Origin of the sequence: Massilia rhizosphaerae (genome assembly GCF_016093545.1) — a bacterium.
GTDB lineage: Bacteria > Pseudomonadota > Gammaproteobacteria > Burkholderiales > Burkholderiaceae_D > Telluria > Telluria rhizosphaerae.
Map to the genome: position 1 here is coordinate 54,567 of NZ_JADKYX010000009.1, position 115,343 is coordinate 169,909.

General features: G+C 67.2%; 88 protein-coding genes and 4 tRNA genes (2 of these 92 cut by a window edge). 35 read left to right on the forward strand and 57 right to left on the reverse strand.

All coding sequences use genetic code 11. The features are described from left to right. A protein-coding gene (locus ISF28_RS14870) for an 8-oxoguanine deaminase (RefSeq protein ID WP_198117953.1) crosses the window boundary here: on the forward strand, nt 1-1,158 show its 3' portion. Its footprint begins 204 nt before the window's first position; only the last 1,158 of its 1,362 coding nucleotides appear in the window; its start codon lies beyond the left edge, outside the window; it ends in the stop codon at nt 1,156-1,158. A gap of 94 nt (nt 1,159-1,252) precedes the next feature. Here the strand turns inward: ISF28_RS14870 and rpsJ are convergent, their stop codons facing one another. From rpsJ to rpsL, 5 genes are all read right to left on the reverse strand, one after another. Beyond that, nucleotides 1,253-1,570 carry a 30S ribosomal protein S10 gene (rpsJ, locus tag ISF28_RS14875; protein ID WP_005663509.1) on the reverse strand — a complete coding sequence of 106 codons (318 nt, stop codon included), beginning with the start codon at nt 1,568-1,570 and terminating at the stop codon, nt 1,253-1,255. A gap of 179 nt (nt 1,571-1,749) precedes the next feature. Then, on the reverse strand, nt 1,750-2,940 hold the full coding sequence (gene tuf / locus ISF28_RS14880) for an elongation factor Tu (protein WP_198117954.1): 1,191 nt from the start codon (nt 2,938-2,940) through the stop codon (nt 1,750-1,752). Nucleotides 2,941-3,073: 133 nt separating this feature from the next. After that, nucleotides 3,074-5,179, reverse strand: coding sequence for an elongation factor G (fusA, locus tag ISF28_RS14885; protein ID WP_198117955.1), 2,106 nt, complete (start codon nt 5,177-5,179; stop codon nt 3,074-3,076). Between the two features lie 134 nt (nt 5,180-5,313). Next, nucleotides 5,314-5,784: a 30S ribosomal protein S7 gene (rpsG, locus tag ISF28_RS14890; protein WP_198117956.1), complete on the reverse strand. Its 471-nt coding sequence runs from the start codon at nt 5,782-5,784 to the stop codon at nt 5,314-5,316. Nucleotides 5,785-5,911: 127 nt separating this feature from the next. Continuing rightward, nucleotides 5,912-6,295, reverse strand: a complete 384-nt coding sequence (gene rpsL / locus ISF28_RS14895) for a 30S ribosomal protein S12 (RefSeq protein ID WP_005663517.1) — start codon at nt 6,293-6,295, stop codon at nt 5,912-5,914. A 379-nt stretch (nt 6,296-6,674) separates the two neighbouring features. Between rpsL and ISF28_RS14900 the strand changes: the two genes are divergently transcribed. Beyond that, nucleotides 6,675-8,540 (forward strand): phosphoethanolamine transferase, encoded by a 1,866-nt coding sequence (locus ISF28_RS14900; protein ID WP_198117957.1) that lies wholly within the window; start codon nt 6,675-6,677, stop codon nt 8,538-8,540. 104 nt (nt 8,541-8,644) lie between these two features. On the opposite strand, the gene ISF28_RS14905 is transcribed toward ISF28_RS14900, so the two are convergent. Beyond that, nucleotides 8,645-10,195, reverse strand: a complete 1,551-nt coding sequence (locus ISF28_RS14905) for a MutS-related protein (protein WP_198117958.1) — start codon at nt 10,193-10,195, stop codon at nt 8,645-8,647. Nucleotides 10,196-10,404: 209 nt separating this feature from the next. Here ISF28_RS14905 and ISF28_RS14910 point away from each other — a divergent pair, with 209 nt between their 5' ends. From ISF28_RS14910 to ISF28_RS14945, 8 genes are all read left to right on the forward strand, one after another. Continuing rightward, a complete protein-coding gene (locus ISF28_RS14910; protein WP_198117959.1) occupies nt 10,405-11,673 on the forward strand; it encodes an efflux RND transporter periplasmic adaptor subunit in 1,269 nt (422 codons plus the stop codon). Between the two features lie 18 nt (nt 11,674-11,691). Further along, nucleotides 11,692-12,411 carry an ABC transporter ATP-binding protein gene (locus ISF28_RS14915; protein WP_198117960.1) on the forward strand — a complete coding sequence of 240 codons (720 nt, stop codon included), beginning with the start codon at nt 11,692-11,694 and terminating at the stop codon, nt 12,409-12,411. Nucleotides 12,412-12,422: 11 nt separating this feature from the next. Further along, nucleotides 12,423-13,733 carry an ABC transporter permease gene (locus ISF28_RS14920; protein ID WP_198117961.1) on the forward strand — a complete coding sequence of 437 codons (1,311 nt, stop codon included), beginning with the start codon at nt 12,423-12,425 and terminating at the stop codon, nt 13,731-13,733. A 10-nt stretch (nt 13,734-13,743) separates the two neighbouring features. Then, a complete protein-coding gene (locus tag ISF28_RS14925; RefSeq protein WP_198117962.1) occupies nt 13,744-14,979 on the forward strand; it encodes an ABC transporter permease in 1,236 nt (411 codons plus the stop codon). Nucleotides 14,980-15,003: 24 nt separating this feature from the next. Next, a complete protein-coding gene (locus ISF28_RS14930; RefSeq protein WP_198117963.1) occupies nt 15,004-16,338 on the forward strand; it encodes a sigma-54-dependent transcriptional regulator in 1,335 nt (444 codons plus the stop codon). Next, the gene (locus ISF28_RS14935) at nt 16,335-17,666 is read left to right on the forward strand and encodes a sensor histidine kinase (RefSeq protein WP_198117964.1); all 1,332 of its coding nucleotides are present in this window, start codon (nt 16,335-16,337) and stop codon (nt 17,664-17,666) included. The genes ISF28_RS14930 and ISF28_RS14935 overlap by 4 nt, the downstream gene beginning before the upstream one ends. A 203-nt stretch (nt 17,667-17,869) precedes the next feature. Continuing rightward, on the forward strand, nt 17,870-18,280 hold the full coding sequence (locus ISF28_RS14940; RefSeq protein WP_198117965.1) for an energy transducer TonB: 411 nt from the start codon (nt 17,870-17,872) through the stop codon (nt 18,278-18,280). Then, nucleotides 18,280-19,050 (forward strand): spermine/spermidine synthase domain-containing protein, encoded by a 771-nt coding sequence (locus ISF28_RS14945; protein ID WP_198117966.1) that lies wholly within the window; start codon nt 18,280-18,282, stop codon nt 19,048-19,050. Before ISF28_RS14940 ends, ISF28_RS14945 begins: the two co-directional genes overlap by 1 nt. Here ISF28_RS14945 and ISF28_RS14950 read toward each other — a convergent pair. The 10 genes from ISF28_RS14950 to ISF28_RS14995 form a co-directional block, all read right to left on the reverse strand. After that, nucleotides 19,010-20,071, reverse strand: a complete 1,062-nt coding sequence (locus ISF28_RS14950; protein WP_198117967.1) for an MBL fold metallo-hydrolase — start codon at nt 20,069-20,071, stop codon at nt 19,010-19,012. The genes ISF28_RS14945 and ISF28_RS14950 overlap by 41 nt on opposite strands. Before the next feature lie 61 nt (nt 20,072-20,132). Further along, nucleotides 20,133-21,653 carry a hypothetical protein gene (locus tag ISF28_RS14955; RefSeq protein WP_198117968.1) on the reverse strand — a complete coding sequence of 507 codons (1,521 nt, stop codon included), beginning with the start codon at nt 21,651-21,653 and terminating at the stop codon, nt 20,133-20,135. Continuing rightward, nucleotides 21,650-23,635 carry a hypothetical protein gene (locus tag ISF28_RS14960; RefSeq protein WP_198117969.1) on the reverse strand — a complete coding sequence of 662 codons (1,986 nt, stop codon included), beginning with the start codon at nt 23,633-23,635 and terminating at the stop codon, nt 21,650-21,652. The genes ISF28_RS14955 and ISF28_RS14960 overlap by 4 nt, the downstream gene beginning before the upstream one ends. After that, nucleotides 23,619-24,602: a BatA domain-containing protein gene (locus ISF28_RS14965; protein ID WP_229519101.1), complete on the reverse strand. Its 984-nt coding sequence runs from the start codon at nt 24,600-24,602 to the stop codon at nt 23,619-23,621. The genes ISF28_RS14960 and ISF28_RS14965 overlap by 17 nt, the downstream gene beginning before the upstream one ends. Beyond that, on the reverse strand, nt 24,599-25,495 hold the full coding sequence (locus tag ISF28_RS14970; protein WP_370663436.1) for a DUF58 domain-containing protein: 897 nt from the start codon (nt 25,493-25,495) through the stop codon (nt 24,599-24,601). Before ISF28_RS14970 ends, ISF28_RS14965 begins: the two co-directional genes overlap by 4 nt. Nucleotides 25,496-25,497: 2 nt before the next feature. Beyond that, entirely contained in the window at nt 25,498-26,421 is a 924-nt protein-coding gene (locus tag ISF28_RS14975) for an AAA family ATPase (RefSeq protein WP_198118101.1), read from the reverse strand. A gap of 87 nt (nt 26,422-26,508) precedes the next feature. Continuing rightward, nucleotides 26,509-27,129, reverse strand: coding sequence for a DUF4159 domain-containing protein (locus ISF28_RS14980; RefSeq protein ID WP_198117970.1), 621 nt, complete (start codon nt 27,127-27,129; stop codon nt 26,509-26,511). Nucleotides 27,130-27,133: 4 nt separating this feature from the next. Beyond that, complete coding sequence (locus ISF28_RS14985; protein ID WP_198117971.1) at nt 27,134-28,771, reverse strand: TldD/PmbA family protein; 1,638 nt, start codon at nt 28,769-28,771, stop codon at nt 27,134-27,136. A 130-nt stretch (nt 28,772-28,901) separates the two neighbouring features. After that, nucleotides 28,902-30,239 (reverse strand): TldD/PmbA family protein, encoded by a 1,338-nt coding sequence (locus tag ISF28_RS14990; RefSeq protein WP_198117972.1) that lies wholly within the window; start codon nt 30,237-30,239, stop codon nt 28,902-28,904. Between the two features lie 18 nt (nt 30,240-30,257). After that, on the reverse strand, nt 30,258-31,895 hold the full coding sequence (locus ISF28_RS14995; RefSeq protein WP_198117973.1) for a TldD/PmbA family protein: 1,638 nt from the start codon (nt 31,893-31,895) through the stop codon (nt 30,258-30,260). Between the two features lie 364 nt (nt 31,896-32,259). On the opposite strand from ISF28_RS14995, the gene ISF28_RS15000 reads away from it, so the two are divergent. Then, nucleotides 32,260-33,801 (forward strand): S1C family serine protease, encoded by a 1,542-nt coding sequence (locus tag ISF28_RS15000; RefSeq protein ID WP_198117974.1) that lies wholly within the window; start codon nt 32,260-32,262, stop codon nt 33,799-33,801. Beyond that, nucleotides 33,801-34,718: a hypothetical protein gene (locus ISF28_RS15005; RefSeq protein WP_198117975.1), complete on the forward strand. Its 918-nt coding sequence runs from the start codon at nt 33,801-33,803 to the stop codon at nt 34,716-34,718. Before ISF28_RS15000 ends, ISF28_RS15005 begins: the two co-directional genes overlap by 1 nt. Before the next feature lie 3 nt (nt 34,719-34,721). Here ISF28_RS15005 and ISF28_RS15010 read toward each other — a convergent pair whose 3' ends face one another. After that, on the reverse strand, nt 34,722-36,356 hold the full coding sequence (locus ISF28_RS15010) for a serine hydrolase (protein WP_198117976.1): 1,635 nt from the start codon (nt 36,354-36,356) through the stop codon (nt 34,722-34,724). Between the two features lie 136 nt (nt 36,357-36,492). On the opposite strand from ISF28_RS15010, the gene ISF28_RS15015 reads away from it, so the two are divergent. Next, the gene (locus tag ISF28_RS15015; RefSeq protein WP_198117977.1) at nt 36,493-37,083 is read left to right on the forward strand and encodes a TMEM165/GDT1 family protein; all 591 of its coding nucleotides are present in this window, start codon (nt 36,493-36,495) and stop codon (nt 37,081-37,083) included. Here ISF28_RS15015 and ISF28_RS15020 read toward each other — a convergent pair. From ISF28_RS15020 to ISF28_RS15030, 3 genes are all read right to left on the reverse strand, one after another. Next, nucleotides 37,080-38,696 (reverse strand): CehA/McbA family metallohydrolase, encoded by a 1,617-nt coding sequence (locus tag ISF28_RS15020; protein WP_198117978.1) that lies wholly within the window; start codon nt 38,694-38,696, stop codon nt 37,080-37,082. The two genes, ISF28_RS15015 and ISF28_RS15020, sit on opposite strands and share 4 nt — an antisense overlap. A gap of 85 nt (nt 38,697-38,781) precedes the next feature. Then, nucleotides 38,782-47,406: a glycoside hydrolase family 94 protein gene (locus ISF28_RS15025; protein WP_229519102.1), complete on the reverse strand. Its 8,625-nt coding sequence runs from the start codon at nt 47,404-47,406 to the stop codon at nt 38,782-38,784. 158 nt (nt 47,407-47,564) lie between these two features. After that, nucleotides 47,565-49,490 (reverse strand): aminotransferase class V-fold PLP-dependent enzyme, encoded by a 1,926-nt coding sequence (locus ISF28_RS15030; RefSeq protein WP_198117980.1) that lies wholly within the window; start codon nt 49,488-49,490, stop codon nt 47,565-47,567. Between the two features lie 152 nt (nt 49,491-49,642). Between ISF28_RS15030 and ISF28_RS15035 the strand changes: the two genes are divergently transcribed. The 3 genes from ISF28_RS15035 to ISF28_RS15045 all read left to right on the forward strand — a co-directional run bounded on the left by ISF28_RS15035 (nt 49,643) and on the right by ISF28_RS15045 (nt 53,351). Beyond that, on the forward strand, nt 49,643-50,128 hold the full coding sequence (locus tag ISF28_RS15035; RefSeq protein WP_198117981.1) for an Lrp/AsnC family transcriptional regulator: 486 nt from the start codon (nt 49,643-49,645) through the stop codon (nt 50,126-50,128). Between the two features lie 65 nt (nt 50,129-50,193). Beyond that, entirely contained in the window at nt 50,194-51,327 is a 1,134-nt protein-coding gene (locus ISF28_RS15040) for a branched-chain amino acid ABC transporter substrate-binding protein (RefSeq protein ID WP_198117982.1), read from the forward strand. A gap of 206 nt (nt 51,328-51,533) precedes the next feature. Then, a complete protein-coding gene (locus tag ISF28_RS15045) occupies nt 51,534-53,351 on the forward strand; it encodes a DUF885 domain-containing protein (RefSeq protein WP_198117983.1) in 1,818 nt (605 codons plus the stop codon). A gap of 9 nt (nt 53,352-53,360) precedes the next feature. On the opposite strand, the gene ISF28_RS15050 is transcribed toward ISF28_RS15045, so the two are convergent. The 8 genes from ISF28_RS15050 to ISF28_RS15085 form a co-directional block, all read right to left on the reverse strand. Beyond that, nucleotides 53,361-54,695, reverse strand: coding sequence for an ATP-binding protein (locus ISF28_RS15050; RefSeq protein WP_198117984.1), 1,335 nt, complete (start codon nt 54,693-54,695; stop codon nt 53,361-53,363). Further along, nucleotides 54,692-55,360 (reverse strand): response regulator transcription factor, encoded by a 669-nt coding sequence (locus ISF28_RS15055; RefSeq protein WP_198117985.1) that lies wholly within the window; start codon nt 55,358-55,360, stop codon nt 54,692-54,694. Before ISF28_RS15055 ends, ISF28_RS15050 begins: the two co-directional genes overlap by 4 nt. A 24-nt stretch (nt 55,361-55,384) precedes the next feature. Then, entirely contained in the window at nt 55,385-56,101 is a 717-nt protein-coding gene (locus ISF28_RS15060; RefSeq protein ID WP_198117986.1) for a cytochrome b/b6 domain-containing protein, read from the reverse strand. Nucleotides 56,102-56,185: 84 nt separating this feature from the next. Beyond that, nucleotides 56,186-57,859: a PQQ-dependent sugar dehydrogenase gene (locus tag ISF28_RS15065; protein WP_198117987.1), complete on the reverse strand. Its 1,674-nt coding sequence runs from the start codon at nt 57,857-57,859 to the stop codon at nt 56,186-56,188. A 22-nt stretch (nt 57,860-57,881) separates the two neighbouring features. Then, complete coding sequence (locus tag ISF28_RS15070) at nt 57,882-59,570, reverse strand: M14 family zinc carboxypeptidase (protein ID WP_198117988.1); 1,689 nt, start codon at nt 59,568-59,570, stop codon at nt 57,882-57,884. 60 nt (nt 59,571-59,630) lie between these two features. Further along, nucleotides 59,631-61,214: a sensor histidine kinase gene (locus tag ISF28_RS15075; RefSeq protein WP_198117989.1), complete on the reverse strand. Its 1,584-nt coding sequence runs from the start codon at nt 61,212-61,214 to the stop codon at nt 59,631-59,633. Continuing rightward, a complete protein-coding gene (locus tag ISF28_RS15080; protein WP_198117990.1) occupies nt 61,211-62,134 on the reverse strand; it encodes a hypothetical protein in 924 nt (307 codons plus the stop codon). Before ISF28_RS15080 ends, ISF28_RS15075 begins: the two co-directional genes overlap by 4 nt. A gap of 14 nt (nt 62,135-62,148) precedes the next feature. Further along, complete coding sequence (locus tag ISF28_RS15085) at nt 62,149-62,799, reverse strand: response regulator (RefSeq protein ID WP_370663438.1); 651 nt, start codon at nt 62,797-62,799, stop codon at nt 62,149-62,151. A gap of 252 nt (nt 62,800-63,051) precedes the next feature. Between ISF28_RS15085 and ISF28_RS30910 the strand changes: the two genes are divergently transcribed. Then, the gene (locus tag ISF28_RS30910) at nt 63,052-63,723 is read left to right on the forward strand and encodes an energy transducer TonB (protein ID WP_198117991.1); all 672 of its coding nucleotides are present in this window, start codon (nt 63,052-63,054) and stop codon (nt 63,721-63,723) included. 75 nt (nt 63,724-63,798) lie between these two features. Next, nucleotides 63,799-66,087: a M28 family peptidase gene (locus tag ISF28_RS15095; RefSeq protein ID WP_198117992.1), complete on the forward strand. Its 2,289-nt coding sequence runs from the start codon at nt 63,799-63,801 to the stop codon at nt 66,085-66,087. A 9-nt stretch (nt 66,088-66,096) separates the two neighbouring features. On the opposite strand, the gene ISF28_RS15100 is transcribed toward ISF28_RS15095, so the two are convergent. Together ISF28_RS15100 and ISF28_RS15105 are read right to left on the reverse strand one after the other, a co-directional pair. Then, the gene (locus ISF28_RS15100; RefSeq protein WP_198117993.1) at nt 66,097-67,101 is read right to left on the reverse strand and encodes a hypothetical protein; all 1,005 of its coding nucleotides are present in this window, start codon (nt 67,099-67,101) and stop codon (nt 66,097-66,099) included. A gap of 92 nt (nt 67,102-67,193) precedes the next feature. Further along, entirely contained in the window at nt 67,194-67,760 is a 567-nt protein-coding gene (locus ISF28_RS15105) for a TetR/AcrR family transcriptional regulator (RefSeq protein ID WP_198117994.1), read from the reverse strand. A gap of 148 nt (nt 67,761-67,908) precedes the next feature. Here ISF28_RS15105 and ISF28_RS15110 point away from each other — a divergent pair, with 148 nt between their 5' ends. Continuing rightward, entirely contained in the window at nt 67,909-68,385 is a 477-nt protein-coding gene (locus tag ISF28_RS15110; protein WP_198117995.1) for a nuclear transport factor 2 family protein, read from the forward strand. Nucleotides 68,386-68,389: 4 nt separating this feature from the next. Here the strand turns inward: ISF28_RS15110 and sodC are convergent, their stop codons facing one another. Beyond that, on the reverse strand, nt 68,390-68,920 hold the full coding sequence (gene sodC / locus ISF28_RS15115) for a superoxide dismutase family protein (RefSeq protein WP_198117996.1): 531 nt from the start codon (nt 68,918-68,920) through the stop codon (nt 68,390-68,392). Nucleotides 68,921-69,087: 167 nt separating this feature from the next. On the opposite strand from sodC, the gene ISF28_RS15120 reads away from it, so the two are divergent. Beyond that, on the forward strand, nt 69,088-69,387 hold the full coding sequence (locus tag ISF28_RS15120; protein ID WP_198117997.1) for a hypothetical protein: 300 nt from the start codon (nt 69,088-69,090) through the stop codon (nt 69,385-69,387). A gap of 59 nt (nt 69,388-69,446) precedes the next feature. Here the strand turns inward: ISF28_RS15120 and ISF28_RS15125 are convergent, their stop codons facing one another. Beyond that, a complete protein-coding gene (locus ISF28_RS15125; RefSeq protein WP_198117998.1) occupies nt 69,447-70,637 on the reverse strand; it encodes a metallophosphoesterase in 1,191 nt (396 codons plus the stop codon). A gap of 223 nt (nt 70,638-70,860) precedes the next feature. On the opposite strand from ISF28_RS15125, the gene yfcF reads away from it, so the two are divergent. Then, nucleotides 70,861-71,478 carry a glutathione transferase gene (yfcF, locus tag ISF28_RS15130; RefSeq protein WP_229519103.1) on the forward strand — a complete coding sequence of 206 codons (618 nt, stop codon included), beginning with the start codon at nt 70,861-70,863 and terminating at the stop codon, nt 71,476-71,478. A gap of 67 nt (nt 71,479-71,545) precedes the next feature. On the opposite strand, the gene ISF28_RS15135 is transcribed toward yfcF, so the two are convergent. The 3 genes from ISF28_RS15135 to ISF28_RS15145 all read right to left on the reverse strand — a co-directional run bounded on the left by ISF28_RS15135 (nt 71,546) and on the right by ISF28_RS15145 (nt 73,013). Next, entirely contained in the window at nt 71,546-71,683 is a 138-nt protein-coding gene (locus ISF28_RS15135; protein WP_198118000.1) for a hypothetical protein, read from the reverse strand. A gap of 158 nt (nt 71,684-71,841) precedes the next feature. After that, entirely contained in the window at nt 71,842-72,288 is a 447-nt protein-coding gene (locus ISF28_RS15140; RefSeq protein ID WP_198118001.1) for a hypothetical protein, read from the reverse strand. Continuing rightward, the gene (locus ISF28_RS15145) at nt 72,285-73,013 is read right to left on the reverse strand and encodes a phytanoyl-CoA dioxygenase family protein (protein ID WP_370663439.1); all 729 of its coding nucleotides are present in this window, start codon (nt 73,011-73,013) and stop codon (nt 72,285-72,287) included. The genes ISF28_RS15140 and ISF28_RS15145 overlap by 4 nt, the downstream gene beginning before the upstream one ends. Before the next feature lie 223 nt (nt 73,014-73,236). Between ISF28_RS15145 and ISF28_RS15150 the strand changes: the two genes are divergently transcribed. The 7 genes from ISF28_RS15150 to ISF28_RS15180 are packed head-to-tail and all read left to right on the forward strand — an operon-like array spanning nt 73,237 to nt 78,282. After that, nucleotides 73,237-73,650, forward strand: coding sequence for a CsgE family curli-type amyloid fiber assembly protein (locus ISF28_RS15150; protein WP_198118003.1), 414 nt, complete (start codon nt 73,237-73,239; stop codon nt 73,648-73,650). A gap of 20 nt (nt 73,651-73,670) precedes the next feature. Further along, the gene (locus ISF28_RS15155) at nt 73,671-74,096 is read left to right on the forward strand and encodes a curli assembly protein CsgF (protein ID WP_198118004.1); all 426 of its coding nucleotides are present in this window, start codon (nt 73,671-73,673) and stop codon (nt 74,094-74,096) included. After that, a complete protein-coding gene (locus ISF28_RS15160) occupies nt 74,093-74,941 on the forward strand; it encodes a CsgG/HfaB family protein (protein WP_198118005.1) in 849 nt (282 codons plus the stop codon). The genes ISF28_RS15155 and ISF28_RS15160 overlap by 4 nt, the downstream gene beginning before the upstream one ends. Next, nucleotides 74,941-75,351: a hypothetical protein gene (locus ISF28_RS15165; protein ID WP_198118006.1), complete on the forward strand. Its 411-nt coding sequence runs from the start codon at nt 74,941-74,943 to the stop codon at nt 75,349-75,351. Before ISF28_RS15160 ends, ISF28_RS15165 begins: the two co-directional genes overlap by 1 nt. 39 nt (nt 75,352-75,390) lie before the next feature. Continuing rightward, nucleotides 75,391-76,326: a hypothetical protein gene (locus tag ISF28_RS15170; protein WP_198118007.1), complete on the forward strand. Its 936-nt coding sequence runs from the start codon at nt 75,391-75,393 to the stop codon at nt 76,324-76,326. A 49-nt stretch (nt 76,327-76,375) separates the two neighbouring features. Next, entirely contained in the window at nt 76,376-77,308 is a 933-nt protein-coding gene (locus tag ISF28_RS15175) for a hypothetical protein (RefSeq protein ID WP_198118008.1), read from the forward strand. Between the two features lie 35 nt (nt 77,309-77,343). Continuing rightward, nucleotides 77,344-78,282 (forward strand): hypothetical protein, encoded by a 939-nt coding sequence (locus tag ISF28_RS15180; RefSeq protein ID WP_198118009.1) that lies wholly within the window; start codon nt 77,344-77,346, stop codon nt 78,280-78,282. Between the two features lie 13 nt (nt 78,283-78,295). Here the strand turns inward: ISF28_RS15180 and ISF28_RS15185 are convergent, their stop codons facing one another. Continuing rightward, a complete protein-coding gene (locus tag ISF28_RS15185; protein ID WP_198118010.1) occupies nt 78,296-79,186 on the reverse strand; it encodes a LysR family transcriptional regulator in 891 nt (296 codons plus the stop codon). Nucleotides 79,187-79,282: 96 nt separating this feature from the next. On the opposite strand from ISF28_RS15185, the gene ISF28_RS15190 reads away from it, so the two are divergent. Further along, on the forward strand, nt 79,283-80,290 hold the full coding sequence (locus ISF28_RS15190; RefSeq protein WP_198118011.1) for a zinc-dependent alcohol dehydrogenase family protein: 1,008 nt from the start codon (nt 79,283-79,285) through the stop codon (nt 80,288-80,290). A 76-nt stretch (nt 80,291-80,366) separates the two neighbouring features. On the opposite strand, the gene rpoC is transcribed toward ISF28_RS15190, so the two are convergent. The 13 genes from rpoC to ISF28_RS15255 all read right to left on the reverse strand — a co-directional run bounded on the left by rpoC (nt 80,367) and on the right by ISF28_RS15255 (nt 94,407). Beyond that, a complete protein-coding gene (gene rpoC / locus ISF28_RS15195) occupies nt 80,367-84,614 on the reverse strand; it encodes a DNA-directed RNA polymerase subunit beta' (protein ID WP_198118012.1) in 4,248 nt (1,415 codons plus the stop codon). Nucleotides 84,615-84,691: 77 nt separating this feature from the next. Then, nucleotides 84,692-88,801 carry a DNA-directed RNA polymerase subunit beta gene (gene rpoB / locus ISF28_RS15200; protein WP_198118013.1) on the reverse strand — a complete coding sequence of 1,370 codons (4,110 nt, stop codon included), beginning with the start codon at nt 88,799-88,801 and terminating at the stop codon, nt 84,692-84,694. 282 nt (nt 88,802-89,083) lie between these two features. Beyond that, on the reverse strand, nt 89,084-89,461 hold the full coding sequence (gene rplL, locus ISF28_RS15205) for a 50S ribosomal protein L7/L12 (RefSeq protein ID WP_135190423.1): 378 nt from the start codon (nt 89,459-89,461) through the stop codon (nt 89,084-89,086). Between the two features lie 52 nt (nt 89,462-89,513). Next, nucleotides 89,514-90,038: a 50S ribosomal protein L10 gene (gene rplJ / locus ISF28_RS15210; RefSeq protein ID WP_198118014.1), complete on the reverse strand. Its 525-nt coding sequence runs from the start codon at nt 90,036-90,038 to the stop codon at nt 89,514-89,516. Nucleotides 90,039-90,375: 337 nt separating this feature from the next. Further along, a complete protein-coding gene (gene rplA / locus ISF28_RS15215; RefSeq protein WP_198118015.1) occupies nt 90,376-91,071 on the reverse strand; it encodes a 50S ribosomal protein L1 in 696 nt (231 codons plus the stop codon). Then, nucleotides 91,072-91,503: a 50S ribosomal protein L11 gene (rplK, locus tag ISF28_RS15220; RefSeq protein WP_198118016.1), complete on the reverse strand. Its 432-nt coding sequence runs from the start codon at nt 91,501-91,503 to the stop codon at nt 91,072-91,074. It abuts the gene before it with no gap. Between the two features lie 112 nt (nt 91,504-91,615). Then, nucleotides 91,616-92,233 carry a transcription termination/antitermination protein NusG gene (gene nusG / locus ISF28_RS15225; protein ID WP_229519105.1) on the reverse strand — a complete coding sequence of 206 codons (618 nt, stop codon included), beginning with the start codon at nt 92,231-92,233 and terminating at the stop codon, nt 91,616-91,618. Further along, nucleotides 92,233-92,622, reverse strand: a complete 390-nt coding sequence (gene secE / locus ISF28_RS15230) for a preprotein translocase subunit SecE (RefSeq protein ID WP_198118017.1) — start codon at nt 92,620-92,622, stop codon at nt 92,233-92,235. The genes nusG and secE overlap by 1 nt, the downstream gene beginning before the upstream one ends. Before the next feature lie 37 nt (nt 92,623-92,659). Beyond that, nucleotides 92,660-92,735 (reverse strand) — tRNA-Trp (locus ISF28_RS15235). A 114-nt stretch (nt 92,736-92,849) separates the two neighbouring features. Continuing rightward, complete coding sequence (gene tuf, locus ISF28_RS15240; protein WP_198117954.1) at nt 92,850-94,040, reverse strand: elongation factor Tu; 1,191 nt, start codon at nt 94,038-94,040, stop codon at nt 92,850-92,852. 81 nt (nt 94,041-94,121) lie between these two features. Then, nucleotides 94,122-94,196, reverse strand: a tRNA-Thr gene (locus tag ISF28_RS15245). Nucleotides 94,197-94,207: 11 nt separating this feature from the next. Beyond that, nucleotides 94,208-94,281 (reverse strand) — tRNA-Gly (locus tag ISF28_RS15250). A 41-nt stretch (nt 94,282-94,322) separates the two neighbouring features. Next, nucleotides 94,323-94,407: transfer RNA gene (locus ISF28_RS15255), tRNA-Tyr, on the reverse strand. A gap of 206 nt (nt 94,408-94,613) precedes the next feature. On the opposite strand from ISF28_RS15255, the gene ISF28_RS15260 reads away from it, so the two are divergent. Then, the gene (locus ISF28_RS15260; protein WP_198118018.1) at nt 94,614-97,853 is read left to right on the forward strand and encodes an EAL domain-containing protein; all 3,240 of its coding nucleotides are present in this window, start codon (nt 94,614-94,616) and stop codon (nt 97,851-97,853) included. On the opposite strand, the gene ISF28_RS15265 is transcribed toward ISF28_RS15260, so the two are convergent. The 4 genes from ISF28_RS15265 to ISF28_RS15280 all read right to left on the reverse strand — a co-directional run bounded on the left by ISF28_RS15265 (nt 97,819) and on the right by ISF28_RS15280 (nt 103,537). Then, nucleotides 97,819-99,378, reverse strand: a complete 1,560-nt coding sequence (locus tag ISF28_RS15265; protein ID WP_198118019.1) for an HDOD domain-containing protein — start codon at nt 99,376-99,378, stop codon at nt 97,819-97,821. The two genes, ISF28_RS15260 and ISF28_RS15265, sit on opposite strands and share 35 nt — an antisense overlap. Before the next feature lie 9 nt (nt 99,379-99,387). Further along, the gene (locus ISF28_RS15270; protein ID WP_198118020.1) at nt 99,388-101,022 is read right to left on the reverse strand and encodes a tetratricopeptide repeat-containing response regulator; all 1,635 of its coding nucleotides are present in this window, start codon (nt 101,020-101,022) and stop codon (nt 99,388-99,390) included. Nucleotides 101,023-101,195: 173 nt separating this feature from the next. After that, a complete protein-coding gene (locus ISF28_RS15275; RefSeq protein ID WP_198118021.1) occupies nt 101,196-102,206 on the reverse strand; it encodes a J domain-containing protein in 1,011 nt (336 codons plus the stop codon). Nucleotides 102,207-102,382: 176 nt separating this feature from the next. Then, nucleotides 102,383-103,537: a class I SAM-dependent methyltransferase gene (locus ISF28_RS15280; RefSeq protein ID WP_198118022.1), complete on the reverse strand. Its 1,155-nt coding sequence runs from the start codon at nt 103,535-103,537 to the stop codon at nt 102,383-102,385. Between the two features lie 71 nt (nt 103,538-103,608). On the opposite strand from ISF28_RS15280, the gene ISF28_RS15285 reads away from it, so the two are divergent. The 4 genes from ISF28_RS15285 to ISF28_RS15300 all read left to right on the forward strand — a co-directional run bounded on the left by ISF28_RS15285 (nt 103,609) and on the right by ISF28_RS15300 (nt 107,296). Further along, nucleotides 103,609-104,448 carry an SDR family oxidoreductase gene (locus ISF28_RS15285; protein ID WP_198118023.1) on the forward strand — a complete coding sequence of 280 codons (840 nt, stop codon included), beginning with the start codon at nt 103,609-103,611 and terminating at the stop codon, nt 104,446-104,448. A 31-nt stretch (nt 104,449-104,479) separates the two neighbouring features. Then, nucleotides 104,480-104,878, forward strand: coding sequence for a dihydroneopterin aldolase (locus ISF28_RS15290; RefSeq protein WP_198118024.1), 399 nt, complete (start codon nt 104,480-104,482; stop codon nt 104,876-104,878). Next, complete coding sequence (gene ttcA, locus ISF28_RS15295; protein ID WP_198118025.1) at nt 104,875-105,798, forward strand: tRNA 2-thiocytidine(32) synthetase TtcA; 924 nt, start codon at nt 104,875-104,877, stop codon at nt 105,796-105,798. Before ISF28_RS15290 ends, ttcA begins: the two co-directional genes overlap by 4 nt. A gap of 190 nt (nt 105,799-105,988) precedes the next feature. Then, entirely contained in the window at nt 105,989-107,296 is a 1,308-nt protein-coding gene (locus ISF28_RS15300) for a sugar MFS transporter (RefSeq protein WP_198118026.1), read from the forward strand. Nucleotides 107,297-107,322: 26 nt separating this feature from the next. Here ISF28_RS15300 and ISF28_RS15305 read toward each other — a convergent pair whose 3' ends face one another. From ISF28_RS15305 to ISF28_RS15315, 3 genes are all read right to left on the reverse strand, one after another. Next, nucleotides 107,323-108,228, reverse strand: a complete 906-nt coding sequence (locus ISF28_RS15305) for a glycosyltransferase family protein (protein ID WP_198118027.1) — start codon at nt 108,226-108,228, stop codon at nt 107,323-107,325. Between the two features lie 201 nt (nt 108,229-108,429). Further along, a complete protein-coding gene (locus ISF28_RS15310; RefSeq protein WP_198118028.1) occupies nt 108,430-109,983 on the reverse strand; it encodes a S41 family peptidase in 1,554 nt (517 codons plus the stop codon). Between the two features lie 109 nt (nt 109,984-110,092). Beyond that, the gene (locus tag ISF28_RS15315) at nt 110,093-113,641 is read right to left on the reverse strand and encodes an indolepyruvate ferredoxin oxidoreductase family protein (RefSeq protein WP_198118029.1); all 3,549 of its coding nucleotides are present in this window, start codon (nt 113,639-113,641) and stop codon (nt 110,093-110,095) included. A 253-nt stretch (nt 113,642-113,894) separates the two neighbouring features. Here ISF28_RS15315 and ISF28_RS15320 point away from each other — a divergent pair, with 253 nt between their 5' ends. Continuing rightward, nucleotides 113,895-114,395, forward strand: coding sequence for an Lrp/AsnC family transcriptional regulator (locus ISF28_RS15320; protein WP_198118030.1), 501 nt, complete (start codon nt 113,895-113,897; stop codon nt 114,393-114,395). A 12-nt stretch (nt 114,396-114,407) separates the two neighbouring features. Here the strand turns inward: ISF28_RS15320 and axe2C are convergent, their stop codons facing one another. Further along, nucleotides 114,408-115,343: the 3' portion of a bifunctional acetylxylan esterase/glucomannan deacetylase AxeC2 gene (axe2C, locus tag ISF28_RS15325; protein ID WP_198118031.1), read on the reverse strand. 120 nt of this gene lie beyond the right edge of the window; only the last 936 of its 1,056 coding nucleotides appear in the window; the start codon falls outside the window, past its right edge; its stop codon occupies nt 114,408-114,410.

The following is a 115,343-nucleotide window of genomic DNA, read 5'->3' on the forward strand; positions in this document are numbered from 1 at the left end:
CACATGTATCAAAGCCTCACGCGCGCGATCCCGGCCGCGCAGGACGGCGAGTTGTTCGACTGGCTGACGAACCTGTATCCCGTCTGGGCGAACCTGACGGGAGAAATGGTGCACGTATCGACGCTCACGGCGATGGCGGAACTGATCCTCTCGGGCTGCACGACGAGCAGCGATCACCTGTACATCTACCCGAACGATTGCCGCCTGGACGACAGCATCGAGGCCGCGCACACGATCGGCATGCGCTTCCACGCGGCGCGCGGCGCGATGAGCGTGGGCCGCTCGCAAGGGGGCCTGCCGCCGGACAGCGTCGTCGAGAGCGAGGCGGCGATCCTGAAGGACACGCAACGCCTGATCGAGACTTATCACGACGCGGCGCGCCACGCCATGCAACGCATCGTCGTGGCGCCCTGCTCGCCGTTCTCCGTGTCGCGCGACCTGATGAAGGAAGCGGCGCGGCTGGCGCGCAGCCACGGCGTGTCGCTGCACACGCACCTGGCGGAAAACGCCAACGACATCGCCTACAGCCGCGAAACATTCAATATGACGCCGGCCGAATACGCGGAAGACTGCGGCTGGGTGGGCCGCGACGTGTGGCATGCGCACTGCGTGCAGCTGGACGACGCGGGCATGCACCTGTTCGCGCGGACCGGCACCGGCGTCGCGCACTGCCCGTGCTCGAACATGCGGCTCGCGTCCGGCATCGCGCCCGTACGCAAGATGGTCGACCTTGGCGTGCCCATGGGCCTGGGCGTGGACGGCAGCGCGTCGAACGACGGCGCGCACATGCTGGGCGAGGTGCGCCAGGCGATGCTGCTGCAGCGCGTGGGCTTCGGTCCGGACGCGATGACGGCGCGCCAGGCGCTGGAACTGGCCACGCTGGGCGGCGCGAAAGTGCTGAACCGCGACGACATCGGCAGCATCGCGCCCGGCATGGCGGCGGACATCGTGATGTTCAAGCTGGATGGTGTCGGCTTCGCGGGGGGGCTGCACGACCCGGTGGCGGCGCTCGTGTTCTGCACGCCGGCCAACGTACATCACAGCATCATCGACGGGAAAATCGTCGTGAAGGATGGGGTACTCAGGACGGTCGATCTGCCCGTCGTGCTGGAGCGACATAACCGGCTGGCGGAGGAATTGGCGCGGAAAGCCGCCTGATCGCCGCACCAAAAGCAAACGGCCCATCCGCCAATAACGGATGGGCCGTTTTGCATGCGCCGGCGGCCATGGCCGCCGTGGCGCTCGAAACGGATTACTGCAGCTTGATTTCGACGTCGACGCCAGCCGGCAGGTCCAGCTTCATCAGCGCGTCGACGGTCTTGTCGGTCGGGTCCACGATGTCCATCAGACGCTGGTGCGTACGGATTTCGAACTGGTCGCGCGAAGTCTTGTTCACGTGCGGGGAACGCAGCACGTCGAAGCGCTGGATGCGGGTCGGCAGCGGAACCGGGCCCTTGACGACTGCGCCGGTGCGCTTGGCGGTGTCGACGATTTCCAGGGCGGACTGGTCGATCAGCTTGTAGTCGAACGCTTTCAGGCGGATACGGATTTTCTGATTCGGAGCGGACATGCTATTTCCTTAAAAAAGAACGAACCGGCACACGGGCCGGCAATCAATGTGTCAGGTACTGCGTTTACTGCGGAGGGGACGGCAGTATAACACCGTTTTATCCCTTACTGCACAGACGGAAGGGACAGAACTTGCGCTCTGTCCCTTCTGTCTCTTTACGACGACTTCGATATCGCTAATTAAGCGATGATCTTGGCAACCACGCCGGCGCCGACGGTACGGCCGCCTTCGCGGATTGCGAAGCGCAGACCTTCTTCCATCGCGATCGGAGCGATCAGCTTGACGGTGATCGACACGTTGTCGCCCGGCATGACCATTTCTTTGTCGGCCGGCAGCACGATCGAACCGGTCACGTCAGTCGTACGGAAGTAGAACTGCGGACGGTAGTTGTTGAAGAACGGGGTGTGACGGCCGCCTTCGTCCTTCGACAGGACGTACACTTCGCCCGTGAAGTCGGTGTGCGGCTTGATCGAACCCGGCTTGGCCAGGACCTGGCCACGCTGGACGTCTTCACGCTTGGTACCGCGCAGCAGCAGGCCGACGTTGTCGCCAGCTTGACCTTGATCCAGCAGCTTGCGGAACATTTCCACGCCGGTGCAGGTGGTCTTGACGGTGTCGGTGATGCCGACGATTTCGATCTCTTCGCCGACCTTGATCACACCGCGCTCGACACGGCCGGTCACCACGGTGCCGCGGCCCGAGATCGAGAACACGTCTTCCACCGGCATCAGGAACGTACCGTCCACAGCGCGCTCCGGCGTCGGGATGTAGGTGTCCAGGGCTTCAGCCAGGCGGATGATGCAATCTTCGCCCATTTCGCCCGGCTGGCCTTCCAGCGCCATACGTGCCGAACCCTTGATGATCGGCAGGTCGTCGCCCGGGAACTCGTACTTCGACAGCAGTTCGCGCACTTCCATTTCGACCAGTTCCAGCAGCTCTGCGTCGTCGACCAGGTCGCACTTGTTCAGGAACACGATGATGTACGGAACACCCACCTGGCGAGCCAGCAGGATGTGTTCGCGGGTCTGCGGCATCGGGCCGTCAGCGGCGGAGCACACCAGGATCGCGCCGTCCATCTGGGCGGCACCGGTGATCATGTTCTTGATGTAGTCGGCGTGGCCCGGGCAGTCGACGTGCGCGTAGTGGCGGTTGGCCGTCTCGTACTCGACGTGCGCGGTGTTGATCGTGATGCCGCGTGCTTTTTCTTCCGGAGCCGCGTCGATCTGGTCGTACGCCTTGGCTTCACCGCCGAATTTCTTCGACAGAACGGTCGCGATTGCAGCCGTCAGGGTGGTTTTGCCGTGGTCAACGTGACCAATGGTGCCGACGTTCACGTGCGGCTTGGTCCGTTCGAATTTTTCCTTTGCCATTTTGATCTTCCTTTAAAAGAACAATATTTTAATTATTTGCGGGACAGAGCAGGATTTACCGCTTTCTGCTCTGTCCCCAACTGATTATTTTTCAGGCCGGACGGGATACCGCCCAGCCTGTTGGTCTGTTGTATTACTTGGCTTTTGCCGTCACGATGGCGTCCATCACATGCTTCGGTGCTTCAGCATAGTGCTTGAATTCCATCGTGTAGGTCGCACGACCCTGGGTTGCCGAACGCAGCACGGTCGAGTAACCGAACATTTCCGACAGCGGGACTTCGGCCTTGATGATCTTGCCGCCGCCACCCGGGATCTCGTCCATGCCCTGCACCATGCCGCGGCGGGACGACAGGTCGCCCATCACGGTACCGGCGTAGTCTTCCGGCGTCTCGACTTCCACGGCCATCATCGGCTCGAGGATGACCGGGTTCGCCTTGCGGCAGCCGTCCTTGAATGCCATCGAACCGGCCATGCGGAACGCGTTTTCGTTCGAGTCCACGTCGTGGTACGAACCGAACACCAGCGTGACCTTCACGTCCACCACCGGGTAGCCGGCCAGGACACCGGTCGACAGCGTCTCGCGCACACCCTTCTCGACTGCCGGGATGTATTCGCGCGGCACCACACCGCCCTTGATGGCGTCGACGAACTCGAAGCCCTTGCCCGGCTCCTGCGGTTCGATGTTCAGCACGGCGTGACCGTACTGGCCGCGGCCGCCCGACTGCTTGACGAACTTGCCTTCGACGTCGGTGACGGCCTTGCGGATCGTTTCGCGGTAGGCAACCTGCGGCTTGCCGACGGTCGCTTCCACGCCGAATTCACGCTTCATGCGGTCGACGATGATCTCCAGGTGCAGCTCGCCCATACCACCGATGATGGTCTGGCCCGATTCTTCGTCGGTGCGCACGCGGAACGACGGGTCTTCCTGAGCCAGACGGTTCAGTGCCAGGCCCATCTTTTCCTGGTCGGCCTTGGTCTTCGGCTCGACGGCCTGCTGGATCACCGGCTCCGGGAACACCATCTTTTCCAGGATGATCGGGGCAGCCGGGTCGCACAGCGTTTCGCCGGTCGTCGCTTCCTTCAGGCCCACGGCAGCGGCGATGTCGCCTGCGCGGACTTCCTTGATCTCTTCGCGCTGGTTCGCGTGCATCTGCAGAATACGGCCGACGCGTTCCTTCTTGCCCTTGATCGGGTTGTAGACGGTGTCGCCCGAATTGATGACGCCCGAGTACACGCGGAAGAAGATCAGCTGGCCGACGAACGGGTCGGTCATGATCTTGAATGCCAGCGCGGCGAATTTCTCGCTGTCGTCAGCCTTGCGGGTGACCGGCTGGTCGTCTTCGTCGGTGCCTGCGACCGGCGGGATGTCGACCGGCGACGGCAGGTATTCGATGACGGCGTCCAGCATCGCTTGCACGCCCTTGTTCTTGAAGGCGGTGCCGCACATCATCGGGACGATTTCGCCGGCGATGGTACGTGCGCGCAGTGCGGTCTTGATCTCGGCTTCCGACAGTTCGCCTTCTTCGAGATACTTGTTCATCAGGTCTTCGTTCGCTTCAGCAGCGGTCTCGACCAGCTTTTCACGCCATTCGTTGGCCTGATCGATCAGCTCGGCCGGCACGTCGCGGTAGTCGAACTTCATGCCCTGCGACGCGTCGTCCCAGTAGATCGCCTTCATCTTGACCAGGTCGACCACGCCCTTGAAGTTGTCTTCGGCGCCGATCGGGATCTGCAGCGGGATCGGGTTGGCCTTCAGGCGGGCGCGCATCTGCTCGTACACCTTGAAGAAGTTGGCGCCGGTACGGTCCATCTTGTTGACGAATGCCAGACGCGGGACCTTGTACTTGTTAGCCTGACGCCACACGGTTTCCGACTGCGGCTGCACGCCACCCACGGCGCAGTAGACCATGCAGGCGCCGTCCAGGACGCGCATCGAACGCTCCACCTCGATGGTGAAGTCGACGTGGCCCGGGGTGTCGATGATGTTGAAGCGGTGCGGCTCGAAGTTGTTCGCCATACCCTTCCAGAAGCAGGTCGTCGCTGCCGAGGTGATGGTGATGCCGCGCTCTTGCTCCTGCTCCATCCAGTCCATGGTAGCTGCACCGTCGTGCACTTCACCGATCTTGTGGTTCACGCCGGTGTAGAACAGGATGCGCTCGGTGGTGGTGGTCTTACCGGCGTCGATGTGAGCGGAGATACCGATGTTACGGTAGCGCTCAATAGGGGTAGTGCGTGCCATAAATTTTCCTAACTTTTGAATGGACAAAACCGAGCAGCATTCTGGTGATCAAAATGAGCTCGGCCTGAACAACGGATACTGCATGGCCGCACCACCCCGGAGGCGTTCTGCCCCCGAAGAGATTGGCCATTTGCTTAGAAGCGGAAGTGCGAGAACGCCTTGTTCGCTTCAGCCATGCGGTGCACCTCGTCACGACGCTTCATCGCGCCGCCGCGGCCTTCTGCTGCTTCCATCAGCTCGCCACCCAGGCGCTGCTGCATGGATTTCTCGCTACGCTTGTTTGCGGCTTCGCGCAACCAACGCATAGACAGGGCCATACGGCGAACCGGACGCACTTCAACCGGCACCTGGTAGTTGGCGCCACCGACGCGGCGGGATTTCACCTCGACCATCGGCTTGCAGTTGTTGATCGCGGTTGCGAACACTTCCAGCGGGTCCTTGCCCGATTTGGTCTGGATGTAGTCGAATGCACCGTAGATGATCTGTTCAGCAACCGACTTCTTGCCCGACAGCATCAGAACGTTGACGAATTTGGCGACATCGGTGTTGCCGAATTTCGGATCCGGCAGAATCTCGCGCTTGGGTACTTCACGACGACGTGGCATTTCAATTCCTTTTTGTCTTCAGTTGAGCGCTTATCGCACTCGCGAAAGGCCATCAAAGCCCTTCACTTACTCGGCCTTCCGGCCGCCTCAACTAACTCAATATTAATTTACCCAGATTGCAAGAAGATTACTTCTTGGCAGCCTTGGCACGCTTGGCACCGTACTTCGAACGGGCCTGCTTACGGTCTTTCACGCCCTGGGTATCCAGTGCACCGCGGACCATGTGGTAACGCACACCCGGCAAGTCCTTCACACGGCCGCCGCGCAGCAGCACGACCGAGTGTTCCTGCAGGTTGTGGCCTTCACCGCCGATGTACGAAATGACTTCGAAACCGTTGGTCAGGCGGACCTTGGCGACCTTACGCAGTGCCGAGTTCGGCTTCTTCGGGGTCGTCGTGTAGACACGGGTGCAGACACCGCGCTTTTGCGGGCAGTTTTCCAGTGCCGGCGACTTGCTCTTCACAACCGCGGCTTCGCGCGGCTTGCGAATCAATTGATTGATGGTTGGCATCGTTCAAAAATCCAACAAAATGACTACTAGTTAATGACCCGGGGCTCTTGCTTCCCGGGGGCTGAAACCTTGTCCCGACAGGGTCCGTACAGGCGACGACAGCCACTCACCAGCGGGAGCGGCTGTTATGCGTAAACCATGCGCAGAATAATTCGAGAACTCGCGAGTATAGACCTGAAGCGGAGCCGGGTCAACAAACTTGCTGACCAAGCACCACGACAGCGACGGAAGAATGTGGAAACGCGCAGTAGATGTCGTGATAACGACACAACCAGTGTACGCCGGATTTCATCCATTGTGCAGAGGGAATAGCGTTACCTGCCGCAAAAATCGGATAATAGCCGACTTCGCACCTTCGCTGCCGCACACGCACGTTTCGATGTCATTCTTGCTACGCCCGCGCAACCTGTACGTCGCGCTCACTTATCTGCTCCTGTCCTGCGTGCCGTACGTGGCGCCGCGGTTCGGCGTGCACCTCGCCCATCCCGCCCAGATCGCCGGCCTGGAACTGCTGGCCTGGCTGGCCGTGTGGGGCGTGTTCAAGCGTCCCGCGTATTTTCACTGGCTGCTGCTGCCCGCCTTCCTCGGCCTGCCCGTCGAGCTGTATCTCTACGCCTTCTATGGCCAGGGGATATCGACGCACCACCTCGGCATCATCGCGGAGACGAGCCCGGCCGAAGCGATGGAATTCCTCGGCAACAAGGTCTGGGTGCTGATCGGCGTCTTCGTCGGCATGGTCGTGTGGTTCGTCACGAGCTGGATCGCGGCCTGGCGCACGCGCGACCTCGACTGGTCCGACGTCTCGCGCCCCGTCGTGCTCGTCGCGCTGGCCCTCGTGGCCGCCGTGTTCGGCTACGGCCTCAAGTATGGCGTCGCGCCGCCGCCGCTGGCGAGCGCCGCCGCCCCGGTCGCGGCCGGCGTGCGGCTCGTGAAGGCGTCGGCGTCCGGCAGCGAAGAGGCCGCGAGCGAAGAGACCGCCCCGCCGCGTCCGGCCAGCATCCCCCGTCCCGCATCGCTGCCGCCGTTGGCGCACTGGATGCGGCTGCCGTTCGATCTCGACACGTTCGCCCATTCCTGGCCGTTCGGCCTGGCCGCGCGCGGCGTCGACTTTTACAAGGAACGGGTCTACCTGGCCAACCTCAACCGGAGGAGCGCCAACTTCCATTTCCACGCCCACCTGGCCGAGCCGAACGACGACCCGCAAATCGTCGTGGTGGTGATCGGAGAATCGTCGCGCTACGACCGCTGGAGCCTCAACGGCTACGCGCGCGACACGAACCCGCTGCTGTCGCAGGAACCGAACGTCGTCCCGCTGAGCGACGTGATCACGTCCGTGTCGGCCACGCGCCTGTCGGTGCCCGTCATCGTTTCGCGCAAGCCCGCCACGCAAAGCCTCAAGGACGGGTTCTCGGAAAAATCCTTCCTGACCGCGTTCAAGGAAGCGGGCTATAAAACGTTCTGGCTGTCGAACCAGATCTCGTTCGGCAAGTTCGACACGCCCGTCTCCGTGTTCGCGAAGGAGGCCGACGTCGTCGACTTCCTGAACCTGGGCGGCTTCACGGACAATTCCAACTTCGACGAAGTGCTGTTCGGACCGCTGAAGCATGCCGTCGCCGACCCCGCGCCGAAGAAGCTGATCGTGCTGCACACGCTGGGCAGCCACTGGAATTACAGCCACCGCTATCCCAAGCAGTTCGACAAATGGCTGCCGTCGCTGTTCGGCGTGGACAAGCCTGTCTATACCGACATCAAGATCAAGGAACAGCTGAACAACAGCTACGACAGCTCGATCCTGTACACGGACTGGTTCCTCGACCACGTCGTCAAGACGCTGAAAGAGGCGAACCAGCCCGTCGCCATGGTGTACGTGGCCGACCACGGCCAGACCCTGTACGACAACAGCTGCCGCCTCGCCTTCCACGGCCACAACACGCAGTATGAATTCCACATCCCCGCGTTCGCCTGGTATTCCGACCAGTACGCGCAGCGCTTCCCGGACAAGATCGCGCAGCTGCGCCGCCACCGCAAGGCCAAGCTGGCGACGGAAAACATGTTCCACACCATCGTCGACCTGGGCGACATCCGCTACCCGGACGAGCACCTGGACTGGAGCTTCGTGAACGCCGCCTTCAAGCAGCACACGCGCTACGTCGACAGCTACGGCTGGACCGACTACGACAACGCCACCATCAAGGGCGACTGCCACGAAGTAATCGCCAAAGGCAAACCGCTGCCGCGCAACTAAAATTCGGGGTCAGAGCACATTATTTTTGGCCTCTGACCCTAACTTGCCGGCTTTTACCGGCTACGCACCGCCAACCGCATTCAATTCGCCGATCCGCCATCGAATTAAGTGCTCTGACCCCGAATTTGGGCACTTGATTCGCTGCGCCGCTGTTGCGCCAGCCAGCCCGCCACCTGCTCCGCGCGGCGCTGTACGGCCTCGTCGAAGCCGTGTTCGGCCAGCAGCGCCACGCCGTTCGTGCGGCCCAGCACGCCGGGCTCCATGACCAGGCCGTCGGCGCCGTGCACGATGCGCCACGGCACCAGCGCGTGCGCCAGCAGCGAACCCAGCACGAGGTTGTGCGACGAGACGACCACCAGCGCGTGCCGTGCCAGTTCGTCGGCGACGGCTGCCGCGGCCGACACCGATTCCTCGTGATTCGTGCCGCGGAAGATTTCGTCGACGAGGCAGACGACGGGACGTTCCCCACGCGCGCGCGCCAGCAGCGACCGTGCCCGCGCCAGCTCGGCGATGTATAGACTCTGGCCGCCCAGCAGCGAATCCTCGTTCTGCATGCTGGCGACGACGGGCAGCGCCGGCAGCGTGGCCTGCTGCGCGTAACAGAAGCCGAAGGCGCGCGCGACGACGAGGTTCAGGCCCAGCATGCGCAGGAAGGTGCTCTTGCCGACGCCGTTCTGCCCCGACAGGAACGCGCCCTTGCCGTCCAGCGTCATGGACAGGCCCCGCGCCTCGCCGAGCAGCGGATGCACGCCGCCGTCCAACGCCACCGTGCGCGCATCGCCGCACGCAACCCAGCACCAGACCGGACGGTCGCGCAGATGGCGGGCCAGCGCCACGTCGGCCTCCAGTTGCGCACACAGCCAGTAGCATTCGCGCAGAAAATCGCGCTGGCCGAACACCAGGTCGAGCGAACGGTAATAATGGCGCACGTCGGCCGCCGCGAACCAGTTCGCGTAGTCGCGCGCGCCGGGTACGCCGGAGGCGGCCAGCGCCGAACGGTCCAGCGAGCGCGAAAGCCGCCCGGCCGGCGCGCCGCGGCCCGCGAACCCCTCGGCCAAAGCGAAACCGCTGCCGTCCAGCAGGCTGCAGGCGCGCAGCAGCATCTGCAGCGCGCGCAATGTCCGTGCCCAGAGGCCGACGCGCTCATGGTGGCGCATGTGCACCATCACGAGGAAGTACATCGCGACGCCCACGCCGATCCAGCCCAGGGGCGACACGAGCAGCGCGGCCGCGATCGACGCCGCCAGCAGCACGGGCAGCCAGAGCAGCTTGCCGACCCAGTCCGGACGGACCGGCTGCGTGTCCGTGAACAGCAGCGTGGCCACGTCGATGTCCGTGTGGCGCAGGCAGGCGAGTTTGCGCGACAGGGCGTCCAGCTGCGCGGGATCGTCCAGCAGCGCCTGCACGCGCGCGCGCCGCGCACCGCCCGCGCGCAGGTCGCGCTCCAGCACCTGGCGGCCGAACGGGCTCGTGCCGGACCCCAGCGTGTCCAGGTAACCGGGCAGCAGCAAGTCGCGCCAGGTGGCGTCGTCGATCAGGTCGGCGGCGTCCGGCGGCACGGCCGCGCGCAAGGCCGCCATCTCGTGCGGCGCGAACGGCTGGTCGATGGGGTCGGGTTCGGCGGGCGTCAATAGACGGGTCAAGAAAGAAGTCATGAGGACTTTCCACGGCGGTGCCGGATGATTGTTGGCAAGAAACTATGGCCGGTTTCCAGGATATCAAGACCGTCCGCACTGTCCGTCCGGACCCGGGCGGACAGTCGCGGACGCGCCCGTGTCCGCCATGCAGTCCTGTGAAATCAATGGGTTAGCGCTTGGCATGGATCGTGCAAATACGGTACTGTCCACAACCCCGTGTCCACACCATGATCCGCGATACATCACAACAAGACGCCGTCATCGCCCCGCCGGCGGGTTACAAGCTCAAACGCCGCGCGCTGTGGATCGGCAGCGCCGTCATCGTCGCCGCCCTGTGCGCCGCCCTCGTGTCGACCTGGCGCGGCAGCGAAGCGTCCGTCAACGCGGCGCGCCTGCGCATCGCCGCGGTCACGCGCGGCACGCTGGTGCGCGACGCCTCCGTCAACGGCCGCATCGTCGCCGCCGTCAGCCCGACCTTGTATGCCAAGGCCGCGTCCACCGTCAACCTCAAGGTGGCCGCCGGCGACACCGTCAAGAAGGGGCAGGTGCTGGCCGTGCTGGAATCGCCCGACCTGGCGGACGTGTTGAAACGCGAGACGTCGTCCTACGAAGGCCTGAAGGCCGAGGTGGAACGCCAGCAGATCCTGTCGCGCAAGCAGAAGCTGCTGGCGCAGAAGGAGGCCGACACCGCCGAGATCGAACGCCTGTCGGCCCAGCGCACGCTGGAACGCTACGACAGCGTGGGCAAGGTGGGCATCATCGCCAAGAACGATTACCAGAAAGCGCAGGACGCGCTGCAGTCGGCCCAGATCCGCGCCCGGCACGCCGCGCAGGCGGCGGTGCTGGAAGGCGAGGACGTCGCGCTCGCGCTCAAGACCAAGATGAACGAACTGGAACGCGCGCGCCTGTCGATGGAAGAAGCGCAGCGCCGCGTCGACGAGCTGACGGTGCGCGCGCCCGTCGACGGCTTCATCGGCACCTTGAACGTGCAGGACCGCATGGTCGTTGCCGCCAACGCGCCGCTGATGACGCTCGTCGACCTCTCGAAACTCGAAGTCGAGGTCGAGGTGCCGGAGACCTACGTGTCCGACCTGGGCCTGGGCATGAATGCCGAGATCACGCTGCCGTCCGGGACCGCGACCGGCAAGCTGTCGGCGCTGTCGCCGGAAGTCGTCAAGAGCATGGTGCTGGCGCGCGTACGCTTCGACGGCGAACAGCCGAAAGGCCTGCGCCAGAGCCAGCGCGTGACGGCGCGCCTGCTCATCGAGGAAAAGCCGAACGTCCTGATGCTGCCGCGCGGCCCGTTCGTCGAAAGCGAAGGCGGACGCTATGCCTACGTCGTGCGCGACGGGATCGCCACGCGCACGCCGATCCGCATGGGCGCAACGAGCATCTCGGCCGTCGAAATCCTGTCCGGCCTGAAGCTGGGCGACAAGGTCGTCGTCGCCGGCACGGACGCTTTTAATAACGCACAGCGTATCTCGATCAACCAGTAACGAACCAAAGGACAAGCCATGCTGCGCATGACCAATCTCTCCAAGGTGTACCGCACCCACATGATCGAGACGCACGCGCTGCGCGGCTTCGAGATCGACGTCAAGGAGGGCGAATTCGTCACCGTGACCGGCCCGTCCGGCTCGGGCAAGACGAGCTTCCTCAACATCGCCGGCCTGCTCGAGGAATTCACGGCGGGCGAATACATCCTCGACGGCATCAACGTGAAGGGCCTGAACGACAATGCCCGCTCGCGCCTGCGCAACGAAAAGCTGGGCTTCATCTTCCAGGGTTTCAACCTGATTCCCGACCTGAACCTCTACGACAACGTGGACGTCCCGCTGCGCTACCGCGGCTTCAATGCGAGCGAGCGCAAGAAGCGCATCGAGGACGCGCTGGCCAAGGTCGGCCTGGCCTCGCGCATGAAGCATTACCCGGCCGAGCTGTCCGGCGGCCAGCAGCAGCGCGTGGCCATCGCGCGCGCGCTGGCCGGCTCGCCCAAGCTGCTGCTGGCGGACGAACCGACCGGCAACCTCGATACGCAGATGGCGCGCGGCGTGATGGAACTGCTGGAAGAGATCAACGCGGCCGGCACGACGATCCTGATGGTCACGCACGACCCGGAACTGGCCGTGCGCACCACGCGCAACGTGCACATCATCGACGGCCAGGTGTCGGACCTCGTGCGCCGCGGCCCGACGCTCGTCGACACCAGGTCCGCCTCGGCCACCACCGTTTGAAAGGGCGCACCATGTTCGGCTATTACTTCAAGCTCGGGGTGCGCAGCCTGCGCCGCAACCCGGCCCTCACGGCGCTGATGATCCTCACCCTGGCCGTGGGCGTGGCGGCGAGCGTGTCCACGCTGACGATCCTGCACATGATGTCGAGCGACCCGATCCCGCAAAAGAGCAGTCGCCTGTTCGTGCCGCTGCTCGACCCGGGCAATCCCGAAGACTATACGCCGGGTGCCGATCCGGACGACATCCAGATCACGTACCAGGACGCGCAGAACATGCTCAAGAGCGGCCAGGGCGTGCGCCGCACGGCGCTGTACGGCATCCAGGCGCCGGTGCAGCCGCCGCGCGCGGACATGACGCCGTTCAGCATGATCGGCCTCGCGCCCACGCGCGACTTCTTCGCCATGATGGACGTCCCGTTCCGCTACGGCCAGGCGTGGACGGAGCAGGCCGACGCGCGCGGCGCCGACGTCGTCGTGCTGTCGCGCGCCATCGCCGAAAAACTGTACGGGAACGTGGATCCGGTCGGCCGGCGCCTGAACCTGTTCGGCGCCCCGTTCACCGTCGTCGGCGTGACCGACAAGTGGATGGCGCTGCCGCGCTTCTACCGCCTGGCCGGCGGCGCGCGCTACGGCGACGACGAGGAGTTCTTCATCCCGTTCTCCGCCGCCATCCGCCACGAAATCACGCACAACGGCAACATGAGCTGCTCGGGCAATACCAGCGCGGGATTCGCGGCTCGGCTCACGTCCGAATGCACGTGGATCACGGCATGGTTCGAGACCGCATCGGCCGCCGACCGCGCCGACCTGCAGACCTGGCTCGACAACTACGCGGCCGACCAGCGCAAGCTCGGGCGCCTGAAACGCAACGCGCCGAACCGCCTGTTCAACGTGCCGGAATGGCTGGAGTACACGAAGGTCGTCGGCAAGGACAGCAAGCTGCAGACCTGGCTCGCGTTCGGCTTCCTCGTGCTGTGCCTCGTGAACACGGTCGGCCTGCTGCTGGCGAAATTCTCCGTGCGCGCGTCCGAGATCGGCGTGCGGCGCGCGCTGGGCGCCTCGCGAGCCGAGATCTTCCGCCAGTTCCTCATCGAGACGGGCGTCGTGGGCCTCGTCGGCGGCATGCTCGGGCTCGTGCTCGCATTCGGCGCGCTGGCCCTCATCGCCATGCAGGGCAAGCAGACGGCCGCCGTGGCGCACATGGATTGGCAGATGCTGATCCTGACCTTCGTGATGTCGGTCGGCGCCGCCATCCTCGCCGGCCTCCTGCCGACCTGGCGCGCCTGCCAGGTCACGCCGGCCATCCAGCTCAAATCGCAGTAAGGAGAACGCCATGGAAATCCGCCCCATCCTGTCGGCGCTGCTGCGCAACAAGACCGGCCCGATCCTCGTCGCGCTGCAGGTCGCCCTGAGCCTGGCGATCCTCGCCAACGCCGCCCACATCGTCAACGACCGGCGCGCCGTCGCCGCGCGGCCGTCCGGCCTGTCGGACGAGCATTCGACGTTCTACGTCTCGGTACGCAACCTGTCGAACGACACGCCGGAGCAACAGCTGGCCGACGTCAAGCGCCGCACCGAATTGCTGCGCGCGGTGAGCGGCGTGGCGTCCGTCGCGAACACGACCCAGATGCCGATGGGCCGCAGCGGCAGCAACAACAGCGTGGCCGTCGATCGCCGCCAGGCCCGCGCCACCGCGATCGCCTCGACCTATTTTTCGGGCGACTCGCTCGTCAAGACCTATGGCCTGAAGCTCGTCGAGGGACGCGACTTCCTGCCGCAGGAACTGGTCGACCTCGACGCGAGCAAGACGAACACGGCGCCGCCGCAGGTCATCGTCTCCAAGGCGCTGGCCGACAAGATGTGGCCCGGCCAGTCCGCCGTCGGCAAGACGATGTTCTTCGGCACCGGCAACGACGCCCAGCGCACGCAGGTCGTGGGCGTCGTCGATACGCTGATCAGCACCTCCGCGGAAGTCGGCGAACAGGGCGAATATTCCGCCATCCTCCCAGGGCGCGTGGTTGGCTTCGGGCCGTCCCAACTGTATGCGATCCGCACCGAGCCGGGCCAGCGCGACCGCGTGATGAAGGAAGTCGAGGAAGCCCTGCACAAGTCGTCGGCCACGCCGATGATCACGAAAATGAAGACCGTCGACGAAGACCGCAAGGAGCGCTACCGCGCCGACGTCGCGCTGCAGTGGATCCTGGTCACGGTGAGCGTGCTGCTGCTGTTGATTACCGCCAGCGGCATCGTCGGCATGGCCAGCCTGTGGGTCACGCAGCGCCGCAAGCAGATCGGCGTGCGCCGCGCGCTGGGCGCGAAGAAGACCGACATTCTGCGCTACTTCATCACGGAGAATTTCATGATCACGAGCGCCGGCGTGTTCGGCGGCGTGGCGCTCGGCCTCGCCCTGAACCAGCTGCTCGTCAGCGAGCTTGAGATGGCGCGCCTGCCGGCCGGCTACCTCGTGTTCGGCGCCCTCGGCTTCTGGCTGCTCGGCGTGCTGGCGGCCTACGGTCCGGCATGGCGCGCGGCCAGCATCTCGCCGGCGACGGCGACACGCAGCGTCTGATCGCGCGGTGATATGCTAGCGCGCATGCCTACCGTATTGATCATCGATGACAACGCCGCCGTCGGCATCGCGCTCGACGTCCTGTTCTCGCTGCACGACATCGCGTCGCTGCGCGCCGCGTCGCCCGAAGAAGGCCTCGCCCTCCTCGCGCGCGAGCCGGTCGACCTGGTCATCCAGGACATGAACTTCACGGCCGACACCACGTCGGGCGCGGAAGGCGTGGCGCTGTTCCGCGACATCCGCAAGCTGTATCCGGACCTGCCCGTGATTTTGCTGACGGCGTGGACGCACCTGGACGCGGCCGTCGACCTGATCAAGGCCGGCGCCGCCGACTACCTGTCGAAACCGTGGAACGACGACCGCCTGCTGGCGACCGTGACGAACCTGATCGAACTGGGCCAGGCCAACCGCGCCCTCGGCCAGCGCCTGCAGCGCGAACGCCGCGCGCGGCGCGAGCTGGAACAGAACTTCGACCTGCGCGGCCTCGTATGGGCCGATCCGGCCACGGAACGCGTGCTGAGCCTCGCCTGCCAGGTGGCGCGCGCCGACGTGCCGATCCTGATCACGGGGCCGAACGGCACGGGCAAGGAACGCATCGCCGAGATCATCCAGGCGAATTCGCAGGTAGCGCGAGGCCCGTTCGTCGTGCTCAATTGCGGCGCCCTGCCGTCGGAACTGATCGAGGCCGAGCTGTTCGGCGCCGACGCCGGCGCGTACACCGGCGCCTCGAAGGCGCGCGAAGGCAAGTTCGAAGCGGCCGACGGCGGCACGTTGTTCCTCGACGAGATCGGCAACCTGCCGCTGGCCGGGCAGATGAAACTGTTGCGCGTGCTGGAGACGGGACGCTTCGAGCGCCTCGGTTCCAACCGCGAGCGCCAGGTGAAGGTGCGCGTGATCAGCGCGACGAACGCCGACCTGTCCGCGATGATCCGCGCCGGGATCTTCCGCGAAGACTTGTTCTACCGCCTGAACGTCATCGAACTCAAATTGCCGGCGCTGGCGGCGCGCCCCGGCGACATCCTGCCGCTGGCGCGCGGCTTCCTCGCACCCGGCAAGTTCCTGCATCCGGGCGCGGAAGCCGCCCTGCTCGCCCACAACTGGCCGGGCAACGTGCGCGAACTGAAAAACGTGATGGCACGCGCGAACCTGCTGGCCCAGGGCGACACGATCAAGGCGGCCGACCTCGGCCTGCCGTTGCCGGCCCATGCGGCCCTCGATGCGGAGCCGGACCGCGACGCCATCACCCAGGCGCTGGCGCGCGCGGGCGGCGTGATCGCCCAGGCGGCGGCCGAACTCGGGCTGTCGCGCCAGGCGCTCTACCGCCGCATGGAGCGACTGGGCATCGCCCGCGGCGCATGAAATTCCGCTTCTCGCTCGTCACGCGCTGGTCCGCCCTCGTCGGCACGCTGCTGGCGGTCGGGATCCTGATCGCGCTGGCGCTCGACCACCTGCTGCCGGGCCGCCCGCTGGCTGTGCTGGGCATCTGCCTGCTGTGCGTCGTGCCCATCTCGATCATCACCCTGCGCTCGCAGGTGCAGCCGATCCTGTCGCTGTTCCGCGCCCTCGAAGGGACGGTGACCAGTTACCGCGACGGCGATTTCTCGTTCAGCCTGCACTGGCCGCAGAACGACGAACTGTCGGACCTCATCGCCGCCCACAACGCGCTGGGCGAAGTGCTGCGCGAACAGCGCCTGGACCTCGTGCAGCGCGAGCTGCTGCTCGACACGATGGTGCAGAACACGCCGGTCGCCATGCTGCTCGTGACGGAACCGCCCGGCGCGCCCGAACGCAATGCGCGCGTGATCGTCTACGCCAACGTGGCCGCGCGCCAGCTGCTGTTCGAGGGCCACAAGCTGGAAGGCCACGACCTGCACGGCGTACTGGAACAGACGCCGGCGCTCGTCGAGGCGCTGGCGCGCGGCGGCGACGGCCTGTTCACGGCCGGCGACGGCGAAGAAGAAGAGGTGTATCACCTCGCCCGCCGCAACTTCAGCCTGAACGGCCGGCGCCACGAACTGCTGCTCCTGCGCCAGCTGACGGCCGAGCTGCGGCGCCAGGAAGTGCAGACGTGGAAAAAAGTCATCCGCGTCATCAGCCACGAGTTGAACAATTCGCTGGCCCCGCTGGCGTCGCTCGCCCACTCGGGCACGGAGCTCGTGCGGCGCGGCCAGACGGAGCGCCTGCCGCAGATCCTGCAAACCATCGGCGAGCGCACGCGCCACCTGGAGAGCTTCATCCTCGGCTACGCCCGCTTCGCCAAGCTGCCGGCGCCCCGCCTGGAAGCCATCGCCTGGACCGACTTCGTGGCCGGACTGGCCGACCAGGTCGCGTTCCGCCTCGGCGGCGAGCTGCCCGAAGCGCCGGCCCGCATCGACCGCGCGCAGATGGAACAGGCGCTGCTCAACCTGTTGAAAAACGCCCACGAATCCGGCTCGCGCCCGGAAGACGTCGAACTGCACGTGCGCAGGGTGCACGACGTCGTACGCATCGACGTGCTCGATCGCGGCGCCGGCATGAACGACGCCGTGCTGACGAACGCCCTCGTCCCGTTCTACTCCACCAAGCGCAGCGGCACGGGCCTGGGCCTGGCACTGGCGCGCGAAATCGCCGAAGCCCACGGCGGCCGCATCACCCTCGGCAACCGCGAAGGCGGCGGCCTGGCCGTCACCCTGATCGTCCCCGCCTGAAATTCGGGGTCAGAGCACTCTAATTTGACCCGAACCGCCGGATTGAACGCCGTTCCCCGCACTTGCGCGCCCGTTGCACGACGTTGAGCGCAACGGCAAATTACAATGTGCTCTGACCCCGAATTTTGCTGACCCCGAATTTTGGGTCGGGGTGCACGATCGTGCGATACTTCGGGTTTCGTCGACGTTGGAGACCGCGAAGGATGTTGCGACTTCCCTTGTTTTGCATGACCGCGCTGGCGCTGGCCGGTTGCGTCCAGTCCCCCGCCACCCGCGTGGCCGCCGCACAGGCGCAGCCGCAAGCGCAGCCGCAGCCGCAGGCGCAAACGCCGCAGCAGCAACGTCAGCAGCCGCTGCCGGGCGAGGATTGCGCGCGCCCCGTCTATCCGCCCGAGGCCGTGCAGGCGCGCATGAGCGGCGTGTCGATGATGGCCTTCCTCGTCGGCAGCGACGGCAAGGTGCGCGAAACGCGGCTGCTCAAGTCGAGCGGCTATACCATCCTCGACCAGGCCGCCGAGGCCGCGCTCAGGCTGTGCCGCTTCAAGCCCGCGGTCAAGAACGGCCACACGGTCGCGGCGTGGCAGCCCGTCCAATATGCGTGGTCGTTGCCGTAATGTCGAACGCCCGCGATCCCCGCTTTTCCCGGCCCGGCCATCCGCCGGCCACCATCACCGAATTCGAGGGCGTGCGCTCGCTGCACCTCGGCACCTCGTGGGTGCAGGGTGCGATGCGCCTGGCGCGGCCCGATGCGATCGAGCTCGAATACGTGCAGATGATGATGATGTGGATGCTGTTCCTGCCGGACCCGCGCCGCATCGTGCAACTGGGCCTCGGCAGCGCCGCGCTGACGAAGTTCTGCCACCAGCGCTTTCCGCAGGCGCGCGTGACGGCCGTCGAGCTGAATCCGAACGTGATCGCCATCTGCCGTGACTATTTCGGGCTGCCGCCCGACGACGCCCGCCTGGACGTGCGCGAGATGGACGCCCTCGACTTCGTGCTGGACGAATCGAACCACGGCACGGTCGACGTGCTGCAGGTCGACCTGTACGACGAGGAAGCGCGCGGCCCCGTGCTCGACACGCCCGAGTTCTACGCCGCCTGCGCCGCGTGCCTCAAGGATGGCGGCATCATGACGGCCAACGTGTTCGGCGATTTTTCCAGCTACGACAAGAACCTGGACGCGATGGAAGACGCCTTCGACGCCGTCGTCTGGCTGCCCGAGGTCCACGACGCCAACATCGTCGTCATCGCCTTCAAGGACGCGCCGCAGATCGATTTCTCGGTGCTGTACGAGCGCGCGGCCGACATCAAGCGGCGCTACAACCTGCCGGCCAAGAACTGGGTCAACGGGTTGAAGGAGTGGATGCGCGACCACCAGGGCTGATGGGCGGCGCCGTCTCCGGCATCGCCGCATGCCACCACGCGCCGCCCTCGTGCGGCTGCGCCAGCGCCAGGCGCTCGCCCATCATCGGCGTCGCCAGCTTCACCCCCGCGGCGCGCGCGAGGTCGCGGATGCGCTCGAACGGCTCGTACCACGGATGCAGCGACAGGTCGAACGTGCCGTTGTGGACGGGCACCAGCCAGCGCCCGCGCAGGTCCAGGTGGGCCTGCAGCGTCTCGTCCGGGTGCATGTGCACTTCCGGCCACATCGTGTTGTAGGCGCCGTTCTCGAGGAACGTCACGTCGAACGGGCCGTGGCGCTCGCCGATGGTCTTGAAATCGTCGTGGTAGCCCGTGTCGCCGCTGAAGAACAGGCGCAGGCCGGCCGCTTCGATCACCCACGACGCCCACAGGGTGCGGTCGCCGTCGCGCAGGCCGCGGCCGGAAAAATGCCGCGACGGCGCGGCCGTCAGGCGCAGGCCGGCGACGTCTGTCGACTGCCACCAGTCGAGCTGGCGCACACGCGTCGCGTCGACGCCCCAGCCGACGATGCGGTCGCCCACGCCGAGCGGCGCGACGAACAGGTCGGCCTTGGGAATCAGGCGCACGATGCTGCCGTGGTCCAGGTGGTCGTAATGGTCGTGCGACAGGATCACGCCGGCGAGCCGCGGCAATGCCTCGATATCGATGGGCGGCGCGTGGAACCGCTTCGGCCCCGCCCACTGCACGGGCGCGGCGCGCTCGGAAAACACGGGGTCCGTGAGCCAGTAGCGGCCGTCCAGCTTGAACAGCATCGTCGAATGCCCGAGACGCCACAGGCTCGCGTCGGGCGCCGCTTCGATGTCGGCCGTGCCCAGGGCGCGCACGGGCAGCGCCTGGTCCGGCACCGTCGTCTTCGGCTTCGCCGTCGAGAGCTTCCAGATCAGGGACAGCACCTCGCGCAGGCCTTGCCGGCGGCGCGGCACGACGTTGCGAAAGCGGCCGTCCGGATGACGGGGCGCGGCGGTGGCGGACGATTCGGACATGGCGGCGGCGGACGGGTCGATGGACGAAAGATGATCGCACGTTCCGGAAAAGCGTGCCGGCTCAACGCCGTTCGCGCCACCATAGGCCCAGCATCGCCAGCGCGAACGCGACGCCGAACGGCCACGCGGGCAGCGGCCGCGTCCCCGCCGCGACCGGGGCCGGCGCCGGCGTGCGCGCCGCATAGCGCGCGGTCGCGGCGCGGCGCTCGTCGCGCTGCCACAGCGGCCAGTCGCCCGGCGCATACACATAGACTTGTTCCTCGTCGGTGCCCACCCGCAGCTGCAGCCAGCCGCTCGCCGCCGGAAACATGGCCACGCAGGCCGCGTCGACCTGTTCGGGGCGGGGCTGCCAGGGCAATGTCTGCCCGAGCGCCGGCACGGTCACGGCGCCGCGCGCGCCGCGCGCACACACGGCGAGGCGCCGGTGCGGCAGCGGCATCTCGTCCGGAACGAGCCAGTCGACGTCCACGCGACGCTGCACGCGCAGGCGATCGAGCACGTCCTGCCACCACAGCGCCAGCCGGCGCGGCTGCTCGATCGCGTAGCGGTGCCAATCGCCCACGCCCAGCCAGGCGATGCGGCCGCGCTGCCAGTCGCGCATCCACAGGCCATCCGCGCCGGTCCAGTCGCCGGCGCGATCCGCACCCGGATTCAGGCCGGCGGACGCCATGGCCAGCGCGGTGCCGAACATCTTGTTGGCCGGTTGCGGCACCAGCGGCAGTCCCAGCGACCGCGTCCACGTATGGGCGTCGCGGGCGTTCGCGCCCAGCACGAGCAGCGGCGTGCCGCCGGCCACGCGCGCCAGCAGCGCGCCGCGCGCGGCCGCGCCGGCCTGTTCGAACCAGGCCGCGTCGACGATCTCCAGGTCCAGCGCCGCCATCTCCGCCCGCGCCGTCTCGGTCCGTTCCAGGCCCTTGCCCAGCGCGACCTGCCAGTCGACGACGGCGCGGCTGTTCACGAGCAGGTCGTCCAGCACACGCAGGTCGAACGACGGCGCGCCGAAACGGCCCCGCACCTGGAGCGGCGCCGGTTCCGTCACCGTGAACGGCACGGGCCCCGCGTCGACGACCTTGCCGGCCACGTCCAGCAGCCGCGCCTTCAGCACCAGCCGTTCGGCCACCGGCGGCAGCCATTGCACGGCGAGGTCGCCGTCGCCCTTCGCGTCGGCGAGCACCTGGTCGTTCTCGGCCAGCAGTTGCAGGCGGCCGGGCCCCGTCCACGAGCGGTGCACGGTGAGCGTGAACACGCGGCCCAGCGCCAGCGTGCGCGGGAAATCGAGGCGGATGGCGGGCGTGCCGGGCGGTGTCCAGATGAGCGGCCGGGCCGGCAGGTCGTCCCATTCGGCGCCGCGCAAGCCGTCGCCGGACAGCCGCAACGCGCGCACGCCGGCCACGGACAGCGGCGGGTGGGCCGCGTCCACCGTCAACGTCGCGCCGGCGTCGCCCGGCAACGCGAAATCGCCGACGATGCCGGCGAGTGCCACGCCGGCAACCAGCGCCAACGCGGCATCGATCCAGCGCCGGCGCGCGGCATACGCCAGTGCGGCCAGCACCCCGATGACGACGGCGGCAACGGTCATCATCGCGCACCGCCGCGCAGCGTCTTCACGAACGGCGTCTCGACGACGGGCCGCGCCTGCAGCAGCACGGGCGCGTCCGCCACACCGCCCCGCAGCCACGCCGCCAGCCGGGCGCGCGCGGCCGGCTGGCCGTCCGCCACGTCCTGGATCGCACGCTGCGCCGCGAGCCGCTGCTCGTCGGTGGCGAAACGTGCGCGCACCCAGTCGTGCGCCGTGCGCGTCCACAGCGCGGGCAACGGGCCGTCGCCGCCCAACGCCTTGACGAGGTCGCGGAGGTCCGCCGGCACGCTCGCGCCGGGCGCCGCCTGCGCGCGCCGGTAGCTGGCGCTGCCCGCCATGTCGCCGCTCATGCGCTTGCCCTCCTCGATCGGCGGCGGCGCGAACGCCGTCCTGTGCAAGTAGATGCGCTCCGCCTGCTGCAATGTCTTGATCGCGTCCAGCGCCTTGTACTCGGGCGGCAGCGCGGTCTTCGGCGTGATGGCGCGCAGCCCCTTTTCCGCATCCCACATCGCGGCCAGCGCGCGCCGCAGCAGTTTTTTCGTCGCGTCGTCGAACAGGGTCGCGTTCTCGGCCTGGTCGTGCGCGTGGCCGAATTCGTGCACCACGTCGACCTTGCCGCCGTGGCCGTGGCCGTGATCGTCGTCGTCGTCCTTGCCGAACAGCGTGGATTCCTCGCCGAGGAACTGGCCGTAGCGGCGGCGCAGTGCGGCCTGGTCGGACGCGATGCCTTCGCTGCGCGCGCGCACCTCGTCCGCACGCACCTTCTTATTGCGCATGTCGGCCACCAGCTGCTCCGTGTCGATGATCACCTGGCGCTGGCTGCGCAGGCTTTCCGGCTTGACGAGCGTGGGCAGCGCCGCCGTTTCGTCGTCCTGGTCCGATGCCGGCGCGGGCAGGCGCAGCGTGTACGTGGGCGACTGCACCGTGTGCGGCTTGGCCGCGTTGTCGGCGGCGCGCACAAAAAAGTACAACTCGTCGCCCGGCTGCATGCCGAGGTCCGTGAGCAGCCAGTTCCTGCTCCAGCCGCGCCGGCGCCGATCGCTCCCCGCCGGCAGCGGCAGTTCGCGGTCGCTGAAGCGGATGTTCTCGCCGCCGCCGCGCGCCAGGGTCAGGTGCAGGGTCGCCTGCCGGACGAGATAGTCGTCGGTGACGGTGACGGCAATGGCCGCGTTCTTCGCGTCGCGCGGCAGGTCCTTCGTCAACGCGTCCGGCTGCGTGACGGCGATGTCGGGCGGCCCGTCCGGGATCACCTTCAACGTGTAGCGCGTGCCGCGCCAGCGCCAGAAGACGGATTCCGTCGCCGTCCAGCGCGCGCATGCTTCGCCTGCGTGCAGAACCTGGCCGTCGCTGAGTTCGAGCGTTTCGCGCGCCGCGCGCGGATCGTCCAGGCACCATTCGACGATCGTCTGCTCCGGCACCTGCACATCCTTCGGCGCGGACGACGACGGCGCCCGGCCCGTGTACGCCGGCGGCGCCAGCTTCACGATCAGCCCCGCATGCCGCGCGGCCGCGGGCACGGGCCGTCCGGACGCCGGCGCCGCGGCGGCATGCGCGCCGCCCGCATGCGGCAACAACGCCGCGCCCGAGGCCAGAGCCGCGAACGCGAGATCCGCCGCGAGCCACGGCCAGCCGAACGGGATGCGCATGGCCGCGATGGCGCGCAGGCGGCGCGGCGTCAGCGCCGCATCGATGCGCGTCAACAGGCGCGCGCGTTGCAGGCGCGCGACGGACGTCTCCGGTTCCCGCGCCAGCAGCGCCGCGCTGTCTTCCATCGCGGGCACGGCGCCGTCGATCCAATGCGTCCAGCCGTGCGCCACGCGGCGCTGCAGGTGCAGGCCATCCCACGCGCAGAACGCGGACCAGGCCAGGAGGCCAGGCCCCGAGCGCAGCAACAGCCACGGCAAGGCGCCGGCCGTCCACAAGGCGGCCCGGCGCAGCGTCGCGGCGCGCGCCAGGCGCCGCGCGATGTCAACGCCGCCGGACATGCGTCACCATCCTTTCCAGCGCAAACAGCACGACGAGCGCGAGATTCAACCAGCCGCGCAGCGCGCCGGACGCCGCTCCGGCCGGCGCGGCGGCATCCGGCACGAGCGCCTGCGCGGGCGCCGTGTACGGCTGCGCGCCCAGATGCAAGCGCTGCCACGCGGCGAACAGGGCGCGCGCGCCGTCCGGGTCCGCCGGCGGCCAGCCGTCCGCATGCCACAGGCGACCGCGCGGGCTGTCGGCCCAGCGCATGCCGTCGACGCTGGCTGCCTTGGCCAACTCGGGGAATGCGTCCGGGTGCGCCGCCCACCACAGCGGCGCATGCAGGCCGGCCGGTGGGGCGTCGGCGCGGTCCCAGACGATGACGTCCGTGCGCGGCCCGGGCGCGGCGTCGACGACGATGTGCCACGCGCCTTCCGCCGCCGCGAACAGCCGGCGCCATGCCTCGGGACGCGTGCTGAACACCGCGACGTGCCGCTCGGCCGGCGCCGCCGCGGCCGGCGCCGTGCGCAACACGACGGCGTGACGGAAGCGCGGCTGTACGGCCGGCATGACGGCGTCGCCGACGACGAGCAGGCGCGCTTGGGGCCCAAATTCGCGCTCGTGCGCGTGCATCCACGCCATCGCGTCGCGGTCCGGCAGGCCGACGCGGCGCGCATCCCGGAACCCGGCGGCCGCGCGCTCCACGACGGCAGCCGGCGTGCCCGGCACCACGAGCACGGTGTCGCCGCGCCAGGCCACCACGAGATCGGCCAGCAGCGCGATCAGGGTAACGAGCAGCAGGCAGCGCAGCAGCATCAACGTCACGTCGTCCCAGCGCCACACGCGCCGCTGTTTCGGCTCGGCGGCGGGCAGGAAGCGCGCGGACGCGAGCGGCGCCGTCTTCGTCTGCTCGCGCTTCTTGCGGTGCCACAGGACGGGCAGCAGCACGACCGGCAGCGCCCACCACCATGCGCTCATCGGATTCATGCGGCGCGCGCTCCCGCCATGTGGGCACGCAACCAGGCGCGCAGGACATCGCCCGGCGCCTGCTCGATGCGGGCCTGTACCAGGGGCACGTCGTGGCGGCGGCAGTCCCGTGCGACGGCGTCGAAGTGGGCCGCGCGGTTGCGTGCGTAGACTTCGGCCACGTCGCGGCCGAAACGGTAGATGGCGCCGCCATGTTCAGGGTCGCGGTAGGACGGCGCCGTGTCGAACGCGGCCTCCGTCTCCGCCTGCGTGTGCAGGCACAGGGCGCGCACGTCGTGGCGCATGCGGCGCAGGCGCAGCAGCGCGTCCGACAGTGCCGACGGCCAGTCGAGGAAGTCGCTCACCGCGCACACGAGGCCGGGCGCGCGCGCAAAATGCAGGGCGGCGCGCAGGGTGGCGGCGCCGGGCAGCACGCCGTCCGCGGCGACGCCGTTCAGCCGCGCCAGCACGCGCCGCAGCTGGCGCAGCCCGCGCGCGGCGGGCAGGAAGTCGGCGCGCTCGCCCCGGCAGACGACGAGGCCGAACGCGTCGCCCTGGCGCTGCGCGATGGCGGCCACGCAGGCAAGCAGCACCCGCGCGTACTGCAGCTTCGTGAGGCCGTCGATGGCGCGGCTCGGTTCCGCCATCGACGCCGTCGCATCGAGCACGAGCCAGACGGCCACGTGGCTGTCGCGTTCCGCCTCGCGCACGAAATACCGGTCGGCGCGCGCCAGCAGTTTCCAGTCGACGCGGCGCCACTCGTCGCCGGGCACATAGGCCCGGTATTCCGAGAACTCGACGCCGGCGCCACGCTCGCGCCCGGCGTGAATGCCGTGGCCGAGTCCCGCCAGCACGTGGCGCACCACGAGGTCGAGATTGGTCGCGTGCGCGATCAGCGCCGATGCAGCCAGCACGTTTATTCGGCCCGGATGCCGGCGCGCAGCGCGGCGAGGATGTCGGCGATGGCGATGCCGTCCGCCTCGGCCTCGAAATTGCGCAGCACGCGGTGCGCCAGCACGGGCAGCAGCATCGCATTGACGTCGTCGCGCGTGACGGCCAGGCGGCCGTGCATCAGCGCGCGCGCCTTGGATGCGAGCACGAGGGCCTGGCCGGCGCGCGGGCCGGCGCCCCAGCCGATGTGCTTGCGGACCGCTTCCACGGGCGAATCGGCCGGGCGCGTGGCACGCACGAGACGCGTGGCGTAGCGCAGCATGGATTCCGAGATCTCGATGTCGCGCACGAGCCGCTGCAGGCGCAGCAAGGCGCCCAGGTCCAGTGCGGGGTCGGCATCAAGCAGGCCCGCGTGCGTCGTCGCGCCCACCATCAGCATCTCGTCGTCTTCCGTCGGGTAGCCGACGTCGATGCGCAGCAGGAAGCGGTCGAGCTGCGCTTCCGGCAGCGGGTACGTGCCGGCCTGCTCGATCGGGTTCTGCGTCGCCAGCACGAAGAACGGCTGCGGCAGCATATGCGTCCGGCCGGCAAACGTGACCGACCGTTCCTGCATCGCTTCCAGCAGCGCGGATTGGGTCTTGGGCGGCGCGCGGTTGATCTCGTCCGCCAGCAGCACCTGCGTGAACACGGGACCCGGCTGGAAGCGGAACACGCGCTGGCGCGTGGCCGGGTCTTCTTCCAGGATCTCGGTGCCGACGATATCCGACGGCATCAGGTCGGGCGTGAACTGCACGCGCCTAAACTGCATGTCCGTGGCCTGCGCCAGCGATTTCACCAGCAGCGTCTTGCCGAGCCCCGGCACGCCCTCGACGAGCGCGTGGCCGCCGCCCAGCAGGCACGTCACCAGCAGGTCGATCACGTCGCGCTGGCCGATGATCACGCGGCCCATGCTCGCCTTGAGCGCGTCCACCTTCGCCGCCAGGTCGGCGATCTCGTTCTCGGTCCATGCAGCTTCTGCCACGCGTTGACTCCTTTCTTATGCGCCCAATGCGTATTGAACGATGTTGACGGCAAACCGCGTATTGTCGACGGCCAGCCAGCGCTTGTTGCGGAAGTCGTAGTCCCACTCGCAGCCGTAGTCCTTGTTCGAGTACAGCACGCCAATGCGGCCGTTCACCTCGACGGCGCGCAGGTATTCGTGCACGAGATCGTCGCCCCAGCCATTCAGTTCGACGGACGTGTTGGGCGGCCCGTCGAAGTGGAAGAAGCTGGAATACAGGCGGTGGTTGTTCGGGATTTTCTTCAGGGCCGAGGCGCCGAAGATGCGCGCCATCTCGGCCTCGAACGACTTGGCGAACAGCCCGTCGATGTCGTGGTTGCAGTCGTCCGCGAACACGAAGCCGCCGCCCTTCACGTAGCGCTCGAAGTTGCGCCGCTCGCTCGGCGTGAACTGCACGAGCTTGTGGCCGGCCAGGTAGCAGAACGGCGCTTCCAGCATCTTCGGGTCCGACAGCGCGACGATGCGCTCGGCCGTGTCCACCCGCAAGGTCGTGTATTCGACGAGCGAGTTCAGGACGTTGCTGGGCATGCGCTGGTCCACGTCCCAGTCGCCCGATTCGTACGTCAGCCGCGTGAAGTAGAAATCGTACGTCGCCATGCCGTCACCCGATCTTGCGAGCCGTGTTGATCACGTTGATGCCGTTGAAGCGCGCCGTCGGAGTGCCGTGCGAGACGGCGCTGACCTGGCTCGGCTGGCCCTTGCCGTCGAAGAAGGAGCCGCTCATGCGCCAGTCGCGCTGGTCGCAGATCGCCGTGCACGCGTTCCAGAAATCCTGCGTGTTCGACTGGTACGCCACGTCTTCCAGCATCCGGCCGATCTTGCCGTCGCGGATTTCGTAGTACAGCTGGCCGCCGAACTGGAAGTTGTAGCGCTGCTGGTCGATGGAATAGGAGCCGCGGCCGAGGATGTAGATGCCGCGCTTGACGTCCTTCACCATCTCGTCCGGCGTGAGCTTGTTCTTGCCGGCGGCCAGCGACACGTTCGGCATGCGCTGGAACTGCACGTTGCTCCAGCTGTCCGCGTACGAGCAGCCGTGCGATTCCTTTTCGCCGATGATCCGGGCCTGGTCGCGCGTGGCCTGGTAGTTGACGAGGATGCCGTCCTTGATGATGTCCCAGCGCTTCGCCGGCACGCCCTCGTCGTCGTAGCCGACGGCGCCCAGCGAGCCCGGTGCCGTCTTGTCGCCGGTGAAGTTGACGATCTTCGAGCCGAAGTTGAATGTACCGGATTCCCATTTGTCGAGCGTGCAGAAGCTCGTGCCCGCGAAGTTGGCCTCGTAGCCCAGCACGCGGTCCAGCTCCGTCGGGTGGCCGACGGATTCGTGGATCGTCAGGAACAGGTTTTCCGGCGCCAGCACGAGATCGTACTTGCCCGGATCGACGCTCTTGGCCGTCAGCTTTTCGCGCGCCTGGCGGCCCGCGGTGCGCGCTTCCTCGACGATGTCGTAGCCGCCGTCGTACAGCGTGGTCACGCCGCCGGCCGCGCGCACCTTGTGCTCGGGCTTGACGTCGAACCACTCGTAGCCCATGCCGACCGGCGGCGCCAGGCCCGCGCGCGAGCGGAACTTGCCGGTCGCCTTGTCGACGGCCGTCGCGTTGATCGGCGCCCACAGGCGGTGGATGTCCTGGTCGACGTACGAGCCGTCCGTCGACGCGAAGTATTTTTGCTGGTTCACCTGGAACAGGTTCGCGCGCATGAAGCTGGCGCCGGCCGCGAGGCCGGCCCGGTTCGCGGCGATCAGCATGTCGGCCTTGTCCTTGATGGGCACCGTGCGCCAGTCGCGCTTGATCGGCGTGGCCCACGCCACCTCGCCCAGGCTTTTCACCGGCGCCAGTTGCACGGGCTGCGACTGCAGCTTCGCGTTCGCCCGGGCGATGGCCACGGCCTGGCGCGCGGCGCCGGCGATGGCATCCGGGGTCAGGGCATTGGTGGCGGCGAAGCCGTAGGCGCCGGCGGCGATCACGCGCACGCCGACGCCGGTCGATTCGGTATTCGTCACGCTCTCGACGTTCAGGTCGCGCGTGGTGATGTACTGGTTCAGGTAGCGGCCGATGCGCACGTCGCAGTAGGAGGCGCCCGCCTTCCTGGCGGCGTCCAGCGCGGTGTCGGCCAGCGCTTTCTTGACGCTCAGGGCCAGGGGATCGAGCAGTTCCTCGGCGGCGATCGCGTTGCCGAACACGGGGACCAGCATGGCGCCGGCCGTGCCGGCACCGATTTTGAGGAAGGTACGGCGTTCCATTGTTTCTCCAGTGCGCGCGTTAATGGCGCGTCATGGTGGGCACGGGGTGCCCACCCTACGGCATCGATACGTGATGACGTATGGCGTCAACGATTACGTAGGGTGGGCGGCCCTCCGCCCACCATGCACATCAAACCGCGTCGGACAGCGAGGTGAAATTAAAATCGCGGACCTTCATCGGCGGAATCAGCATCTGGAACGGCACCTCGTCGCCCGCGATCACGACCGGCTTGCCGATCTCCTCGATGTTGTTGAGCATCGTGACGGGGCTCTCGTTGAAACGGAAGTTCTTGATCGGGTGCTTGATCTTGCCGTTCTCGATGTAGAACGTGCCGTCGCGGGTCAGGCCCGTCAGCAGCACGGTCTGCGGGTCGACCATGCGGATGTACCACGTGCGGGTCACGAGCACGCCCTTCTTGGTGTTCGCGATCAGCTCCGCCGTCGACTTGTCCGTGCCGGCCATGATGATGTTGCCCGGCGTGGCCGTCGGCTGCACGCCCTTCTTCTTGGCCCAGTACTGCGAGTAGTTCAGCGCATTCACCTTGCCGTCCTTGATCAGGTCCATGCGGCGGCGCGCGATGAGGTTGTCGGTGTCCCACGGCAGCACGGGCACGTCCGGGTTCCACGGGTCGGCCCAGACGTTCACCTGCTGGTCGAACAGCTTGTCGCCCAGGCGCGACGCGCCGCCCTTCTTCGACAGGAAGCTGCGGCCTTCGTCGGTCTGGCGCGCGTCGAAGCCGAACAGCATGTAGCCGAGCAGCTCGGACGTGGCGGCCGGCTCCAGGATCACGGTGTAGCGGCCCGGTTCCAGCGCCTTCGCGTCGACGGAACGCAGCGCCTTTTCGATCGCGACGTCGGCCGCTTCGCGCGCGTCGAACCTGCTCGCGTCGGTGGCGGAGCGCTTGACCCAGCCGGAGCCGCGGCCGTCTTCCGTGCGCACGGTGCAGGTGAAGTCGAGGCTCGTCTGGCCCTGGTGGCCAACCACGCCGTTCGAGTTGGCCACGCCGGAGAACGAGGTGCCGTCCGTGAAGAAGCCGGCGGCGACGAGCTTGTTCTTCTTGCAGGCCTCGATCGCGTACGCGGCCGTCTGCGCGCGGAATTCCGGATCGATGGCGGCCGTCCTGGCGTTGAAGGTCTGCGACGCCTTGTAGTCCTGCTTGGACACCGCCGGCATGAATTCCGGATTTTCCGGCGCCAGGCGCGCGAGATCCTCGGCGCGGCGCACGACTTTTTCCAGCGACTTGTCGTCGAATTCGTTGATGGTGGCGGTGCCCTGGCGCTTGCCGAAAGCGACCGTCACGGCGATGTTGGTGTCGTCCGCGAGGCCGGCGGTGGACACCTCGTTGCGCGCGAAGCGGATGTTGCCGTTGCGGCTGCCGTTGACGGTGACGATGCATTCGTCCGCCTTCGAGAACGAGAGGACGCGGTCGCAAATGTGTTTGGTTTGTTCCTGAGTCAGGATGGTCATGGTGTGGGGTCTCCTGCCTTAGCCGATCTTGCGGGCGGTGTTGATGACGTTGATGCCGTTGAAACGCGAGGTCGAGGACCCGTGCGACACGATGCTGATCTGCGGGGGTTGCCCTTTGCCGTCGAAGAAGGAACCGCCCATGCGCCAATCGCGCTCGTCGCAGATCGCCGTGCACGCATTCCAGAAATCCTGCGTGTTCGACTGGTACGCCACGTCCTCCAGCATCTGGCCGATCTTGCCGTTGTTGATCTCGTAGAACAGCTGGCCGCCGAACTGGAAGTTGTAGCGCTGCTGGTCGATCGAGAACGAACCGTCGCCCACGATGTAGATGCCCTTCTTGATGTCCTTGACCATCTCGTCCGGCGTGAGCTGCTTCCTGCCCGCCTGCAGCGACACGTTGGGCATGCGCTGGAACTGCACGTTGCTCCAGCTGTCCGCGTACGAGCAGCCGTCCGATTCCGTCTTGCCGATGATGTGGGCCTGGTCGCGCGTGGCCTGGTAGCTGACGAGGATGCCGTCCTTGATGAGGTCCCAGCGCTTGGTCCGCACGCCTTCGTCGTCGTACCCCACGTTGCCCAGCGAGCCCGGGGTCGTCTTGTCGGCGACGATGTTCACCAGCGGCGAGCCGTAGTTGAACTTCTTCGACTGCCATTTATCGAGCGTCGCGAAACTCGTGCCGGCGTAGTTGGCCTCGTAGCCCAGCACGCGATCGAGCTCGGTCGGGTGGCCGACGGATTCGTGGATCGTCAGGTACAGGTGTTCGGGCGAGAGCATCAGGTCGTACTTGCCCGGCGTGACCGACTTCGCCGTCAGCTTGCGCCGGGCGTCGCGGCCCGCGGCGCGCGCGTCCTCGACGATGTCGTAGGACTTCGTGTACAGCGTGGCGACGCCGCCGGCCGCCTTGAGCTTGTCGTCCTTCTTCGCATCCAGGTATTCGTAGCCCATGCCGACGGGCGCCGACAGGCCGTTCCGCGAGCGGAACTTGCCGCTGGCCTTGTCGACCGCCGTCGCGGAAAACGGCGCCCACAGGCGCTGGATGTCCTGGTCGATGTACGAGCCGTCGGTGGAGGCGAAGTACTTCTGCTGCTGGACCTGGAACAGCATCGACTGCATGAAGCTGGCGCCGGCGTCCATGCCCGCCTTGTTCGCCGCGATCAGCAATTCCGCCTTGTCCTTGATGGGCACCGTGCGCCAGTCGCGGACGACCGGCGTCGCCCACGCCACCTCCCCCACGCCCTTCACGGGCGCAAGCCGCACCGGTTCCGCCTGCAGCTTCGCGTTCGCCTTCGCGATCGCCACCGCCTGGCGCGCCGCGCCCGCGATGCCGTCCGGCGTCATGTCGTTGGTGGCCGCGAAGCCGTAGGCGCCATTGCACACCACGCGCACGCCGACGCCGGCCGATTCGGTGTTCGTCACGTTCTCGACGTTCAAGTCGCGGGTGATGATGTACTGGTTGAGATAGCGGCCGATGCGCACGTCGCAATAGCGCGCGCCGGCCCTGGTGGCGGCATCGAGCGCGACGTCGGCCAGCGCCTTCTTGGCCGCGACGGGCATCGAGGCCAGCATCTCCTCGGCGGCGATGGCGTGGCCGAACACGGGCACCAGCATGGCGCCGGCGGTACCGGCACCGATTTTAAGAAAGGTACGGCGTTCCATGGGGTCTCCTGAAATCACGCAACATTTTTTTGACAGCGGCCCGGATCGCGGGCCGCTCTTCTTGTTGACTGCCGGGGTGCGAAAGCCGATGCACCTCAGCAGCAAGTTGACGTTTTTGATAGGCAATCTTCATGCCATGGCCGAAGCCGCGGATTTGGCGGCGCCGCGGCCATGCGCGGTGTCCGCGGCTGTCCGGGCGGTGTCCGCGCCGGGGTGACCGGACACTTGCATCTGCATGCCGCCGCAGGGCGAACGTTACGAAAAGGTTACACGTGAGAATTTGTGCATTTTTACAGTTGCGCACCGTGTATATTGCAACGGCAATGCTTGCATGTCACATTTCGCATACCGGAACAGGAAATTCATGAAGATCGTCCGCCTTGCCGCGGCCGCCGCGATCGCGCTGGCCAGCTGCACGCTCCACGCCCAGGAGGCCAGCCCGGCCACCGCGCCGCCGACCGCCGCGCCTTCCGTGTCGCCCGCCGTCGAGAACTCCGTGGTCAAGATCTTCAGCACGTTACGCCGTCCGGACCCGTTCAAGCCCTGGACCAAGGCCACGCCGCAGGACATCACCGGCTCCGGCGTCGTCATCGAAGGCAAGCGCATCCTGACCAACGCCCACGTCGTCGGCTACGCGAGCCAGGTGCAGGTGCAGGCCAGCCAGGACGGCGACAAGGTCGGCGCCACCGTCGTCGCGATCGCGCGCGGCATGGACCTGGCGCTGCTGAAACTGGACGACGAATCGTTCTTCGACAAGCACAAGCCGGTCAGGCGCACGAGCGTGCTGCCAGACGTGAGGGAGGCCGTGATGGCCTACGGCTATCCGCTCGGCGGCACGTCGCTGTCCGTCACCAAGGGCATCGTCTCGCGCGTCGAATTCGTCCCCTACGGCTACGGCAGCGCAGGCCTGCGCGTGCAGATCGACGCGCCGATCAACCCCGGCAACAGCGGCGGCCCCGTGATCGACGGCGACAAGATGATCGGCCTCGCGTTCTCGGTGGCGGCGAACGCCCAGAACATCGGCTACGTGATCCCGAACGAGGAAGTGGAACTGTTCCTGCGCGACGTGGCCGACGGCCGCTACGACGGCAAGCCGCTGCTGCTGGACGACGTGCAGACGCTGGAAAACCCGGTCCTGCGCCGCTACCTCAAGCTCGACAGGTCGGTCGACGGCGTCGTCGTGCACCGTCCCTACCGCAGCGACGCGCAATACCCGCTGAAGGAATGGGACGTCATCACGCGCATCGGCGACTATCCCGTGGACGACCAGGGCATGGTCAAGCTGGGCCCCAACCTGCGCGTGCGCTTCCAGTACCGCGTGCAGCAGGTCGCGCGGGACGGCAAGGTGCCGCTGACCATCGTCCGCGACGGCAGGACGATGGAAGTGCAGGTGCCCGTGGCCGGCCCGCGGCCGCTCCTGATCCCGCCGCTCGAAGGCAGCTACCCGCCGTACTTCGTGTACGGCCCGATCGTGTTCTCGCGTGCCACGGCCGAATACCTCTCGTTCATCAACCGCAATGCGCCACTGCTGAACGCCTTCGGCTTCAACGGCAACCCGCTCGTGACGCGCCGCGGCGACGAACCGGACGCGCAGCACGAGGAACTCGTCGTCGTCAGCTCGCCGTTCTTCCCGCACAAGCTCGTCGCCGGCTACAGCAACCGCTTCGGCTCCGTCGTCGAATCCGTCAACGGCGTGCCCGTGCGCAGCCTGCGCCACCTGGTGGCCCTGCTGCGCGACCTGAAGGACGATCTCGTCGTGCTGCGTTTCGACCAGCGCCTGGGCGAAACGATGATCCTGCCGCGCCAGGCGATGGTCGACGCGACCGACGGCATCCTGCAGGACAACGGCATCCGTTCGCAGGGCTCGCCCGACATGATGGCCGTCTGGAACGGCAAGAAAAGCTGATGGGCCAGACGATCTTCCTGCGCCGCGCCGTGCGCGCGGCAGTGTTGGCCGCCTGCGGGCCCGCCCTGTGCCTCGACGCGGGCGCGTCCCCCCTGCCCACGCCGGCCCAGTTGGCGGCACTGGCCTTCCCCGGCTGGAGCGACAACCCGGCCGGACGCGTGCACAGCGCGACGCTGCCGTCCTTGCCCGGCGTCGGGCACGGCGTGTACGCCGGCTGGAACACGGGCTCGAACCGGGTGCTCGTCGAACCGAAGCTGGTGCTGCGCACGGATGCCACGCACCTGACGCTCGTCGCGGGCCTCGTGCCCGCCGGCGAAGACGGCCGCTCCGTCGCCGTTCACGCAACGCCGATGGCGCTCGCCGCCTACCAGTTCGAGCAGCACGGCTCCGCCTGGGGCGTGAGCGGACGCCAGGGCATCTTCGCCCTGCGCGGTTTTTCCGGCGCCGCCGCCGTGCGCGAAGTCGCGCTGTCCGCGCGGCGTCCCGGCGTGGCCGTCGAATACGGCAGCTGCTGGCAGGGCTATTGCGGCACGTGGCTCGCCGTCTACGAAGTGAGCCGCGACATGGTCCGGCGCGAGCCGGCCGTGGAGCTGGCGCTGTCGGGCATCAACGTCGACGGCGCGACCGATTGCCAGCGCCGCCTGGCGCCGCTCGTCAAGCCGCACGCGCAGGATCCGGACGCGCACGACGACGGCGGCGCATCCGATACGCACGACTGCTATGCGATCGAAGGCAGCTGGACGATCGACGCTTCGCGCGACCGGCCCGGCGACATGACCGTGCACTACCAGGGCGCGATCAGCCGCGCCGAAGCCTACGCGGGGCCGCCGGCCGCGATCGACCAGCGCCAGGTGCTCCGCTACGGCAACGGCAAGTACCGCGCGATCTCGGGCTATTCGCCGGTGCCTGCGATTTGAATATCATGGCGCCGGTGACTTCACCGGCTTGAAATTCAAGTCCTGGAAGTCGTAGCTGAAATCCGTCTCGGTGGAGATGGGCTGCATCTTCATGCGCTCGATGCTGCCGTCCGGATTCAGCGCGAACGTCACGTACGCGTCCGCGTTGAAGTTGCGTTCCCTCCAGCGCACGATGAACGTGTCGTGCTGATAGTGTTCCAGCTCGCCCGTCAGGTCCGGCGTGCGCGACAGCGTCAGCACCTGCTTGCCGCCCACGTGCTTGATGGTCGCGATGCCGTACCACGGGTCCCGGTATTCGCCGTCGTACGCCGTGCGCGCCAGCGAGGGTTGCGACTTGGCCGCGCGCGCCGCGCCGGCCTTGCCCAGGCGCGCCAGTTCCTTCGCGTGGTTGTCGTCGTCGACGGCTTTCACGATGCCGATCCAGTCGGTCGACGCCGCCGGGTTCAGCATGCGGTCGAGCAGCTGGTACTGCAGCGCGTTCAGCGACCCGCCGCTTTCCGCGTTGGTGAGAATGGCGAAGCCCAGCTTCGCTTCCGGCACCAGCACCACCTTCGAATAAAAGCCCTGCAGCGCGCCGCTGTGCATGGCCACGAGCTTGCCCTGCCAGTCGCGCAGCTGGAAGCCGAGGCCGTAGGCCAGGAAGTTCGGCCGGGTGGCGGCCAGCCTGGGATCGGGTTCGCTGATGCGCATCGGCGTCTGCGCCGTCCACATCTCGCGCGCCTGCTTGGCGCTGTACAAACGCACTTCCTTCCCGTTCGCGTCCGTGCCCACGCGGCCGCCGGCCAGCAGCACGTTCATCCAGCGCGCGATGTCCTCGGCATTCGTATTGATGCCGACGGCGCCCACGGCGTTCGGCACCGGCATCGCCTTCACGGCGGCGATCCTGCCGTCGATCTTGCTGTGCGCGTGCGCCACGTCCGGATTGCCCGCGTTTTCCCGGAGGCTCGTCGTCGTCGACGCCATGCCGACCGGAGCCAGGATGCGCTCGTGGATCGTCTCGCCCCACGTCTTGCCCGACTTGGCCGCGACGATCTTGCCGGCCGCGATGTACAGCAGGTTGTCGTACGCGTAGCGGCTGCGGAAGCTCGTGGCCGGGCGGATGTAGCGCAGCTTGTGGATGATCTCGTCGGTGGAGAAATTCGTCGTGGGCCACCACAGCAGGTCGCCGGCGCCGAGACCCAGGCCGCTGCGGTGCGTGAGCAGGTCGCGCACCGTCATGTCGTGCGTGACGTAGGGGTCGTACATCTGGAAGTCCGGCAGGTGCTTCGTGACCGGATCGTCCCACGCCAGCTTGCCTTCGTCGACGAGCATCGCCAGCGCGGCCGCCGTGAACGCCTTCGAGTTCGACGCGATCTCGAACAGCGTCTTGCCGTCGACCTTGTCCGGCGCGCCCAGCTTGCGCACGCCGAAGCCCCGGGTGGCGATCACCTTGCCGTCCTTGACGACGGCGATCGCGATGCCGGGCACGTCGAAGAGTTTCATCGTGCGCTCGACGTCGTCCGCCAGATGGGCGTTCAGGACGGCGGCGGCGTCGATCGCGGCGGCGGACGTGGACGGCGCGGCGGCGGGGACGGCGGGGGTCTGCGCCAGTGCGGCGCCGGAAAAAGCGAGCAGGATCGCTGCTGCGATGCGGGTCATTGATTGCACTCTTGGATTCCTCTAGCGGTAAAGGTCCCGGGTGGCGGGAGCGCGGAGCAGGATAGCATTTTCTTCCGGGCCTCTGCTATCATCCGCGTTTCACCGCCTTGCCTTCCGCGCCCGCCGCGGTTCCCAGATGGACGCCTTCCTCGTATCCACCGGCATCGTCGCCCTCGCCGAAATCGGCGACAAGACGCAGTTGCTGGCCTTCCTGCTCGCCGCGCGCTTTCGCCGTCCCGTGCCCATCGTGGCCGGCATCTTCGTCGCGACCGTCGCCAACCACGCCTTCGCGGCCGCCGTCGGCGCCCTCGTGGGCCGGCTGCTCGGGCCCGACGTCATGCGCTGGGTGCTGGGCATCGCCTTCCTCGGCATGGCCGCGTGGATCATGGTGCCGGACGAGGTCGACGAAGACGCCACGCCGCTGGCGCGCTTCGGCGTGTTCGCCACCACCGTGATCGCGTTCTTCGTCGCCGAGATGGGCGACAAGACGCAGGTCGCCACCGTCGCGCTGGCGGCGCGCTACAGTTCCGCCGTGGCGGTCGTCGCCGGCACGACGCTCGGCATGATGATCGCGAACGTGCCGGCCGTGTACTTCGGCGACCGCATCGCCGCGCGCCTGGCCGCCGGCTCATCGTCGCTGAAACTCGTGCACGGCCTCGCGGCGCTGATCTTCGCCGTGCTGGGCATCGCCACGCTGCTGGGCGCGGGACGCAGCCTGGGTTTCTAAGGCTGCGCGGCCTGCGTGACCCACACGGGCGCCGACCACAGGATCCGGCCGTCGTCCTGCGTCACCTTCGCATAATAAAAATGCGCGCCGGGCGCCGGCACGGTCGTGACGTCGGCCTGGTCGGACAGCTGGCTCACGTCGCCGTTGCGTCCCGGGACGCCTTCCACGATCGCCACCGTCGCGGCATGCCGGCCGGGCGCGCCGGCGTACGCCACCTGCAGGTGCAGCGGTCCCGTATTGTCGAAGCGCTCGCCCATCACGTGGCCGTTCGCGCTGAAGACCACCTGCGCATCCTTGTCCATGGTGGCGAACACGCGGCGCGCGCGCACGGCCTCGAGGAAGCTCGCGCGCGTCAACGGCACGCCGTTCGGGATCAACACCGCGCTGCGGTTGCTGTACGACGCGCCCCAGTTGGCGCAGTGGTTGTCCTGGTCGCTGCTGAACGCGACGTGGTAGCCCGCCTCCAGCAGCTTGTCGCAGGCCTGTTCGAAATTGCTGCGCCGCGTCTCGCCCTCCGTCTCGCTGCTGGAAAACGCCGAGCTGTTGACCACTTCGCACAAGGCCATGACGGCGTCGCCGTCCGGCGTGTAGGCGAGCGGCGTGCCGTTCACGACGAACTGGCCGGTCAACGCCGGATGATTGAACTGGCCCGTCAGGCCGCGCTGGCGCATCAGCGTGTACAGCGCGGCGTAGTCGCTCTTGGGCGTCTCCGTGTCCGCGATCAGTTCGCCCTTCCCGTTCTTCTCCCAGCCGAGCAGCTCGTCGCTGTCGAAGATGTTCAGGTGGCCGCCGTTGCCGATCACGCCCCATTCCATGCCGTACAAGGCCAGGAAGCCCGGATTCGCGGCCGTGTAGTCGCGCGCCGTTGCCAGGCCCGCCTGGTACATGGCCTTGGCCTTCGCGGGATCGGCGTCCGGATTGGTGCCGTCCGAGCCGTCGTACATATGGTTGTGCTCCGAGACCATCAGCATGTCCAGGCCGTGCCGGCGCGCGTACGGATAGGCGGCGTCCGGGCCGTAGGGCGCCGACTGCGGATCCTGCGCGCCGTGGCAGGTGGCGACGGGGCCGCCGCCGTCGCTGTCGCGCGTCTGGCTGTGCAGGTTGCCGTAATAGACCGTGTACGGCAGCCCGCCCGGCGCCGGCGCCGCCATCGTGCGCGCATGTCCCGTCGCCAGCGGCGCAAAGGCCGGCAGCGCCGGTGCCGGCACCGCGCCGACGGCGATGTCCCAGGCCTGGTCCGCCGTCTCGCCGCCGGTGGCGGCATGCAGGCGCACGTGATAGATGCCGGGCGCGGGCCGGCGGCCGGCCAGGGTGCCGGTCCAGCGCACGGACACGTCGCGCGGCGTGCCGGTGAGCGTCAGCCGACCGTGCCAGCGGGCGACGCGCCGGCCGCCCGGCGCGACGAGGTCCAGGTGCCACGTCACGGGGACGCGCCCGCGCAGGTCCGGATACTCGAACGACAGCACGAACGTGCGCGCATCGCGGACCGCGCCGCGATAGGGCGCCAGCAAGGTCGCATCGAACTCGCGGTGTTCGCGCGTGGCGGCGGCCGCGGGGTGGATCGGACCGGCCGCGGCCAGCACCAGGGTCAGGGAGAGGAGTGAGGTTTTCATGATGCAATTTTTGCAATTGCACGCATGTCCACCTTGATCCACGGCTCATAAAATTGTCAGTTAGATATTAACTTATTGACAAATTTTAAGGCCGCATCTTTTCGAACGCCGTCCGGTCCGAATGCGGCGCGGCGGCGCTCGCGTCGTGACGGCAGGCCACGTGCAGTTCCACGTCGTGCGCCCGGCCGTCGTCCGCCAGCATGACCGTGCTGCCCGCCTGCGCCACGCCGTCCACGCGGAGCAGCGGCGCGTCCGCGCGCCGCACGGCGATCGTGTAGACGCTGTCGCCGTAGCGGTAATGCAGACGGAAGCCTTCCCAGCCGGCCGGCAGGCGCGGCGTGAGCGTCAGCGTGTCGGCGGCGCGCGTCACGCCGAGCAGCGACTCCACGAGCAGGCGGTACATCCAGCCGGCCGCCCCCGTGGTCCAGCTGCCGCCGCCCCGTCCCGCGTGCGGCGCGGCCGCGCACACGTCGTCCGCCATCACGTAGGGTTCGGATTGGTACACGCCGCAGGCTTCGGCCGTGCGCGTGCGATGGAGCGGATTGAGCATGCGCGCCAGTTCCCAGGCCCGTTCCGTGTCGCCCAGGTGCGCGAAGGCCATCGCCGCCCAGATCGCGGCCTGCGTGTCCTGGCCGCCGTTCGCGCGCACGCCCGGCGCGTCGGCGCGGATGGCGCCCGGGTCCGGCCGGCCCTGATCGAACGGCGGGTCGAGCAGCTGGACCAGCGCCGCGTCGCGGCGCACGAGATGCGCGTCGACCGCGTCCATCGCGATGCGCGCCCGTCCGCGGTCGGCCGCGCCGGACAGCACGGCCCAGCTCTGCGCGGCGGAATCGATGCGGCACGCGTCGTTCGCGCGCGCGCCGAGCGGCGTGCCGTCGTCGAAGTAAGCGCGCCGATACCATTCGCCGTCCCAGGCGTTGTCCTCGATGTTGTGCGCGAGGACCTGGGCCGCACTGCGGCAGGTCGTGCAGAACCCGTAGTCGCCGCGCCGGTCGGCCAGGTCCGCAAAGCGGCACAGCACGTCGTACAGGAAGAAGCCGAGCCACACGCTCTCGCCGCGGCCCTTGGTGCCGACGCGGTCCAGGGCGTCGTTCCAGTCGCCGGTGCCGATCAGCGGCAGGCCGTGCGGGCCGAACACGAGGGCGCGCCGCAACGCGCGCACGCAGTGTTCGTAGATGCCGGCCTGCTCGCGCGACCGGCCGGGCACGTCGCACCACGCCGCCTCGTCCTGCCTGAGCGCGCGGCCTTCGATGAACGGCGCCACCTCGTCCAGCAGCGACTCGTCGCCCGTCGCGCCGACGTAGCGGTGCACGGCCAGCGGCAGCCACAGGTAATCGTCCGAGCAGCGCGTACGCGCGCCGCGTCCGGTGGGCGGGTGCCACCAATGCTGCACGTCGCCTTCGACGAACTGGTGGCCCGCGAACAGCAGGATGTGGTCGCGCAGCAGCTCGGGCCGCGCGTGCACGGCGGCCATCGCGTCCTGCAGCTGCTCGCGGAAGCCGTAGGCGCCCACCGATCGTTCATGCCCGCTGCGCGCCCACATGCGGCAGGCGATGGTCTGGTACATCAGCCAGCCGTTGGCCAGCAGGTCGAAGGCCGGCTCCGGCGTCTCGATGCGCACGGCACCGAGCGTGTCGTCCCAGAAGTCGCGCACGCGGGCCAGGCCGGCGGCCGCCGCGGCGGAACCGCAGTGGCGCTGGACCATGCCGGTGGCATCCAGGTTGCGGCGGCCGCCCACGCCCAGCATGAACACGAGTTCCTGCTCGTCGCCCGGCTGCAGCTCGACGACGGTCTGCAGCGCCGCGCACGGATCGAGCCCGGCGCCGCTGCGGCCGGACAGGGTCGTGCGCCCGAGCGCGGCCGGATCGGCGAGGCTGCCGCCCTCGCCGATGAATTCCGCGCGGTCGCACGTGAAGGCCACGTGCTCGGCATCGAGGTGGAAGAACGCGACGCGGCCCGCGAAATCGGCATTCCACGCATTGCGGGCGAACAGCGCGCCGCTGACGGGATCCAGCTCCGTCACCACGTGCGGCGCGGATTCGGCGCGCACTTCGCCGAGCACCCATTCGACGTAGCCGGTCACGGACAGCCGGCGCGGCGCGGCGCCGTCGTTGCGCAGCTTGATCACGACGTACTTGAGCGGCGCGTCCAGCGCCACGTACGTCAGCAGCTCGCTCGCGATGCCGTGCGCCGCGTGCTCGAACACGCTGTAGCCGAAGCCGTGGCGCGCGACGTAGTCGCCGCCGGACGGCGCCGGCAGCGCCGTCGGCGACCAGAATTCGCCCGTCAGTTCGTCGCGCACATAGAACACTTCGCCGCCGCGGCCGGCCGCCGGAGCGCCGTCCCATGGCGTCAGGCGGAATTCGTGCGCGTTCTGGTTCCAGCTGTAGGCCTGGCCGCTTTCCGACACGACGGTGCCGAACATCGGGCTGGCCAGCACGTTGACCCACGGCGCCGGCGTCGGCCGCCCGGGCCCCGTGCGGATGACGTATTCGCGTCCGTCCGCGCCAAAGCCGCCGATGCCGTTGTCCAGTGCGAGCGCGCGCGCGGGCAGCGCCGGCGTCGCGGACGCCGTCGTCTGCGCGGGCGCGGTGGGCACGAGCGCCGGCGGCAGCTCGGCCTTGCGTGCGGCCGCGCGGCGCAGTTGTTCGGCAAGGCCGCCGTGTTCGTCCGAGAGGATCACGCGCGCGACGGCCTGCAGCAGCACGCGGTCCTCGTCCGGGATCGCGCCGAGCGGCCGCACGAACACGCCGCCCGGCCGGTCGACCGATTGCGCAGCGGGCCCGGACGCGATCAGGTTCATGATCGGCTCCTGGCCGGCCGCGTCCTCGCACCAGATCACGAGATCGGCGGCGAGTCCGTTCAGGCGCCACCACGCGTGGGCCTGGACCAGCTGGCGCGCCAGGTCGATGTTGGCGGCGTCGCGCATGCGCAGCAGCACGATCGGGTGCTCGCCCGAGATTGCGTGGGCGTCCAGCGCCGCCCGGCCGCGCTGGTTGCGCGCGATGAGGGCCGGGTCGGCGCGCAGCGCGGCCCGAGGATGGAGCACGCTGCCGGCCAGACGCGCGTACAGCTGGGCGTCCGTTTCGCTCGCGTTCAGCTGGCGCAGCACGACCTGGCCGTGCGTCCACGCCAGTTCGGGTACGCGGTCGGCCAGGTGGCGGATCCGGTATGTGTCGACCAGGCGCAACGCCTGCTCGCGCGTGTCGGCCGCGCCCAGCACGACGTCGACGTGCGCCTCCCGGTGCGGCGCCAGGGTGAGCACGCGGCGGATCGCGAGCGCCGGATCGGGCACGGCGCCGGCCGTGCCGCCGAGCGCCGCGCGCCCGTCCAGCGCGGCGGGGCGCGCATGGCCCCGGCCGCGGCCGATGAAGCGCGCGCGGCTCGTCTCGAATTCGGGCGCCGATGCATCGATATTCTCGCCATGCACCGTCATCAGGTTCAGCAGCCACGGCGCGGCATCGTCCGCGTGGCGCGGACGGCGCGTGCACAGGATGGCCCCGCGCTCGGCCAGTATCTCCGTCTGCACGGCCGATCCCAGTTCCGCGTAACTCGTCAGCTCGATCCTGCGCGTCGAATCCGTCCGGTTGGCGATGCGCAGGCGGCGCAGTTCGATGTCGTCCTCGGGCGAGACGACGATCTCCGTGTGCAGCTCGATGCCGTGGTCGCGCCGGCGGAATTCCGCGCGGCCTTCGGAGAACACGGCCTCGTAGTGCTCGGGCCGCGCCAGGGTCGGCTGCCACGTGTTCGACCACACGGCGCCGCTGTCCACGTCGCGCAGGTAGCAGAAGTGGCCGCCGTCGTCGACGGTCGGGTCGGCGCGCCAGCGCGTGACGGCCAGGCCGCGCCAGACGCTGTAGCCGGCGCCGCCCGCCGTCACCATCACGTGGTAGCGGCCGTTGGACAGCAACTGCACTTCCTGCGGCGCGGTGTCCGGCGCCGCGACGGTGCGCGTCGCCGTGTCGGCCGCGGGCGCCGGCGGGTGCAGCGCCTCGACCTCGGCGCGCGCGGACGCGTGCGCGCCCGCGGCCGGCGCGCGCTCCTGCAGCAGCGGCAAGGCGGCCCGGCAGCGCGGATCGCCGGCGAAGCGGCGCTGCATGGGCCGGTCGTGCAGCAGGAACGACAGCGCGAGAAGACCGATCCCCTGGTGGCGCCCCACGAACGCGCGCACGACGGCGCAGGCCTGGCCCGCCGGCCGCCGCGCCGGCGTGTAGTCGATGGCCTCGTACAAGCCGTAGCGGCCCGCGCAACCCTGCCTGGCCATGCGTTCCAGGTTGGCGCACGCGCGTTCCGGCTCGACCATCAGCACCATCATCGCGGCGTACGGCGCGACGACGAGATCGTCGCCGAGGCCGCGTTGCGCGCCCGCGCCCGGCACGCCGAACGTCCGGCACTGGTAGTGCAGCGCGGCGTCCATCGCGTTGCAGCCGGATTCGGAGATGCCCCACGGGACGTCGCGCCGGCGGCCGTACTCGGCCTGGACGCGGACGACGCTCCGGTACGTCCGGTCCAGCAGCGTGTCGTCGTAGGTCGGCATCACCAGCAGCGGCATCAGGTATTCGGACATCGAGCCGCCGCGCGACAGCAGCAACTGCTGGCCGTGCACGAGACACGGCTGGCGGCCCAGCGCGAACCAGTGCGCCTGCGGAAGCCGGCCCTGCGCGATGCCGACGAAGCTGGCCAGGCGCGCGTCGGACGCGAGCAGGTCGTGATGATCGTCGTCCGGCCGGCGCTCGTCCACGCGGTAGCCGGTCGACAGGCGGGCCGTGTCCGCGTCGTACAGCAGGCCGAAATCCATCTCGGCGCCCGCGCGCGCAGCGCGGACCAGCTGGTCGATCTCGTGCAGGCGCGCCCGCGCGTTGGCGCTGCCTTCGGCGACGAGGCGGCCGAGCAGCAGCTGGCGCGTGCATTCATCCGGGTCCAGGTCGGCGCCGGGCGCCTTCATGCTTGATCGGGCCAGCTCGCGCAAGGTCGGGATGCGCGTGAGGCTGGCATCGATCACGTATTCCTGCACGACGCGCATCCACGGCGCCATCGCCAGCAGATCGGCGTGTGCCGCCGCCGTTTGCGCGGCCAGCCGGCCGGCCCAGTCGAGCAACGACGGGTCGGCGTCCTCCGGCACGACGGCGCGCAACGCCTCGGCCCGGCGCGCCAGCGCCTGCAGGCAATCGGCCAGGCCCGGCAGCGTGTCCGCGTTGCGGCAACGCTCCGGCGTCAGCTGGTGGCGCAGCGCGGCGAGCGCGTCGCGCACGGCGGGCGGCGCCGGCAGCGCGTACTCCTCGACGACGTCGAGCGTGGCGCGGATGCCGTCCAGCGCGCGGCTGGAGGCGACGGGTTCGTCGGCCAGGCCTTCCAGGCCGGCGGCGAGCGTGAGCAGGTGGCCGGCCAGGTTGCCGCCGGCGGCCGTCGACACGTGGCGCGGCTGCAGCGGCGCCAGCGTGCGCGTGTCGTAGCCGCTGTAGAAATGGCCGCGGTGACGCTCCAGCCGGCCCATCGTGTCCAAGGTCGCGCGCGTGCGCGCCAGCAGTTCGCCCGTGGCCGCAAAGCCGAAGTCCCAGGCCGTGACGTTGGCCAGCAGCGCCAGCCCGAGGTTCGTCGGCGACGTGCGGTGCGCGACGGCGGGCGCCGGATGCTCCTGCAGACCGTCCGGCGGGAGCCAGTTGTGCTCCGCCGTGACGTGGTCCTCGAAGAACGCCCACGTGCGGCGCGCGAGCCCCCGCAGGAAGCGGTGCTGGTTGTCCGAGAGGCGCGGCGCGCGCTGCGTGACCGGCAGGCTGACCCACCACGCCACGACCGGCGACAGGAACCACAGCAGCAACAGCGGCGCGGCGGCGAACAGCGCGAGCGGATTCGTAAAACTGAGCAGGACGGCGGCGCCGACCGCGAACGCGGGCGCGAACCACATGTTGCGCCAGTTCGACTCCATGTCCGTGCTGGAGCGTAACAGGCCGGCCGCGCGCCATTCGAGCCGGCGCCGCTTCGACACGTGCGTTCGCCACAGGCCGCGCGCGATCGCGTCCACGCTGTAGCAGGCTTCGTGCGGCAGGAAGGCCGTATCCAGCAGCGCGCGGCCCAGGCCGATGCGCGCGTCCTGCGCCCAGTTCAGCACATGCTGGCCCGGCGCGACGTCGTGCGGCTTGTCGGCCAGGTCGATCAAGGCGTCCAGCGCGAACGGCAAAAAGATGACGGCCAGGGCGGCCGCGCTCCAGAACGCGGGCGCCGGCAGCAGCGCCCAGCACACCAGCAATGCCGCGGTCAGCGCCGGCGCGACGAGGCTGCGGCGCAGGTTGTCGACGAGCTTCCAGCGCGCGAGCGGCGGCAGCGGATTGGGTTCCGTGCGGCCGCCCGCCAGCGGCACGCGCGCGCGCAGCCAGCCGGTCAGTTGCCAGTCGCCGCGGATCCAGCGGTGGCGGCGGCCGACGTCGTCGCTGTAGCGCGCCGGGCAAGGCTCGACGAGCGGCGCGTCGGCGAGCAGGCCGGCGCGCGCGTAACACCCTTCCAGCAGATCGTGCGACAGCACGCGGTCGGGTGGGAAGCGTCCGCGCAGCAGGCGGTCGAACGCGCGCAGGTCGTAGATGCCCTTGCCGGCGAAGGAGCCTTCGCCGAACAGGTCCTGGTAGACGTCGACGCTGGCGCGCGTGTACGGATCGATGCCCGGCGCGCCGCTGCACACGCGTTCGAAGCGGGACGCGTCCTCGCGCGGCAGCGCCGCCGTCACGCGCGGCTGCAGCACGCCATGGCCTTCCACCACGCGCCGCCCGTCGAGCGACAGCACGGGGCGATTGAGCGGATGCGCCATCGCGGCGACGAAGGCGCGCGCGGCGTCGCGCGGCAGCTGCGTGTCGGCGTCGAGCGTGATCACGTAGCGGACGACGTCCAGGCCGTCGACAGTGCCCTCGACGACGGCGAACGGCGCGCGCTCGCCCCTCAACAGGAAAGCGTTCAGGTCTTCCAGCTTGCCGCGCTTGCGCTCGCGGCCGATCCAGGCGCCCTCGCCTTCGCTCCACACGCGCTGGCGGTGCAGCAGCAGGAACGGCCGGTCGTCGGCGTATTTGTCGTTCAGGGCGGCGACGGCGGCGCGCGCCTGTTCGATCAATTCGGCATCGCCGGTTACTTCTTGCTGCGGCGCGTCGACCAGGTCGGTGAGGAGGCAGAAGCGCAGGTGCGGATCGCGATTGGCCAGGTAATGCACCTCGAGCACGTCGGCCAGCGCGGCGACGTTGGCACGGCTGTACAGCAGCGCGGGCACGGCGACGATGGCGCGCGCGTCGGACGGAATGCCGGCGCCGAAATCCAGGCGCGGCAGCGGCGCCGGCGCGACCAGCCGCGCGGCCATCAGGTTCACGAGCGCCAGTGCCAGCTGGCTCGCGCCGAACGCGCCCAGCACGCCGATGGCCACGAGCACGCCCGGGCCGGCGCCGTCGTCGGACGCACGGACGACGATCGCCGCCAGGAACGCCGCGGCGAGCGCGCCGGCCGCGCCCAGATAGGACAGCAGCGGCCGCGCGCGGCACAGCGCGGCGATGACGCCGGAGCGGATGTTCAGCCGCGCCTCCAGGCGGGATACGCCTTTGCCGGCCAGGTAGTAGCCGACGTGGCGCAGGCGCGCATCCGGGCCGCCCGCGCCGGCCAGCGCCAGCGCCTCCGTCGCCACCTCGATCTCGCTGCGGCCGGCCGCGCGCGCGAGGCGTTCGATCGCGTGGCGGTAATGGTCGCGCGTGGCGAAGTCCATCTTGTCGTAGACGCCGGCCGGGTCGCCGCGCAGGGCCTGGTCGACGGCGCTCAGCGACTCGACGAAGGCGCGCCAATCCGTGCTGCCGAGCAGGCGCAGGCTGCCGATCGTGTTCGCGGCCGAGACCTGGTCGGTGGCCTGCTGCTTGACGTCGGCCTGCACGGCCTGGTCGATGGTGCGGCCCTCGTCGGCGAGGCGCGTCGCGATCCATTGCAGCGCCTGCGTGAGCGGGCCGCCGCGGCCCTGCAGCCGGCGCGCGAGTTCGGCGACGAAGCCGGAACCCATCGGCTGCACCTCGCGCGCCATGTCGGCCACGATGAGGATCAGGTCACCGGGGCGCTCGTCGGCCTTGGCGGTCATGCGGTCGATCCAGCGGCCCGCCTGTTCGCGCTGACGCCGGCTGTCGGCCTGGCGCACGGCGAGGCGGCGCAGGTTGTCGATCAGCGCGAGCCGCAGCATGATCGGGATCGCCCACAGCTCGCCCAGCGCCAGCGGCGCGCCTTCCTGGTAGGCGGCGACGAGGCGCGCCAGGCTTTCCGGCTCCACGCGGCCGTCGCCGTGCGCGACCGCTTCCAGCGCCAGCTCGTACACGCGCGGGTGGCCGCACGCGTCCGGGTCCGCGTCCGCCACACAGGGCAGCGCGCGGCAGTAATCCCACGGCAGATGGCTGCGCGCGAGGCGGATCTGTTCCTCGATCAGGTAGGAATGGTCGAGCAGCCATTCGGCGGCCGGCTCGAGGCGCATGCCGGATTTGGCGGCGACGGTAAGATCGGCGCAGGCCTCGGCGATGACGGCGGCATTGTCGTCCAGGCGCACCAGCAGCCGGTCGCTGCCCGGCCGGGTGCTGGATGGATGGCGCGCGGCGAGGCGGCGGCCGTGCACGGCCATCTGGGCGGCGGAAAACAGTTCGGCGCGCAGCGGGGCGTCGTCGTTCGCGAGGCCGCGGGCTGCGGGCGGTAGCGCTTTTTCTTCTTTCAACAGGAACCTCATGGTGGCGTGCGCAACCGGCCGCCGGCTGACGCGGGACGCGACCATTCGGATGAGGCGTGAAACTCGTGGGCGCACGGCTGTCACCATGCTAAGAGATCACGTGTTCTGGAACTGTGCGCTACCGTACACAGTTGACGATCGGTAGGTCAGGCCAGCGCGAGTCCCCCCGCGACCGTCCACGCCTGCGTGTGTCCCGCCCGGCGCAGGCACAGCGCGGCCTTCGCGCTGCGGTTGCCGCCGCGGCACACGAACACGACCGGCCGTGCCGGCTCGGACAACCACGCCGCCACGTGCTCCGCGAGGCGCGACAACGGCACGTTGCGCGCGGCGCGGCCATGCAATGCCATCGGGCCGGCCGCCGCTTCGAAGGCCTCGCGCACGTCGACGAGCAGCGCGTCCTCGTGGCGGCGCAGGAATGCCTCCAGCGCGTCCGGCTGCAGCTGCCCGGCCGCGTCGCCGTCGTGTTTGCGCGCGGCCAGCGTCGCGCAGGGAAGGCCGTCCACGTCGGCGCGGTGGCACCGCACGGCGCCGTCGTGCGCGACGCGCGCCAGGCGCGCCGCAACGATGGCGCCGAACACGTGGCGCACGGCCGTGCGCGGCAAGCGGCCGGCATCCGCAGCGCCCAGCAGGTAGCCGTCCGGGAGGCGGGCCAGCACGGCGCCGCCGATTTTCATGCACGGCGCATGACTGCCGTCGTCCAGCGCGACGGTGCCGTCGTCCGCCGCGTCGGCATCCAGCAGGTTCAAGCCCGCGTCGCGCGCGAGCGCGGCGATGCGCCCGCGCTGCTCGGGCGGCGCATCGATCGCGACGCAGCGCTGCGCATCGAACACGATCCAGCCATGCCGCCCGTCGGCGCTGACCTGCATGACGCCCGGATTGCCGTCCGCCAGGAACGGCGCGCGCAGGGCTTCGCCGCAGCGGCGGATGCGCGCGCAGGCGGCGGCGACGAAGGCGGCATCCGCCAGCGGCCCGATCGACAAACGCACGGCGTTGCCGCTGCGGACCGGCGGCAGACCCATCGCGTCCAGCACGTAGCTGGGCGCGGCCTTCGCCGCCGAACACGCCGACCCCGCGCTGACGCGCACGCCGGCCGCGTCGAACAGGTCGAGCAAGTCCTTGCCGGACACGCCGGGCACGGAAAAATTCAAGGTGGTCGGCAAGGTGTGTTCGAACGGCGCGTTGAAGACGATGGCGGGGAACGCCTCGCGCAGGGCGGCCGCCAGCCGGTCGCGCAGCGCCGCCAGTTCGCCGTGGCCGCGGAACGTGGTGCCCTCTTCCAGCGCGGCCAGCACGGCGCCGAGGGCGGCGATGCCGGCCATGTTCTCGGTGCCGGAGCGCTGCCCGCCTTCCTGGCCGCCGCCGATCATCAACGGCGTGTAGGGCGCGCCGTCGCGCACGTACAGGATGCCGATGCCTTTCGGCGCATGCAGCTTGTGACCGGAGAACGGCGCGTAGTCGATGCGCGTGTTCGCCAGGTCGAGCGGCAGCTTGCCCAGCGCCTGCACGCAGTCGACCATCCAGTACGCTTTCGGTGCGCACTCGCGCAGCACGCGCGCGATGCCGTCGAGGTCCGAGATCGCGCCGGTCTCGTTGTTGGCCGCCATCGTGCAGACCATGGCGGCGCGCGGCGCCAGCTCGCGCAGCACGTCCAGGCGGTGGCGTCCCGCGGCGTCGACGGGCAGCGGCTGCAAGGTCAGGCCGGTGCCGAGCAGGCGGTTCCAGTGCGCGAGGCTTTCCGACACGGCCTTGTGTTCGGTGGCCCCGTACACCAGCAGGTCGCCGCAGGCCTCGCCCGCCGCGCGGCGTTCGCGCACGGCGACGAGCGCGGACAGCACCGCGGTCTGGATGCCTTCCGTGGCGCCGCTCGTGAACAGCACCCGTCCCGGGCCGGCGCCGAGCACGCGGCGGGCCCGCGCGCGGGTCGTATCGAGGATGCGTTTGGCGCGCAGGCCGGTGGCGTGGCTGCTGCTCGGATTGCCGAACTGGGTCTCCATCGCCTCGACCGCGGCGGCGATGGCGGCAGGAAGGACCGGCGAAGTGGCGTTTGCGTCGAGGTAGATGTCGGGAGCCATGAAATAATTGCTAAAAGTCCAAAAATAAATGCGCCATCAGCGCGATTGTTGAGTAATATGTTACGGTTTGGTGCCGAAAATGACGTACTAAAGAATCTTTGATTTTTCCTGGGCTGAAGAACGAACATTCTAGATACCGCGACATGGACAAGATGAATTCACTCGACAAATACGACTGCGCGATTCTCGCGGCTTTGCAGGCGGACGCCACCCTGTCGATTTCCGGCCTGAGCGAAAAGGTCGGCCTGTCCAGTACCCCATGCTGGAAGCGGGTCAAGCGCCTGGAAGAAGAGGGATACATCGAAAGCCGGGTCAGCATCGTCAATCGCCACAAGGTCGGCCTGCCCGTGACGGTATTCGTCAGCGTGCGCACCAACGAGCACGACGAAAAATGGCTGGAACGCTTCGCCTCCGCCGTCGTCGCGCTGCCCGAAGTCCTGGAATTCCACCGCATGAGCGGCGACGTCGATTACCTGCTCAAGGTCGTCACGACCGACATCGGCGGCTACGACCGCTTCTACAAGAAGCTGATCAAGACGGCCCAGCTGGCCGGCGTCTCCTCCGCGTTCTCGATGGAACAGATCAAGTGCACGACCGCGCTGCCGCTGGACCTGATCTCGCACGGGCTGCCGGCCTGACCTGTTTTCACGTCCGCGCGATCGTGCGATGATGGCGACCGTTGCACAACAACGGAGACATATCAATGGCATCAACGATGAAAACCGTGGCGCTGGCGGCGATCCTGCTGGCGTCCGGGACCTCTGCGCTCGCCCAGGACCAGGTCGTGCGCATCGGCGTGAGCGGCCCGCTGTCGGGCGCCAACGCCTTCGCCGGCAAGGATGACGAGAACGGCGTGCGCCTCGCGGTCGAAGAACTCAACGCGCAAAAACTCAAGGTGGGCGGCAAGACGCTCAAGTTCGAGCTGATGTCCGAGGACGACCAGGGCGATCCGAAAGCGGGCGTGAGCGTCGCGCAGAAATTCGCCGACGCCGGCGTCAAGTTCGTGCTCGGCCCGTACAACTCGGGCGTCGCGATCCCCGCGTCGCGCGTCTACAACGACGCCGGCATCCTGATGTCGACCGTGGGCACCAGCCCCAAGATCACCCAGGCGCGCTACCCGACCGTGTTCCGCATGGTCGCCAGCGATGCGCAGGTGGGCGCGTCGATGGCCTCGTACGCCGCCAAGGCATTGCACATCAAGACGGTCGGCGTGATCGACGACCGCACCGCGTTCGGCCAGGGCATCGCCGACGAATTCACCAAGCGGGCGCGCGCCGCTGGCGTCGCCGTCGCCGGCCGAGAATTCACCAACGACAAGGCGAGCGACTTTTCCGCCATCCTCACCGCGTTCCGAGCGAAGAAGGTTGACGCCATCTTCTTCGGCGGCTATGCGCCGCAGGGCGCCCCGATGGCGCGCCAGATGAAGCAGCTGGGGATGGCCAACGTGCGCCTGCTGGGCGGCGACACGCTGTGCAGCCCGGAGATGGCCAAGCTGGGCTTTGATGCGGTCGGCGCGAACGTGTTGTGCGCGCAGGCCGGCGCGATGCTCGACAAGCAGGCCGGCGGCGCCGCGTTCAAGGCCCGCTACAAGCAGCGCTTCCAGCACGACCCGGACGTGTACGCGCCCACGTTCTACGACCAGACGATGTTCATCGCCAAAGCCATGCAGGCCGCGCACACGACGGATGCCGCCGCCGTCGGCAAGCAGCTGCACACGATGACGTACCAGGGCGTGGGCGGCACCTACGGCTACGACGCGAACGGCAACCTGAAGAAGACGGCCGTCACGGTCTACACCTTCAAGGGCGGCCAATTGGCGCCGCTGGCCAGTTATTAAGAACCTTCGTAGGGTGGGCGGCCTCCGCCCACCAAACGTATGCGCCGCAGTAACGCATGGTGGGCACGTGATTGATGCCCCCGGCATCAATCACCCCACCCTACTGGAATAGGCTCCAAGAAGCGCCCGTAAAGACTGTGCCGGAGGCGGCGCAAGGGTTATCCTTGGCGCCGCTTCATTCATCTCCACCAAGCAGACTTACACACATGAAACCGATCCTGACACTGGGCACCATCGCCGCCGCCTGCCTCATCGCTTGCGCGCCGGCCAGCGCCGACAACACGGCCAAGCCCACGGCCACCGCCGGCGCCACGAACGCCTCCGCCACGGCCGAATCGAAAAAGCTGAACCGACTGGCCGACGAATACTGGGACGCGCAGGCGCGCTTCGATCCCGTCTCCGCCGGCGAGAGCGGCGACAACCGCTTCGCCGACCAGATCGGCATGTCGATCTCGCCCAAGAACCGCGCGCACCAGTTCGCGCTGTACAAGGGCTATCTGAAACGCCTGCACGCGATCCGCCGCGACGGCCTCGCCCAGCGCGACCAGACGAGCTACGACATACTCGACTACGAACTGAAGACCGCGCTGCGCTTCGAGGCGTTCCCCGAGCACCTGCTGCCGCTGAACCAGATGGACGCCCTGCCCGTCACGCTCGCGAACTACAGCAGCGGCCAGCAGGCGCAGTCGCTCGTCACCGTGAAGGATTACCAGGCCTACCTGAGCCGCCTGAACCAGCTCGGCCCATGGATCGACCAGGCCATCGCCAACATGCGCGAAGGGATGAAGCGCGGCGTCGTGCAGCCGAAGGCGATCATGGAATCCGCCCTGCCCCAGTTCAAGCACCTGGTGGCGGACAAGGCCGAGGACAGCATCTATTACACGCCCGTGAAGAACTTCCCGGCGGCGTTCTCGGACGCGGACAGGAAGAAGCTGGCGGACGCGTATCGCAGCACGATCGACCATCAACTGAATCCCGCGCTCAAGCGCCTGGCGGACTTCCTCGAACGCGACTACCTGCCGGCCTGCCGCACGAGCGCCGGCTGGAGCGCCCTGCCGAACGGCATGGACTGGTATCTCGCGCGCGTCGCGAGCCAGACGACGACCGACCTGACCCCGGAGCAGATCCACCAGATCGGCCTCAGGGAAGTCGCGCGCATCCAGGGAGAGTACGCCCGCATCGGTCCGAAGATGGGCTACAACGGCCCGGCGGCCGGCCTGCCGACGTGGGTCTCGCAACAGGCGAAGTACAAGCCGTTCAAGACCGAGGGCGAGATCATCGACGTCTACCGCAAGCTGAACGCGAAGCTGCAGACCAAGCTGCCGGCGCTGTTCTCGCTGCGTCCGAAGACCCCGCTCGACCTGCGCCTGGAGCCGGAACTGTCGCGCGCGACGGCCTCCGACCACTACACGCCGCCGGCCGCGGACGGCTCGCGTCCGGGCGTGTTCTGGTCCGTCGTGAACGACCCCACGCAATACGGCAGCCCCGGCATGGTCACGCTGTTCCTGCACGAGGGCCAGCCGGGCCACCATTTCCACATCGCGCTGATGCAGGAGATGGGCCTGCCCAACTTCCGCAAGTTCGGCGGCAACAACGCCTTCACCGAAGGCTGGGCGCTGTACGCCGAGACGCTGGGCACCGAGATGGGCCTGTACGACAAGCCGGAAGACTGGTTCGGCCACCTGAACGACGAAATGCTGCGCGCCGTGCGCCTCGTCGTCGACACCGGCATGCACGCGAAGGGCTGGACGCGCGAGCAGTCGATCCAGTACATGCGCGAGACGCTGGGCTATTCGGAAGCGGACGCGCGCAACGCGACCGAGCGCTACATGGCGTGGCCGGCGCAGGCGCTGGGCTACAAGATCGGCGCCCTCAAGATCCAGGAATTGCGCGCACGTGCCGAAAAGGCGCTCGGCCCCAAATTCAGCCTGCCGAAATTCCACGCGATCGTGCTGGGCGAAGGCACGCTGCCGCTGGCGCTGCTGGAAAAGAAGGTGGATCGCTGGATCGCCGAAAGCAAATAACGGCGTCGCCTATGCGAACGTGACCGTTACGGCCAGCCCGCCCAGGCTGGCCGACCGGCGCACGTCCACGCGTGCGCCGTGGGCGGCGGCGATGCGCCGCACGATCGACCATCCGAGCCCGCTGCCGGGGGCCGCGCTTCCCGGCACGCGATAAAAGCGCTCGCCCAGCCGCGCCAGTTCGGCATCGGCCAGGCCCGGCCCGCCGTCCTCGACATCCAGCACGACCCCGTCCCGCTCCCGGTGCACGCGCACGCCGATCGCCGCCTCGCGCGGCGCATAGCGCACGGCGTTGTCGACAAGATTGCGGACCAGGACGGCCAGCAGCAGCGCATTCCCGCGCACCACGCACGGCGCCGGCGCGTCCAGCTCGAGCTGCTGGCCCTTCGCCAGCGCGGCCGGCGCCAGCTCGGCCATCACGCCGCGCACCAGGCCGGCCAGTTCGACGTCGGCCATCTCCGGCGCCTGCGCGGACTCGACGCGCGCGAGCGTCAGCAACTGGTCGATCAGGCGCGCGGCGCGGTCGCAGCCGGCCAGCAGGCCGTCCAGCGCATGCGCGCGCGACGCGTCGTCCGCCGCCGCCCGCGCCACCTGCGCCTGCATGCGGATGGCTGCCACCGGCGTGCGCAATTCGTGCGCCGCGTCGGCCGTGAAGCGCCGCTCGTTCGCCAGCAGGTCGGCGATGCGACCGAGCAGGTCGTTGAGCGACGCGGCCAGCGGCAGCATTTCCGCGAACATGCCGTCGACCGCCACGGGTTCCAGCGCGTCCGGACGGCGCGCCGCCAGCGTGCGGCCCAGGCGGCGCAAGGGCGCGAGGCCGCGCCGCACGGTCCACCACGTCGCCAGTCCCAGCACGGGCAGCGCGAGCGCCAGCGGCCACGACACGCCGCGCAGGACCGCGCGCAGGATCTCGTCGCGCGCCCCCACGCGCTCGCCGACGTACACCTGGCGCCGGCGCGCGGGATCCCAGGCGGCGAACACACGCCAGCGCGCACCCGGCACGTCGACGAACGTAAAGCCGTCGCGCCGCGCGACGGGACCGAACGGCAGCGCGGGCGCATTCGCGGAACGCAGCACCAGCCGCCCGTCGCGCCAGACCTGGAACGCGACGCGCGGTGCGTAGCGATGGAGGATCGGCGCGTCGGGCGCCTCGAGATCCCCGTCGGCGTCGGCGTCCTGGACCAGCAACAACGACGCCGACTGCGCGAGGTGCGCGTCGAGCAGCTCGCCGAGCTCGTGGCGCGTATCCGACAAGGTCAGCGCGAGCGTGGCGGCCCACAGCGCGGCGAGCACGCCGAACATCAGGCCGAGCAGGCGCACCTGCAGCGATGGCGCCGCGCGGCTCATGGCGCGGCGGGATCCGGCAGCACATAGCCGACGCCGCGGATCGTCTGGATCAGCGCACTCCCCAGCTTGCGCCGCAGGTTATGGACGTGCACCTCGACGGTATTGCTCTCCACTTCCCGCCCCCAGCTGTATAAATGCTGTTCGAGTTGCTCGCGCGTCATGACCCGGTTCGCGTTGAGCATCAGGGCGTGCAGCAGGTCGAATTCGCGCGTCGACAGCGGCACGGCCGTGCCGCCCTTGCTCACGGTGCGCGCGGCGGGGTCGAGTTCGACGTCGCCCGCGCGCAGGCGGTCGCGCGGCTGCCCGTGCGCGCGTCGCACGAGGGCGCGCAGGCGCGCGGCCAGTTCGTGCAGGTCGATCGGCTTGACCACGTAGTCGTCGGCGCCCGCGTCGAGGCCGCGGATGCGGTCCGGCACGGCGTCGCGCGCGGTCAGCACGAGCACGGGCGTCTTCAGTCCGGCGGCGCGCACCGTCGCCAGCACGTCCATGCCGTCCTTGCGCGGCAGGCCGAGGTCGAGCACGGCCGCCGCGTATTCCTGCGCGCGCAGTTCGCGCTCGGCGGCGTCGCCGCTCTGCACCCAGTCGACCTGGAAACCGAGCTGGCGCAGCCCGGCGCGCAGGCCGTCGCCGAGCAGGGGATCGTCTTCCGCAAGGAGGATATGCATGCGCCCATTCTCCCACGCGGCGCGTCAGTCGTCACCGTCGTCGCCATGGCCGCCATCGTCGCCATGGTCGCGGTGCGCTTCGGCCGTCGCGATGGCGCCCAGGCCGCCGGACGGATGGGTCAATTGCCAGCCCCAGAACCCGAGCACGGCCGCCAGCAGCAGCACGCCGGGGAGGCGCAGGCCACGCGGGATGCCGTCGGCGCGCGCGCCGCGCTTGCGCCCCGTGACCATGGCGGCGGCGAGGTTCTCGCGGTGCAGCCGGCTCGACACGACGACGGCCGCCACGTGCAGTCCGACCAGGCCCAGCATCAGGTTCGCCAGGACCTCGTGCACGTCCTCGTAGGCCTCGCCGAGGGTGTAGGTCGCCAGGCCGGTCGCGGCGGCCGTCACGGCCAGCGCCAGCAGCGCCACGATCGCCAGCGCGCCGGCCGGATTGTGGCCGACGTAATGGCGCGGCTTGCCGCGTACGAGGCCGCCGAGATAGCGGACAATCTCGCCGGGTCCGCGCAAGAACGCGGCAAAGCGGGCGTGGCGCGTGCCGAGGAAACCCCACGCGACGCGCAGGACGGCCAGCGCCAGCACGGTGCAGCCGAGCGTGGCGTGCAACAGCATCCAGCGCTCGTGCCCGGCCGTCAGCCAGGCGCCGGCAAAGCTGCCCGCCAGCAGCCAGTGGAACACGCGGACCGGCACGTCCCAGACCAGGACCTTGCCGGCGCCGCGGGGAAGAGTCGAATCGTTCATGCTTGCCTCCGGATCGGAAATCGGTCAACTGACGACCATGATCCGGAAGCCCGCTTAAGGTTTTCTTATCCGCTTCTTATCCGCTCACTGCGCCGGCACGATCCGCCACAGCACGCCGCCGCCATCGTCCACGACCAGCAGCGCGCCGTCGGCCGCCACCGTCACCGCGGCCGGGCGGCCCCACACGTCGCGGTCGGACAGCACCATGCCGGTCATGAAGTCCTGATACTCGCCGGTCGGCGCGCCGTTCTTCATCATCACGCGCACGACCTTGTAGCCGGTGCGGATGCCGCGGTTCCACGAGCCGTGCAGCGCCAGGAAGATGTCGCCGTCGTACTCCTTCGGGAACGCGTGCCTGGCGCCCGCCGGGGCGTGGTACACCGTCATGCCCAGCGGCGCGGAGTGCGCCTGGAGCAGCGTGTCGGGCACGGTGATCCTGTCCTTCAGGTCGGGGCGGATGCCTTTCAGGCGCGGGTCTTCGTGCGCGCCCAGGTAGTACCACGGCCAGCCATAGAAGCCGCCGCGCTTGACGCGCGTGACATAGTCGGGCGGCAGGTTGTCGCCCAGTTCGTCGCGCTCGTTGACGCCGCAATACAGGTCGCCCGTGTCCGGATGCACGAACATGCCCACGCAGTTGCGCAGGCCGTTGGCGTAGTTGCGGCGGTGCTGGCCGTCGGGGTCGAACGCGAGCACGGTGGCGCGGTCGGTCTCTTCGCCCCACGCGGCGCCCAGGCCGTGCTCCGCCTCCCACTGCGCCAGCGGCTTCGGCGGCTTGCTGCCGATGCCCAGCGCGACGTTGGTGGCCGAGCCGACGGAGACGAACAAGGTCTTGCCGTCCTGCGAGAACGCGAGCGTGCGCGTGATGTGGTTGCCCACGCCGTCGACGAGCTTCTCGACGATCGTCTCGGGTTTGCCCTTCGCTTTCAGGTCGCCCGCCGCGTACGGAAAGCGCACGACGGAGCTCGCGTTCGCCACGTACAGGTGGGTCGGATGCGCCGCCGGCCAGAATGCGAGGCCATAGGGACGCGACAGGCCGGTGGCGAACACGCTATCCGACACGACCGAGTCACCGCCGGCGGACAGGCGCAGGATGCGGACTTCGCCCTTGCCGGAGTCGGCCAGGATGATGTCGCCGTTCGGCGCGCGCAACGCGTAACGCGCCGTGCCGGTCTGCGCCAGCACGTTCACCTTGAAGCCCTTGACGACGGCCGGCAGCGCGCCGTCCGGACGCTTCGCGAGCTTGGGCCCGTTGCCCGCGCTTTCGCTGGCGAACGGCGCGACGAGCTGGTCGACGGTGATGTGGTGCACGTCGCCCGGCTTGTCGTCGGTCCATGCGCCGGTGCGCGCACCGGCCGCGGCGGCGGCGGTTTTCGCCGCGGCCGGCTTGCCGCTCTGCGCGGCGAGATAGTCGATCACGGCGGCGCGCTGCTTCGCGTCCGCGATGGCGACCGGCATCGCGGTGCCCGGCACGTCCTGCGCCGGATCGCGCAGGAAGACGTCGAGCTCCGCGCGCGTCCACGTCTTGCCGGCGGCGCCGGCCCGCGCCAGCGCGTCCGTGTAGTTGTAGCCCGGCGCCGACCCGGCCTTGCGGCCGACGACGTTGAACAGCGGCGGGCCCGCGCGCGAGCCCATGCCCGCGTCGGCCGTGTGGCAGCTGGCGCAGTTCTGCGCGAAATAAGTCTGGCCCGTGCCTGGCGCGGCGGTTGCCGCCGATGCGGCGCCCAGCAGTGCGAGCGCGGCGGCGATCTTATAGTTCATTTTTTTTGCTCCCCCAAGTCAATCAATCGATCATGAAGACCGGATAACGGCGCCACTCCGGCTCGCGCCAGCGCGCACAATTCGCGAAGATGAAGTCGAGCACCGCCCCCTGGTCCTTCAGCAGGTCCGGGTTCGCGGCCTTCCAGGCGCCGAACTTCGCCGCCAGTGCCGGCTCGGCGGCCAGCAGGCGCTCGGCCTCGTCCTCGAACACATAATCCGAATACGCTTCCTTCTTTTCCAGTACGCTGTTGAAGAAGCCCCAGCGGAAAAAGCTGTCGTGGGCCTGCGGCTCCAGCGTCTCGACGGCATAGCGGGCCTGGTCCTGGTCGAGCGGGACGAGGTAGTCGCCGGCGCGGATCGTGACGGTGGCGCGCACGCGCTCCAGCTGCACGTCGTCGTGGAACATATGGCCTTCGTACGCATGCGGGCGCGTCGTCACGGACACGATGCGGTACGCGGACACTTCCTGCATGCGCTCGGCGTCGACGCGCTCCAGCTTGACGCCGTTCCAGCGCAGGCGCTCGATCGCTTCGCGCCACTGCTGCGGCACGACGTACGCCTTGGGCGCGGGCACGGTGATATCGGCCGGGAAGCGGTCGTAGTGCGCGATGTCGCGCTCGAACGGCTCGTTGCGGTCGTAGTACAGGCGCTGGTAGTCGCCCAGCACGCTGGCCTTGTACTTCGCGGCATAGCCCTTGAAGCGGAACGTGGACGGATTCGCTTCGTCCATCGCCCAGTGCACGGGCCATTCGCGGCGCGTGCGGCCGGCCGCGCGCGTCGCACGGCGCATCTGCACGATCCTGTCGCCGTTGGCGATAGTGAAGTCGAGCGCGGTCTCGACGAGCGCGCGCATCGAGTGATAGCGGTCGGCGAACGATTTGAGCATGTGCGTCTCGGGCATGAAGCCGATCGTGTCGTGCAGCGCCGCGTAGCCGGTGGAGAAGCGCGCCGTCTCGAGGAAGTCGGCGATGCCGTCATCCGGGCTGTCCTTGACCGGATTCACGTACGGGCACATGGGCCAGCCTCGCTTGTCCATCTCCGCGTACATCGCGGGCAGCATGGTATCGCGCAGAAACGCGCCGAGCTCTCCGCCCAGCTTGTCGGCCTGGGTCGGGATCAAGGTCATCGTGTAACTGTAGTCGGCGCCGTTGGACGTGTGCGTGTCGACCATCACGTCCGGATCCCATTCCGTGAACAGCTTGTTGAACGTCTGCGCCGTCAGCGTGTCGCACTTGACGAAATCGCGGTTCAGGTCGAGGTGGCGGCTGTTGCCGCGAAAGCCGAATTGCTCCGGCCCGTCCTGGTTCACGCGCGACGTATTGGCGCGGTTGAAGGCGCCGTCCACGTTGTACAGCGGGACGAACAGGAACACGGTTTTTCCCAGCGCGGCCAGGCGGTCCGGCTGCCGGCAGAAATCGCGCACGAGCGCCATGCACGCGTCGACGCCTTCCGGTTCGCCCGGATGGATGCCGTTGTTGTTGAAGAAGACGGGCCGTTGCGCGGCCTTGATCTGCGCGCGGTCGAACACGCCGTCGGCGGAAATCACGCCGGCGTGGATCGGCACGCCCGCGTCGGAGGTCCCGACCACGGAAAAGCGCAGCACCCGGGGGTATTGGTGCGCGAGGTGTTCGTACCAGTCGATGCAATCGGACCAGGTCGTGGTCTGATTCTGGTTGCCCTTCTCGAAAGGCGTCTGCAGTGCGTTGAACATGATGTGGTTGTGCCAGCAAGTAGAAGACTGAGGTCGCTACTCTACCCCAGATCTCTTCTCTCAGGCAGTCGCCACGTCGTTCAGGGGCAGGGTGATGGCGACGAGCGTGCCCTCGCCGGGACGCGACTGCACGTGGATACTGCCGCCGAGGGCGAACACGCGCTCGCGCATGCCGATGATGCCGATGCCTTCCGACGCCACGGCCGGATCGAAGCCTTCGCCGTCGTCCTGCACCTCGATGTGCAAGGCGCCATCCTCGTCGGACAGCGTGAGACCCACGCGCGCGAAGCCGGCCTGCGAGTGCTTCATGATGTTCGACAGCGCTTCCTGCACGATACGGTAGGCGGAGATCGCGAGCTCGTTGCCGATCTTCGAGAAATCGCCCTGCGATTCGAACTCGAAATGCACGCCGGAGCTGCTGCGGTAGTGGCTGACCATCTCCTCGACGGCGCCGTGCAGGCCGAGCATGTCCAGCACTTCGGGCCGCAGGCGGCGCACGAGGCGGCGACCGTTGGCGTACAGGTCCAGCGCCAGCTTGGTGATGGCCTGGGCCTTGGCACGGATCTGGTCGATCTCCTCGCCCGGCGTGGCCTTGGCGGCCAGTTGCTGAATCGTCTGCGATTCCAGGCGCACGGCGATCAGGGACGCATTCAACTCGTCGTGGATCTCGACCGCGATGGATTTCCGCTCGTCCTCGATGATGCTGTTGACCTTCTGGATCAGCTTGCGCTTGTCGGCGTCGGCGCGCAGCGCCTCGTTGCGCGAGGCGAGCAGGTCGCGCGTGCGCTCGGCCACCTTGTTTTCCAGGTCCTGCTTGGACTGGTCCAGCGCCACCGACATCTCGCCGATCGACGCCTGCAGCTCGCCCACCTCGCCGCCCGTCGTGACGGGCAGCTGCACGCGGTAGTTGCCGCCGCGGATACGCCGCAGCACGGAAATCGCCTCGCGCAGCGGCACGGTCAGACTGCGCGCGAGGATGTACGCGAGCGCGCCGCTGGCGGCCAGCGCCAGCGCGGCCATCGCCACCTCGACGCGGAAGCGGTGCAGCTGCTTGGCCAGCATGTTCGTGGGCGACATCGTCACCCGCACCAGCCCCACGACCTCGGTCGTCATGGTCGGCGGGCGCGTATCGCTGGACGCGGAGACGTGCGGCGCGCCGTTGTCCGAGAACAGGTTGATCCACACGACCTGCTTGACGATCTTCGCCTCGAACGAGCGCTCCTCCGCCTCGATCGGGTGCGTGGACGTGACGGTGACGGGGATCTCGCCGTTCATGTCGACGACCTCGATGCGGTACACGCTGCTGTCCGACTGCACGAGGCCATCGATGGTCGTGCGCAGGTCCGACAGGTTGCCCGAGATGACGTTGTACTCGCTGGTCTCGGCGAGCGCGCGCGCCAGGATGTTGCCGCGGTCCGCCAGTTCCTCGTCCACCTGGGCGCGGTGCGCATACCAGGAATACCAGACGAAGGACGTGAACAACAGGGTCACCGGCAGCATGGTGATGAAGGCCATGCGCAGGCCGATGCTCCAGCCGCGCCAGAACTGCAGTGCGCCGGGCCGCAGCGTCGCGGGGCGCGGCTTCGCGGACCGGAGCGCGGCGGCGCGCACCGAGGCGGCGCGCAGGGCGGCGGGCCGCTTCATGGCCGGTGCCTCGGCGCGGGCCGGGCGAAGTTGCGCGCGGTGTCGGGCACCTCGACGTCGAGCGAGCGCGCGACGCCCTCGTTGACGATGGTGTGGAAGTAGCGCGGGAACTGGGCCGGCGGCAGCTCGCCGCCCGCGACGTAGCCGGCGACCATCTCGGCCACCTGGGTATTGATGTCCTCGACCTCGGAATACGTGGTCGCCAGCGCGCCCACCTTGACCATGTCGGCCGAAAAGCCGATCACGCCCTGCTTGTGGCGGTAGGTCGAGAGCAGGATGTTGCGGAAGTTCTCCGTGTTGTAGACGGCGCTGTCGGGCAGCGCCAGCAACACGTCGGACTGGCCGATCTTGTCCAGCAGGCGGTTGATGCTCTCGTCCGGGGCCGCCTCCAGCACGTTCACCTGTTCGCCCTCCAGCAGCGGCTTGAGGAACGCGGTGTCCGGGCCGAGGATGGCGGCCACGCGCACGGGACGGCGGTACAGCAGGCCCACGAGGCGCAGCTGGTCGACCGGCGCCGGCTCCGCATACACGGCCGTGAACATTGCCGCGCGCGCCGGCGGCAGGGTGGCGAGGATGGAGCGCACGACCTGGCTCGACGTGAACGTGGAGATCACGACGCAGTCGCAGTGGCGCTGCGCGACCTCGCGCAGTGCGGTCGGGCCGATCGTCACGTACAGCATGCGCCGGTGCTGGGCCAGCTCCGTGCGGAACACGGCGAACACGGGCACGAGGCGGCGCACCAGGTCCTCGACGATGCGGCGCGTGATGGCGCTGTCGTCCGTCGGGACGATCTCGTAGCGGAAGCCTTGCACGGGCTCGGGCTTGATGTCGTGCGTGGCGGTGGCGTGGGCGGCGGAGGCCGACAGGATCGCCGCGGCAGCGATGACGCCGCAGACCGCGCGGCTGAGTATCCGGAACACGCTACACCATCCGGTCAGGGCTCGATCAAGCCATGCTTGACGGCGAGCTTGGTGATGTACGCCTGCCGGTGCACGCCGAGCTTCTCCTTCACGGCCTGGCTGATGTTGCTGATGGTCTTGGTCGACAGGTTGAGGCGCTCGGCAATCTCCATGTTCGTCAGGCCCTCGGCCATCAGCTTGAAGATTTCCAGGCTGCGCTCGTCCAGCTGCGATTGCGGCGACACGTCGCCGCGCACGGCCAGGCTGGCCAGGCGCTCCGCGATCTGCGGCAGGAAGTACAGCTTGCCCGCGTGCGCGTGGCGCACGGCGTCGGCCAGGTCGGCCGGATCACAATCCTTGGTGACGAAGGCGTGCGCGCCCAGGCGGTAGGTTTCCTTGATCAGGCTGTCCTGGTCGAACTGGCTGAGGAACACGATCTTCGCCTTCGGGTCGTTCCTGAGGATGTTCTGCGCGGCGTCCATCCCCGTCAGCTCGGTGCCGAAGCGGATGTCGAGCACCACCACGTCCGGCCGGAATTCCGCATACATCGCGACCGCCTCGCTCGGGCTCTTGGCCTGGCCCACCACTTCCATTCCCTGCGCCGACAAGGACATCGCGAACCCGGTCATCACGATCGGGTGGTCGTCCGCCAGCATCACGCGGATCGGCTTTTGCTCTTTCTGCACGTTCGATTCTCCAGGCTACTTCTGCTTTCAAGCGAAAGCACGGAGTCGATTATTCCACACAACAGCACCGGGCGCGAGGCGACTTGCGAGCATTTTCCCACACGTCAAGACGGCCTCGGCAATCAAGGAGAATTACGTTTTGCTACGAAATAGCTTTACCGATTGCTAGGACGTGGCATATATTGATTCCGTCCGTTGGATTTTCCGCTTCACTCCGATTTACGTCCGGCAACAACAAGAAGGAGGATGGCCATGCAATTCACGAGTCTCTCGAGCGGCAGCCGCCCCGACGGCAAGACCGCGAAATTCACCCTCGTCGCCGCCCTGCACGTCGCCATCGGCGCGGTGTTTATCCACAGCATCAACACGAAGACGATTTCCCTGTCCAGCCTGCCTGAACAGGTGCTCGTCATGATCGAACCGGAGCGCCCGACGCCGCCACCGCCGCCGCCCGAGCCGCCGCACCCGGCGCCGCAACTGGCGCCGCCGGACATCGTGGTGCCGAAGGTCGAGGTGGACGTCGCCCCGCCGCCGCAACCGGCGCCCGTCCAGGCGACCACCGAGCCGGACTCGTCCCCGTTCCCGGCCATGCCGGCCGAGATCGCGCCCGCGGCGCCGGCCACGCCCAGCGCCAACACCGGCCAGATGCGCACGGCGGTGTTCGCGGACGCCAACGGCTGCACCTTGCCCGACTACCCGGCCGCGGCCGCGCGCCGCGGCGACACGGGCACGACGACGCTGGCCCTGCTGGTGGGCGCCGACGGCCGCGTGAGTTCGTCGCGCGTCGAGCACTCGAGCGGCTCGCGCGACCTGGACCGCGCCGCCATCAACGCCCTGAGCCTGTGCAAATTCAAGCCCGCCACGAACAACGGCGTGGCGGAAGCCGGCTGGGCGAAACTGGCCTTCGTCTGGAAGCTCGACTAATCCATTGCCCCTCTTGCCCGCCCTCCGGCGGGCTTTTTTTTGCACAACACCATAAGAATAAGGGAGACGTGCGCCATGCGACACGCACCATTATTGGCCGTCTACGCGGCCTGCGGCCTGGCGCTGCTCCTCGCCTGGCTCGCGCTGCAGCCCCGTGCGGCCCCCGTGCCGACCGGGCCTTTCCTGCCGGGCTACAGCGCCGCGCGCGCGCAGGCGCACGTGGAGGCCCTCGCGCAGGCGCCGCGTCCGGCCGGCAGCGCCGCCAACGCCCGCGCGCGCGACTACCTGCTGGCACGCATCCGCGCGATCGGGCTGAAACCGCACGTGCAGGTCGACACCGTGTCCGCGACGTCCTGGGACTGGATGTCCCACGCGCAGATCACGGTGGCGACGGCGCGCAACATCGTCGTGCGCAAGCCGGGCACGCTGGGCGGCGGCGCGGCGCGGCCGGCCGTGCTGGCCATGGCCCATTACGATTCCGGCGCGACGACGCCGGGCGCGGCCGACGGCGCCGCCTCCGCCGCCGCGCTGCTGGACGCCATGCGCGTGCTGCAGGCCGGGCCGCCGCTCGACAACGACATCCTGTTCGTGTTCACGGACGCCGACGCCGTCCACGCGATGGGCGCGCGCGCCTTCATGCAGTCGCACGCGTGGGCCAAGCGCGTGCGCGTCGCGCTGCGCTTCGACAACGCCGGCAATCGCGGCCCCCTGGAATTGATCGGCGCGGCGCACGCGGACGGCTTCGCGGTCGACGCCTGGACACATGCCGCGCCGTCGCCGCACGGTTCGTCGTTCATGGCCGAGTTGTACGACCGCCTGCCGCAAAGCGCGGGCGCGGCGCCGCTGGAGGTTGCCGGCTTCCCCGTGCTGCATTTCGCGACGACTCAGGGCGCCCTCGGCTACGAGGGCGTGCACGACCTGCCGCAACGCGTATCCGGCGCCAGCCTGCGGCACGAAGGCGACACGATGCTGGCGCTGCTGCGCCGCTTCGGCAACGCGCGCCTGCCGCCGCCGTCGAGCCCGCGCGGCCAGGTCTTTTTTCCGTTGCCGCTCGCCGGCATGGTCCACTACGATTACCTTCTGATCTGGCCGCTGGCGGCGCTGGCGTGCGCGCTGGGCGCCCTCGCGTGCCGCGCCGGCGTGCGCAACGGCGTGTCCAGCACCGACATCGCGGACGCCATGTTCAGCTGCGTGTTCATGGCCGTGGCGGCGACCTTCGGCGCCTACCTGTGCCGCGAAGCGCTGCCCGCGCTGCAGGCGCGCTATCCGGCGGCGGTGCTCGTGCAAGACAGCGGCGCGAACTGGCAGCTGCTGGCCTTCATGCTGCTGCCGGCCGCCGTCTTCGTCGCCCTGCAGCGGCGCCAGCAACAGCGGCTCGGCGTGGCGACGACGGCGCTGGGGGTGCTGCTCGCCGGCGATATCGCCCTCGTCGCGGTATGCGCGCACGCCCCCGGCGCCAGCTATGTGCTGGCCTGGCCGCTGCTGGCCGCGCAGGCCGCGTGGCTCGCGCTCGCGCATGCGCGCGCGTGGACGCGCGCGCGGCGGGCCTTCGTGGCCGTCTGCGGCGCGCTGCCGGCCGTCGTCCTGGTGCTGCCGGCCGTGCACGCGAGCCTCGCGTTCTTTTCGCCCGCCTGGCTGGTGCTGCCGTCGGCGCTCGTCTGCCTGCTGGCGGGGATGTGCGGCATGGCGCTCGACCTGCTGGCGCCGCGCTGGCTCGTGCGGCCGCTGCTGCTCGGCGCCGGCGTGTCGCTCGGCATGGCCTATGCGGCCGTTCCGCAGGTGCCGCAACTGCCCGTGCCGAACCGCCTCGTGTACTACAAGGACACGCCGAGCTGGCAGGCGTTCTGGCTGTACCCGCCAGTGCCGCTCGACGCCTGGACGCGGCAGGTCTTTCCCCACACGCTGCACCCGTATGTCATGCCCTATCTGTTCGGGCCCGATGCCGATCCCGTGTGGTATGCGGCGGCGCCGCGCGACGACGACGTCGCCTGGCCCGACCTCGTCATCGACAAGGACGAGCGGAGCCCGGCCCGGCGCCACGTGGAATTCCGCCTGCGTTCGAAGAACCGCGCCGCCGACATCGTCATGCGCGTGGAGGGGGCGTGTCCGCACCGCACCGCCGTCGACGGCCGGCTGCTGACGGACCACGATTGCTTCAGCTGGCACCTTACCCTGCACGGCATGGAGGATGCCGAGATGCGCTTCGCGCTCGACTTCTGGGGCGATCCCGGCTTCCTCGTGTACATCCAGGAGCGCATCCCCGGCCTGCCCGAACGCGACCTGCCGCCGCGCCCGGCCGGCTTGCCGCCGCTGCTGCCGCTGACGGGGACGACGGTGTCGGCCGACGTGCTGCGGTTCCGCTGAGCGCTGCCGCTACATGCGCGAGACGGACGGGCGCAGCTGTTCCAGCAGCCCAGCCTCGGACGAGCAGCCGAATTTTTCGTAGACCGCCTTCACGCAATCGCGCAGCACGGCGTCGCTGACTTCCATGTTGGCGCGCGCCGATTCGCGGCCGCCGCCCACCCCCATCCAGAACGCCACCTCCGCCTGTTGCGGCGACAGCTCGACGGAGCCGAGCGCGCGCCAGATGCGCAGCGGCAGCGGCACGACGAACTTCATGAAGATGCCGACCGTGCGGATGTACGCCGGATCCTCGGCATGCAGCGCGGCCGCGCCGCCGGCGCTCATCCACTGGGCGCGCGCCTCCAGCACGCCGCCCGCCATCGCCAGCGTGCCGAGCGGCAGCAGCCACGGATAGCGGTCGCCGTGCGCCACGGATTCCACGAGGCGCAGGCAGAACGGGGGCAAGGTGCGGCGGTCGAAGACCTGGCGTTCCTGCGCCGCCAACTGGTCGAGCAGCGCGCCGGCCGAATCGCTCAGGTACAGGATCTGGCCGTCGACGGTGGCCAGCAGCATGGCCTCGTCCTCGACGACGCCGGCGCTGCCGGCCGCCAGCTCGGGCGCGTTGCGCAGCACGTGCTCGAAATACGTCGCCACGCGTTGCAGGTCTTCCTCGTCGTGCCGGTCGAACGGCGGCCCGTCGTGGCGCCACAGCGTGATCTCGCCCAGCCGCTGGCCGGCGTTCGAAAGCGGCGCCTGCAGCGTATCCAGCGCGGGCGTGGTCGGCACCGTAAAGCCGGCGTGGTCGCGGAACGCATAGCCGCTCGGCGGCGGCAGCACCGGCACGTACGACGCTTCGTGCGCGGCCAGCGGCGACGCCTCGGCCGGCTCGACGCGCAGCGCCAGCTCGGCGCAGGCATTCGGAATGAGTTCGCGCACCAGCGCGAACGCGTCCTGGACGATCGTCATCAGGTCCAGTCCCGCGTAGCACAGGATGCGCAGGCGAGCCCACTGGCGGCTGTTCTTTTTGCGGGACACGGGCGGTTGTCGGTTGTCGGTTGTCGGCTGTCGGCGGATCAAGGAGAGGTAACGTAAAGCGCGGCTAATACTGATCGTTACGACAACGAATGTCAACCGCCGGCGTCCCTCTCGACGCGCGCGAGCAGGCGCCGGCCCGCGTCGACGATGCGGAGGTCAAACCCCATCTGCGCACGCACGATCATGCCTTCCACGCACAGCATCGCCTCTTCCGCCACCCGTTCCGGCGTCCCCAGGCCCAGGCGCGCCGCGGCAGTGGCAAGATAGCGCTCCAGGTCGCGCTTGTGGCGCACGGCCTGGTCGCGGTGGCGCGGGTCGTCCGTCGCGCCCGTCTCCGCGACGGCATTGATGAAGGCGCAGCCGCGGAAATCGTCCTGCCCGAACCACTCGCCCAGCACGTCGGCCACGGCGGCCAGTCCTTCGCCGCGCGCGAGCCTGGCGTCGACGGCGGCGGTGAACCAGGCGGTCCAGTGCTCGTGGCGCCAGTCGAGGAAGGCGGCGATCAGGTCGTCCTTCGATGCGAAATGGCGGTACAGCGACATTTTGGCGACGCCGGATTCCGCGACGATCCGGTCGATGCCGGTGGCGCGGAAACCGTCGCGGTAGAACAGGCGCTTGGCCGTGTCGAGGATGCGGTCGCGGGCGGAAGGCTGGGCCATGGTCGTGATCGTGATCGTGATCGGTCGGAATGCGGGGCTCCAGTATATGATACAGACCTGTCTATATCAACTACCAGGATAGCCAGGCCGCACGGTGCCGGATTCGCATACGATACAGACCTGTCTACATCATTCATAAGGAGCGCACATGTCCGCCATCGAACCCCGTCCCCCATTCCCACCGTTCACGCGTGAAACGGCCATCCAGAAAGTCCGCCTGGCGGAAGACGGCTGGAACAGCCGCGATCCGGAAAAAGTCGCGCTGGCGTACACGCCGGACAGCCGCTGGCACAACCGCACGGAATTCGTCGACGGCCGCGACCAGATCGTGCAATTCCTCGACCGCAAATGGAAGAAGGAACTGGACTACCGCCTCATCAAGGAACTGTGGGCCGTGGACGGCCACCGCATCGCCGTGCGCTACGCCTACGAATGGCACGACGATGCCGGCAACTGGTTCCGCACGTTCGGCAACGAGAACTGGGAATTCGACGAGCGCGGCCTGATGCAGCGGCGCTACGCCTGCCTGAACGACATGCCGATCAAGGAATCCGACCGTAAATTCCACTGGCCGCTGGGCCGGCGCCCGGATGATCATCCCGGGCTGTCGGACCTCGGCCTGTAAGGCCTTATTCGATGACGCCGCAGGCGATGCGGGCGCCCCCGCCGCCCAGCGGTTTCGGGGTATCCGCAAAATTGTCGCCGCCGGCGTGGATCATGAGGGCCTTGCCCTTCACTTCGGCCAGCCTGGTGAGGCGCGGCGCCGTCACGGCCGTGCCGGCCCCGCCGTTGTCGCTCACGACGAGCGGCGGCAGGTCGCCCAGGTGGCCGTCGCCGGACGGGCCGGCGTGGTGCTTCGAGGCCGTCGGGTCGAGGTGGCCGCCGGCCGCGCCGGCCGCGACCTTCTTGCCGTCCTTCTCGCTCGTGCCGCAGCTGGCCATCTCGTGCACGTGGAAACCGTGCGTGCCCGGCGGCAGGCTCGTCAGGTTCGGCGTGAACACGAGGCCGCCCGGGGATTCGGTAATCGTCACGCTGCCGATCATCTTGCCGGTACCGTCGGCACTGACGAGGGTCATCGGGGCGTGCAACTGGTCCGCGGCCTGGGCGCCGGCGGCTGCGCCGAGCGCGCATGCGAGTGCGATGAGCGATTTCAAAGTCATACCGTCTCCTTTCAGGGGTCTTTCAGGTTGGGAATGTGTCGCCGGGATAGTGTATTCGATAAAAATTGATCAAGGTGAACGGGACGAGATGCTGAGCTGACACAACGGGCACCGTGGGGCGGACATGAACAATGGCAAGTCGAAATCGCCACTGCCAGGGAGACATCATGCAAGAGTCTGAGGAAAATCAACTTGCCCAATTGCACCAGCAAATCCTCGACGCGCATCCGGAACTCGCGGCCGACGCCAGCCTGCCGGAGCGGCTCGAGCGCGCGTATGCGCATACGGTCGAATTGGGATTCACGGACGGCGGCGCCATCGCCCGCTTCCTCCGCTACGAAGCCACCGCGCCGAATTTTTATCGCCAGCCGGCGATCGACGCGTGGCTCAGGGCGCCGGGCCAGCCGGTCGAGCAGCGCTTTGCGGACGTGCTGGAGCGGGTAAAGTCCAGGCTGCGGCGCGATTGACGGCCGCGCGGGCGCGGGGCCGTCCTGGCATCATCATCGTCCGGCCATTCGGGAATGCGTCAAGGCTGCACGCGGGTCCAGTTGAACGGGCCGAACGAGCTCGCCGTGTTGGCGGCGCTTGCTGCCGGGTCCACCGTCAGCTTGAGCCATTCGAGCGGCATGGTGCTGCCATGGACGACGATCCTGTGGAAGTTGGGGACGTCGTAACCATTGGGCTGACTGGCGTAGGCGTCGTCCTTGCACGCGGTGGTCTGCACGCCGGCGCCGGATTCGGTGACGCAGGATTGGCCGGCCTTGAGGGGATTGTCGGAGCGGTACACGTGCGAGTCGCCGTTGATCAGCAGGACCGGCTTGCCGAAGGTCTTCGTGTTGCTGGCGATGGCGTCGATGAACTGCTTGTACTGAGCGATATGGCTCGCCGCTTTCCCATCCAGGTCCCACATGTCGGCCTGCAGCATGATCACCATTGCCGTGTCGCCATTCGCCGCCGCCGTCTTGTAGGCGCTGGCGAGCCAGTGCAGATCGGCGGCGGTGCGATTCGCGACGTCCTGCTGCTGGCTGGCGCCCATCGCCGGGGCGCCGTACCACGGGTCGGTGTCGTTGTTCGATCCGCCCGGAACGTTCATGGTCACGAACATCACGCCCGATTTCTCGAACTGCACGTTTTCCACGTACTCCTTGTCGGACGGGAAGCTGGCGTCGAACGCCGTTGCCTGCGACACGACGCCCATCCCGCCCGCGCCCAGCGTCTGGCCGGGCGTGGCGAAGAAGATCTGGCGCACCAGCTTCAGGTTCTCCACCGGATCGCCACCCTTGTAGTCGACCAGGTTGCCGCCGGCGTCCTTGACGAAATCCACGGTGGCGGTCGTCGCGTTATAGGTACCGCCGCCTTCGGCGGCCTTGTGGCAGTCGGTCCACTCGTTGTCGCCGGGCGTGTAGACCAGCGGACGCTTGAACCCCTTCCATTGGTCGAAAATGGAAACGTCGTACGCCTGGGTACAGTATTGCTTGCCGGAGTGGATGTCGCCGGCATGCATCACCAACGACACCTCCGGATCGCCATTGATGGCATTGATGAACGCCGGATTCGCCTGGAACTGGCTGGTGTCCGTGGCCTTGGCGCCATAGGGCGCGTCGCCGATGACGGCGATCACCGACTTCGAAGGAGCGTTATCGCCGCCACAAGCGGCGAGCATCAGAGGCAGGCACAGAGTGGACAGGACGGCGGAGACAATGGAAGCTTTGCGCATGATGAGGCCATGTCCTGCTTTGTCCAGTGACATGGTTTATTGACAATACAAAGATTGTTACCCAGAAATGTGACGAGGCAGTGACCGATCCGGCCATGTGAAACGACGCAGGTGAAGTCCAGGTTGCGGCGGGATTGATGCCATGCGCATGGGTTGCGCAAGCACGCACGCTCGCGTTATCGTTTCTGTCCCAACACCGTTCGCCACCGTGCCAAGGAACCCCATGCTTCTCTACGTCGACGCCCAGTACGCCAGCCCCTACGCGATGTCCGTTTTTGTCGGGCTCAAGGAAAAGGGCATCCCATTCGATATGCAAGCGCTGGATCTTGGCGCAGGCGCGAACCGCACTGCCGATTACGCCGCCACATCGTTGACGCAGCGCGTTCCCACTCTGGTCGAGGGAGACTTTCACTTGTCCGAGTCATCGGCAATTACCGAATATCTCGACGAGACGTATCCGGGAACTGCCCTGTATCCAACGGCCCCCAAAGCAAAGGCTCGCGCCCGGCAAATCCAGGCGTGGTTGAGAAGCGATCTGCTGCCGATCCGCCAGGAGCGTTCGACGGAAGTGCTCTTTTATCGCCGCTGCGATGCCCCCTTGTCCGACGCCGCGACGCTGGCCGCGCAAAAGCTGTTCACGGCCGCCGATACGCTGTTGGCACCAGACCGTGAGCACCTGTTCGACGCCTGGTGTATCGCGGACGTGGATCTCGCCTTGATGCTGAATCGCCTCGTCCTGAATGGCGATGCCGTGCCGGCGCGGCTTGCCGACTACGCCGGGAGACAATGGCAGCGGGCATCGGTCCAGGCGTGGGTGAGCCTGTCGCGCCCACCACTTTGATCGGACAAACCAATTCGTTCGCCGCCGGCCGAACAGCATTGCGGCCGGCATGGCGTCACGCTGCGCCTCAACTCTTCGTCAGCGCAGCGATAAATTCATCGGAATCGAACCCGTCCTTCATTTGATGCCCGCGTACGATCAGAAACGGCGTACCGTCGGCGCCGTACCTGTTGAACTCCCGCACGCATTGCTTGTCCACGCTCATATTGCATTCAGTGAACGCAAAACCGTACCGGCGCAGTAAGGACACTCGGAGGTGCTGTACATCACGACGTCGCTTGCCCGCACCGTGGCGGCAAAGGCGTGCAATTGCTCCTCGGTGGGATTGTCGAGCGCGGCGGCGCGAGATAGTTCAGCGGCATTCTAGGCCAACCGTTCAACTGCCCGTTGAACGCACGCCGCTTTTTTCTGCAGATCGCCATACACATCGGTTTCGTCTTCAAAACCCTGCGCATTCTCAACGATATAGTTCAGGCCTGACAGAATCGTTTCTGTCGCCAATTTCACGGCTTGAGGGTCCGACGATAGACGCTCTTCGACAACGCCAATGAAAGCGTCCGCGACATGAGCGCAGTCTGTTTTAGGGTGCGCCCGCACGTAGTCACTGAAGCCGCCGATGTAATACGCGAAAGGTAGCCTTGGCATAAATCGAATATCCTGCGCGCGCATCAGGACGTTATTCCTGAAGAATTTCTGCATGTCGGCGTTGTTGCGGCCATAGAAATTTCTGAATGCATCTTCAGCATCGAAATCTCCGTCGACATCGCCCCAGTCCTCTTTCGAAGGCACCTGGATCAACGATCTGTTCATTGACATACTCCGTCCATGCCGTCCACTTTGCCTAGGAGACCGATTTGCTGGCCGGCCGCATGCTCCCACCGCAGCCCGTAAGGCAGCGCGGGCGGCCCGAACACGAAATGGAGCACGCGGCGCCGGCACGTTCCCGTCGCCTTCGATGACGCGTGCAGGGCGAGCGGCCGCATCACGAGCGCCCCGCCCCGGTCGACGGTGCACGTGACGACCGGTCCGTCCCGCCTGAATCGACGCGCGTCGGCGGCGTCGATGCGGCCGCGTGCATGCGTGCCCGGGACGATTTGCAATGGACCATCGTCTTCCATGCATGGATCCAGATGGACGCGCACGGCGACGAGCGTCTCCAACAATTCCGCCGGCGGCTGCACGAACAGCGTGCCCTCCTTCTCCGACCAGCCGCGCAATGCCGGATGATCGACCCGCTCGCGCACGGGAATGCTCAAGTCCTGGTGGATCGGCACGAGCCAATTCTTGTCGACCGATTTTTCGAAATACGTGCATTGCACGGCCACGTGGCCGGCCGGGATGAGTGCGTCGACATCCGCATGTGCGCGCAACGTCTCTGCGAGCGTGCGGCACCAGTCATGGGTCAGGAGGCTGCGCGTGCCGGGCGAATCGGAATCGAACGAGCCGACGCAGGCCGCGATCGCATCGCACTGCGATTCGGTGACGACGGTTGGGATGACGGCGAAACCGTCGCGAAGGAAAGTGTCGATGAGCACGGCGGAAGCTGGGCGTTGCGATGCTTGCCATGGTACTTCAGCCATGGAAGGGCAAGGCATTTTTATCGCCAGCCGATCGGAAGACGAGCAAGGCGGTCGGTGCGGCCATTGGGTGTCTGACGGCGCTCATGAACCACCCCATCCATATCGATACACTTCATCTGCCACTATTGCTTATTTTATAACTATTATGCAACAAACATTGCCGCTCGCCACCAGGACAATGCGTCTCGCGTGCCTGGTCCTGGCAACGACCTGCCCGCTGGCCGTCCATGCCGCCGCTGCCGACGAGGCCGGACGCAGCCTGCAACCGGACGGCTGGGGCATCGTCACGAGCCAGGCCATCACGGTCGCGGGCCAGGAATTCTGCCGCTACTTCCTGGCCGAATGGCTCGACAAGCCCGGCAGCGACCGCTACACGATCGCCATCCGCGAGCGCCCGTCGGCGCGCTGGGGCACCCAGGTCTGGGTCGAGTTCGGCCCACGCCGGGTGGTGCAGGTGCAGTTGCCGCCAGCGCGCGCCGAAATGAAGGCCCTGGGCGAAAGCGCCGCCGAGGGCGCCTACGAGGCGATCCAGGACATCGAGCGCCAGCGCCGGTTCGTCCGCGATGCCGACCTGGCACCCGACGAATTCTGATCCAGCAAAAGGAGTCAGCCATGTTCTACCGATTGTCCCTGCCCATTGCCTGCGGCCTCGCATTGTGGGGCGCTGTCGCGGGCGCGTCCGAACTGGTCTACGTGCCGGTCGATCCGAATTTCGGCGGATCGCCGTCCAACGGTCCCGGGCTGCTCGCGTCGGCCTCGGCGACTACGAAGCACGGCCAGTCGGGGCTCGGCGGTGCGTCGCTGTTGAACCAGTCGCCGCTGGAACAGTTCAACCAGACGCTCGAACGCATGATGCTGAGCCAGCTCGCGTCCGCCGCGACGTCGAAGCTGATGGGACAGGATGGCAAATTATTGCCGGGAACGTTCTCGACGGAGAATTTCATCATCACCGTCACCGACCTGGGCGGCGGCCTGCTGCGCGTGACGACCACGGACAAGTCCAGCGGCGCCGTCACCTCGTTTGAGGTCGGCCAATGAACGCGCCGCGGCCGTTATGGCTGGCGACGCTGGCGCTGTCAGCGCTGCTGGGCGGATGCGCGCATGCACCGTCGGCGGTGCGCGACAATGCCGAGCTCACGCCCGAGACCGCCTTCACGCGCGACCTGCTGGCCCTGCCGCCGCCCAAGGGCAAGATCGCGGTGGCCGTGTACGGCATCCGCGACCAGACCGGCCAGTACAAGCCGGCGCCGGACAGCTCCTTTTCCACGGCGGTGACGCAGGGCGCATCGTCGATGCTGATCCGCGCGCTGCAGGATTCCGGCTGGTTCATCCCGGTCGAACGCGAGAACCTGCAGAACCTGCTCACCGAACGCAAGATCGTGCGCGCGCTGGAGATGCCGCAGCCGGCGGGTACGCCCGCCGTGCAGATCCCGCCGCTGCTGGCGGCGTCGGTCCTGATCGAGGGCGGCATTGTCGCCTACGAAAGCAATGTCCGCACCGGCGGCATCGGCGCGCGCTTCCTCGGCATCGGCATGAGCACGCAATATCGCGTCGATCAGGTGACGGTCAGCCTGCGCACCGTCGACATCCGCGCCGGCCAGATCCTGCAAAGCGTCTCGACGACCAAGACCGTCTATTCGTACGAGCTGCATCCCAGCGTCTTCAAGTTCGTCAACGTGAAGGACCTGGCGGAATTCGAGGCCGGCGTCACGAGTAACGAGCCGCCGCAATTGTGCGTCAACGAGGCGATCGAGGCGGCCGTCGTCCACCTGATCGCCCAGGGCATCGAGGCCGGCAACTGGACGTTGCAAAACGATGCCGACCGGTCCAACCCGGTGCTGAAGCGCTACCTGAAGGCGACCGGCGCGCCGGGGAGGGAGTGATGAATACCATACGAGCAGCGCAACTGGTTTCGCTCATGTGCGCCCTGCTGCTGGCCGCAACCGCATGGGCCGGCGACCTTGCCCCATCCGAACTCGATGGCCGGGCCACGGCAAGGATGGTGGCCGCCCTCGTCGCGCGGCAAGACCAGGTGACGGTCGCGCAGGACGGCACGGGCAACAACGCCGGCGTCGTGCAAAGCGGCTTGGACAACGAGGCCACGATCCAGCAGCGCGGCCTGCGGAACGACGCCGGCATCCTGCAGACCGGCGCCGGCAACCGCGCCGCCATCGAACAGCAGGGCGTGCTGAACACGGCGCGCATCGAACAGTACGGCCGGCAGGGACAGGCGCGCATCACCCAATACGGCAACGGCAAGACAGCCACCATCGTTCAGTACCAGGGGCGCTGAATGACGCGTGTCATGCCCCTTACCACTTCAGGAGCAACCATGAAAACCGGACTCTCGGCAATCGCATTGAGCCTCACCCTGGCATTCTCCAGCCAGTTCGCCATGGCGGCACCGACCGTCACGGTGTCGCAATCGGGCACCGGCAACACGGCGGCCGCCGAACAATCCGGCTTCACCCCGGACGCCTTCGTCACCGCGACCATCACGCAAATCGGCAACAACAACCACGTGGGCGGTCCCGGCGGCACGACCAGCGGCATCGTCCAGACCATGGGGGAAGGCGCCACGGCGACCGTCACCCAGACCGGGACGGGCAACAACGCCGGCATCCTGCAGCACGATGTCGGTTTCATGCCGCCGAACGTCCAGATCACGCAAACGGGCAATACGAACAGCGCCGTGGTCGACCAGGGCCCCAGCTCCGGGGCCGACGTCATCATCAACCAGAACGGTACCGGCAACACTGCCACTGCCCAGCAAAATGCGGCGGACACCGAAGTGCGGGTGACGCAGACCGGCACCAACAACAGTGCGACGGTCGTCGATCAACTCACCGGCACGACGATCGGCCCGACGATCGAGCAGAACGGCGACAGCAATACCGTATCGGCCACCGAGATCAACACGAGTATCGGCGGTCACACCATCATGCAGACGGGCCTGCGCAACCACGCGGTCACCAACCAGTTCGAGGCATCCGGCTCCGACCTGCTGATCCAGCAGATGGGCGCCGACAACCAGGCCACCATCAACCAGACCGGCAACCTCCAGTCCGCGACCATCAACCAGAACGGCAACGCCAACCTGGCGAGCATCGACCAGCGCGGGATGAGCGGAGTCTTCCTCGGCAACACGGCACAGATCACGCAGGCCGGCAACAACAACAACGGCTCGATCCGGCAAGTCGGCGACGGCTTCGCGGCCACCATTGCCCAGGTGGGCTCGGGAAATACCATGAGCATCTATCAACACTGAGCGGCCGGCCGCACACCCATCGCATGGCTATCCAAACAAGGAGCACGTCATGAAATTCGCACTCTCGGCAATCGCATTGGGCGTCAGCCTGGCGTTTGCGAGCCAGTTCGCCGCGGCAGCACCGACCGTCACGGTGTCGCAGTCGGGCACCGGCAACACGGCCGCCGCAGAACAATCCGGCTTCGATCCGGACGCCGACGTCACCGCGACCATCACGCAGATCGGCAACAACAACCACGTGGGCGGTCCCGGCGGGACGACCGCCGGCATCGTCCAGACCACGGGGACCGCCGCGGCGGCAACCGTGACCCAGACTGGGACGGGCAACAACGCGGGCATCGTGCAAAGCGATGTCGGCGTCCACCTTCCAAACGTGGAAATCACGCAATCAGGCAATACGAACAGCGCCATGGCCCGGCAGGGGCCCAGCTCGGGGGCCGACATCATCGTCAACCAGAGCGGCACCAGCAATGTCACCACAGTCGACCAGGCAGCGGCGGATTCCGAGATCCGGGTGACGCAAATCGGCCTCAACAACAACGCGACAGTCGCGGAGAACGGCACCGACCTGTTCGGCGTGAGGATCGAACAGAACGGCGACGGCAATACAGCGACGGCCACCGTGGCCGGCAACGGCCTCAGCAATCACAGCATCCTGCAGACGGGCTTGCGAAACAACGCCGTCACCAACCAGTTCAACGCGTACGCCTCGGACCTCTTGATCCAGCAGTCGGGTGCCGACAACCATGCCGAAATCAGCCAGACCGGCGTGATGCAGACCGCGACGATCGACCAGAACGGCAACAACAACCTGGCATGCATCGACCAGACGGGCCTGAGCGGGACGTTCATCGGCAACACGGCCCTGATCGCGCAGGCCGGCAGCAACAACAACGGATTGATCCGGCAAGTCGGCGACGGATTCGCCGCCACCATCAGCCAGACCGGTTCGGGCAATACCATGAGCATCTACCAGCACTGAGCGGCCGGTCGACAGTTCCTAGCTAGGAGAACATCATGAAGTTCAGACTCTCGGCCTTAACATTGAGCATGATCCTGTCATGCGCCGGCCCGTTCGCCATCGCCCAGTCGGCCACCATCACGGTGTCGCAATCGGGTACCGGCAACACGGGCGCTGCCGAACAATCCGGCGTCGAGCCCAGTACCTCCGCGACCATCACCCAGGTCGGCACCAATAACCACGTGGGCGGTCCCGGCGGCACAACGGCCGGCATCGTCCAATCCAACGGCAACGGCATCGTGCAAGTGAGCCAGACCGGCTCGAACAACAACGTCGGCATCGTGCAGGACAGCCTCGAGGCCATTCCGTCGATCGCCGACATCGTGCAGGCCGGCAATGCGAACAGCGCGGTCACCCACCAATCCTTCGATTCGGGAATCGACATCCACGTCAGGCAGAACGGCAGCGGCAACGCCACCAACATCAGCCAGGGCGGGGAGGATTCCGTGATCCGTGTGACGCAAAACGGCACCAACAACGACGCGACGGTCGTCGGCGACGGCACCACCCGGCTCGGCCAGGCTATCGAGCAGAACGGCGACGGCAATACCGTGACGGCCACGGCGATCAACGCCGACTCCAACAACGCCGACTACACCATCACCCAGACGGGGGCGCACAACAACGCGATCGCCAACCAGACCCGCTCCTCTTTCTCCCTCCTCTCGATCCAGCAGCTGGGCGCCGGCAACCAGTCCGATATCACCCAGACCGGTGATCTCCAGTCCGGGACCATCAACCAGAATGGCAGCGGCAACCTGGCGAGCATCAATCAGGCAGGCTTCGCCTCGGCGGAACCGCGCCTCGGCAACACTGCCCTGATCACCCAGGCCGGCAACAACAACAACGCGACGATCCGCCAGGCGGGCGATGCATTCACGGCCACCGTCAGCCAGATCGGGGCCGGCAATTACGCGAACGTCTACCAGCACTGAATGGCTTGATCGCCTAGGTCGCCTCGCCGAAACGCTCGACGACGAAGTCGATGAAGCTGCGCAGCTTGGGCGAGCGATAGCGGTCCGGCAGGTAGACGATGTGCATCGGCCGCTCCGGCAATCCGTATTCGGGAAACAGCTGGACGAGGCGCCCTGCGCGCACGTCGGCCTCGAGCAGGATCGTCGGCTGCAGCACGATGCCGAGCCCTTGCAATGCCGCGGTGCGCAACGCCTGCCCGTTGTTGATTTTCACGCGGCCGTTGACGGACACCTGGCAGACGTCGTGATCGTGCCGGAACCGCCACTGGTTGATGCTGGCGGCGCCGAACGCGAGGCAATCGTGGTGCGCCAGGTCGGCCGGCGTGTCCGGCATACCGCGCCGCGCGAGGTACGCCGGCGACGCGCACAGCATCAACCGGTACGGCGCCAGCGGCCGGGCGACGACGTTCGCATCCGGCGGCAATTGGCCGACACGGATGACGGCCTCGTAGCCATCTTCCATCAGGTCGACGAAGCGATCGGAAATATCCAGTTCGACGTCCACTTGCGGATAGCGCGCCAGGTAATCGGACAGCACCGGCGTCAGCGCCTCCGTGCCGAACGTGACGGGCGCGCTGACGCGGAGCAGGCCCGCAGGCGCGAGCCGCATCGTATGCGCCTGGGCATCCGTCTCCGCGACGAGCCGCAGGATTTCCTTGCAGCGCACATAGTATTCCTCGCCGAACGCCGTCACGTGCTGGCGTCGCGTCGTCCGGTGCATCAGCTGCATGCCGAGCCGCTGCTCGAGCGCGCGCACGTGGTTGCCGGCCATCGTCGCCGACATGCCGCACACCTCCGCGGCCGCACTGAGGCTACCCTTGTCGACCGTGAGCACGTAGACCTTCATGCTGTCCAGCAGATCCATTCGCAAGTCCTGGTTGAAAATGTTGCAAGAAAAGCCGAGTTTATCGTCTTTCGATTGGCAATCACACTGGGCGCCTCATTTCAAAGGAGCCAACCCATGTACGCCATCCAGCTTGTCGAACCGTCGTTGACCGCTTTCCGCCGCACGTCGCTGCCCGATCCGCAGCCGGGCCCGGGCGAGGTCCTCATTCGCCTGCGCGCGGCCGCGCTGAACTACATCGACGTCGCCGTCGCGACCGGTGCCTTCCCCGGCGCGACCTTGCCGCTGGTGCCCGTCGCCGATGGCGCCGGAGAGATCGTCGCGCTGGGCGCGGACGTGACCGGTGTCGCGCTTGGCGAGCGCGTCATCCCGCACTTCATGCCGGACTGGCTCGACGGGCCGATGCGCCCGGAACGGATCGCGGCCATGCGCGGCATCACGCGGCCGGGATCGCTGTCGGAGTACGTGGTCGTGCCGGCGTCGAGCGTCGTGCGGTTTCCCGATCACCTCGATTTCGCCCAGGGTGCCACCCTGCCGATCGCGGCGACGACGGCGTGGAATGGGGTACGGTCGGCGTCCGTGCGCCCCGGGTCGACGGTCGTCATCCTGGGCACGGGCGGCGTCAGCCTGTTCGCGCTGCAGTTTGCCAAGGCGAGCGGCGCGACCGTCATTCTCGTGTCGTCATCGGACGAGAAGCTGGAACGCGGGCGTGCGCTCGGGGCGGATCACCTGGTGAATTATCGTGCGGCGCCGGATTGGGACAAGGCGGTGCTGGACATCACGGGCGGGCGCGGCGTCGACCTCGTCGTGGAGACCGTCGGGGGGACATCGTTCGCGCGCTCGCTGAACGCCGTCGCGATGGGCGGGACCGTGTTCACGGTCGGTTTCGTGGCGGGGACGGAAACGTCGTTCAACCTGTTCAGCGTGATCGGCAAGGCGGTGCGCATCGTCGGCAACAGCACGGGGTCGGTGGCGGACCTGGGCGAGGCCGTGCGGGCGATCGCGGCGAACCGGATCGTGCCGGTGGTCGACCAGCGATTCGGGATCGACGAGACGGCGGCTGCGTTTGCGGAACTGGCGGCCGGGTCGCGGCATTTCGGCAAGCTGGCAATCTTGCTCGAATGACCGGAAGACGTACAAAAAAAAACGGCACCCCTCGAGGTGCCGTTTTCGTTAGCTGTTCAAGCTAGGGCTTCCGCGATCACTCGCCGTCGCCATGATGCTGCTCGACCGAAGCCGCAGCCTGCTGCTGATCTTCCATCGCCTGCAGCTCGGCAGCCATATTGGCCTTCTCCTGCTGCAGCAACGCGGCGCGCTCTTCGGCTTCCCACGCTTCCTTCTCCTTGCGGGCGCGGTGGAAGGCGAGACCCGTACCGCCCGGGATCAGGCGGCCGACGATCACGTTTTCCTTCAGGCCGCGCAGACCGTCGCGCTTGCCCATGATCGCCGCTTCGGTCAGCACGCGGGTGGTTTCCTGGAACGATGCGGCCGAGATGAACGAGTCGGTCGACAGCGATGCCTTGGTAATACCCAGCAGCACGTTTTCGTAGGTCGCCGGCAGCTTGCCTGCGGCCGTCACGCGGTCGTTCTCTTCCAGCAGCTCCGAACGCTCCACCTGCTCGCCGACGATGTAGTCGGTGTCGCCGGCTTCGACGATCTGCACGCGGCGCAGCATCTGGCGCACGATCACCTCGATGTGCTTGTCGTTGATCTTCACGCCCTGCAGACGGTACACGTCCTGCACTTCGTCGACGATGTAGCGGGCCAGCGCTTCGATACCCAGCAGACGCAGGATGTCTTGCGGATCGGCCGGGCCGTCCACGATCATCTCGCCCTTGTTCACCACCTGGCCGTCGTGCACCAGCACTTGCTTGTCCTTGGTGATCAGGAACTCGTGCTTGTTGCCGTCCATGTCGGTGATTTCCAGGCGCTGCTTGCCCTTGGTCTCTTTACCAAATGCGACCGTACCGGTGACTTCCGCCAGCATGCCGGCGTCTTTCGGCGAACGGGCTTCGAACAGCTCGGCAACGCGCGGCAGACCACCGGTAATGTCACGGGTCTTCTGCGATTCGGTCGGGATACGTGCAAGCACTTCACCCACCGACACTTGCTGGCCATCTTTCACCATGATCAGCGCGCCGACCTGGAAGCCGATCGTCACGGCGTGCTCGGTGCCGGCGATCTTGACTTCCTGGCCTTCGGCGTTGAGCAGCTTGACCTGCGGACGGTTGACCTTGCCCGAGCCGCGGCGTTTCGGGTCGATCGCGACCAGGGTCGACAGGCCGGTAACCTCGTCCACCTGACGAGCGACGGTGACGCCCTCTTCCACGTTCTCGAACTTGATCGTACCGGCGTACTCGGTGATGATCGGACGGGTCAGCGGGTCCCACGTTGCCAGCGGCAGGCCGGCTTTCACCACCATGCCGTCCTGGACAGCCAGGGTCGCGCCGTACGGCACCTTGTGACGCTCGCGCTCGCGGCCGTGGTCGTCCGTGATCAGCACTTCGCCCGAACGCGAAATGACGATCTGGGCGCCCTTGCCGTTGGTCACGTAACGCATGGTCGCCGTGAAGCGGACCGTACCGTTCGACTTGGCTTCCACCGACGATGCCACTGCCGCACGCGATGCCGCGCCACCGATGTGGAACGTACGCATGGTCAGCTGGGTACCCGGCTCACCGATCGACTGCGCCGCCACCACACCGACGGCTTCGCCGGAGTTCACCAGCAGGCCGCGGCCCAGGTCACGGCCGTAGCACTTCGCGCACAGGCCATAACGGGTGTCGCAGTTCAGCGGCGTGCGGACCTTGACTTCGTCGATGCCCAGACGCTCGATCTCTTCGACCATGTCTTCGTCCAGCAGCGTGCCGGCTTCGTACAGGGTCGCCTGCGTTTCCGGATTGACGATGTCGGTGCCGGCCACGCGGCCCAGGATACGGTCGCGCAGGGCTTCGATCACTTCACCGCCTTCGACCATCGCCTTCATCAGCGTGCCGTTGGAGGTGCCGCAATCGTCTTCCGTCACCACCAGGTCCTGCGTCACGTCGACGAGACGACGGGTCAGGTAACCCGAGTTTGCCGTCTTCAGCGCGGTGTCGGCCAGACCTTTACGGGCGCCGTGCGTCGAGATGAAGTACTGCAACACGTTCAGGCCTTCGCGGAAGTTCGCGGTAATCGGCGTTTCGATGATCGAGCCGTCCGGCTTCGCCATCAGGCCCCGCATACCGGCCAGCTGGCGGATCTGGGCGGCGGAACCGCGGGCGCCCGAGTCGGCCATCATGTAGATGGCGTTGAACGACTCTTGCGTGCCTTGCGTGCCGTCGCGCTTCGTGACCGGCTCCACTTTCAGCTGGTCCATCATCGCCTTGCCGACTTCGTCCGAGGTCTTGCCCCAGATGTCGACGACCTTGTTGTAACGCTCGCCGGCGGTGACCAGACCCGAGGCGTACTGCTGCTCGATCTGCTTCACTTCCGCTTCGGCGGTCGAGATCATGCCCTTCTTGACGTCCGGGATCAGCATGTCGTCGACAGCGATCGAGATACCGGCGCGCGTTGCGAGACGGAAGCCCGACTGCATCAGCTTGTCGGCGAACACGACGGTCGCACGCAGGCCGCACTTGCGGAACGACGTGTTGATCAGCTTCGAGATTTCCTTCTTCTTCAGCGCGCGGTTCAGCACCGAGAACGGCAGGCCTTTCGGCAGGATCTCGGACAGGATCGCACGGCCGACCGTGGTCTCGTAGCGGGTCAGCGTCTGGTCGAAACCGCCTTCGGCGTTGCGCGGGAATTCCACGATACGCACGGTGATGCGGGTCGCCAGTTCGACTTCCTTGTTGTCGTACGCGCGGATGACTTCCGACACGTCCGGGAACAGCATGCCTTCGCCCTTGGCGTTGATCGCCTCGCGGGTCGCGTAGTACAGACCCAGCACGATATCCTGCGACGGCACGATCGACGGTTCGCCGTTCGACGGGAACAGGATGTTGTTCGACGCCAGCATCAGCGTACGCGCTTCCATCTGGGCTTCGATCGACAGCGGGACGTGGACTGCCATCTGGTCACCGTCGAAGTCGGCGTTGAACGCCGCGCAGACCAGCGGGTGCAGCTGGATCGCTTTACCTTCGATCAGCACAGGCTCGAACGCCTGGATACCGAGACGGTGCAGCGTCGGCGCACGGTTCAGCATCACCGGGTGTTCCTTGATGACTTCTTCCAGGATGTCCCAGACGACCGGTTCCTGCTGCTCGACGAGCTTCTTCGCGGCCTTGATGGTCGTTGCCAGACCCATCAGTTCCAGCTTGTTGAAGATGAACGGCTTGAACAGTTCCAGGGCCATCAGCTTCGGCAGGCCGCACTGGTGCAGTTTCAGCTGCGGACCCACCACGATGACCGAACGGCCCGAGTAGTCGACGCGCTTGCCCAGCAGGTTCTGACGGAAGCGGCCGCCCTTACCCTTGATCATCTCGGCCAGCGACTTCAGCGGACGCTTGTTGGCGCCGGTCATCGCCTTGCCGCGACGGCCATTGTCCAGCAGCGAGTCGACCGCTTCCTGCAGCATGCGCTTTTCGTTGCGCGTGATGATCTCCGGAGCGCGCAGTTCCATCAGGCGCTTCAGGCGGTTGTTACGGTTGATGACGCGGCGGTACAGGTCGTTCAGGTCGGACGTGGCGAAACGGCCGCCATCCAGCGGGACGAGCGGACGCAGCTCCGGCGGCAGGACCGGGAGCACTTCCATGATCATCCATTCCGGCTTGATGCCCGAACGCTGGAACGCCTCGAGCACTTTCAGGCGCTTGGCGTATTTCTTGATCTTGGCTTCCGACTTCGACTCTTTGAGTTCGACGCGCAGGGCTTCGGCTTCGCGGTCGATGTCGATCGAGCGCAGCAGTTCACGGATGCCCTCGGCGCCCATGAATGCGGTGAAGTCGTCGCCGTACTCTTCGTACTTGGCGGCGTAGTCGTCTTCCGACATGATCTGGCACTTCTTCAGCGGGGTCATGCCCGGATCGGTCACGACGTATGCTTCGAAGTACAGCACGCGTTCGATGTCGCGCAGGGTCATGTCCAGGACCATGCCCAGACGCGACGGCAGCGACTTCAGGAACCAGATGTGGGCGACCGGCGAGGCCAGCTCGATGTGGCCCATGCGCTCACGGCGGACTTTCGCCAGCGTGACTTCGACGCCGCACTTCTCGCAGATGACGCCGCGGTGCTTCAGGCGCTTGTACTTGCCGCACAGGCATTCGTAGTCCTTGATCGGACCAAAGATTTTCGCGCAAAACAGGCCATCGCGTTCCGGCTTGAACGTACGGTAGTTGATGGTTTCCGGCTTCTTGACTTCGCCGTACGACCACGAACGGATTTTCTCGGGCGACGCCAGGCCAATCTTGATGGCGTCGAAGCTCTCGTTTTGCTGAACTTGCTTGAATAGATCGAGCAGTGCTTTCATTTATCACTCCGGGTGATTGAATTCTTTACTTCTACCGCGCTCCGCTTTCGTCGCGGAGCGCGGTGCCGTGCCAGCGATTAGTTGCGCTCGAGATCGATGTCGATACCCAGCGAACGGATCTCTTTCACCAGCACGTTGAACGATTCCGGCATACCCGCGTCGATCACGTGGTCGCCCTTGACCAGGTTCTCGTACACCTTGGTACGGCCGTTCACGTCGTCCGACTTCACGGTCAGCATTTCCTGCAGCACGTACGACGCGCCGTACGCTTCCAGTGCCCACACCTCCATCTCACCGAAGCGCTGGCCGCCGAACTGGGCCTTACCGCCCAGCGGCTGCTGCGTCACGAGCGAGTACGGGCCGGTCGAGCGGGCGTGCATCTTGTCGTCGACCAGGTGGTGCAGCTTCAGCATGTGCATGAAGCCCACGGTGACCTTGCGCTCGAACGCTTCGCCGGTGCGGCCGTCGAACATCGTGACCTGGTTCTTCGACGGGGTCATGCCCAGGTGCTTCGCGATCGGGTCGGGGAAGGCCAGGTCCAGCATGCGGCGGATCTCTTCTTCGTGCGCACCGTCGAACACCGGGGTCGCGAACGGCACGCCGTTCTTGAGGTTGTTCGCCAGTTCGACGATTTCCTCGTCGCTGAAGTTGTCCAGGTCTTCCTTCTTGCCCGTTTCGTTGTAGATCTTGCCCAGGAAGGCGCGCAGCTGCTCGGTCTCGGCCTTGGCCTTGATCATTTCGCCCAGGCGCAGGCCCAGGCCTTTCGCTGCCCAACCCAGGTGGGTTTCCAGGATCTGGCCGACGTTCATACGCGACGGGACGCCCAGCGGGTTCAGCACGACGTCGGCCGGCGTACCGTCGGCCATGAACGGCATGTCTTCCACCGGCACGATGCGCGAGACCACACCCTTGTTACCGTGGCGGCCTGCCATCTTGTCGCCCGACTGCAGGCGGCGCTTGACGGCCAGGTAGACCTTGACCATCTTCTGCACGCCCGGCTGCAGCTCGTCGCCCTGCGTGAGCTTCTTGCGCTTCTCTTCGAACGCGAGGTCGAACTGGTGACGCTTCTCGTTGATCGACTCCTTCATCGCCTCCAGTGCGTTGGCGGTGTCGTCGTCGCTTGGCCTGATGTCGAACCAGTGGAACTTGTCCAGGTCGTCCAGGTAAGCCTTGTCGATCACGGCACCCTTGGCCAGCTTCTTCGGACCGCCATTGACGGTCTTGCCGACGAGCAGACGCTCCAGACGCTGGAACGCGTCGCCTTCCACGATACGCAACTGGTCGTTCAGGTCCAGGCGGAAGCGCTTCAGCTCGTCGTCGATGATCTGCTGGGCGCGCTTGTCGCGCACGATGCCTTCGCGGGTGAACACTTGGACGTCGATCACCGTACCGACCATGCCCGACGGCACGCGCAGCGAGGTATCTTTCACATCCGACGCTTTTTCACCGAAAATTGCGCGCAGCAGCTTCTCTTCCGGCGTCAGCTGGGTTTCGCCCTTCGGCGTCACCTTACCGACCAGCACGTCACCGGCCTGCACTTCGGCGCCGATGTAGACGATGCCCGACTCGTCCAGGCGAGCCAGCTGGTTTTCCGCCAGGTTCGAGATGTCGCGGGTGATTTCTTCAGGCCCGAGCTTGGTGTCGCGCGCGACGACCGACAGTTCCTCGATGTGGATCGAGGTGTAGCGGTCGTCCTTGACGACGTTTTCCGAGATCAGGATCGAGTCCTCGAAGTTCAGGCCGTTCCACGGCATGAACGCCACCAGCATGTTCTGGCCCAGTGCCAGTTCGCCCAGGTCGGTCGAGGCGCCGTCGGCGATGACGTCGTTGCGTGCCACGCGATCGCCCACTTTCACGATCGGACGCTGGTTGATGTTGGTGTTCTGGTTCGAACGGGTGTACTTGATCAGGTTGTAGATGTCGACACCGACTTCGCCAGCCTGCGCTTCTTCGTCGTTCACGCGGATCACCACGCGGCCGGCGTCGACGTAATCGACGATACCGCCACGGGTCGCCTGCACGGTCGTGCCCGAGTCCACCGCCACGGTGCGCTCGATGCCGGTACCGACGAAGGCTTTTTCCGGACGCAGGCAAGGCACGGCCTGGCGCTGCATGTTGGCGCCCATCAGTGCACGGTTCGCGTCGTCGTGCTCGAGGAACGGAATCAAGGAAGCTGCCACCGACACGATCTGGCCCGGGGCCACGTCCATGTACTGGATGCGCTCCGGCGACACGAGGATGGTCTCGCCCGCTTCACGTGCCGACACCAGTTCGTCGACCAGCGTGCCGGTCTCGTCGATCGCGGCGTTCGCCTGGGCGATGATGTAGCGGCCTTCTTCGATCGCCGACAGGTATTCGATCTTGTCGGTGACTTTCGAACCGTCGACCTTGCGGTACGGGGTTTCCAGGAAGCCGTACTCGTTCAGGCGGGCAAACAGTGCCAGCGAGTTGATCAGGCCGATGTTCGGGCCTTCAGGCGTTTCGATCGGGCAGACGCGGCCGTAGTGGGTCGGGTGCACGTCGCGGACTTCGAAGCCGGCGCGTTCGCGGGTCAGGCCGCCCGGGCCCAGTGCGGAGACACGGCGTTTGTGCGTGATTTCCGACAGCGGGTTGGTCTGGTCCATGAACTGCGACAGCTGCGACGAACCGAAGAATTCGCGGATCGCGGCCGAGATCGGCTTGCTGTTGATCAGGTCGTGCGGCATCAGGTTGTCCGCTTCGGCCTGGCCGAGGCGTTCCTTGACGGCGCGCTCCACGCGCACGAGGCCGGCGCGGAACTGGTTTTCGGCCAGTTCGCCCACGCAACGCACGCGGCGGTTACCCAGGTGGTCGATGTCGTCGACTTCGCCGCGGCCATTGCGCAGCTCGACCAGGATCTTGATCACGGCCAGGATGTCTTCGTTCGACAGGGTCATGTCGCCGACCAGTTCGTCGCGGCCGATGCGGCGGTTGAACTTCATGCGGCCGACGGCCGACAGGTCGTAGCGTTCCGGGCTGTAGAACAGGCCGTGGAACAGCGCTTCCACCGACTCTTCGGTCGGCGGTTCGCCAGGACGCATCATGCGGTAGATCGCGACGCGTGCCGCGGTCTGGTCGGCGGTGTCGTCGGTGCGCAGCGTCTGCGAGATGTAGGCACCCTGGTCCAGGTCGTTGGTGTACAGCGTCTGGATGGTCTGGATGTTGGCGTCGCGCAGCTTGCCCAGCAGCTCGTCGGTCAGCTCGTCGTTGGCGTTGGCGATGATCTCGCCGGTGTCGCCGTCGACGACGTTCTTCGCCAGCACGCGGCCGATCAGGTAGTCTTCCGGCACCGAGATGTAGGTGATGCCGGCGTTTTCGATGTCGCGCACGTGCTTGGCATTGATGCGCTTGTCCTTCGTCACGATGGTCTTGCCGGTCTTCGGATCGACGATGTCGAAGCGCGCGACTTCACCGCGCAGGCGCTCGGCCACGAATTCCAGTTCCGCGCCTTCCGAGCGCAGGTTGAAGTTGTCGAACACGAAGAAGTTCGCGAGGATCTGCTCCGGCGTCATGCCGATGGCTTTCAGCAGGATCGTCACGGGCATCTTGCGGCGACGGTCGACGCGGAAGAACAGGATGTCCTTCGGGTCGAACTCGAAGTCCAGCCACGAGCCGCGGTACGGAATGATACGTGCCGAGAACAGCAGCTTGCCCGACGAGTGCGTCTTGCCGCGGTCGTGCTCGAAGAACACGCCCGGCGAACGGTGCAGCTGCGAGACGATCACGCGCTCGGTGCCGTTGATGACGAACGAGCCGTTGGCGGTCATGAGCGGCAATTCGCCCATGTACACTTCCTGTTCCTTCATTTCCTTCACGACCGGCTTGGTCGGCGATTCCTTGTCCAGGATCACCAGACGCACCTTGGCGCGCAGCGGCGACGCGAAGGTCAGACCGCGTTGTTGGCATTCCTTGACGTCGAAAGCGGGGTCACCCAGCACGTAAGAGAGGAATTCGAGGCGCGCAAACCCGTTGTGCGACACGATCGGGAAGATGGAGGTGAAAGCCGATTGCAGACCTTCGTTCTTGCGTGCGGAGGGCCCAGTGTCCGCTTGCAGGAAATTCTCGTAAGACTCCAGCTGCGTAGCGAGGAGGTAGGGAACGTTGTGAACGTTGGCGCGCTTCGCGAACGACTTGCGAATGCGTTTCTTCTCAGTAAATGAGTAGTGCATGGACACTCCGTGAGTGACAGAAAGGATGAGAATTCAGGAATTGCCAGTGGTTAAGCCACCACATGCAAGGCCTCAAATCTCGCCGCATTCGGCCGGGTGATTAGGAACCGGTGCTGCTGTGTTACGATAATGCTGTGCTGCGGTGCTTCTAAAAACAGGGTACTGCACGTTCTGTCGTAGCGACGACAAAAGAGCCAAAGCCGCATACCCCACCTTCCGGCGGGGGTCTGCGCGCTTTGACTCCGGCGCGGGGCGCTGATTCCAGCGCCCTTTGCATATGTATTACTTGAGCTCGGCCTTGGCGCCAGCTTCTTCCAGCTTCTTCTTGGCGGCTTCAGCGTCAGCTTTCGGCAGGGCTTCCTTGACGGTCTTCGGTGCGCCATCGACCAGGTCCTTGGCTTCTTTCAGGCCCAGACCGGTGATTTCGCGGACGGCCTTGATGACGCCGACCTTGTTCGCGCCGACTTCAGCCAGCACGACGTTGAATTCGGTCTGCTCTTCAGCAGCCGGTGCACCAGCGGCGGCGCCGCCAGCTGCCGGAGCTGCCATTGCAGCTGCCGACACGCCGAACTTCTCTTCGAATGCCTTGACCAGGTCGTTCAGTTCCATGACCGACATTGCGCCAACTGCGTCCAGGAACTCTTCTTTGCTAATTGCCATTTGAAACTCCAAATATGTAATGTGTGATTAGTGCTTGAGCAAAAAGGCTTGCTTATTCTGCTGCTGCGGCTTCTGCCGGAGCTGCGGAACCTTCGCCTTTTTGTGCTGCGATTGCAGCCAGAACTCGTGCAAAGCCGGACACCGGAGCCTGCATGACGCCCAGCAGCTGGGCGATGAGGACTTCACGGCTCGGGATGCTTGCCAGCGCGTTGACGCCGGCGACATCCAGGTTCTTGCCAGCGTAGTTACCGCCCTTGACCACCAGTTTGTCGTTGGTCTTCGAGAAGTCGCTGAGCACCTTGGCTGCTGCGACGGCGTCGTCCGAGATCGAGTAGATCAACGGACCGACCATCGAGTCAGCCAGCGGTGCGAACTGGGTGCCTTCCACAGCGCGACGCGCCAGCGTGTTCTTCAGAACACGCAGGTACACGCCCTGCGAACGAGCATTTGCACGGAGTTTCGTCAGAGCACTAACCTGGATGCCACGGTACTCGGCGACGACGATGGTTTGCGCGGTAGCTACTTTTGCGCTCACTTCTTCGACGACGACCTTTTTGTCATTCAGATTAAGACCCACGGTCAATCTCCTTAAATGATGTGAGGGACGTCCCCCGCATCGGTTCGAACACGGCGTCCGAAGTTAAGAAGTACGACAAAGCATCGACTACAAAACTTGTTCGGGTTCGCCATCTGCGTTGGGTGATGTATTAACCTCCTGCCCAACCACGGCATTCGGCCCAACGGTCTTTGATTGCCTGGCGGGGTTCAGTCCGCCAGCCCAAAGATCCGCCCTGCGGTGTTTTGCAGGGACTTAATTCTTGCCAGGCTTTGCATGGTGGGCACGGGGTGCCCACCCTACATTTCCTGCATCGACGTAGGGTGGGCACCCCGTGCCCACCGAACGTTTACATCCATTAAGCAGCCAGGGTAGCGTGATCGACACGCACGCCGGCGCCCATGGTCGACGAAATCGCGACCTTGCGCAGGTAGATACCCTTCGACGTAGCCGGCTTGGCTTTGTTCAGGGCGTCGATCAGCGCAACCAGGTTGGTCTTCAGCTGTTCGTCGGTAAACGACTTGCGGCCGATGGTGGCGTGGACGATACCGGCCTTGTCGGTGCGGTACTGGACCTGACCGGCCTTGGCGTTCTTGACGGCGCCAGCCACGTCCGGGGTCACGGTGCCGACCTTCGGGTTCGGCATCAGGCCGCGCGGGCCCAGGATCTGACCCAGGGTACCGACGATACGCATGGTGTCCGGCGAAGCGATCACGATGTCGAACGGCATGTCGCCGGCCTTGACGCGCTCTGCCAGGTCTTCCATGCCGACGATGTCGGCGCCGGCGGCTTTAGCCTGCTCGGCCTTGTCGCCCTGTGCGAAGACGGCGACGCGGACGGTCTTGCCCGTACCGGCCGGCAGCACGACGGAGCCGCGGACGACCTGGTCCGATTTCTTCGGATCCACGCCCAGCTGAACGGCGACGTCGATCGACTCGTTGAACTTGGCGGTTGCGAATTCCTTGACGATCGACACGGCGTTGTCGAAAGCGTAGACCTTGTTACGGTCCACTTTGGCTTTCATTTCTTTGACGCGCTTGGACAGCTTAGCCATTTAGATACCCTCCACCGTGATGCCCATCGAACGTGCCGAGCCGGCCACAACGCGCACAGCGGCGTCCATGTCGGCGGCGGTCAGGTCCGGCTGCTTGATTTTTGCGATTTCTTCAGCTTGGGCACGGGTCAGCGTGCCGACCTTGTCGGTGTGCGGCTTGGCCGAACCTTTGGTGACGCCCGAGAACTTCTTGATCAGGTACGTTGCCGGCGGGGTCTTCATCTCGAAGGTGAAGGACTTGTCCGCGAAGGCGGTGATCACGACCGGAATCGGCATGCCCGGCTCCATGCCTTGGGTCTTGGCATTGAAGGCCTTGCAGAATTCCATGATGTTCAGACCGCGCTGGCCGAGGGCCGGGCCGATCGGGGGGGACGGGTTTGCTTTACCAGCCGGCACTTGCAGCTTGATAAAACCGACGATTTTCTTTGCCATGATTGGCTCCTATGTCGATTGAGTGGTAGCGCTCCACCAGTACCACTCTTTATCTGGCGGAGCTCCTCTTACCGGATTCCGCCTTGCTGCTGCGACGCTCCGATTCGGCGTTTTAGACTTTCTCTACCTGCCCGAACTCCAGTTCCACCGGAGTCGCGCGGCCGAAGATGGTGACAGACACCCGCACCTTCGATTTTTCGTAGTTGACTTCCTCGACAGAGCCGTTGAAGTCGGTGAACGGGCCTTCCTTGATGCGCACCTGCTCGCCCACTTCGTACAGCACTTTGGGCCGCGGTTTCTCGACACCTTCCTGGACCTGCTGCATGATCTTGTCGATCTCGCGCGCCGGAATCGGGGTCGGCTTGTTGCTCTTGCCGCCGATGAAGCCGGTGACTTTCGGCGTGTTCTTCACGAGGTGCCAGGTCTCGTCGGTCATTTCCATCTCGACCAGCACATAACCCGGGAAGAAGCGGCGCTCGGACACCGATTTGCTGCCATTCTTGACTTCGACCACTTCTTCGGTCGGAACCAGGATCTGGCCGAATTGTTCCTGCATGCCGGCACGTTCGATGCGATCGGTCAAGCCGCGCATGACGCTCTTTTCCATGCCCGAATAGACATGCACAACGTACCAACGCTTGTTGCTGACCGGAGTACTCAGCGGCGCCGCACCAGCGTCTTGTGCCGGGGCATCGCCCGGCACGTTATCTTGCTGCACGTTTTCGCTCATTATTGTTTCCACCCCAGGATCACGTCGTACATCAGAAATTCCAGAATCTTATCCGTGCCCCACAGGAAAATTGCCATCACCAGCACGAACCCGAACACCACAGCGGTGATCTGGGTCGCCTCCTTGCGGGTGGGCCAAACAACCTTCTTCGTTTCACGTACGGATTCCTTCGCGAAGCCCAGGAAATCGCGACCGGTGGTGGAAGTCCACAACAGCAGGACGGCAATAGCCAAACCAGCCACGAGTGCGCCTGCGCACATCAGGGCTGGTTTGTTCTGGCCTTTCAGAATGAAAAAGCCGACCACGCCTGCAATCGTAGCAACCACTGCCAGCGCGACCTTGAACTTGTCGTTCGCGGTGCCGACGGTTTGCACGGATTGATTAGACATACTTAATTTACTTTCGGGTGCCTGGCACCGAATTCGGTGGCAGGGGCGGAGGGCATCGAACCCCCAACCTTCGGTTTTGGAGACCGACGCTCTGCCAATTGAGCTACGCCCCTACAAAAACTTCTAGTTGAATCGAGCATTATACGCTACTTGGGTATGTCGCGCAACACTCTATTGTTGGGCGGAACAGAATCGTTCCGCCCGGAGGTACTACTGGATCCCGCTAATTAGGCGATGATCTTGGCAACCACGCCGGCGCCGACGGTACGGCCGCCTTCGCGGATTGCGAAGCGCAGACCTTCTTCCATCGCGATCGGAGCGATCAGCTTGACGGTGATCGACACGTTGTCGCCCGGCATGACCATTTCTTTGTCGGCCGGCAGCACGATCGAACCGGTCACGTCAGTCGTACGGAAGTAGAACTGCGGACGGTAGTTGTTGAAGAACGGGGTGTGACGGCCGCCTTCGTCCTTCGACAGGACGTACACTTCGCCCGTGAAGTCGGTGTGCGGCTTGATCGAACCCGGCTTGGCCAGGACCTGGCCACGCTGGACGTCTTCACGCTTGGTACCGCGCAGCAGCAGGCCGACGTTGTCGCCAGCTTGACCTTGATCCAGCAGCTTGCGGAACATTTCCACGCCGGTGCAGGTGGTCTTGACGGTGTCGGTGATGCCGACGATTTCGATCTCTTCGCCGACCTTGATCACACCGCGCTCGACACGGCCGGTCACCACGGTGCCGCGGCCCGAGATCGAGAACACGTCTTCCACCGGCATCAGGAACGTACCGTCCACAGCGCGCTCCGGCGTCGGGATGTAGGTGTCCAGGGCTTCAGCCAGGCGGATGATGCAATCTTCGCCCATTTCGCCCGGCTGGCCTTCCAGCGCCATACGTGCCGAACCCTTGATGATCGGCAGGTCGTCGCCCGGGAACTCGTACTTCGACAGCAGTTCGCGCACTTCCATTTCGACCAGTTCCAGCAGCTCTGCGTCGTCGACCAGGTCGCACTTGTTCAGGAACACGATGATGTACGGAACACCCACCTGGCGAGCCAGCAGGATGTGTTCGCGGGTCTGCGGCATCGGGCCGTCAGCGGCGGAGCACACCAGGATCGCGCCGTCCATCTGGGCGGCACCGGTGATCATGTTCTTGATGTAGTCGGCGTGACCCGGGCAGTCGACGTGTGCGTAGTGACGGTTGGCCGTCTCGTACTCGACGTGCGCGGTGTTGATCGTGATGCCGCGCGCTTTTTCTTCCGGAGCCGCGTCGATCTGGTCGTACGCCTTGGCTTCGCCGCCGAATTTCTTCGACAGAACGGTCGCGATTGCAGCCGTCAGGGTGGTTTTGCCGTGGTCAACGTGACCGATGGTGCCGACGTTCACGTGCGGCTTGGTCCGTTCGAATTTTTCCTTTGCCATTCTAGACTCCTAAGATCCTAACGATATTGAAAATTACCAGGCACACCTGACGGTCGAAACAGCCGACAGCCGTTTAAATTCTGGTGCCCTTGACGTGGATTGAACACGTGGCCTCTCCCTTACCAAGGGAGTGCTCTACCACTGAGCTACAAGGGCTGATTTGAAACTGGAGCGGGTGAAGGGAATCGAACCCTCGTCATAAGCTTGGAAGGCTTCAGCTCTACCATTGAGCTACACCCGCGAGGCACAAACTTTTCGATTCACAACACGATCAACGCCTTTTGGTGGTGGGGGCTGGATTCGAACCAGCGTACTCAGAGAGGGCAGATTTACAGTCTGCTGCCTTTAACCACTCGGCCACCCCACCCGCGAAGAACCGCAGAGTATGAAGCAAGATAAAAACTTCGTCAACTGTTTTTGCTCGAACTGATCAAACTCAAACAGTGTCGTTGCTTCGGGGCGTGATTGTAGCGGCCGAAGTTCAAGTCCGCAAGGGCTGTTTGCAATAAACAATCTCAGCCGATCCGCAGGGACGTTTGCGCTACAATGTATTTACGTCAGAGGGCCTTTCCCATGGACCTGAACCGCAGCGGGAGTCAAGAATGGCACGGGCCGGGCCTGTGGCTGGCCAACCTGGCGACCGTTGCCGTCTACTTGGGCACCGGCCTGCTCAGTAACGTGCTGGACCTGCCGGCCGGATATGCCACCCCCGTCTTTCTGCCGGCCGGCGTCGGGTTCGCATTGACCGTCGTGCTGGGCCGGCGCGCCCTCCCCGGCATCGCCGTCGGCGCCGCGCTGTCGCATATGGCCGACGGCTGGATCGCGGCCGGCACGCCCGTCCTGACCGCCGTCGCCGCGACGGCCGTCGCCACGCTGGGCTCGCTGGCGCAGGCCTGGCTCGGCGCGCAATGGTTCCGCCGCGTCGTCGACCCCGCGCTCGACACGGCGCGCGACGTCGCCCGCTTCCTGGCGCTGGCGCCCGTGTTCTGCCTGATCAATCCGACCGCCAACGTGGCCGCCCTGTACCGCCTGGGGATACTGACGACGGCCGAGCGGGCGCCCACCTGGATCAACTGGTGGGCCAGCGACATCGTCGGCGTCCTGCTGGCCGCGCCGCTCGTGTGGATCGCATGCGGCCAGCCGCGCGGGCTGTGGCGCCGGCGCGCGCGCCTCGTCGCCCTGCCGCTGCTGCTGGCGGCCGGCGTCGTCATCGTCGCCTACGAGCAGACCGTGCGCTGGGAGCACCAGCAATACCTGCAGACATACCGCCTGAAGGCACAGCAGGTCGGCGACGAGCTGCAGGCCGAGCTGCGCGAGCACGAGCGCTTCGTCGGCACGTTCGCGCGCGCCCTGGGCTCGGAAGACCGGTTCATGGATCGCCACCGCTTCCTGCTCACGACCAGCGGCTACGCCGGCGATCGGCCGGAAATCGCCGGCATCGACTGGATGATACCGATCACGGGCGCCGAACGCGCGACCTTCGAGACCTGGGTCCGCGCCAACGTCGACCCGGACTTCCCCGGCGTGCGCGACCTGGGCCCGGGCAACCGGCTGCACCCCGCCGGCGTCCGGGCGCGCTACCTGCCCCTGCTGTACACATGGCCGCCGACCAACCAGGCCATCCGCGGCCTGGACTACCTCGCGGCGCCGGGACGCGCCGACGCCGCCGCGCGCGCCCTGGCCGGCACGACCGCCGTGGCCAGCGGGCCGATCACGCTGGTGTTGACGGGCACGTCCGGCATCGCCCTGTTCCGCGCCGTCGGGCCGCCCGACCAGCCGCCGCGGGGCATGCTGGGATTGTTCCTGAATGTGCCCGTGTTCATCCAGCAGGCGGTACGCCGGGCACGCTTTCCCGGCTTCGACATCAGCCTGGCCGACGTCACGCCGGGCGCCGCGCCGCGCGCGCTGGCGGGCAATCCCGGCCGCCACGCGGTGAACGGCGACTACACCGTCCGCCTGGCCTTCGGCGGCCGCGTCCTGCAGCTGCGTTTTTCGCCGACGGCCGCCTACTTGGAAGGCGAGCGGGGCGTGGCCAGCTGGATCGTGATCACGACGGGCCTGCTGCTGGCCGCGCTGCTGGGCGCACTGATGCTGATCGTCAGCGGCGAGCGCGCCCAGATCGAGGCCCAGGTGGCGGACCGCACGGCGCGCCTGCAGGCCATCCTCGACAATGCCGCCGACGCCATCGTCACCGTCGGCGCGGACGGCCTCGTGCAAGCCGCCAACCACGCCACGGCGGCCCTGTTCGGCTACCCGCCGGCCCAGCTGCCCGGCCTTGCGTTCACGGCGCTGGTGCCGGGACACGGCGGCGAGAACGGCCCGGATTTGCTGGCGAACCTGGCCGGGAGCCCGTCCGACGACCGCCAGCTGGACGGCCTGAATGCGCGCGGCGAGCCGCTGCCGCTGGCCGTGTCGGTCTCGATCGTCGACCTCGCGGGCGAACGCCTGTATGTGTGCATCCTGCGCGACCTGACGGAGCAGCAGCGCGCCCAGGCGCGCATCCACCACCTGGCCCACCACGACCCGCTGACGGGCCTGGAAAACCGCCACGCGCTCGGCATGCGCCTGGAGCAGCAGCTGGCGCAGGCACGCCGCGCCGGGCAGCCGCTGGCCGTGCTGTTCATCGACCTCGACCATTTCAAGAAGATCAACGACTCGCTCGGCCACCAGGCGGGCGACGATCTGTTGACGGGCGCGGCCCTGCGCATGAAAGACCTGCTGCGCGACGTCGACACCCTCGCCCGCCTCGGCGGCGACGAATTCATCATCGTGCTGGGCGGCCCGCTGTCGCCGGACAGCGTCAGCGCGGTGGCGGTCCGCCTCGTGGAATCGCTGCAGCAGCCCTACCGCCTGGCCGGCACGACGGCGCACAGCGGCGCCAGCGTGGGCGTGGCGCTGTTCCCCGACGACGGCACCGACCCGGACACCCTGCTGCGCCACGCGGACATGGCGATGTACGCGGCCAAGCGCGAGGGCCGCGGCAATTTCCAGTTCTTCTCGCCCGCCTTGAATGCGGCCACGCACGAGCACCTGATGCTGGAGAACCGCATGTGGACGACGCTGGAAAACGGCGGCTTCGACGTGCACCTGCAGGCCCAGGTCGAACTCGAGACGGGACGCGTGATCGGCGCCGAGGTGCTGCTGCGCTGGCACGATCCGGAGCTGGGCAACGTCGATCCCGGCCGCTTCATCCCCATCGCCGAGGAATCGGGCCTGATCCTGCCGCTCGGGGACTGGGTGCTGGCGCGCGCCATGGCCCTCCTGGCCGAGTGGCGCCAGGACGGCATGGACCAGCTGCGCCTGGCCGTGAACCTGTCGGCACGCCAGTTCAGCGGCGGCGCGCTGCTGTCGCGCCTGGACCGCCTGCTCGACGAGCATGCGATCGACCCGGCGCGGATGGAACTGGAGATCACGGAGACGGCCGCCATGCGCGACCCGGAAAACACGCGCAACCTCCTGCTGCAGCTACGCGCGCGCGGCTTCAAGCTGGCGATCGACGACTTCGGCACGGGCTACTCGTCGCTGGCCTATCTCAAGCTGTTCGCGATCGACCGCATCAAGATCGACCGCGGCTTCGTGCGCGACATCGAGACGAATCCGAACGACGCCGCCATCGTCGACGCGACCATCGGCCTGGCCCACGCGCTCGGGCTGGGGGTGATCGCGGAAGGCGTGGAGACGCGGGCGCAATGGAACTTCCTGCGCGACCGCCGCAGCGACGAGGCGCAGGGCTTCCTGTTCGGGCGGCCGATGCCGGCGCGCGAATTCCGCGACTTCGTCAGGGCGCAAGCGCAGCCAGTACCTGGCCCTTGAGCGCCTTGATGAGGGCCGTCTCGTCCGGCGGCACACCTTCCGGCGCGGTCGACGTGCGGTCGGCGTAGAACAGGCCCAGTTGCACCTTGCCCACCACCAGCGGCAGCACGATGAAGCTCTGCGCATCCGGCAGCAGCGCCTTGTGCCAGGCCGGCAGCAGGTCGCGGATCTTGGCGCCGCGTGCGTCCGAGATCATCAGGTCGGCGTCGTTTTCCATCGCCAGGTAAAACACGTCGCGCGCGCCCTTGTCGCCGGCGGCCGTCAGCGGAAACGTGAAGCCTTCCTGCACGCGCGCCTGCGTGAGCCCGAACGCGACGCGGGCCCGGTACTGGCCGGCGCGCACGTCCTTCAGCACGACCGTCGCGAAGCGGAAGCCCAGCGCCGTGTACAGCGTCTCCAGCACGGCCAGCACCACGTCGTTGACCCTGTGCCGGCCCGAGGCCCGCATCTGGGTGACGTCCTGCACGCCGGCCAGCAGCAGGTCGCGCGCATTCTTCGGCTTGCCGCTGGGGTAGGTGCCCTGCTCTTCTTCCGCGCCCCCGCCCAGCGTCGCCAGCACCAGCACGTTGGGCAGGCCGCCCTTGCCGCCCTCCGGCGCGCGGCGCGGCATCGGCTGCAGGTTCATGCTCTGCAGGAGGCTCGTCATCTCGAACGCGACCGCTTCGAACAGCTCGTCCAGTTCGGCCGCGCCGATGTTCAGCGCGGCGCCGTAGCGCGCCAGCAGCGCCTGCGCTTCCGGCGTGTCGGACGGCGTGGCGGTCTTGCCCATCAGGCGCGCGACGTCCAGGCCGAACGACGCCACCTGGCGCATCCATTCGCCGCGGTTGGCGGCCAGTTTCAGCGTGCCCGGGTCCAGCGGGCGCTGGGCGCGCATGATCACGTCCGGGATCTTCCACTCGCTCAGCACGGCTTCGGACAGCGCCTCGAAGCTGCTGCCGAGGATCATCTGCGCCGCCTGCGGGAGCGTGTGCTCGGCGGTCGCGACGAGGGCCTGGATCTCGAGGTAGCGCTCGTGCTCGTGCGACGCCACCAGCAGCGCGCCGAGATTCTTGAACAGCGCGCCGATCGACGCTTCCTCCGCGCCCTGGTAAAAGCTGTGGCGCGCCATCTCGCGTCCGACGATGCTCGCGCACAGCGACGCTTCCAGTTCCACGCGCACGCTGTACGCATGCTCGCTGTTGGCCAGCGCGTCGACGAGCAGCATCGCCAGCGCGACCGTGCGCACGTTGTCGAAGCCCAGCAGGGAGATCGCGCGCGACACCGTCGTGACGGCCGTGCCGGCCGCGGTGCGGTAGCGGACCGTGTTCGCCAGGCGCAGGATGCGCTGGGTGAGCGCGACGTCGGACAGCACGAAGTGCGCGAGATCGTGCGTGCCCTTGTCGTCCGACGTGGCCATCTGCACGACGCGCGCGATGGCGCTGCCTAGCGCGAACATGTCCTCGTCGCCGCCGACTTTCTGCAGCAGCGCGGCGCGCACGCGGCGTCCGTCCGGCGGTGCATCGAGGTTGCGGTTCGGCGTCGTCATGATGGCTCGTCAACCCGCCGTTTTCAGGCGCGGCCCCTTGTCGTATTTCTTGAGGATCTGCTGGTGCAGCCCGGCCAGCGCCGGCAGCTTGGGATTGACCGGATCGAGACGGCGCACGCCGGCGATGTAGCCGAGGGCCTGCTGGCCGAGCCGCTCGTCCCAGCCGTCGTGGTCCAGGCATTTCAGGGTGGCCAGCGCGGCGTTGAACACGACTTGCGGATTGTCCGGCAGCTTGGTCGCCGCTTCCTGCATCAGCACGACGGCGCCCTTGTAGTCGCCGCTCTTGGCCTTGGCGGCGCCCGTCGCGACGAGGTCGACGACCTGCTGGCGGCTTTCCAGCGCCAGTTTCTGCGCCGTCTCGGCCTGGCCCGCGTTCTCGAACACGGCCATCGCGCGCGCCACCGCGGCGCCGTTCTGGGCGTTGCGCATCACGTCGCGCACGATCTCGGCGGCGCCCTCTTCCATGCCGTTCTCGATGCAGGTGCGGGCCAGTTCCAGCTTGATGTCGGCGCGCAGTTCGGGCGCTTCCTTGCTGGCCTCCAGGGCCGTCGTCAGCGACTCGGCCAGGCGCGCCTCGTTGCCCGTGTATTCGTGCACGAGGCTGGCCGCGATGGCGCTGCACAGCGGCGCGTGCTTCTGGAAAGCCATCGATTTGTCCAGGTCGCGGATGACGGCCGCGGCCTGCACGGGGTCGCCCTTGCGCACGAGGGTCTGCACGAGCAGCACGTGGTCCTGCGGGTCCTTGAACTCGGAATACCTGGCCTTGCTGACGACCTGCCTGAAAACCTTTTCGGCCGTATCGTGGTCGCCCGCTTCGAGCGCCGTCTCGCCCAGCTTGCGCAGCCGGCGCACCGCATGCGGCGACACGGCCACCGCCTCCGCCAGCACGGCCTGCGCGTCGCCCAGTGCGCCGATCGCCTCGTGGGTGCGCGCCAGCCAGTCGTAGGCGTCGACGAAATTCTTGTTGCCGTCGACGAGCTCCTCGAGCAGGTCGCGCGCTTCGTCGAAGCGCTCGCGCAGGAACAGGGTCTTGGCCAGGCCCAGGCGCGCCCAGGCGATGGCCTTCGTCTCGACCAGCTTGCGGTAGATCGGCTCGGCCTCGTGCGGCTCGCCGAGGAACATGTGGAGCTCGGCGCGCAGGCGCATGAAGTCGACGAGGTAGCGCGGATGGCGGGCTTCGCCGTCGACGCAGGCGGCGATCGCCTCGCGCTGGCTGCCCGACGCCATCAGCTCGTACACGGGCAGGAGCGCGTTGCGCCGCTCCAGGCCGCGCGCGATGCGCTCGAGCAGGCGGTCGGCCGTGAACGGTTTCAGGACGTAGTCGGTGGGCCCCAGTTCGGCGGCGCTGACGACCTTGCCGTAATCGCCTTCGGCCGTGACCATGAAGAACATGGTCGACAGCGGCATGAGCTTGTGATGGCGCACGTCCTCGAGCAGTTGCTGGCCGTCCTGGCCGCCTTCCAGCGCGTATTCGCACAGGATCAGGTCGTAGTGCTTCAGGCCGAGGTGCTTGATGGCCTGGTTCGAGCTGGCGACGTGGTCGATCTTGCTCAGGCCGCACATGTTCAGCATGTTGTGGATCGTCGAGCGCATGCCGGCATGCGGCTCGATGATCAGGGCGGTGAGGCCGTCGAGTTCGTTCATATCCCCGTTTTCCGTGGTTGCCTGCGATGGGCAGATGGGCTGCACAGGCCCGTTGGCCTACCGAGTATATTACGTCCAGGGAACAAAATTCTTGAATTTCACCCGCAGCCGACCGGCGGAAATGTCGCAAAAAACCACACTGTTGGTCACCGGGGAGCCGGTTGGGCGAAAGATCAGGCGCCGGGCTGGCGCGCCGCGGCCTGGCGCAGCGGCGCGCGATGGCCGTTGACGCAGTCGGCATGGGCGCCGCCGATCATGATGTTCTGGTAGCGGACTTCGTATTTTCCCGCCGACAGCTTGTCGATCAGGAACTTGGCGCGGCCCAGCACGTATGCGTGGCGCACGTTGGAGCGGCGGTCCAGGTCGTAGATCTTGACCAGCACGGGCGACGGGTTATTGCTGTTGTCGACCAGCACCTGCATCTCGTCGCCCTGGTTGCCGAGCGGGTAACCGTCGACGTAGCCGGACTGCGCGGGCCACGGATCGCCCGTCGGCGCCACCTGGGCCTGCAGATCGGTGTCGCAATCGGGCGCGCGCGTCGGCACGACCAGCTGGGTCACGGCGAGGGCCTTGATGTCGGGCGGCGCATCGGCCTGCCCGGCCGGACGCGCCCAGCCGTCGGCGCTGACGTCGGTGCCGAGCGGATCCGGCGGCGAGTTCGGCGCCGATGCCGATGCCGACGCCGAAGCGGACGCCGCCGGCGCCGCTGCCACGGTGGCCGGTTGCGCCTTGGCGGACCACACGAGCGCGGCCGGCAACCCCTTGGGCGGATCGAGCAGCACGATGGTCAATGCACCGCCGCCCACGAAGGCGGCCAGCATGAGGCCCCACCAGCGCGGGTCGCGCAGCACGCGCCAGCGCGACGGCGCGGCGACCTGGCGCGGTTCCCAGTGCGGGTCGCCGCGCGGCCGCTCGCGGCCATCCTCGCCGTGCGAGCTTTCCAGCCACTCCACTTCCCACTCTTCCGACGCGATCCACTCGTCGTGTTCCTTGCGGCGCACGGGATCGGACAGGATGTTGTAGGCCGTGTTGACGATGGCCATGATGCGGGCGGCGCGCTCGTCGCCCGGGTTCTTGTCGGGGTGGTATTTCTGACTCAGCGCCTTGTAGGCCGCGCGAATGACTTCCTGCGGTGCGTGGCGCGACACCTTCAGGTTGTCATAATGGGTATGGATCTTGGCCATGGTCGGGAGTCAGGTTGCATGGGCGCCACGCACGACGCCCACGCTTGCTGCCGTGGGCATCCTGCTGCATCAATATTAGCCGATTCGTTCAGTAACGGCAGAGGCAAGGGACGGCCTGCCGTACGAGCGGCAGTACAGCATAGCCGGGTTTGTATCCACCGCGCAAGATGTCAGCATTACAACTTGTGGCTGCGATCGGCGCGCTCGACGGCGGGTTCAAGCGCAACGCCGCTGCCGACGATGAGCACCTTGAACAATTCCCCCATTTCTGCGGGCGACACGAGCTTCTGCACGGCCTTCGATTGCGGCAGGTAGCGCAGCGCATCTTCCGGGTCGGTCTTGAGCAACAGGTCGCCGATGCCGGACGCCAGCAGGAACGCGGCCTGGCTCATATAGCCCAGCACGTCCAGCCCGGCATCGTGGGCCGCCAGCGCCATCGCGGTGAAATCGACGTGCGCCGTGATGTCCTGCAGACCCGGCAGGTAGAACGGATCGGGATGCGCATGGTGGCGGTAATGACACATCAGCGTGCCGCTCGTGCGCTCGTCGAAATAATATTCATGGGCGGGGAAGCCGTAGTCGATCAGGATCGCGGCGCCCTTGCCGCCCTTGAACGTGTGCGCCAGCGAGCGCATGAAACCGCAGCCGATGGGGTGCACTTCGGTCAGGTAGCCGTCCTGCAGCGCGTCGGCGCAGTGGCTCTCGACCTGGCGCGCGATCTGGTCCAGCAAGGCCGCGTCGGGCTCGCTTGATGCGAACGCGAAGCGGCCGGCGTCGACCGTCACCATCTGGCGGTGCCAGCGGCCGCCGTCGCGCAGGACGAGCTCGACCGGCATCGCATCCAGCACCTCGTTGGCGAGGACGACGCCGCGGAACGCATCGGGAAAATCGTGCACCCAGCGCACCTGCGGGAACGCCTTCAGCGCTTCCTGCTGGCGCGCGCGCAGCTCGCCCGACAGCTCAATGATCGTATAGCTGTCGACGCGCACGCCCAGCTCGCCCAGCGTCGTCAGGACGTCGAGCGCCAATTTGCCCGTGCCGGCGCCGAATTCGATGATGTTGGGACCACTTTGGGCCATAATAGCGGCGGCCGCGCGCGCCAGCGTGGCGCCGAACAGCGGGCTGATCTCGGGCGAGGTGGTGAAATCGCCGTCATGGCCCAGCTTGGCCGCGCCGCCGCTGTAGTAGCCGAGATTCGGCGCGTACAACGCCAGCTCCATGAAACGCGAGAACGGGATGGCGCCGCCCTGGTCGGCGATCTCGGCGGCGATCATGCGCTGCAGGGCTTGGGACGCGGCCAGCGCGTCGCCGGAGGGGAGAGGTAAGGACATCCGGCCATTGTAGCGAGAATCGGCAAGGACCAACAAACGGCGCCGCCGGTGCGCCGCCGCACGACATCACGATGACACAGACCACGACCAACGACGAACCGTCTTCCACGAGCCGCAGCCCCGCCGCCAACGACGCCGCGGCGCCGCACGCCCGGCGCGCCCGGGTGGCGCTGGTCACGGGCGCCGGCCGGCGCCTCGGGCGCGCCATCGCGCTCGGCCTGGCCGAGGCCGGCTGGGACGTCGCCGTGCACTACCGCCAGTCCGCGCACGAGGCCGACGAGGTCGTGGCCGCGATCCGCGCCCTGGGCCGGCGCGCCGTCGCGCTGCATGCCGACCTGGCGATTGATGCCGCCGTGCGCGCCCTGCCGCGCCAGGCCGTGCACCTGCTGGGCGGGCTCGATTGCATCGTCAACAATGCGTCGTTGTTCGAATACGACAAGCCGGACGCGTTTTCTCCGGCCCTGCTGGCCACCCACATGCAGTGCAATGTGGCCGCCCCACTGCTGCTCGCGCAGGAACTGCACGCGCTGGTGCCGGACGGTGGCCAGGCCGTCGTGATCAACTTGCTCGACCAGAAACTGTACAATCTCAACCCGGATTTTTTGTCGTACACGTTGTCAAAAGCGGCATTGCAGACGGCCACCACCTTGCTGGCCCAGGCGCTGGCGCCGAAGTTGCGCGTCGTCGGCGTCGCGCCCGGCATCACGCTCGTGTCCGGCGACCAGAGCGAAGACGGTTTCGAGCGCGCGCACCAGGTCACGCCGCTGGGCCGCTCATCCACGCCGCAAGACATCGTCGACGCCGTGTGCTATGCGGCAAACGCGAAGGCCGTGACCGGCACCACCCTGCTCGTCGACGGCGGCCAGCACCTGATGCCGCTGGCGCGCGACGTGATGTTTTTGACCGAATAATTTTTATCTCCCCTTACATCGAAGGTTTCCTATGTTGTCCGCCCTGTTCTACCCGCAGCTGCGCGATTGCCGCAGGCTGTTCCTGCGCAATTACGAAGTCATGATCAACATCGGTGTGCATGAGTTCGAGAAAAAGGGCGAGCAACGCGTCCTGATCAATGTCGACCTGTATATTCCGCTCGCCCTGTCGACCCCGAAGGACGACCAGCTGGACGAAGTGGTCGACTATGACTTCATGCGCGAGACCATCGCCAAGCGCATGGCGCAAGGCCACGTCCACCTGCAGGAAACCCTGTGCGACGACGTCGTGAAGGCGATGCTGGCCCACCCGAACGTGCGCGCGGCCCGCGTGTCGACGATGAAGCCCGACGTGTATCCCGACTGCGAAGGCGTCGGCGTGGAAGTGTTCCAGATCAAGGATGAAGCATGAACGAAGTGACGATGGCGTGTCCTGAGCCGGACGCAGCCGATAAAAAGACGGAAAAGCAGGCGTACGAGAACAACAAGCTGCACAAGCGCCTGTGCCGCCTCGTCGGCCAGGCGATCGGCGATTTCAACATGATCGAGGACGGCGACAAGATCATGGTTTGCCTGTCCGGCGGCAAGGACAGCTATGCCCTGCTGGACATCCTCATGACCTTGCGCGAACGCGCGCCGATCCGGTTCGACATCGTCGCCGTCAACCTGGACCAGAAACAGCCGAACTTCCCGGCCGACGTGCTGCCCGCCTACCTGACGAAGCTCGATATCCCGTTCCATATCGAGAACCAGGACACCTACAGCATCGTCAAGCGCCTGATCCCGGAAGGCAAGACCACGTGCTCACTCTGTTCCAGGCTGCGGCGCGGCATCCTGTACCGCGTGGCGGACGAGCTCGGTTGCACGAAGATCGCCCTGGGCCACCACCGCGACGATATCCTGGAAACCTTCTTCCTGAACATGTTCTTCGGCGCGAAGATCAAGGGCATGCCGGCCAAGCTCGTGTCGGACGACGGCAAGCACGTCGTGATCCGCCCGTTGGCCTATGTGAAGGAAGCGGACACCGAGCGCTATGCGGAAGTGAAACAATTCCCGATCATCCCCTGCGACCTGTGCGGTTCGCAGGAAAACCTGCAGAGAAAACAGATCAAGGCCATGCTGCGCGAGTGGGAACGGAAATACCCGGGCCGCGTGGAAAACATCTTCTCGTCGCTGTCGACCGTCGTGCCGTCCCACCTGATGGACCGCGACATGTTCGGCTTCACGGACCTGAAGGCCGACGGCATCGCGAATCCGGCCGGCGACATCGCCTTCGACGAAGAGCCGTGCGGGACGCCGGCCTCGGGGACCATTCCGCTGCAGCCGCTCTGAGCCGCTCGGTGTTTTGACGTTGTCTATGTAATACAGTTTCGCCGAGGCCAACTCCTCGGCCCGCATGAGATCGATTTCACTCTGGTGACGGCCCGACAAACGCCACAATGGGCCGAAAAAGCGATGTAATATTCCTACCTCGCCTGCGGCGCCCTGGGCGTGCGCATCGTCCAACTCACCTGGATTCCTCATGCAAATCGGCCAACCCGCCGGTGCCGCCCAGCCGGGCGGCGCCTCTGCCAATGCCAACGCCCAAGCCGGGAACACCAACATCGCCAGCCTGCGCGTGTTCGTGTTCGCCCTGTTCTTCACCTTCGGCGGCATCACGAGCCTGAACGACGTCATCATCCCGAAACTGAAGGACTTGTTCACGCTGTCGTACGCCCAGGCGATGCTCGTGCAATCGGCGTTCTTTGCCGCCTACTTCATCGTGTCGCTGCCGGCCGCCGCCATCGTGCAGCGCATCGGCTACATGCGGACGGCCGTCGTGGGCCTGCTCACGATGACGGCCGGCTGCCTGCTGTTCATTCCCGCGTCGTCGTCCGGCATGTTCATCACCTTCCTGCTGGCGCTGTTCGTGCTGGCGGCCGGCATCACCATCGTGCAGGTCGTGGCGAATCCGCTGATCTCGATGCTGGGCGCCCCCGCCACGGCCTCCAGCCGCCTGACCTTCGCCCAGGCCTTCAATTCCCTCGGCACGACCGTCTTTCCCTACGTCGGCGCAATCCTGATCCTCGGCTCGCTGGCCCGCGTCGACCAGGCCACGCTGTCGGCCGACGCCCTTGCCGCCTACCGCGCCGCCGAGAGCCAGGTCGTGGTGCACACCTACCTCGGCCTGGCCGTCGCGCTGGCCGTCGTCGCGTTCCTCGTCTGGACGAACCGCAAGAAGCTCGTCGAACACCCCCATCCGGAAAGCACCATGTGGGGCGCCTTCGACCTGCTGAAACAACCGCGCTTCGCGTTCGGCACCCTGTGCATCTTCCTGTACGTCGGCGCGGAAGTGGCCGTCGGCTCGCTGATCGTCAACTACCTGATGCAGCACGACGTGCTGGGCCTGGGCGCGGAAGCCGCCGGCAAGCACGTGCCGCTGTATTGGGGCGGCGCCATGGTCGGCCGTTTCCTCGGCGCTTATGTCCTGCGCATCTGCTCGCCCGGCAAGGTGCTGGCCGGCGCCGGCGCCATCGCCGCCCTGCTGCTGCTCGCCGCCGCGACCACCCACGGTGCAACGTCGGGCTGGGCGCTGCTGGCCATCGGCCTCGTCAATTCGATCATGTTCCCCACCATCTTCACCCTGGCCTCGGAAGGCCTGGGCGAACGCGCGGCCGAAGGCTCGGGCCTGATCTGCGTGGCCATCGTCGGCGGCGCCATCGTACCGCTGATCACGGGCTACGCCGCCGACGCGGCCGGCCTGCGCCTCGCGTTGGGCGTGCCCGCGCTGTGCTACCTGCTGATCCTCGGCTTCGGCTGGTACGCGCGCCGGCCGCTCCGGCAAGACTGAGGCTCGCCAGGCCTCGCGAGCCGCGCTTACCCGGCCACGTCGGTCCCGGCCGGGCGCACGTCATCCGGCCGCTTGCGCACCGGTCCGAGCTGGCGCAGCGCGCGGCCATTGATGCGGTCGCGCTCCGCGTCGCGCAGCCAGCCCCATTTATTGAAATAGCGCCAGGCCGACACATACCGCCGCCAGCACGACGCCGCCCGCCGACGCCAGCCGCCCGCGCCGACGCGGGCGACATCGCGCGCGGGATGACGCACCACCGTCACGTGCGGCACGAAGACCGTGCGGGCGATGCGGGCGGTGCGGCGCGCCAGGTCCACCGTGTCGAAACGCAGCAGGAAGCGCTCGTCGAACATGCCGGCGCGCAGCACGGTCTCGACCCGCATCAGCAGACAGCACGCGGGCGGCACCGGCACTTCCATCACCCGGCTGTAGCCGCTCGCGTGCAACTGGTAGCGCGCCAGCCTGCCGCTGGACCGGTGCAGCAGCGGAAAGCAGCGTCCCAGCAGCATTTCCAGCGGTCCCGGCAGCAAGCTGCACAGCGGTTGCAGGCGCCCATCGATCCCCTGCACGCGCGGCGCCAGCAGGCCGACGTCGGGATGCTGCTCCAGGTAGGCGATCATCCGGGCCACCGCGTCGAGCGGCAAGCCGATGTCGGGCCCCAGCAGCAGGTGATGGGCGCTCCCGGCGTCGGCGGCCTCGCGCAGGACCCGGTTATGGGCAAGCGCGTGACCTGGACGCTCGGGCTGCGGGCGGTAGTGGGCGCCGTAGCGTCCGGCCAGCGCGGCCAGGCCCGGCTGCCGCGCATCGTCGACCAGGTACACCAGCAGGTGCGGGCACGCGGTGGACAAGCTGAGCAGCAGGTGCTCGATGCGTTCCAGCGCCGCCGTGCCGCAGACGATGCAGCAACTGGCCCGCACGGCCGAGGCGCACATGGTCAGCCTCCGCCGCGCGTGCGTGTTCGCCTTCGTTCACGGGAACGATGAAAAATCTTGTCCATGGCACGCTCCTTCAACCAAAACACATGGGTTGAGAGTGGCGCCGCGGGCGGCGGTTGCAACGGAATCGACGGCGATTGCGCAGGATCAGACCGCGTGCATGTGCCGCCGCCGATTCAACCGGCCTCGACTGCCCGCCTACCGGGTCTTGGGCGGATAGATCGCGATTTCCTTCAGCTGCGACCGCGCCAGGTGCATGGGCACGCCGCGCGCCCGCGCCGTCGCCGCTGCCGGGCAGGCGTTGGTGGCGCGGTAGGACAGCGCGGCGGCCAGCATGCCCTCGGCCGGGTCGCCCAGCGCGTGCGCCATGTCGTCGGGCACGGTGCAGGTCGGGGCGAAACCGTCCGGGTAATCGCCGAAGCCCTTCGCGTTCACGCCCTTGAACTGGATCGTGAAATACGTCGTGCCGCAGTTGGGCATCGGTACGAAGCCGTAGGGCTTGCCGCACGTCGTGCCGCCGATGAGGTCGACCTGGACGTCCACGCCGCGCAGGCCGTTGATCACGGCTTCGCTGGCCGAGCACGTGTCGGACGTCGTCAGCACCGTCACGTGTTTCAGGCCCAGATAGGGCAACGCCATGTTACGCGGCGCGGAAAAGCCGAAGGCCGTGTTGCGGAACGGGATCGGGGCGTCGGCCGCCGTCTTGTCGTTGTAGATCGCGCGCTCGAACGTCTTGCCGGCCGACATCGGTCCCGCGATCATGTAACCGAGTTCGCTGGCGACGTACAGCAGGCCGCCGCCGTTGTAGCGCATGTCGAGCACGAGGTCGGTCGCGCCCTGGTTCTTGAGGGTCGTGACGGCGTTGATCAACTGCAGCTCGGACACGCCGTTGTGGTCCTCGAAACTCAGATAACCCACCTTGCCGGCCGCCGTGTCGAACACCTTGACGTTCTTCACGGGCGTCGTGGTGACGACGGCCGACGTCAGCGCGACGTCGAACGTCTTGTCGCCGCGCCGGAGCGTGAGCGTATGGTGCTCGCCCGCCGTGTCCGGCGACAGGCCCGCGCCCAGCTTGGCGACCTGGTCCTCGTCGTCGGTGTTGATGAAGTCGATGCCGTCGACGGCCGTCAGCAGGTCGCCGCGCTGGATGCCGGCCGTGGCGGCGGGCGAACCCGGCTCGACGATCGCGGCGAGCCAGGTGCGCGGGGCCGCCGTGGAATTGACGGACCAGGTCACGCCGTAGCCCGTGTCCTGGCTCGCATTGGTGAGCGCATCCCATTCCGCCGTCGTGTAGGTGAAATGGAAACGGTCCTTGAGCTTGCCCGACGCGGTCAGCGCGGGCGTCTTGAGGGCCGCGAAATAGTCGAGCGCGTTCGTATAGTCCGTCATGTGGACGGTGGACGGGATTTCGCTGTACCAGAGATAGGTCGCGTCGCTCCAGCCGCGCAGGAATTTCATCTCGTCCTGCAGCGTGCCCTGGCGGTCCGGGAACGGCAAGCCCTCGGCATCGACGCCCGTGCGCGGTGCGGCGCACAGGTTCTGGTAGCTCATGTAGTCGGCCGGGATCGGGTCCGCGGTGTCGGCCGGCGTCGTGGGCGTCGTGCCGGGATCGCTGGCGACCGGAGCCGGGCCGCCGATGGACGGATTCCCGCCGCCGCCACCGCAGGCGGCCAGCGTGAACAGCGCGGCAACCGCGCAGGCGAGCAGGCGGGGAAACGCGGTCGAAACACCGGGGGCGGAATGCGAGGTCATGCGTCCGATTATAGAGGCCGCCTGCCTCGTCAAACACATCCAACTGTAACAGTTGGCAGGACGCGACAACGCCCCCTGCCGGTGCGATGCCGGCAGGGGGCGGCCTCGCTCACGCGGCGCGGGTGACGCCGCCCGCGTGGAAGGCGGACACGAGTTCCGCTTCCTTGCGCTTGGCCGCCTTCAGGTTGCGCTCCTTGACGTGGCCGAAGCCGCGGATGTCTTCCGGAACGCTCGCGATCGCGACCGCCTGCGCCAGGTTCTCGGCCGCCAGCTTGGGCAGCAGAGCCTCGACGGTGACGCGATAGTCGTCGATCAATGCGCGCTCCATCCGGCGCTCGGCCGTTCGGCCGAACGGGTCGAGCGCCGTGCCGCGCAGGCCTTTCAGCCTGGCCAGCACGCCGAAGGCCTTCATCATCCACGGACCGAATTCCTGTTTCACGAGGTGGCCGTCCTTGTCCTTCTTCGCGAACAGCGGCGGCGCCAGGTGGAATTTCAGTGTGACGTCGCCTTCGAACATGCCGTCGATCTTGGCCATGAACGCCGGATCCGTGTACAGGCGCGCCACTTCGTACTCGTCCTTGTAAGCCATCAGCTTGTGCAGGTAGCGCGCGACGGCCTCCGTCAGCCGCGTGCCCTTGCCCAGCTTGTCCTCCGCGGCGCGGACCCGGTCGACGAATGCCTTGTAGTGCGCCGCATAGCCGGCGTTTTGATAGGCGGTCAGCAGTTCGACGCGGCGCTTGACGAGGTCGTCGAGCGATTGCGCGCGCTTGAACTCGATCACCTTCGCGGGCGTCACGAGTTTTTGCACGGACGGCAAGTCGTGCGCGGCCGTGCGGCCCCAGTTGAACGCGGCCTTGTTGAAGCCGACCGAGACGCCGTTCAACTCGATCGCCTTCAGGATCGACGCTTCCTGCAGCGGCACGTGCCCCTTCTGGAACGCATAGCCCAGCATGAACATATTGGTCGCGATGGCGTCGCCCAGCAGCGCGGTGGCGATGTGGCCGGCGTCGATGAAGTCGACGTTGTTCTCGCCGCACGCCTGCACGATGGCGCCGCGCGAGCCTTCGGCCGGGAATTGCCAGTCCGGGTTCTTGATGAACGCGGCGGTGGTGGCGCCGGTCGCGTTGACGGCGGCCCACGTGCGGCCCTCGCCCATGCGCGACAGCGCGTCGCGGCTCGCGGTGACGATCTGGTCGCAGCCGATCACGAGATCCGCGTTGCCGGTGCCGACGCGGGTCGAGTACAGCGCGTCCTGGCGGTCGGCGAGGCGCACGTGCGACATCACGGGGCCGCCCTTTTGCGCGAGACCGCTCATGTCCAGCACGAGGGCGCCCTTGTTCTCGACGTGGGCGGCCATCGCGAGGATCTGGCCCACCGTCACGACGCCGGTGCCGCCGATGCCGGTGACGAGGATGCCGAACGGCGTCGCCGTCGACGGGATCGCCGGCATCGGCAGAGCAGGCGGCGCCGCCTCATTGGTCGCGGCCTTCCTGGGCTTTTTCAGGCCGCCGCCTTCCACGGTGACGAAGCTCGGGCAGAACCCGGTGACGCACGAAAAATCCTTGTTGCACGAGGACTGGTTGATCTGGCGCTTGCGGCCCAGCTCCGTCTCCAGCGGTTCGACGGACAGGCAGTTCGACTGCTTCGAGCAGTCGCCGCAGCCTTCGCACACGGCTTCGTTGATCACGGCGCGCTTGGCCGGATCCGGATACGCGCCTTTTTTCCGACGGCGGCGCTTTTCGGACGCGCAGGTCTGGTCGTAGATCATGGCCGAGACGCCCGGCATCTCGCGCAGTTCGCGCTGCACGTCCATCAGTTCCGACCGGTGGCGCACGGTGACGCCCTCGGCCCACGGATAATCGGCCGGATATTTTTCCGGCTCGTCCGTGACGACGACGATCGGCTTGACGCCTTCGGCCGCCAGCTGGCGGCTGATCCTGGCCGGATCGAGCGGACCGTCGACCACCTGGCCGCCCGTCATCGCGACGGCGTCGTTGTAGAGGATCTTGTACGTGATGTTGACCTTGGCCGCGACCGACGCGCGGATCGCCAGCACGCCCGAGTGGTAATACGTGCCGTCGCCGAGGTTCGCGAACACGTGTTTTTCGCCCGTGAACGGCGCCTGGCCGATCCACGTGACGCCCTCGCCTCCCATGTGCGTGAACGTGGACGTTTCGCGGTCCATCCACAGCACCATGTAGTGGCAGCCGATGCCGGCCATGGCGCGCGAGCCTTCCGGCACCTTGGTCGAGCTGTTGTGCGGGCAGCCGGAGCAGAAGTACGGGATGCGGTCCGTTTCCGGATTCGCCTTCGGGATGTTCTTGAGGACGAGTTCCTTCGCTTCCAGGAAGGCGATGCGTTCCTTCACGCGCTGCTCGACCGGGTGGCCGGCGCAGTAGTGCGAGATGCGCGACGCGATCGCGCGCGCGACCTGGGCCGGATTCAGCTCGTAGTTCGCCGACAGCAGCCAGTCGCCCTGGCCGGAACGGTTCTTGACGCTCCACTCGCCGGCGTCGTCGAACTTGCCGACGACGCGCGGCCGCTCGCTGTCCGGCAGGTTGTACAGCTCTTCCTTCAGCGCGTATTCCAGCACCTGCCGCTTTTCCTCGACGACGAGGATCTCGTCCAGGCCGCGGGCGAATTCGTTCACGCCGACGGAGTCCAGCGGCCACGTCATGCCGACCTTGTAGACCCTGAGGCCGATGTCGCGCGCCGCCTCCTCGTCGATGCCCAGGTCGGCCAGCGCCTGGCGGGTGTCGAGGTAGGATTTGCCGGCCGTGATGATGCCGATCTTGGGCGCCGGGCTGTCCCAGATGATCCGATTGAGCTTATTGGCGCGCGCATAGGCCAGCGCGGCATACCACTTGTAGTGGTTCATGCGCACTTCCTGGTCCAGCACGGCGTCCGGCCAGCGGATGTTCAAGCCGCCCGGCGGCATTTCGAAGTCCGCCGGCAGGATGGTTTGCACGCGGTCCGGGTCGAGGTCGACGACGGCGCCCGATTCGATGATGTCGGTCACGCATTTCATCGACACCCACAGGCCGCTGTAACGGCTCATCGCCCACGCGTGCAGGCCGTAGTCGATGTATTCCTGCACGGACGACGGGTACAGCACGGGGATGCCGCAGTGGTGCAGGATGTGGTCGGACTGGTGCGCCGTCGACGACGATTTCGCCGCGTGGTCGTCGCCCGCCAGCACGAGCACCCCGCCGTTCTTCGCCGAGCCCGCGTTGTTGCCGTGTTTAAAGACGTCGCCGCAACGGTCGACACCGGGGCCCTTGCCGTACCACATGGCGAACACGCCGTCGTACTTCGCATCCTTGAACAGATTGGTCTGCTGCGTGCCCCAGACGGCGGTCGCGGCCAGGTCTTCGTTCATGCCGGGGTGGAAGTGGACGTGGTGCGCTTCCAGGTGCTGTTTCGCCTTCCACGCCGTCTGGTCGACCTGGGTGACGGGTGAGCCGCGGTAGCCGGTGATGTAGCCGGCCGTGTTCAGGCCGGCCTTGAGGTCGCGTTCGCGCTGCAGCATCGGCAGGCGGATCAGCGCCTGGGTGCCCGTCATGAAGGCGCGGCCGCGCTCGAGCGTCCATTTGTCGTCGAGGGTGATGTCGTGCGGCGGTAGCGGTTCCAGCTGGCTGCGGTCCAGGGGGGCGTTCATGCGTGTCTCCAATTATTTGTTTTGCGCTTTCTTATTGTTTTGTGCAGCGAGCGCATCCGTAGGGTGGGCACCCCGTGCCCACCAAACGCATGCGGCACGTGGACATCACGGTGGGCTCGGGGAGCCCACCCTACGTAGAAGTATCGTTCGGGAAGTATAGACCTGTGCCACCAGCATTAAATTTCAATGAATTCCCCCCGTCGGACGATTTGCGCAATAAAATTGCGACTCGCGGGAGTCCTGAGGAGAATTCATGTCAAAAATCGAGCTGGATAAAACCGATCGCAAAATCCTGGCCATCCTCCAGTCGGATGGCCGCCTGTCCAACCAGGACGTGGCCGAGCGCGTCAGCCTGTCGCCGTCCCCCTGCTTGCGGCGCATCAAACGTCTGGAAGAGGCCGGTGTCATCCGGCAATACGTCGCCCTGCTCGATCCCGACAAATTGGGACTGGGCCTGCTGGCCTACGTAAATGTCCGCTTGGAAAAACACAGCGAAGGTGTGGCGAACGCGCGCGTGCCGGCCACGTCGCCCCGCTTCGATTTCGCGCAGGCCGTGTCGACCTGGCCGGAAGTCGTGGCCTGCTATGCGATGACGGGGGAGATGGATTTCCTGCTGCGCGTGCACGTGGAAGACATGGACCACTTCTCGCGCTTCATGATGGGCACCCTGCTGCGCCACCCGGCCGTGCTGGACGTCAAATCGAGCTTCGCCCTCCAGCGCATCAAGGAAACGACGGCGCTTCCCATCGTTTGACGGGCGTTTGCCCTACCAGGCCGCGATCCGGCGCAGTTGCGGCAGGATCTCCGCCGCCATGGCCGCATGCTGGGCCGTCGTCGGATGCCCGTTGACGGCATCCCCCGGCTGGTGCGCCGCCGGCGCGAGCAGGTGCACGCGGTCGTCGGCCACGCGGGCCCGCACTTCCTTCAGATAGCCGATCAGCGCCGCCTTCTTGTCGCCGTCCAGCAGCGCGCCTTCCGTCAGCGCGATCCGTGCGTGCGGATGGTCGCGCAGCACGCGGCGCAGGAACGCCGTGTACGCGTCCACGTACGACTTACGGTCCGGAATGCCGGGATTGAAATCGTTGGTGCCGATCGCGACGACGACCAGGTCGGGATCGTAATCCGCTTGCCGCCACGCGACCGGATGCGCGGCGTCGGCGATGGCGAGATCGTAGAACGCGGGCAGCTGCAACTCGTCGGTGCGGCCGTTCCAGCTGCGCACGAGACCCCGGCCGCCGTAGCAGACCAGCTGCACCTGTGCATCGAGCGCGCGCGCGCGCGCGGCCAGCATGCCGTACGACAGGCGCGGGTTCCACCAGTCCGGGGTGTCCTTGTCGCCGGCGCCCCGTTCCATGTCGGCCCCGCACGTGACGGAGTCGCCCAGCACGAGCATGCGGCGCCGCGGCAGCGCGGGCGCGGCGAGGAACCGGCCGTCGGCCGTGAAACGCGCGATGGACACCACCCCGAGCCACGTCTCGCTGCGGTGCACGAGTTCCACGCGATGCACACCGGGCGCCGCATGCGTGAACACGTCGTAGCGTTGCATGTGCGGCGACAGGCGCAGCGTGGCGGCCGGCTTGCCGTCCACGATCACGTCGACGAGACTGTTGGCGCTGCCCGCCGCATCGACGGCGAGGCGGGTGCCGTCGACGGCGAGCACAAAGGTCACGCCGGGATAGCCGAAGCGCACGGTGCCGCCGGC

Excerpts from the sequence above, each read along its gene's own strand:
- ISF28_RS15000 (WP_198117974.1), top strand. The coding sequence starts at position 32,260 with ATGAAGATCGTCCGCCTTGCCGCGGCCGCCGCGATCGCGCTGGCCAGC.
- ISF28_RS14945 (WP_198117966.1), top strand. The coding sequence starts at position 18,280 with ATGTCGAACGCCCGCGATCCCCGCTTTTCCCGGCCCGGCCATCCGCCG.
- ISF28_RS15305 (WP_198118027.1), bottom strand. The coding sequence starts at position 108,228 with ATGTGCGCCTCGGCCGTGCGGGCCAGTTGCTGCATCGTCTGCGGCACG.
- secE (WP_198118017.1), bottom strand. The coding sequence starts at position 92,622 with ATGTCTAATCAATCCGTGCAAACCGTCGGCACCGCGAACGACAAGTTC.
- ISF28_RS14925 (WP_198117962.1), top strand. The coding sequence starts at position 13,744 with ATGGAAATCCGCCCCATCCTGTCGGCGCTGCTGCGCAACAAGACCGGC.
- ISF28_RS14960 (WP_198117969.1), bottom strand. The coding sequence starts at position 23,635 with ATGTCCGGCGGCGTTGACATCGCGCGGCGCCTGGCGCGCGCCGCGACG.
- ISF28_RS15285 (WP_198118023.1), top strand. The coding sequence starts at position 103,609 with ATGACACAGACCACGACCAACGACGAACCGTCTTCCACGAGCCGCAGC.
- ISF28_RS15165 (WP_198118006.1), top strand. The coding sequence starts at position 74,941 with ATGAATACCATACGAGCAGCGCAACTGGTTTCGCTCATGTGCGCCCTG.
- ISF28_RS15045 (WP_198117983.1), top strand. The coding sequence starts at position 51,534 with ATGAAACCGATCCTGACACTGGGCACCATCGCCGCCGCCTGCCTCATC.
- ISF28_RS15015 (WP_198117977.1), top strand. The coding sequence starts at position 36,493 with ATGGACGCCTTCCTCGTATCCACCGGCATCGTCGCCCTCGCCGAAATC.
- ISF28_RS15140 (WP_198118001.1), bottom strand. The coding sequence starts at position 72,288 with ATGAACAGATCGTTGATCCAGGTGCCTTCGAAAGAGGACTGGGGCGAT.
- ISF28_RS14905 (WP_198117958.1), bottom strand. The coding sequence starts at position 10,195 with ATGACTTCTTTCTTGACCCGTCTATTGACGCCCGCCGAACCCGACCCC.
- ISF28_RS15290 (WP_198118024.1), top strand. The coding sequence starts at position 104,480 with ATGTTGTCCGCCCTGTTCTACCCGCAGCTGCGCGATTGCCGCAGGCTG.
- ISF28_RS15020 (WP_198117978.1), bottom strand. The coding sequence starts at position 38,696 with ATGAAAACCTCACTCCTCTCCCTGACCCTGGTGCTGGCCGCGGCCGGT.
- ISF28_RS15270 (WP_198118020.1), bottom strand. The coding sequence starts at position 101,022 with ATGAACGAACTCGACGGCCTCACCGCCCTGATCATCGAGCCGCATGCC.
- rplK (WP_198118016.1), bottom strand. The coding sequence starts at position 91,503 with ATGGCAAAGAAAATCGTCGGTTTTATCAAGCTGCAAGTGCCGGCTGGT.
- sodC (WP_198117996.1), bottom strand. The coding sequence starts at position 68,920 with ATGACTTTGAAATCGCTCATCGCACTCGCATGCGCGCTCGGCGCAGCC.
- ISF28_RS15320 (WP_198118030.1), top strand. The coding sequence starts at position 113,895 with ATGTCAAAAATCGAGCTGGATAAAACCGATCGCAAAATCCTGGCCATC.
- yfcF (WP_229519103.1), top strand. The coding sequence starts at position 70,861 with ATGCTTCTCTACGTCGACGCCCAGTACGCCAGCCCCTACGCGATGTCC.
- ISF28_RS15110 (WP_198117995.1), top strand. The coding sequence starts at position 67,909 with ATGTCCGCCATCGAACCCCGTCCCCCATTCCCACCGTTCACGCGTGAA.
- ISF28_RS15180 (WP_198118009.1), top strand. The coding sequence starts at position 77,344 with ATGAAGTTCAGACTCTCGGCCTTAACATTGAGCATGATCCTGTCATGC.
- ISF28_RS15005 (WP_198117975.1), top strand. The coding sequence starts at position 33,801 with ATGGGCCAGACGATCTTCCTGCGCCGCGCCGTGCGCGCGGCAGTGTTG.
- ISF28_RS14940 (WP_198117965.1), top strand. The coding sequence starts at position 17,870 with ATGTTGCGACTTCCCTTGTTTTGCATGACCGCGCTGGCGCTGGCCGGT.
- rplL (WP_135190423.1), bottom strand. The coding sequence starts at position 89,461 with ATGGCAATTAGCAAAGAAGAGTTCCTGGACGCAGTTGGCGCAATGTCG.
- ISF28_RS14975 (WP_198118101.1), bottom strand. The coding sequence starts at position 26,421 with ATGGGCCGCGTGATCATCGGCCAGCGCGACGTGATCGACCTGCTGGTG.
- ISF28_RS14990 (WP_198117972.1), bottom strand. The coding sequence starts at position 30,239 with ATGACCATCCTGACTCAGGAACAAACCAAACACATTTGCGACCGCGTC.
- ISF28_RS14910 (WP_198117959.1), top strand. The coding sequence starts at position 10,405 with ATGATCCGCGATACATCACAACAAGACGCCGTCATCGCCCCGCCGGCG.
- ISF28_RS15095 (WP_198117992.1), top strand. The coding sequence starts at position 63,799 with ATGCGACACGCACCATTATTGGCCGTCTACGCGGCCTGCGGCCTGGCG.
- ISF28_RS15315 (WP_198118029.1), bottom strand. The coding sequence starts at position 113,641 with ATGAACGCCCCCCTGGACCGCAGCCAGCTGGAACCGCTACCGCCGCAC.
- ISF28_RS14955 (WP_198117968.1), bottom strand. The coding sequence starts at position 21,653 with ATGATGACCGTTGCCGCCGTCGTCATCGGGGTGCTGGCCGCACTGGCG.
- ISF28_RS15155 (WP_198118004.1), top strand. The coding sequence starts at position 73,671 with ATGTTCTACCGATTGTCCCTGCCCATTGCCTGCGGCCTCGCATTGTGG.
- ISF28_RS30910 (WP_198117991.1), top strand. The coding sequence starts at position 63,052 with ATGCAATTCACGAGTCTCTCGAGCGGCAGCCGCCCCGACGGCAAGACC.
- rplA (WP_198118015.1), bottom strand. The coding sequence starts at position 91,071 with ATGGCTAAGCTGTCCAAGCGCGTCAAAGAAATGAAAGCCAAAGTGGAC.
- ISF28_RS15120 (WP_198117997.1), top strand. The coding sequence starts at position 69,088 with ATGCAAGAGTCTGAGGAAAATCAACTTGCCCAATTGCACCAGCAAATC.
- ISF28_RS15280 (WP_198118022.1), bottom strand. The coding sequence starts at position 103,537 with ATGTCCTTACCTCTCCCCTCCGGCGACGCGCTGGCCGCGTCCCAAGCC.
- ISF28_RS14950 (WP_198117967.1), bottom strand. The coding sequence starts at position 20,071 with ATGTCCGAATCGTCCGCCACCGCCGCGCCCCGTCATCCGGACGGCCGC.
- tuf (WP_198117954.1), bottom strand. The coding sequence starts at position 94,040 with ATGGCAAAGGAAAAATTCGAACGGACCAAGCCGCACGTGAACGTCGGC.
- nusG (WP_229519105.1), bottom strand. The coding sequence starts at position 92,233 with ATGAGCGAAAACGTGCAGCAAGATAACGTGCCGGGCGATGCCCCGGCA.
- ISF28_RS15260 (WP_198118018.1), top strand. The coding sequence starts at position 94,614 with ATGGACCTGAACCGCAGCGGGAGTCAAGAATGGCACGGGCCGGGCCTG.
- ISF28_RS15125 (WP_198117998.1), bottom strand. The coding sequence starts at position 70,637 with ATGCGCAAAGCTTCCATTGTCTCCGCCGTCCTGTCCACTCTGTGCCTG.
- ISF28_RS14965 (WP_229519101.1), bottom strand. The coding sequence starts at position 24,602 with ATGAATCCGATGAGCGCATGGTGGTGGGCGCTGCCGGTCGTGCTGCTG.
- fusA (WP_198117955.1), bottom strand. The coding sequence starts at position 5,179 with ATGGCACGCACTACCCCTATTGAGCGCTACCGTAACATCGGTATCTCC.
- ISF28_RS15310 (WP_198118028.1), bottom strand. The coding sequence starts at position 109,983 with ATGACCTCGCATTCCGCCCCCGGTGTTTCGACCGCGTTTCCCCGCCTG.
- ISF28_RS15075 (WP_198117989.1), bottom strand. The coding sequence starts at position 61,214 with ATGAAGCGGCCCGCCGCCCTGCGCGCCGCCTCGGTGCGCGCCGCCGCG.
- ISF28_RS15070 (WP_198117988.1), bottom strand. The coding sequence starts at position 59,570 with ATGTTCAACGCACTGCAGACGCCTTTCGAGAAGGGCAACCAGAATCAG.
- ISF28_RS15030 (WP_198117980.1), bottom strand. The coding sequence starts at position 49,490 with ATGGCTCCCGACATCTACCTCGACGCAAACGCCACTTCGCCGGTCCTT.
- ISF28_RS14900 (WP_198117957.1), top strand. The coding sequence starts at position 6,675 with ATGTCATTCTTGCTACGCCCGCGCAACCTGTACGTCGCGCTCACTTAT.
- ISF28_RS15040 (WP_198117982.1), top strand. The coding sequence starts at position 50,194 with ATGGCATCAACGATGAAAACCGTGGCGCTGGCGGCGATCCTGCTGGCG.
- tuf (WP_198117954.1), bottom strand. The coding sequence starts at position 2,940 with ATGGCAAAGGAAAAATTCGAACGGACCAAGCCGCACGTGAACGTCGGC.
- ISF28_RS14985 (WP_198117971.1), bottom strand. The coding sequence starts at position 28,771 with ATGGAACGCCGTACCTTCCTCAAAATCGGTGCCGGCACGGCCGGCGCC.
- ISF28_RS15105 (WP_198117994.1), bottom strand. The coding sequence starts at position 67,760 with ATGGCCCAGCCTTCCGCCCGCGACCGCATCCTCGACACGGCCAAGCGC.
- ISF28_RS15065 (WP_198117987.1), bottom strand. The coding sequence starts at position 57,859 with ATGAACTATAAGATCGCCGCCGCGCTCGCACTGCTGGGCGCCGCATCG.
- ISF28_RS14935 (WP_198117964.1), top strand. The coding sequence starts at position 16,335 with ATGAAATTCCGCTTCTCGCTCGTCACGCGCTGGTCCGCCCTCGTCGGC.
- ISF28_RS15060 (WP_198117986.1), bottom strand. The coding sequence starts at position 56,101 with ATGAACGATTCGACTCTTCCCCGCGGCGCCGGCAAGGTCCTGGTCTGG.
- ISF28_RS14930 (WP_198117963.1), top strand. The coding sequence starts at position 15,004 with ATGCCTACCGTATTGATCATCGATGACAACGCCGCCGTCGGCATCGCG.
- ISF28_RS15185 (WP_198118010.1), bottom strand. The coding sequence starts at position 79,186 with ATGGATCTGCTGGACAGCATGAAGGTCTACGTGCTCACGGTCGACAAG.
- ISF28_RS15175 (WP_198118008.1), top strand. The coding sequence starts at position 76,376 with ATGAAATTCGCACTCTCGGCAATCGCATTGGGCGTCAGCCTGGCGTTT.
- ISF28_RS15150 (WP_198118003.1), top strand. The coding sequence starts at position 73,237 with ATGCGTCTCGCGTGCCTGGTCCTGGCAACGACCTGCCCGCTGGCCGTC.
- ISF28_RS15300 (WP_198118026.1), top strand. The coding sequence starts at position 105,989 with ATGCAAATCGGCCAACCCGCCGGTGCCGCCCAGCCGGGCGGCGCCTCT.
- ISF28_RS15160 (WP_198118005.1), top strand. The coding sequence starts at position 74,093 with ATGAACGCGCCGCGGCCGTTATGGCTGGCGACGCTGGCGCTGTCAGCG.
- rpsJ (WP_005663509.1), bottom strand. The coding sequence starts at position 1,570 with ATGTCCGCTCCGAATCAGAAAATCCGTATCCGCCTGAAAGCGTTCGAC.
- ISF28_RS14995 (WP_198117973.1), bottom strand. The coding sequence starts at position 31,895 with ATGGAACGCCGTACCTTTCTTAAAATCGGTGCCGGTACCGCCGGCGCC.
- ISF28_RS14980 (WP_198117970.1), bottom strand. The coding sequence starts at position 27,129 with ATGGCGACGTACGATTTCTACTTCACGCGGCTGACGTACGAATCGGGC.
- rpoC (WP_198118012.1), bottom strand. The coding sequence starts at position 84,614 with ATGAAAGCACTGCTCGATCTATTCAAGCAAGTTCAGCAAAACGAGAGC.
- ISF28_RS15035 (WP_198117981.1), top strand. The coding sequence starts at position 49,643 with ATGAATTCACTCGACAAATACGACTGCGCGATTCTCGCGGCTTTGCAG.
- ISF28_RS15265 (WP_198118019.1), bottom strand. The coding sequence starts at position 99,378 with ATGACGACGCCGAACCGCAACCTCGATGCACCGCCGGACGGACGCCGC.
- ISF28_RS15010 (WP_198117976.1), bottom strand. The coding sequence starts at position 36,356 with ATGACCCGCATCGCAGCAGCGATCCTGCTCGCTTTTTCCGGCGCCGCA.
- ISF28_RS14915 (WP_198117960.1), top strand. The coding sequence starts at position 11,692 with ATGCTGCGCATGACCAATCTCTCCAAGGTGTACCGCACCCACATGATC.
- ISF28_RS15190 (WP_198118011.1), top strand. The coding sequence starts at position 79,283 with ATGTACGCCATCCAGCTTGTCGAACCGTCGTTGACCGCTTTCCGCCGC.
- ttcA (WP_198118025.1), top strand. The coding sequence starts at position 104,875 with ATGAACGAAGTGACGATGGCGTGTCCTGAGCCGGACGCAGCCGATAAA.
- ISF28_RS15275 (WP_198118021.1), bottom strand. The coding sequence starts at position 102,206 with ATGGCCAAGATCCATACCCATTATGACAACCTGAAGGTGTCGCGCCAC.
- ISF28_RS15055 (WP_198117985.1), bottom strand. The coding sequence starts at position 55,360 with ATGCATATCCTCCTTGCGGAAGACGATCCCCTGCTCGGCGACGGCCTG.
- ISF28_RS15135 (WP_198118000.1), bottom strand. The coding sequence starts at position 71,683 with ATGAGCGTGGACAAGCAATGCGTGCGGGAGTTCAACAGGTACGGCGCC.
- rpsL (WP_005663517.1), bottom strand. The coding sequence starts at position 6,295 with ATGCCAACCATCAATCAATTGATTCGCAAGCCGCGCGAAGCCGCGGTT.
- rpsG (WP_198117956.1), bottom strand. The coding sequence starts at position 5,784 with ATGCCACGTCGTCGTGAAGTACCCAAGCGCGAGATTCTGCCGGATCCG.
- ISF28_RS15050 (WP_198117984.1), bottom strand. The coding sequence starts at position 54,695 with ATGAGCCGCGCGGCGCCATCGCTGCAGGTGCGCCTGCTCGGCCTGATG.
- rpoB (WP_198118013.1), bottom strand. The coding sequence starts at position 88,801 with ATGCACTACTCATTTACTGAGAAGAAACGCATTCGCAAGTCGTTCGCG.
- ISF28_RS15170 (WP_198118007.1), top strand. The coding sequence starts at position 75,391 with ATGAAAACCGGACTCTCGGCAATCGCATTGAGCCTCACCCTGGCATTC.
- ISF28_RS14920 (WP_198117961.1), top strand. The coding sequence starts at position 12,423 with ATGTTCGGCTATTACTTCAAGCTCGGGGTGCGCAGCCTGCGCCGCAAC.